Annotated in this window: 23 protein-coding genes (2 of these 23 cut by a window edge); 7 read left to right on the top strand and 16 right to left on the bottom strand. The window is 74.6% G+C overall.

Features of this window, described 5'->3' with window-relative positions:
* The 4 genes from OG871_RS33360 to OG871_RS33345 all read right to left on the bottom strand — a co-directional run.
* Positions 1 to 23,306: the 5' portion of a type I polyketide synthase gene (locus OG871_RS33360; RefSeq protein ID WP_371501920.1), read on the bottom strand. Its footprint begins 11,218 nt before the window's first position; the window shows 23,306 of its 34,524 coding nt (coding positions 1-23,306); its start codon is at positions 23,304 to 23,306; its stop codon lies off the left edge, out of view.
* A gap of 346 nt (positions 23,307 to 23,652) precedes the next feature.
* Entirely contained in the window at positions 23,653 to 25,266 is a 1,614-nt protein-coding gene (locus OG871_RS33355; protein ID WP_371501918.1) for a PH domain-containing protein, read from the bottom strand.
* Complete coding sequence (locus OG871_RS33350; RefSeq protein ID WP_371501916.1) at positions 25,263 to 25,763, bottom strand: PH domain-containing protein; 501 nt, start codon at positions 25,761 to 25,763, stop codon at positions 25,263 to 25,265. The genes OG871_RS33355 and OG871_RS33350 overlap by 4 nt, the downstream gene beginning before the upstream one ends.
* 15 nt (positions 25,764 to 25,778) lie before the next feature.
* A complete protein-coding gene (locus OG871_RS33345) occupies positions 25,779 to 26,288 on the bottom strand; it encodes a hypothetical protein (RefSeq protein WP_371501915.1) in 510 nt (169 codons plus the stop codon).
* A gap of 216 nt (positions 26,289 to 26,504) precedes the next feature.
* On the opposite strand from OG871_RS33345, the gene OG871_RS33340 reads away from it, so the two are divergent.
* A complete protein-coding gene (locus tag OG871_RS33340; protein WP_371501913.1) occupies positions 26,505 to 27,917 on the top strand; it encodes a histidine kinase in 1,413 nt (470 codons plus the stop codon).
* A complete protein-coding gene (locus tag OG871_RS33335) occupies positions 27,914 to 28,558 on the top strand; it encodes a response regulator (RefSeq protein ID WP_371501912.1) in 645 nt (214 codons plus the stop codon). Before OG871_RS33340 ends, OG871_RS33335 begins: the two co-directional genes overlap by 4 nt.
* A gap of 59 nt (positions 28,559 to 28,617) precedes the next feature.
* On the opposite strand, the gene OG871_RS33330 is transcribed toward OG871_RS33335, so the two are convergent.
* From OG871_RS33330 to OG871_RS33315, 4 genes are all read right to left on the bottom strand, one after another.
* Complete coding sequence (locus OG871_RS33330) at positions 28,618 to 30,042, bottom strand: class I adenylate-forming enzyme family protein (protein WP_371501910.1); 1,425 nt, start codon at positions 30,040 to 30,042, stop codon at positions 28,618 to 28,620.
* Between the two features lie 319 nt (positions 30,043 to 30,361).
* Positions 30,362 to 31,024 (bottom strand): 4'-phosphopantetheinyl transferase, encoded by a 663-nt coding sequence (locus OG871_RS33325; protein WP_371501909.1) that lies wholly within the window; start codon positions 31,022 to 31,024, stop codon positions 30,362 to 30,364.
* Positions 31,021 to 31,884 carry a metallophosphoesterase gene (locus OG871_RS33320; RefSeq protein ID WP_371501908.1) on the bottom strand — a complete coding sequence of 288 codons (864 nt, stop codon included), beginning with the start codon at positions 31,882 to 31,884 and terminating at the stop codon, positions 31,021 to 31,023. Before OG871_RS33320 ends, OG871_RS33325 begins: the two co-directional genes overlap by 4 nt.
* A 97-nt stretch (positions 31,885 to 31,981) precedes the next feature.
* Positions 31,982 to 32,917: an ACP S-malonyltransferase gene (locus tag OG871_RS33315; protein WP_371501907.1), complete on the bottom strand. Its 936-nt coding sequence runs from the start codon at positions 32,915 to 32,917 to the stop codon at positions 31,982 to 31,984.
* Positions 32,918 to 33,172: 255 nt separating this feature from the next.
* On the opposite strand from OG871_RS33315, the gene OG871_RS33310 reads away from it, so the two are divergent.
* From OG871_RS33310 to OG871_RS33295, 4 genes are all read left to right on the top strand, one after another.
* Complete coding sequence (locus OG871_RS33310; RefSeq protein ID WP_371501905.1) at positions 33,173 to 33,976, top strand: carbon-nitrogen hydrolase family protein; 804 nt, start codon at positions 33,173 to 33,175, stop codon at positions 33,974 to 33,976.
* Positions 33,977 to 34,007: 31 nt separating this feature from the next.
* On the top strand, positions 34,008 to 35,687 hold the full coding sequence (locus tag OG871_RS33305; RefSeq protein WP_371501903.1) for a flavin monoamine oxidase family protein: 1,680 nt from the start codon (positions 34,008 to 34,010) through the stop codon (positions 35,685 to 35,687).
* Between the two features lie 49 nt (positions 35,688 to 35,736).
* A complete protein-coding gene (locus OG871_RS33300; protein ID WP_371501901.1) occupies positions 35,737 to 36,255 on the top strand; it encodes a transposase family protein in 519 nt (172 codons plus the stop codon).
* Between the two features lie 859 nt (positions 36,256 to 37,114).
* Positions 37,115 to 40,000: an AAA family ATPase gene (locus tag OG871_RS33295; RefSeq protein ID WP_371501900.1), complete on the top strand. Its 2,886-nt coding sequence runs from the start codon at positions 37,115 to 37,117 to the stop codon at positions 39,998 to 40,000.
* Positions 40,001 to 40,074: 74 nt separating this feature from the next.
* Here OG871_RS33295 and OG871_RS33290 read toward each other — a convergent pair whose 3' ends face one another.
* The 3 genes from OG871_RS33290 to OG871_RS33280 form a co-directional block, all read right to left on the bottom strand.
* Positions 40,075 to 40,839 carry a thioesterase II family protein gene (locus tag OG871_RS33290; RefSeq protein ID WP_371501899.1) on the bottom strand — a complete coding sequence of 255 codons (765 nt, stop codon included), beginning with the start codon at positions 40,837 to 40,839 and terminating at the stop codon, positions 40,075 to 40,077.
* A 117-nt stretch (positions 40,840 to 40,956) separates the two neighbouring features.
* On the bottom strand, positions 40,957 to 52,605 hold the full coding sequence (locus OG871_RS33285; RefSeq protein WP_371501898.1) for a type I polyketide synthase: 11,649 nt from the start codon (positions 52,603 to 52,605) through the stop codon (positions 40,957 to 40,959).
* Positions 52,606 to 52,655: 50 nt separating this feature from the next.
* The gene (locus OG871_RS33280) at positions 52,656 to 68,606 is read right to left on the bottom strand and encodes an SDR family NAD(P)-dependent oxidoreductase (RefSeq protein ID WP_371501897.1); all 15,951 of its coding nucleotides are present in this window, start codon (positions 68,604 to 68,606) and stop codon (positions 52,656 to 52,658) included.
* A gap of 379 nt (positions 68,607 to 68,985) precedes the next feature.
* On the opposite strand from OG871_RS33280, the gene OG871_RS33275 reads away from it, so the two are divergent.
* Positions 68,986 to 69,204 (top strand): hypothetical protein, encoded by a 219-nt coding sequence (locus OG871_RS33275; protein WP_371501896.1) that lies wholly within the window; start codon positions 68,986 to 68,988, stop codon positions 69,202 to 69,204.
* 112 nt (positions 69,205 to 69,316) lie between these two features.
* Here OG871_RS33275 and OG871_RS33270 read toward each other — a convergent pair whose 3' ends face one another.
* The 5 genes from OG871_RS33270 to OG871_RS33250 all read right to left on the bottom strand — a co-directional run.
* Positions 69,317 to 81,217, bottom strand: coding sequence for an SDR family NAD(P)-dependent oxidoreductase (locus OG871_RS33270; protein WP_371501894.1), 11,901 nt, complete (start codon positions 81,215 to 81,217; stop codon positions 69,317 to 69,319).
* Between the two features lie 151 nt (positions 81,218 to 81,368).
* Positions 81,369 to 90,953, bottom strand: a complete 9,585-nt coding sequence (locus tag OG871_RS33265; protein WP_371501892.1) for a type I polyketide synthase — start codon at positions 90,951 to 90,953, stop codon at positions 81,369 to 81,371.
* Positions 90,954 to 90,992: 39 nt separating this feature from the next.
* Positions 90,993 to 101,852 (bottom strand): type I polyketide synthase, encoded by a 10,860-nt coding sequence (locus OG871_RS33260; RefSeq protein ID WP_371501891.1) that lies wholly within the window; start codon positions 101,850 to 101,852, stop codon positions 90,993 to 90,995.
* Positions 101,853 to 102,129: 277 nt separating this feature from the next.
* The gene (locus tag OG871_RS33255) at positions 102,130 to 103,248 is read right to left on the bottom strand and encodes an agmatinase family protein (protein WP_371501889.1); all 1,119 of its coding nucleotides are present in this window, start codon (positions 103,246 to 103,248) and stop codon (positions 102,130 to 102,132) included.
* A 273-nt stretch (positions 103,249 to 103,521) separates the two neighbouring features.
* Positions 103,522 to 115,343, bottom strand: partial view of a type I polyketide synthase gene (locus tag OG871_RS33250; RefSeq protein WP_371503490.1) — the 3' portion only. Its footprint extends 3,835 nt past the window's final position; the window shows 11,822 of its 15,657 coding nt (coding positions 3,836-15,657); its start codon lies off the right edge, out of view — the gene reads right to left on this strand; the stop codon is at positions 103,522 to 103,524.

Below are 115,343 nucleotides of genomic sequence, written 5' to 3'. Positions count from 1 at the left end.
GAGGCTCCGGCCGCGTGCAGCGTCACCTCGTTCCACGAGAACGGGAGCCGGCCGCCGCCGCTCGCATCCAGCAGGTCCCCGATCCCGACCGCGTGCAGCGCGGCGTCGAGCAGTGCCGGGTGCAGGCCGAACAGCGCGGCGTCGCTTCCGGTGCTCTCCGGCAGGCGAACCTCGGCATAGACGTCGTCCCCGAGGCGCCAGGCGGCGCGCAGCCCCTGGAAGACGGGTCCGTAGCCGAACCCGGCGTCCAGGAAGTCGTTGTAGAGGTCATCCACCTCGACCGCGGTGGCGCCCTGCGGCGGCCACTCGGCGAGGTCGAACGACGGGAGTGCGGCACCGTGGTTCGGCGCCAGCACGCCGGTGGCGTGCCGGGTCCAGACCTCGCCGTCCGCCGAGTCCTCCAGACGGGAGTGCAGGCTCACCGCGCGGCGTCCCGCCTCGTCGGCCTCCTCGACCGCGAGCTGGACGTGCACGCCGCCCTGCTCGGGCAGCACCAGCGGTGCGGCGAGCGTGAGCTCCTCCAGCAGCCCGCAGCCGACCTGGTCACCGGCCCGGATCGCCAGCTCCACGAACGCCGTACCCGGCAGCAGGATCGAGCCCATCACGGCGTGGTCCGCCAGCCACGGGTGCGACTGCACCGACAGCCTGCCGGTGAAGAGGAAGCCGTCCACCGCGGGCAGCGACACCGCAGCCCCCAGCAGCGGGTGCCCGGCCGCCACCAGACCGACGGACGTCACGTCACCGGTGGTCCGGCTCACCCACTCCGGCCAGTAGCGCTGACGCTGGAAGGCGTAGGTCGGCAGGTCGACACGGCGAGCGCCCGTGCCCGCGAACACGGCCTGCCAGTCGACGTCGAGGCCGCGGACGTGAGCCTGGACGAGGGCGGTGGTCAGCGTGCGGGCCTCGGGGCGGCCGGCCCGCAGGACCGGGACGAACACCGCCTCGGCCGTCACGCTGTCCTGGGCCATCGCGGACAGGACCCCGTCGGGGCCGAGCTCGACGAACGTACGGACGCCGTCGGCCTCCAGCACCGTCACCGCGTCGGCGAAGCGGACGGCCTCACGGACGTGCCGAACCCAGTACTCGGGATCCGTCAGCTCATCGGCAGACGCGAACCCGCCCGTGAGGGTGGAGACGATCGGGAGCCGGGGAGCCTCGAACGTCAACTGCGCAGTCACCGCACGGAATTCGTCCAGCATGCCGTCCATCAGCGGCGAGTGGAACGCGTGGCTGACGGCCAGCCGCTTGGTCTTGCGACCCTCGGCCCCCAACCGCTCGGCAACGGCCAGGACAGCGTCCTCGACGCCAGAAATCACCACCGCCGTCGGCCCGTTGACGGCGGCGATACCGACGCCCTCGGTCAGCAGCGGAAGCACCTCCGCCTCGGTCGCCTGCACGGCCACCATCGCCCCGCCACGCGGCAGCGCCTGCATCAACCGACCACGAGCCGCCACCAGCTCGGCGGCATCGGCCAGCGAGAGCACACCCGCGACATGCGCGGCGGCCAGCTCACCGATCGAATGACCCGCCAGCACATCCGGGGCCAGACCCCACGACTCCAGCAGCCGGAACAGCGCCACCTCCAACGCGAACAACGCCGGCTGCGTGAACCCGGTCTCGTTCACCGACTCCGCATCCGCGACCGCCTCGCGCAGCGGACGCTCCAGATGCTGGTCCAGGTGCGCGCAGACCGCATCGAACGCGTCCGCGAACACCGGATACGAGGCGTACAACTCCTCGCCCATCCCGACCCGCTGACTGCCCTGCCCGGTGAACAGGAACGCCGTACGCCCCTCCACCACCCCGGCACCCGACAGCGACACCAGACCCGCCAACAGCTCCGCACGATCCGCCGCAGCGAACCCGGCCCGGTGCTCGAACGCCGCCCGGCCGGTCGCCAACGAGAAGCCCAGGTCCAGCAGACCGGGTGCCCCCTCGCTCTCCACCAGAGCCGCCAGCTCCGCGGCCTGCGCCCGCAGGGCCTCGTCGGTCTTCGCCGACAGCACCACCGGTATCACCGGCGGAGCAGCCTCCTCGGAGACCGGCAGCACCTCGACCACCGGGGCCTGCTCCAGGATCGTGTGGGCGTTCGTGCCGCTGACACCGAACGCCGAGACACCCACGCGACGCAGCTCACCGGTCTCCGGCCAGGGCAGGTTCTCCGTGAGCAGTTCGACCGCGCCCTGCGACCACTCGACATGCGGGGTCGGCGCGTCCACGTGCAGGGTCTTCGGCAGAACGCCGTGCTGCATCGCCAGGACCATCTTCATCACACCGGCGACACCGGCCGCGGCCTGGGTGTGGCCGATGTTCGACTTCACCGAGCCGAGCAGCAGGGCCCGGCCGTCCCGGCGCTCCTGGCCGTAGGTGGCGAGGAGGGCCTGGGCCTCGATCGGGTCGCCCAGACGGGTGCCCGTGCCGTGCGCCTCGACGGCGTCCACCTGGTCGGCCGTCAGACCGGCCGCGGCGAGCGCCTGGCGGATCACCCGCTGCTGCGACGGGCCGTTCGGCGCCGTCAGGCCGTTGCTGGCGCCGTCCTGGTTGACGGCGCTGCCGCGCACCACCGCCAGCACCGGGTGCCCGTTGCGCCGCGCGTCCGACAACCGCTCCACGAGCAGCATGCCCGCGCCCTCGCCCCAGCCCGTACCGTCCGCCGCACCGGCGAACGCCTTGCAGCGACCGTCCACCGACAGTCCGCGCTGGCGGCTGAACTCCACGAACAGGTCAGGCGTCGACATCACCGTCACACCACCGGCGAGCGCGAGGTCGCACTCACCGTTCCGCAGCGCCTGCACCGCCAGGTGCAGGGCGACCAGCGACGCCGAGCACGCCGTGTCCACCGACACCGCCGGGCCCTCAAGACCGAAGGTGTAGGACAGCCGGCCGGAGATGACGCTCGTCGCCGTGCCCGTCAGCCGGTGCCCCTCGGCACCTTCCTGCCCTTCGGTCAGGAGCGAGATGTAGTCCTGGCCGTTGGTGCCGATGAACACACCGGCCTGGCTGCCACGCAGGGTCGCCGGGTCGACGCCGGCGCGCTCGAAGGCCTCCCAGGAGGTCTCCAGCAGCAGGCGCTGCTGCGGGTCCATGGCGGTCGCCTCACGCGGCGAGATGCCGAAGAACGCGGCGTCGAAGCGGGTGGCCTCCTGGAGGAACGCGCCCTTGCGGGTGTAGACCTTGCCGAGCTTGTCCGGGTCGTCGTCGAAGAGTGAGTCCAGGTCCCAGCCACGGTCGGTCGGGAAGTCGACCACGGCATCGTCGCCCACGAGCAGCAGCTCCCACAGCGCCTCCGGCGAGCGGACCCCACCCGGGAAACGGCAGGCCATCGCCACGATGGCGATCGGCTCGTCGTCCACGGCTGTGGCGGCGGCCGACGTGGCCGCGAGCGCCGGCTGCAGGCCGAGCAGTTCAACAGCGAGATGCTCGGCCAGGGCGGTCGCCGACGGGTAGTCGAAGACCAGCGTGGCGGAGAGCCGGAGCCCCGTGGCCGCGTTCAGGCGGTTGCGCAGGTCGACGGCGGTCAGCGAGTCGAAGCCGAGCTCCTTGAACGCCCGGCCCCCTTCGACCAACTCCGACCCGGCGTAGCCGAGCACGGCGGCCACCTGGGCACGCACCAGGTCCAGCAGTACCCGGCCGCGTTCGGCGGCCGACAGCCCGGCGAGCCGCTGCGCCAGCGAGGTTCCGACGGCGGTCGGGGAGGCGGTGGCCTGACCGGCATCCGCCGAAGACTTCAACCGCTGCACGTCGGGAATTTCGGCGAAGAGCCGGCCCGGTCGAACGGCCTCGAACTCGCCGGCCAGCCGCTCCCAGAGGATGTCGGCGATCGTGAGGGCCGTGTCGCCCTGGTCGAGCGCGTGCTGCATCGCCGTGATGGCGAGCGCGGGCGCCATGCCCGCCACGCCGTCGCGGCGCAGACGGTCGGCGATCATCTGGTCGGTGGCCAGGCCCGCCTCCGCCCACGCACCCCAGGCGATCGACGTCGCCGGCAGACCGTCCGCGCGACGCTGCTCGGCAAGCGCGTCCAAGTACGCGTTGGCCGCGGCGTAGTTACCCTGACCGGCGCTGCCGACCGAACCCGCCATCGAGGAGAACAGCACGAACGCCGACAGGTCGTGGCCGGCCGTCAGCTCATGCAGGTTCCGCGCCGCATCCACCTTCGGACGAGCCACCGTCGCGAACCGCTCGGCCGTCAGACCGTCCACCACACCGTCGTCCAACACACCCGCCGTGTGGAACACCGCCGACAGCTCGTGCTCCGCCAGAAGCCCGGCCAACGCCTCACGATCCGCCACGTCGCACGCAGCGACCGTCACGGTCACACCCAGGGCGGCGAGCTCGTCCCGCAGCTCCGCCGCGCCCGGCGCGTCCAGACCACGACGGCTCGTCAGCACCAGACGCTCCGCACCACGCCGGGCCAGCCAGCGCGACACCTCCGCACCCAACGCACCCGTCCCACCCGTCACCAGGACCGTGCCGGACGGCGACCACACACCGCCCTCACCACGCACAGCCCGCACCAGACGACGACCGAAGACGCCCGAAGCCCGCACGGCCACCTGGTCCTCGCCACCACCGGCCAGCACAGCAGCCAGACGGCCCAGCACCCGCCCATCCACCGACTCCGGCAGATCGATCAACCCACCCCAGCGCTCCGGATGCTCCAGACCAACCACCCGGCCCAGACCCCACACCTGCGCCTGCACCGGATCAGCAACCCGCTCCGAACGACCGGTCGCCACCGCACCACGCGTCACACACCACAGCGGAGCACCGACCCCGGCATCACCGAGCGCCTGCACCAACACCAACGTCGACACCGGACCACCAGCCACCGCCAGCAGCGACACCACACCGGACAGCTCGACACCATCCGCCAGCACACCCCGCAACACCCCGGCCACCGAAGACCGGTCCGCCACAACACCGTCCACCTCACACCGGCGAACATCCACACCACGCGCCGCGAACATGCCCTCCAGCGCAACCACCGCAGCATCGCCACCAGAGCCCGCCGGAACCACCAGCAACCAGGACCCCGCCAGCACACCCGAACCCAGATCCGTCACCGGCTTCCAACTGTCCCGGTAACGCCAGCCATCGACCGTGGACAGCTCACGGCTCTGACGACGCCAGGCGGAGAGGGCCGGCAGGACCTCGCTCAGCGGCCGGTCGGCGGCCAGATCGAGGGCCACCGAGATCGCGTCGACGTCGCCGCTCTCGACGGCCTCCCAGAAGCGGGCGTCGACAGCGTCGACCGGCGTCTCGACGACGGCCACGGACCCGTCCGACTCCAGCCAGTACCGGTCGCGCTGGAAGGCGTAGGTCGGCAGCTCCACCGTCCGCGCGCCACGATCGGCCAGCAGCCCCTGCCAGTCCACCCGCAGCCCGCGCACCCACGCCTCCGCGAACGAGGCGAACAACCGCTCCAGACCGCCGTCGTGCCGGCGCAGCGTCCCGAACGCCGCCACCTCGCGGCCGGCCGCCTCGGCGGCGTCCTGCACCGCCATCGCCAGCACGGGGTGGGCGCTGACCTCGACGAACGTGCCGAAGCCGTCCGCGAGGAGGGTGTCCACCGCCTCGGCGAAACGGACGGTCGTGCGGAGGTTGGTGTACCAGTACTCGGCGTCCATGCCGGAGCCGTCGGTGAGTTCACCGGTGACCGTCGAGAACACGGGCACCGAGCCCGCCCGCGGGCGTACGTCAGCGAGCAGTTCGAGCAGCTCGGCACGGATCGACTCCACCTGCGCGGAGTGCGAGGCGTAGTCCACCGGGATCCGGCGGGCACGGACACCGTCCGCCTCGCAGGACGCCAACAACTCCTCCAGCGCCGCCGGTTCACCGGACACGACCACCGACGACGGGCCGTTCACGGCCGCCACCGAGATCCGCTCCTCACCCCAGAGGGAGAGACGCTCACGCACCCCCTCCACCGGCAACGCGACCGACACCATGCCACCCAGACCCGCCAGCCCACCCGCGATCGCCCGACTGCGAAGCGCCACCACCCGGGCACCGTCCTCGACGGAGAGCGCGCCCGCCACCACAGCGGCAGCGATCTCACCCTGCGAGTGACCCACGACCGCGCCCGGCTCGACACCGGCCGCCCGCCACACCTCCGCCAGCGACACCATCACCGCCCACAGCACCGGCTGCACCACGTCGACCCGGTCCATCCAGGCGTCACCGCCACCACCACGGACCACGTCCAGCAGCGACCACCCGTCCGCGAACGGCGCCAACGCCACCGCGCACTCAGCCATCCGAGCCGCGAACACCGGCGACGACTCCAGCAGCTCCACCGCCATCGCCGCCCACTGCGAACCCTGCCCCGGAAAGACGAACGCCACCTTGCCGGGAGTACCCGTGACGCCCTGCACCACGCCCGCGCCCGGCAGATCACCCGCCAGCGCCTCCAACCCCGCCACCGCAGCGGCACGGTCACCCGCCACCACCACCGCCCGGTGCTCGAAACCGGCCCGCGACACCACCAGCGAATGGCCGACGTCGAGCAGATCGAAGCCGGGCTGCTCGCTCAGCAGCGTCAGCAGGCACGCGGCCTGGCCCTGCAGGGCCTTGTCGGTCTTCGCCGACAGCAGCAGCGGGACAGGGACCGCCGAGGCGGCCGGGGCCTCGGGAACCTCCACCGGAGCGGGCGCGGGGGCAGGGGTGTATTCCAGGATGGTGTGGGCGTTGGTGCCGCTGATCCCGAAGGAGGACACCGCCGCCCGGCGCGGACGGCCCGTCTCCGGCCACGCCCGACGCTCCGTCAACAGCTCCACCGCACCCGACGACCAGTCCACCTTCGCCGACGGCTCGTTCACGTGCAGCGTCTGCGGCAGCACACCGTGCCGCATCGCCATCACCATCTTGATGATGCCGCCCACACCCGCAGCCGCCTGCGTGTGACCGATGTTCGACTTCAACGAACCCAGCCACAGCGGCTGCTCCGCGGACCGCTCACGGCCATAGGTGTTCAGCAGCGCCTGCGCCTCGATCGGATCACCCAGCGTCGTACCCGTCCCGTGCGCCTCCACCGCATCCACCTGATCCGACGCCAGACCGGCATTCGCCAACGCCTGACGGATCACCCGCTGCTGCGACGGACCGTTCGGCGCCGTCAGACCGTTCGACGCACCGTCCTGGTTGACGGCGCTGCCGCGCACGACGGCCAGGACCTGGTGGCCGTTGCGGCGGGCGTCGGAGAGCCGCTCGACGAGCAGCATGCCGACGCCCTCGCCCCAGCCGGTGCCGTCGGCCTCGGCGGAGAACGCCTTGCAGCGACCGTCGGCCGAGAGGCCGCGCTGGCGGCTGAAGTCGACGAAGGTCTCGGGCGTCGCCATGACGGTGACACCGCCGGCCAGCGCCATGGTGCACTCGCCCTGGCGCAGCGCCTGGATCGCCCAGTGCAGGGCCACCAGCGAGGAGGAGCAGGCCGTGTCGACGGTGACGGCGGGGCCTTCGAGGCCGAAGGTGTAGGCGACCCGGCCGGAGGCGATGCTGCCCGAGACCCCGGTGCCGAGGTAGCCCTCGACTCCGTCGGGGAGCTCACTGATGCCGGTGGCGTAGTCGTGGTACATCACGCCGGCGAAGACGCCGGTCCGGCTGCCGCGCAGCGAGGCCGGGTCGATGCCGGCGCGCTCGATCGCCTCCCAGGAGGTCTCCAGCAGCAGCCGCTGCTGCGGGTCCATGGCCAGGGCCTCGCGCGGCGAGATGCCGAAGAAGTCCGGGTCGAACAGGCCCGCGTCGTGCAGGAAGCCGCCTTCACGGGCGTAGGTGGTGCCCTGGTGGTCCGGGTCGGGGTGGTAGAGGCCGTCGAGGTCCCAGCCGCGGCTGCTCGGGAAGCCGGTGATCGCGTCGCCGGCCTCGTGCACCAGTCGCCACAGGTCGTCCGGCGACTCCACGCCGCCCGGGTAGCGGCAGGCCATGCCGACGATGGCAATCGGCTCGTCGTTCGCGGCCGTGGAAGGCCGGACGGCTGCGCTGCCGGTCGCGGCGGTGCTGTCGTCCGCGTCGTCGCCGAGGAGTTCGGTGAGCAGGAAGGCGGCGAGGGAGCCGGGGGTGGGGTAGTCGAAGATCAGTGTCGCGGGCAGGCGCAGGCCCGTCGCGCCGTTGAGCTCGTTGCGCAGCTCGACGGCCGTGAGCGAGTCGAAGCCCAGCTCCTTGAACGCCCGGCCCGCGTCCACCGCGTCCGCGTCGGCGTAGCCGAGAACGGAGGCGACGCGGGCGCGGACCAGGTCGAGCAGGGTCTGCTCGCGGTCGGCGGCGGGCTGGGCGAGCAGGCGGGTGACCAGCTCGGAGCCGCCCACCGAGGACCCGGCTCGCGCGGCCCGCCTGGTCGGCACCCGGACCAGGCCGCGCAGCAGCGCCGGCAGGGTCCCGGCGGCGGCCTGGGTGCGCAGGGCGGCCGGGTCGAGGCGCATCGGCACCAGGACGGCGGCGCCGGTGGCGGTGGCCGCGTCCAGCAGTGTCAGGCCCTCGGTGGAGGCGAGGCCGTGGATGCCGCTGCGGCTCATCCGCTGGATGTCCAGCTCGTCGAGGCTGCCGACCATGCCGCTGCTGTCGGCCCACGGGCCCCAGGCGAGCGAGGTGGCGGGTAGTCCGGCGGCGCGGCGCCGGGTGGCCAGGGCGTCGAGGAAGACGTTGGCCGCGGCGTAGTTGCCCTGGCCGGGGCTGCTGAGCGTGCCGGCGGCGGAGGAGAAGAGGACGAAGGCGGTGAGGTCGTGGTCGGCCGTCAGCTCGTGCAGGGCTAGCGCCGCGTCGACCTTGGGACGCAGGACGGTGTCGAGGCGGTCGGGGGTGAGCGAGGCGACGATGCCGTCGTCCAGGACACCGGCCGTGTGGACGACGCCGGACAGCTCGTGCCCGGCCAGGAGGACCGCCAGAGACTCGCGATCGGCCACGTCGCAGGCCGCCACGGTGACGGCGGCGCCGGCCTCGGACAGCTCCGCGACCAGCTCGGCCGCACCCGGCGCGTCCGCACCACGACGCGAGACCAGCAGCAGACTGCGCACCCCGTGCTCCGCCACCAGGTGACGGGCCACCAGAGCGCCCAGCAGACCCGAGGCGCCCGTCACCAGAACCGTGCCGGAAGAACCGAACACCGGGGCGGCGTCGACGGCCCCGGCCACCCGGGCCAGGCGCGGCACCTGCACGGCGCCGCCGCGCACCGCGAGCTCGGGCTCACCGGCCGCGAGTGCGGCGGAGAGGGCCTCGCGGGAGAAGTCGCCGCCGTCGACGTCCAGCAGGACCAGCCGGTCGGGGTTCTCCCCCTGGGCGGAGCGCACCAGGCCCCAGACGGGGGCGTGCACCAGATCCTCGACCTCCGCGCCGACGGCGCGACGGGTCACCAGGACGAGACGCGAGTCCGCGAACCGCTCGTCCGCCAGCCACTCCTGCACCGTACCCAGCACCCCGTGCAGCGCGGCACGCACAGCCGACGGGAGATCAGCCGCATCACCGGGCTCCAGCGCCAGGAACACCGCGTCCGGGACGGCCACGCCGCCCTCGACCGCCACACCCAGCGCCGCCAGGTCCGCGTACTGCTGCGCTCCCATGCCCGCCGTGTCCTCGCCCAGCACGGCCCAGCGGCCTGCGGGGGCGGCGGACACCGGCAGCACGGTCCACTCCACCCGGTGGAGCGAGTCGACGAAGCCGCCGCGTGCGCTGCGCACCTGGTCCTCGGAGACCTCGCGGGAGACCAGGGTCTCCACGGCGGCCACCGGTCGGCCGGTCTCGTCCGCCAGGAGCAGCGAGGCCGCGTCCTGACTGGTCTCGGAGAGGCGCAGGCGCAGGGCGTTCGCACCGGCCGCGTAGAGGGTAACGCCGTTCCAGGAGAACGGGATCCGGGCCTGGCGGGGGCCGCCGGCCGTCGGACCGTCGGCGATGTCGAGGCCGAGGGCGTGCAGCGCGGCGTCGAGGAGCGCCGGGTGCAGGCCGTACTGTTCGGCGTCCTCGTGGGCGCTCTCGGGCAGTCGGAGCTCGGCGTACGTGTCGCCGTCGTGGCGCCATGCGGCCCGCAGCCCCTGGAACACGGGTCCGTAGCCGAACCCGGCCGCGGCCAGCCGCTCGTACAGGTCATCGACCGCCACCGGGACCGCACCCTTCGGCGGCCACTCGGACAGGTCGAAGGAAGGCACGGCGGCCGGACTGCTCGGCGCGAGGACACCGGTGGCGTGCCGCGTCCACGGCTCCTCCACCGGCGCGTCCTCCGACCGCGAATGCAGACTCAACTCCCGACGGCCCGCCTCGTCCACGCCCGCCAGCGCAAGCCGCAGCTGGACACCGCCGCGCTCGGGCAGCACCAGCGGCGCGGCAAGCGTGAGCTCCTCCAGCAGCCCGCAGCCGACCTGGTCACCGGCCCGGATCGCCAGCTCCACGAACGCCGTACCCGGCAGCAGGATCGAGCCCATCACGGCGTGGTCCGCCAGCCACGGGTGCGACTGCACCGACAGCCGGCCGGTGAACACCACACCGTCCGACTCCGGCAGTTCCACACTCGCGCCCAGCAGCGGGTGACCTGCGGCCCCGAGGCCGATCGACGCGACGTCGCCGATGGCCAGGATCGGCGTGCGCGGCCAGTAGCGCTGACGCTGGAAGGCGTAGGTCGGCAGGTCGACGCGGCGGGCGCCGGTGCCCGCGAACACCGCCTGCCAGTCGACGGCGAGGCCGCGGACGTGAGCCTGGGTGAGCGCGGTGGTCAGCGTGTGGGCCTCGGGGCGGCCGGCCCGCAGGACCGGGACGAAGGCGGCCTCGGCCGTCACGCTGTCCTGGGCCATCGCGGACAGGACGCCGTCCGGGCCGAGCTCGACGAACGTACGGACGCCGTCGGCCTCCAGCACCGTCACCGCGTCGGCGAAGCGGACCGCCTCGCGGACGTGCCGCACCCAGTACGCGGGATCCGCGAGCTCGGTGGATGCGAGCGCACCGGTGAGGGTGGAGACGATCGGGATCCGGGGAGCCTCGAAGGTCAACCGGGCGGCCACTGCGCGGAATTCGTCCAGCATGCCGTCCATCAGCGGCGAGTGGAACGCGTGGCTGACGGTGAGCCGCTTGGTCTTGCGGCCCTCGGCCCCCAACTGCTCGGCGATGGAGAGGACTTCCTGCTCGGCGCCCGAGATCACCACGGAGGTGGGCCCGTTGACGGCGGCGATGCCGACGCCCTCGGTGAGCAGCGGCAGCACCTCGGCCTCGGTCGCCTGCACGGCCACCATCGCGCCGCCGCGCGGCAGCGCCTGCATCAGGCGACCGCGCGCCGCGACCAGCTCGGCGGCATCGGCCAGCGAGAGCACACCCGCGACATGCGCGGCGGCCAGCTCACCGATCGAATGACCCGCCAGCACATCCGGGGTCAGCCCCCACGACTCCAGCAGCCGGAACAGCGCCACCTCCAACGCGAACAGCGCCGGCTGCGTGAACCCGGTCTCGTTCACCGACTCCGCATCCGCGACCGCCTCGCGCAGGGGACGCTCCAGATGCTGGTCCAGGTGCGCGCAGACCGCATCGAACGCGTCTGCGAACACCGGATACGAGGCGTACAACTCCTCGCCCATCCCGACGCGCTGACTGCCCTGCCCGGTGAACAGGAACGCCGTACGCCCCTCCACCACCGACCCCGAACCCGACAGCGACGCCAGACCCGCCAACAGCTCCGCACGATCCGCCGCAGCGAACCCGGCCCGGTGCTCGAACGCCGCCCGGCCGGTCGCCAACGAGAAGCCGACGTCGAGAAGTTCCAGCGACTCGTCACCCTCGACGAGAGCCACCAGCTCCGCAGCCTGCGCCCGCAGGGCCTCGTCGGTCTTCGCCGACAGCACCACCGGCACCACCGGCGGGGCGACCGGCTCGGAGACCGGGACCTCCTCCACCGCCGGAGCCTGCTCCAGGACGGCGTGCGCGTTGGTGCCGCTGAAGCCGAAGGACGAGACCGCCGCTCGGCGCGGTCCGCCGGTCTGCGGCCACTCCACGTTCTCGGTGAGCAGCTCGACGGCTCCCGACGACCACTCGACGTGCGGCGATGGCTGGTCCACGTGCAGGGTCTTCGGCAGGACGCCGTGCTGCATGGCGAGCACCATCTTGATGACGCCCGCGACGCCGGCGGCGGCCTGGGTGTGGCCGATGTTGGACTTCACCGAGCCGAGCCGGAGCGGGGATGCCTCGTCGCGGCCCTGGCCGTAGGTGGCGAGCAGGGCCTGCGCCTCGATCGGGTCGCCGAGCGCGGTGCCGGTGCCGTGTGCCTCGACGGCGTCGACCTGGTCGGCCGTCAGACCGGCCGCGGCGAGCGCCTGGCGGATCACCCGCTGCTGCGACGGGCCGTTGGGCGCCGTCAGGCCGTTGCTGGCGCCGTCCTGGTTGACGGCGCTGCCGCGCACCACCGCCAGCACCGGGTGCCCGTTGCGGCGCGCGTCCGACAGCCGCTCGACGAGCAGCATGCCGACGCCCTCGCCCCAGGCGGTGCCGTCCGCCGCGGCGGCGAACGCCTTGCACCGGCCGTCGGCCGCCAGGCCACGCTGGCGGCTGAAGTCGAGGAAGGTGTCCGGCGTCGCCATCACGGTGACACCGCCGGCCAGGGCCAGCGTGCACTCGCCGTTGCGCAGCGCCTGGACCGCGAGGTGGAGGGCCACCAGTGAGGAGGAGCAGGCCGTGTCGACGGTGACGGCCGGGCCCTCGAGTCCGAAGGTGTAGGAGAGGCGCCCGGAGACGACGCTCGCCGCCGTACCGGTGCCGAGGTGGCCTTCCAGTTCCTCGGGCGAGTTCATCAGCAGGGCCAGGTAGTCCTGGCCGTTGGTGCCGGCGAAGACGCCGGTCCGGCTGCCGCGCAGCGTGGTCGGGTCGATGCCGGCCCGCTCGAACGCCTCCCAGGAGGTCTCCAGCAGCAGGCGCTGCTGCGGGTCCATCGACAGCGCCTCGCGCGGCGAGATCCCGAAGAACCCGGCGTCGAACTCCGCCGCGTCGTAGAGGAATCCGCCTTCGCGGGTGTAGATCTTGCCGACCTGGTCCGGGTCCGGGTCGTAGAGCGTGTCGACGTTCCAGCCGCGGTCGGTCGGCAGGCCCGACATCGCGTCGCCGCCGCCGACCAGCAGCCGCCACAGCTGCTCCGGGGAGGTGACGCCGCCGGGGAAGCGGCAGCTCATCGCCACGATGGCGATCGGTTCGTCGTCCGCGGTCGTCCGGGCGCCTGCCTCGGTGGCGGCGGCGGGCCGGCGGCCCACCAGTTCCGTGCGCAGGTGGTCGGCCAGTGCGGCGGCGGACGGGTAGTCGAAGACGAGGGTGGTGGGCAGGCGCAGGCCGGTGGCGGCGCCCAGGCGGTTGCGGAGTTCGACGGCGGTGAGCGAGTCGAAGCCGAGTTCCTTGAACGCCCGGCCGGCCTCGACCAGGTCCGTCCCGGAGTGGGCGAGTACGGCCGCGACGTTGGTGCGGACGAGGTCCAGCATGGCGCGCTGCTGCTCCGCCTCGGAGAGGCCGGCGAGGCGGTCGGCCCGGGAGGAGCTGACGGCGGCGGCGCCGGTGGCCCCGGTGGCCGCGGCGGCGATCTGCCGGGCCTCGGGGATCTCGTCGAAGAGGGCGGTCGGGCGGACGGCGGTCAGGCCGGGCAGGAAGCGGTCCCAGGCGATGTCGACCACGGTGATCGCGCCGTCGCCGTGCTCGACCGCCTGCCGGAGGGCGGACATGGCGAGGGCGGGGGCCATCGGCGGGACGCCGTCCCGGTGCAGGCGCTGCTCGACGGTGCCGTCGGCGGCCATCCCGCCCTGGGCCCACGGGCCCCAGGCGATCGAGGTGGCGGGCAGGCCGTCGGCGCGGCGCTGCTCGGTGAGTGCGTCGAGGTAGGCGTTGGCGGCGGCGTAGTTGCCCTGGCCGGCGCTGCCGATCGAGCCCGCCATCGAGGAGAAGAGCACGAAGGCGGAGAGGTCGTGACCGGCCGTCAGTTCGTGCAGGTTGCGGGCCGCGTCCACCTTCGGGCGGGCCACGGCGGCGAAGCGCTCGGCGGTCAGCGCGTCGATGACCCCGTCGTCCAGGACGCCCGCGGTGTGGAAGACGGCCGACAGCCGGTGGGCGGAGAGCAGTTCGGCCAGCGCCTCCCGGTCGGCGGCGTCACAGGCGGCGATGGTGACGGTGACGCCGAGCTCGGCGAGTTCGTCCCGCAGTTCGGGCGCGCCCGGTGCGTCCGGGCCGCGACGGCTGGTCAGCACCAGGTGCTCGGCGCCGCCCCGGGCCAGCCAGCGCGACACCTCCGCGCCCAGGGCTCCCGTGCCGCCCGTCACCAGGACCGTGCCCGAAGGCGACCATCCGGCGGCCTCGGCACGGGCCGCGCGCACCAGGCGACGGGTGAGGACACCGGATGCCCGCACCGCCACCTGGTCCCCGGCGGAGCCCGTCAGGGCGCCGGCGAGGCGGCCGAGCACCCGCTCGTCCGGGTGTTCCGGCAGGTCGACCAGGCCGCCCCAGCGCTCCGGGTGCTCCAGTGCGACGACCCGGCCCAGACCCCAGACCTGTGCCTGCAGCGGGTTGGCGGTCCGCTCGGAGCGGCCGGTGGAGACGGCGCCGCGGGTCACGCACCACAGGGGTGCGGCGAGGTTCGCGTCGCCGAGCGCCTGGACGAGCAGGGCGGTGAGCAGCAGGCCGTTCGGCACGCCGTCGACCGGCCGCTCGTCGAGGGCGAGCAGGGACAGCACGCCCGCGACGGCGGCGCCGTCGGTGACGGCCTCCGTCAGGCGGGCGGCCAGGGCCTGGCGCCCGGCGGCGGCGGTGTCCAGCTCGATCGGGCGGACCGTCGCGCCGCGCGCGGCGAGGGTCTGCGTCACGCCGAGCACGGTGGCGTCCCCGGCGAGTCCGGCCGGGACGGCGAGCAGCCAGACGCCCGCGGGCAGCGCCGCGCCCGGCTCGCCGGCCGGCTTCCAGGTGGTGCGGTAGCGCCAGGCGTCGACGGTGGCCTGCTCGCGGCTGCGGCGGCGCCAGGCGGAGAGGGCCGGCAGCACCGAGCTGAAGGGCTGGTCGCCGCTCAGGTCGAGGGTGGCGGACAGGGCGTCCAGGTCGCCGCTCTCGACGGCCTCCCAGAAGCGGGCGTCCACCTCGTCGACGACGGCCGGGCCGGCCGCCGGGGCGGCGACGTTCTCCAGCCAGTACCACTGGCGCTGGAAGGCGTAGGTCGGCAGGTCGACCCGGTGGGCGTCCCGGCCGCGGAACACCGCCTGCCAGTCGACGCCTGCCGCGCGCAGGTGCAGCCGGGCGAGCGCGGTGGTGAGGGTGCGTGCCTCCGGCTGTCCGGCGCGCAGGACCGGCACGAGGAGCGCGTCCTCGCCGACACAGTCCTGGCCCATTCCCGACAGCACTCCGTCGGGGCCCAGCTCGACGAAGGTGCGGACGCCGTCGGCCTCCAGGGCCCGGACGGCGTCGGCGAAGCGGACGGCCTCGCGGACGTGCCGCACCCAGTAGTCCGGGTCGGTCAGTTCCTCGGACACCGGGGCGCCGGTGAGGGTGGAGACGATCGGGATCCGGGGCGTCTCGAACGTCAACTCCGAAGCCACCGCCCGGAAATCGTCCAGCATGCCGTCCATCAGCGGCGAGTGGAAGGCGTGGCTGACCGTCAGCCGCTTCGTCTTGCGGCCCTCGGCGCCGAGCTGCTCGGCGACGGCCAGCACGGCCTGCTCGGCGCCCGAGATCACCACGGAGGTGGGCCCGTTGACGGCGGCGATGCCTACGCCTTCGGTGAGCAGCGGCAGCACGTCGGCCTCGGCCGCCTGCACGGCCACCATGGCGCCGCCGCGCGGCAGCGCCTGCATCAGCCGTCCGCGAGCGGCGACCAGCGTCGCGGCGTCGGAGAGCGAGAGCACCCCGGCGACGTGCGCGGCGGCGAGCTCGCCGATCGAGTGGCCGGCGAGGGCGTCGGGGCGCAGGCCCCAGGACTCCAGCAGGCGGAACAGCGCGACCTCGACGGCGAACAGCGCTGGCTGGGTGAACGCCGTCTCGTCGACCAGTTCCGCGTCCGCGATCGCCTCGCGCAGCGGGCGCTCCAGGTGCCGGTCCAGCTCCGCGCAGACCGCGTCGAAGGCGGCTGCGAACACCGGGTGGGCGGCGTACAGTTCCTCGGCCATCCCGGCCCGCTGGCTGCCCTGTCCGGTGAACAGGAACGCCGTGCGGCCGGCGACGGCGGTGGCGCGCACGACCGCGCCGGAGGGTTCCCCTGCCGCGAGCGCCGCGAGGCCCGCCAGGAACTCCGTACGCTCACCGCCGACGACGGCGGCCCGGTGCTCCAGCAGGGCCCGGCCGGTCGCCAGCGAGTACGCCAGGTCGGCGTCGGAGGCCCCGGACGGTGCGGCGCCGTCGCCGAGGTCCGCCAGCAGGGTGCGGGCCTGTTCGCGCAGCGCGTCCTCGGTCTTCGCCGAGAGGATCCACGCCTGCGTGCCCGGGGCCGCCTCGGCCGCGGCGGGGCGGTCGGCCCGGTCGTCCGCGGGGGGCTGCTCGACGATGGTGTGGGCGTTGGTGCCGCTGAAGCCGAAGGAGGAGACGGCGGCGCGGCGGGGCCGGCCGGTCTCGGGCCACGGGCGGGCCTCGGTGAGCAGTTCGACGGCGCCGGAGGCCCAGTCGACGTTGGGTGACGGCTGGTCGAGGTGGAGGCTCTGCGGCAGGACGCCGTGGCGCATCGCCATGACCATCTTGATGATGCCCGCGACGCCGGCGGCGGCCTGGGTGTGGCCGATGTTGGACTTGAGCGAACCGAGCCAGAGCGGGGACTCCTCGTCGCGGGCCCGGCCGTAGGTGGCGAGCAGGGCCTGCGCCTCGATCGGGTCGCCGAGGGTGGTGCCGGTGCCGTGCGCCTCGACGGCGTCGACCTCCGCGGGGGTCAGGCCGGCGTCGGCCAGGGCCTGCTGGATGACGCGCTGCTGGGAGGGGCCGTTGGGGGCGGTGAGGCCGTTGGAGGCACCGTCCTGGTTGATCGCCGAGCCGCGGACGATCGCGAGGACCTGGTGGCCGTTGCGGCGGGCGTCGGAGAGCCGCTCGACGAGGAGCATGCCGGCGCCCTCGGACCAGCTGGTGCCGTCGGCGGCGGCGGAGAAGGACTTGGACCGGCCGTCCCTGGCGAGGCCGCGCTGGCGGCTGAAGTCGACGAACGCCTCGGGGGTGGCCATGACCGTGACCCCGCCGGCCAGCGCCATCGTGCAGTCGCCCTGGCGCAGGGCCTGCACGGCGAGGTGCAGGGCGACCAGCGAGGAGGAGCAGGCGGTGTCGACGGTGACGGCGGGGCCTTCGAGGCCGAAGGTGTAGGCGACCCGGCCGGAGGCGATGCTGCCGGAGGTACCGGTGCCGAGGTACCCCTCGACGCCCTCGGGGACGGCGCCGAGCCGGGTGGCGTAGTCGTGGTACATGACGCCGGCGAAGACGCCGGTCCGGCTGCCGCGCAGGGTGGCCGGGTCGATGCCCGCGCGCTCGAAGGTCTCCCAGGTGGTCTCCAGCAGCAGGCGCTGCTGCGGGTCCATGGCGAGGGCCTCGCGCGGGGAGATGCCGAAGAACGCGGGGTCGAACAGCCCGGCGTCGTGCAGGAAGCCGCCCTGGTCGGCGTAGCTGGTGCCGGCGTGGTCGGGGTCGGGGTCGAAGAGCCGGTCGAGGTCCCAGCCGCGGCCGGCGGGGAAGGCGGAGATGGCGTCGGTGCCGCCGGTGACCAGCTGCCACAGCTCCTCGGGTGAGGAGACGCCGCCGGGGTAGCGGCAGGCCATGCCGACGATGGCGATCGGCTCGTCGTCCCGGCGGGCCGGGGCGGCCGTTGCCGGGGCGGCCGGGCGGGCGGCGCCGGCGATCTCGGTGCGCAGGTGGGCGGCGAGGGCGGCGGGTGTCGGGTAGTCGAAGATCAGGGTGGGCGACAGCCGCAGGCCCGTGACGGCGTTCAGCTCGTTGCGCAGCTCGACGGAGGTCAGCGAGTCGAAGCCGAGCTCGTTGAAGGCGCGGCCCGCGTCGATCACGTCGGACGAGGCGTGGCCGAGCACGGCGGCGACCCGGACCCGCAGCAGTTCGAGGATCTCACGGTCCAGTTCGGCCTCGGGGAGGCCTGCCAGGCGGCGCATCAGCTCCGTGCCACCGGCCCGGCCCGCGCGGGCGGTGCGGCGGGAGGGAGCGCGGACGAGGCCGCGCAGCTGGGCGGGCAGGGTGCCGGCCGCGGCCTGGGCGCGTAGGGCGGCCAGGTCGAGGCGCATCGGGACGAGCACCGGCTCGGCGGTGGCGGTGGCGGTGTCCAGGAGGGCCAGGCCCTCGTCGTCGGCGAGGCCGGTCATGCCGGCGCGCGCGAGGCGCAGCAGGTCGGCGCTGTCGAGGGTGTCGGCCATGCCGCCGTCGGCCCACAGGCCCCAGGCGAGGGAGGTGGCGGGCAGTCCGGCGGCCCGGCGCTGCGCGGCGAGGGCGTCGAGGAAGGCGTTGGCGGCGGCGTAGTTGGCCTGGCCGAGGCCGCCGAGGACGCCCGCGTTGGAGGAGAACAGGACGAAGGCGGTGAGCGGCCGGTCGGCGGTCAGCTCGTGCAGGTGGAGCGCGGCGTCGACCTTGGGGCGCAGGACGGTGTCGATGCGCTCGGGGGTGAGGGAGGCGAGGACGCCGTCGTCGAGGACGCCCGCGGTGTGGACGACGCCGGTCAGCTCGTGTCCGGCGAGGGCCGCGGCGAGCGCGTCGCGGTCAGCGACGTCACAGGCGGCGACGGTGACGGCGGCGCCGAGCTCGGCGAGTTCGGCGACCAGGTCGGCGGTGCCGGGGGCGTCGGTGCCGCGGCGGGAGAGCAGCAGCAGGCTGCGGACGCCGTGGTGGGCGACCAGGTGGCGGGCGACCAGGGTGCCGAGGGCGCCCGAGGCGCCGGTGACGAGGACGGTGCCGTGGGGGCCGAAGGCGGGCTCGGCACCGTCCGCGGGGGCGGCGGTGTGTGCGCGGGCCAGCCGGGGGACGCGTACCAGGCCGTCGTGGACGGCGAGTTCGGGTTCGCCGGAGGCGAGGGCGCCGGCCAGGACCTCGCCGGGCACGTCGGGGGTGTCGAGGTGGAGCAGGACCAGGCGGTCGGGGTGCTCCAGCTGTGCGGAGCGGATCAGGCCGCGGACGGCGGCGTCGGCGAGGGCGCTCGGGCCGTCGGCGGGTCCGGTGGTGGTGAGGACCAGCCGGGAGGCGGCGAAGCGTTCGTCGGCGAGCCACTGCCGGGTCGCGGCGAGCGCCCGGTGGACCGCGCGGTGCACGGCGGCGGCGTGGTCGGCGGACCGCTCGGCGAGCCGGTCCGCGTCGTCGTGGCCGGTGACCGCGGCCAGGGGCAGGAACACGGCGTCGGGGACGGCTTGGCCGGCGTCCACGGCCGCGGCGAGCGCGGCGACGTCGGCGTGGCGCTCGCCGGCCGGGACGGCGGGCGCCGGGCCGAGGGCGGCCCAGCGGCCGGTGGTGGCGGCGGAGACCGGCAGGGTGGCCCACTCCACCCGGAAGAGCGACTCGGTGCGGGGTGCGCGGGCGGCGTCGAGCTGCTCGGCGGAGATCTCGCGCAGCGCGAGGGAACGCACGGACATCACGGGCTGCCCGGCGTCGTCGGCCAGCTCCAGGGCGACCTCGCCGCGGCCGGCCGGGGTGACCCGCAGGCGCAGCGCGGTGGCGCCGGTGGCGTACAGGGTGACGCCGTGCCAGGAGAACGGCAGGCCGCCGCGGACGGCGGCGTCGGAGGTGTCGGCGCCGAGGGCGTGCAGGGCGGCGTCGAGCAGGGCGGGGTGCAGGCCGAAGCGTCCGGCGCCGTCCCGGGCCGGCTCGGGGAGTTCGATCTCGGCGAGGATCTCGGTGCCGTGCTGCCAGACGGTGCGCAGGCCGCGGAAGACCGGGCCGTAGCCGAAGCCGGCCTCCGCCAGCCGGGCGTGCACCTCCTCGACGTCCACGGGCCGGGCGCCGGGCGGCGGCCAGGCGGTGAGGTCGAAGGCGGCGGGGTCGGCGGCCGGGGCGAGCAGGCCGCCGGCGTGGCGGGTCCAGGGTTCGGCCGGGTCGGCGTCCTCGGGGCGGGAGTGCACGGCGAGGGTGCGGCCGCCGGTCTCGTCGGGGCCGCCGACGACGATCTGCAGGTGGACGCCGCCCCGGGCGGGCACCAGCAGGGGTGCCTCCAGGGTGAGTTCCTCGACCAGAGCGCAGCCGACCTGGTCGGCGGCGCGGACGGCGAGTTCGACGAAGGCGGTGCCGGGGAGCAGGACGGTGTCCAGGACGGCGTGGTCGGCCAGCCAGGGGTGGGTCTCCAGGGCGATCCGGCCGGTGAAGAGGATGCCGTCGGTGTCGGCGAGGGCGACGGCCGCGCCGAGCAGCGGGTGGTCGACGGCGCCGAGGCCGACGGCGGTGACGTCGCCGCTGCCGGAGCCGGTGCCGAGCCAGAAGCGCTCGTGCTGGAAGGCGTAGGTCGGCAGGTCGACGCGGCGGGCGCCCTGGCCGGCGAAGACGGCGTCCCAGTCGGGGGCGGCGCCGCGGACGTGGGCCTGGCCGAGGGCGGCGGTGACGGTGTGGGCCTCGGGGCGGTCACCGCGCAGGAGCGGCACGAAGACGGCCGCGTCCGGGTCGGCCAGGCAGTCCTGGCCCATCGCCGAGAGCACGCCCTCGGGGCCGAGCTCCAGGTAGGTGGTGACGCCCTGGGCCTCCAGGGTGCGGACGGCGTCGTGGTAGCGCACGGTCTCGCGGACGTGGCGCACCCAGTACTCGGGGTCGCGGATCTCGTCGGCGGTGGCGGTGGTGCCGGTGAGGGTGGAGACGATCGGGATGCTCGGCGCGCTGTAGGCGACGGCCTGGGCGCAGCGCCGGAACTCGGCCAGCATGCCGTCCATGTGCGGCGAGTGGAAGGCGTGGCTGACCGTCAGGCGGCGGGTCTTGCGGCCCTGCTCGGCCCAGTGGGCGGCAAGGTCGAGGACCGCGTCCTCGTCGCCGGCGAGGACGACGGAGGTGGGGCCGTTGACTGCGGCGACGGCGACGGCGTGCTCGCGGCCGGTGAGCGAGGCGCGGATCTCGGCCTCGGTGGCCTGGACGGCGACCATGGCGCCGCCGGCGGGCAGGGCCTCCATGAGGCGGCCGCGGGCGGCGACCAGCAGGGCGGCGTCCGCGAGGGTGAGCACGCCGGCCGCGTGGGCGGCGGCGAACTCGCCGATGGAGTGGCCGGCCACGGCGTCGGGGCGCAGGCCCCAGGACTCCAGGAGCCGGAAGAGGGCGACCTCGACGGCGAACAGCGCCGGCTGGGTGTAGGCGGTGCGGTGCAGCAGCTCGGCCTCGGGGGTGCCCTCGGCGGCGAACAGGACGTCCCGCAGGGGGTGTTCGAGCTGCAGGTCGAGGTGGCCGACGGCCTGGTCGAGGGCGCGGGCGAAGACCGGCTGGGTCTCGTGGAGTTCACGGCCCATGGCCAGGCGCTGGCTGCCCTGGCCGGTGAAGAGGAAGGCGGTGCGGCCGGCGACGGGCGAGCCCTGGAGGAGGCCGGGGGCGCCGAGGCCGTCGGCGAGGGCCGTCAGGGCCCGGCGGAAGCCGTCGCGTTCGCCCGCGACGAGGGCGGCGCGGTGCTCGAACGCGGTGCGGGTGGTGGCGAGGGTGTGGCCGAGATCGGCCAGGCGGTGCTCGGGGTGGGCGTCGAGGTGGGCGGCGAGGCGGCGGGCCTGCTCGCGCAGCGCCTCGGGGGTCTTGGCGGAGAGCACCCAGGGCAGCGCGGCGGGGGCGTGGGTGGCGGGCTCGGCGGCGGGGATCGCGGCGGCCTGCGGGGCCTGTTCGATGACGGCGTGGGCGTTGGTGCCGCTGAAGCCGAAGGAGGAGACGGCGGCGCGGCGCGGGCGGCCGGTCTCGGGCCAGGGCCGGGCCTCGGTGAGCAGTTCGACGGCGCCGGCGGCCCAGTCGACGTGCGGGGTGGGCTGGTCGACGTGCAGGGTCTTCGGCAGGACGCCGTGGCGCATCGCCATGACGGTCTTGATGAGGCCGCCGATGCCGGCGGCGGCCTGGGTGTGGCCGATGTTGGACTTGAGCGAGCCGAGCCACAGCGGTGTGTTCGCGTCGCGGCCCTGGCCGTAGGTGGCGAGCAGGGCCTGCGCCTCGATCGGGTCGCCGAGGGTGGTGCCGGTGCCGTGTGCCTCGACGGCGTCGACGTCCTGGGCGGTCAGGCCGGCGTCGGCCAGGGCCTGGCGGATGACGCGCTGCTGGGAGGGGCCGTTGGGGGCGGTGAGGCCGTTGGAGGCGCCGTCCTGGTTGATCGCGGTGCCGCGCACGACGGCGAGCACCGGGTGGCCGTTGCGCTGCGCGTCGGAGAGCCGCTCGACGAGGAGCATGCCGACGCCCTCGCCCCAGGCGGTGCCGTCGGCGGCGGCCGCGAAGGGCTTGCAGCGGCCGTCGGGGGCGAGGCCCCGCTGGCGGCTGAAGGCGACGAAGGAGCCGGGGCCGGCCATCACGGCGACGCCGCCGGCGAGGGCGACGCCGCACTCGCCGCGGCGCAGCGACTGCACGGCCAGGTGCAGGGCGACCAGCGAGGAGGAGCAGGCGGTGTCGACGGTGACGGCGGGACCCTGGAAGCCGAAGGTGTAGGAGATCCGGCCGGAGGCGACGCTGGCGGCGTTGCCGGTGACGAGGTAGCCCTCCATCCCGTCGGCGGCCTCGTGCAGGCGGGGGCCGTACTCCTGGGCCTCGGCGCCGATGAAGACGCCGGTGCGGGAGTCGCGCAGGCCGGTCGGGTCGATGCCGGCCCGCTCGAACGCCTCCCAGGAGGTCTCCAGCAGCAGGCGCTGCTGCGGGTCCATGGCGAGGGCCTCGCGCGGCGAGATGTTGAAGAAGCCGGGGTCGAACGCGTCGGCGTCGTGCAGGAAGCCGCCCTCGCGTGCGTACGAGGTGCCGGCCTGGTCGGGGTCGGTGTCGAAGAGGCCGCCGAGGTCCCAGCCGCGGCCGGTGGGGAAGGCGGAGACGGCGTCGACCTCGTCGGTGACGAGCTGCCACAGCTGCTCGGGCGAGTTGGCGTCGCCGGGGAAGCGGCAGGCCATCGCGACGATGGCGATCGGCTCGTCGTGGGCGCCCGCGGGCACCGGCTCCGGGGCCGATTCGCCGCCGAGGCCGAGGAGTTCGGCCCGCAGGTGGCGGGCGAGCGAGGCGGGGGTCGGGTGGTCGAAGACCAGGGTGACCGGCAGGCGCAGGCCGGTGGCGGCGGTGAGCCGGCTGTGCAGGTCGACGGCGGCGAGCGAGTCGAAGCCGAGTTCCAGGAACGGGCGGTCGGCGTCGACGGTGGCGGCGGACCTGCCGCGCAGTGCTTCCCTGGCCTGGTCGAGGACGAGGTTCAGGACGGTCCGCTGCTGCTCGGCCTCGGAGGATGCGGCGAGTCGCATTCGCCAGGACGAGAAACCGTCCGAATTATCGACGTCCGCGCCGTCCGGCTCCGGAATGAATTCCTCGGACTGGTTCATCATCGCGCGCTCCACTACCCGGCTGACGGTATCAAACACCGTTGGTCAGCGTGCCACGGGAATCGGGCGGCGGATAACCCCCTACGGGGCCCCTAATCACCCCTACGATTCGACCGGCGGCCCCTAGGAAATCCCTGGGGACGCCGGCCGGTGAATACGCGGCGGGAATTCCCGGTGGGGTATTCCGGGCCCGCAGTCGGATCACGCTACCGCTCGACGGCGGGGCGGTAAAGCCGATGTGTCATTTCTTTATGCCGCGCGGGCCGGATCAGTCGCGTTCCAGGAACGGCGCGAGCAGCCCGGGCACGGCCTGTTCGGCGAAGGCCAGCCCGTCGCCCTCGGCGACGTCGCGCACCCGGTACACCCCGGCGCCGGCCGCGGTGGCGGCGGCCAGCGTCAGCAGGCCGGCCCGGCGCTGGAAGAACGAGCGGGAGACCGTCCAGCCGATCACGCCCTCGCGCCGGAGGGCGACCGTCCGGTGGGCGAAGGTGCCGGCCCTGCTCACCAGGTAGGGCCCGGCCAGGCCGTGGCCGAGGGTGCGGTAGGCGTCCACCGCGAGCAGCACGGCGACAGGCAGCAGCACGGCCGCGGCGACCCCGGCCGCGGTGAGGAACGCGGGCACCCAGATCCCGGGCAGTGCCACCACGCCGACCAGCGGCAGGACGACCAGCAGGCCTCGGTTGATCCGGCGGCGCAGCGCCCGGCGGGGGTGGCGGGCCAGCTCGGCGGTCTCGGTCGGCGAGCGGTCGTCGCCGAGCACCGCGGCGGCCACCCGCAGCACCTCGGAGCGGGGTGAGGGCGGCATCAGGGTGCCCCGGGCGCGGTTCTCCTCGGCGGTGCCGAGGCCGCTCGCGACGGCGTGCAGCCGGGCGCCGCCGCCCCAGCGCAGCAGCATCGGCTCGACCACCTCGACGCCGCGCAGGCGCTGCTCCTCGATGGAGACCGAGCGGTGGATCCACAGCCCTCGCCGCACCCGCAGGATGCCGCCCTCCTCGCGCTCCAGGCGGAAGCCGGACCAGCCCTCGACGTACAGGGCGACCGCGCCCGCGGTGCCGACGGCGGCGACGGCCAGCAGGGTGACCGGGACGGCGACCCAGACCGGGACGGAGGTGAAGGTGTCGACCAGGCCGCGCACGGCGCCCAGTTCCAGCGGGTCGACCTGCATCTCGTGGAGCGTGCGGTAGGTGACTCCGAGCGCGGCGAACAGGCCGCCGACGCCCCAGATCGTCAGCGGCGCGTAGCGCACCCAGGTGCGGTCGAAGCGGACGATCGCCGCGTCCTCGGCCTCCGCCGCCGGTGCGCCGTCGGCGGCGAGCAGCGCCGCGCGCCGGTTGAGCAGGTCCCGGCGCAGTTCGGTGGCCTGGTCGCGGGTGACGCCGTCCAGCGACAGCGAGCCGCCCGAGGAGCCGCCGCCGGCGACGCCCACGGCGACGGAGGCGAGGCCGAGGACGCGGTAGAGCGGTTTGGCGGTGACGTCGGCGTTGCGGACGCGCTCCAGCAGGACGGTGCGGCTGCTGCGGAAGAGCAGGCCCTTGCGCACCTCCAGCCGGTCGTGGGTGATCCGGTAGCGGGTGGTGAGGCAGCGCATCAGGTTGACGGCGGCGACCACGCCGAAGGCGACCGTCAGGGTGGCCAGGGTGATCAGGGCCTGGAGGTTGAGGGTGCCGTCCCCGCCGAGGACGGTGCCGGCGGTGGTGGCGACGGGTGCGAGGAACCAGCTCAGGTGGACGGGGACGGAGCGCAGGCTGAGCCGCTGCCAGGCAAGCCCGTCGGCGCCGTCGGCGGGCCCGTCGGGCGCTTGCCCGGCGCGCGGTCCGGGCAGGACGCCCCGGGCGGGATCGTCCGTGCCGGTGGTGGGCGGGCCGGCCGGCTCGGGGCTCACGTGGCGTCTCCCGGGGTGGCCTGGGTGGTGCGGGTCAGGTGCTCGACGACCTCGACGGCCTTGCGGTGGTCGATGCCGCGGATCTTGACGTCGCCGGAGGCGGAGGCCGTGGTCACCTTGATCCCCGCGAGGCCGAAGAGCTGCTCCAGCGGGCCGCGGACGGTGTCCACGGTCTGGATCCGCGACAGCGGCGCGACCCGCCAGCGCTGCCAGAGCCAGCCGGAGGCGGTGTAGACCGCCTCGTCGGTGGTCTCCCAGCGGTGCACCCGGTAGCGCCACTGCGGCATCACCGCGATGTACGCCAGGCCCGGGACGGCGACGGCGAGCAGCACCCAGCCGAAGACGAACCGGGCCGGCGGGATGAACAGGTAGAGGGCGGCTGCCGTCAGGATGAGCGGCACGGGGATCAGCGAGGCCTGCACCGTCCACCAGGCGACGGCGCGGCGCTCCACCCGGTGCCGCGGTGGCCGCAGCCGGAGACCTTCGGATGAGGGCATTTCCTGTTCCTGTTTCTATCGGGTGGCGGCGAGGAGCCGTCGGCGGCGGTTGAGCACCACGGCGGTCCGTGCGAGTACGGTGGCGAGAGCCATCAGGACGAGCGAATTCGAGAAGACCTCCGGCCCGCTGATCCGGTACGTGATGGCGAACTCGATGATATCGGCCGTGTACCAGTGCTCGATTCCGTAGACGAATACCACCCGGGCCGCCGACATGGCGAGCCAGAACAGGACGTACAGCACGCCGGCCCTGGTGTAGACGTTTCCGTCGGAATCCCTCTCCCCGGGCAGCATCGCCCCGGCGACCAGGCCCAGAATGCTGCCGAGTCCGACTCCGACCAGTTGCAGCGAGAGGTCGTTGCCGGCCAGTTGCGGTGTGTGGAAGAACAACGCCATCACGACGGCCACCGCGATCAGCGGCCGGACCAGGCGCATGGTGGTGATCCGGCGGCGGCCCAGGTCACTGGCCAGGATGACGGTCAGTACCGTCCCGCTGACCACCAGGGTGGTGGTGAACCCGCTCATGTGGTGCGACTCCCGTTGCTCGTCCGTGGAGGACCTCCTGACGTCCCGTCCTCCCTGCTTCCACGCTAGGGACGCGGCTCGGGGGCCGGAACAACCGGTGGACGGACCCGGTTGTCCACCGGTCGGTGGACAGCGGGCGGCGCAGCACCCGTGGGAGGCGGCTGCCGCCGGGCGGCGGGTGCACGCGCCGGACCGGGCGTGGTAGGACTGGTCAGCGTGCCAGCTCACGCCCTGTCCGACCAGCCCACCGCCGCCGACCGCGGCCCCGACGACGACCGCCCGGCCGCGGGCCCTTCCGCCGGCGACGACGGCGGTGAGGCGGCCTTCCGGCAGGATCCGGTGGTCCGTTGGGTCGGCCTGTGGGACACCTACTTCGGCGTGTCCTACGTGGTCACCGCCGGGCTGCTGCTCACCTCGCAGGCCGCGCCCGGCCGGGTGGCGGGCGCGGTCGCCGCGCTGACCCTGATCGTGCCCTGGTACGCCGCGTTCGGGCGGCCGCTGCTGCGCAGCGGCGAGAAGCCGCCGCGCAGCCGCTGGTTCGCCCTCGGCCTGCTCGTGCTGTTCGCGGTCGCCGCCGCGCTCGATCTGGCCAGCGCGTTCGCGCTGTTCGCGATCTGCCCGATGCTGCTGATGAGCCTGCCGACCTCGCTCGGCATCGCGGTGGTGCTCTTCGCCAACCTGGTACCGCCCGTGCTGGTGTGGATCAGCAGCGGCAGGCTGGGCGCCGAGGTGCTGGGCATCCTGCCGCTGACGCTGCTGGGGATCGCGCTGACGGTGCTGCTGGGTCTGTGGATCACCAGGGTGGTCGAGCAGAGCCGGGACCGCGGCCGGCTGATCGAGGAGTTGGAGCGCAGCCGCGAGCGGGAGGCCCACCTCTCGCACCAGGCCGGGATCGCCGCCGAGCGCGAACGGCTGGCCCGCGAGATCCACGACACCGTGGCCCAGGGCCTGACCAGCATCATCGCGCTGATCCAGGCCGCCGAGTCGGAGTTGGAGGAGCAGCCGGAGCTGGCCCGGCGTCACCTCGCCCTGGCCGCCCGGTCCGCCACCGCGAACCTGGCCGAGACGCGGGGCTTCGTCGCGGCGCTCACCCCGGCCGCACTGCGTGGCAACTCGCTGGGCGAGACGCTGCGGCGCCAGGGCGAGGCGCTGGCCGCCGAGACCGGCCTGACGGTCGGCTACAGCGCCGAGGGCACGGAGTTCCCGTTGCCGACGGCGGTCGGTGTGGTCCTGCTGCGCTCGGCGCAGGAGTCGCTGGCGAACGTCCGCAAGCATGCCGGGGCCCAGCGGGTGTCCCTGCGCACCGAGTTCACGGACCGTGAGGTCCGGCTGACGGTGACGGACAACGGCTGCGGGTTCGACGCCGGGCAGCGGACCGAGGGGTACGGGCTGCGCGGCCTGCGCGCGCGGCTGGCGGAGATCGGGGGGACGGCCAGGGTGTCCAGCCGGCCCGGCTTCGGCACGGTCGTGGACGTACGGGTGCCGCTCGGCGGCGGACCGGACGCCGGGGCGCGGCCGCAGGACGGCCGGGACCCGCAGGACGCCGTGGACACCCAGGACGCCGTGGAAACCCAGGACGCCCTGGACACCGCCCAGTCATCCGCCCCGTACGACGGAGAGCCCCGATGAGCACCGCCCGGCCCGACGAGCAGACCATCACCGTGCTGATCGCCGACGACCACCCGGTGGTGCGGGAGGGCCTCTCGGCGATGCTGGAGTCGGCGCCGGGCATCATGGTCGCCGGCACGGCCGGCGGGGGCGAGGAGGCGGTCGTGCTGGCCGCCGCGCTGGCCCCGGACGTGGTGCTGATGGACCTGCGGATGGGCGCGATGGACGGCGTGACCGCCACCGCCCGGATCCTGGCGCACTCGCGCCGCCCGCGCGTGGTCGTGGTCACCACCTACGAGAGCGATGCGGACATCCTGCGCGCGGTCGAGGCGGGCGCCGCCGGCTACCTGCTGAAGGGCACCTCGCGGGTCGACCTGATCAACGCGGTGCGGGCCGCGGCCCGGGGTGAGACGGTGCTCTCCCCCGCGGTCGCCGGCCGGCTGTTCCGGGCGCGGGCGCACGAGCCGCAGCCGCTGTCCGCCCGTGAGCGCGAGGTGCTGCAGCTGGTCGGCCGGGGACTGACCAACGCCGACATCGGTCGCGAGCTCCACATCGGGGAGGCGACGGTCAAGACGCACCTGCTGCGGATCTTCCGCAAGCTCGACGTGTCCGACCGCACGGCGGCGGTCCTGGCGGCGATGGAGCGCGGCCTGCTGGACTGACGGGCCGCGGGGACGGCCGCGGGCTCCGTCAGTCCGGCGGACCGTGGGCACCGGGGACGTCAGGCGGCCGCCTGGCCGGCCCCGGCGAGCGCCAGTTCCGTCATCCGGCGCTTGTCAGGCTTGCCGTTGCGGTTGAGCGGGAAGCGCTCCAGGACCACCACCCGGTTCGGCTGCTCGTACGCGGGCAGCAGCTCGTTCAGCAGGCCGCGCCAGTGGGCGGCCTCGCGCAGCTGCTCGTCCTCCACGAAGAAGACCAGGCTGCTGCCGCGGCGCTCGTCCGGCAGCGCCACGATGCGGGTGGCGCAGCCGCCGGTGGCGGCCTTGCGCTCGACGATCTCCGGGTAGAGGGTGTAGCCGTTGCGGTGCACGGCGAACTTCCGGCCGAGGACGAAGAGGTTCCCGTCGGTGTCCAGGTAGCCGAGGTCCCCGGTGCGGAAGACGTCCTGCGGGACGGGGTCGACACCGCCGTCGCCGGTCAGATAGCCGATCATCACGTCCGGTGTCTCGACCAGCAGTTCGCCGACCACGTCGGCCGGCACCTCGTGGTCCTCGTCGTCGACGACCCGGATCCGCAGGCCGTCCATGACCCGGCCGCAGGAGACCGGGTTGTCCGAGGTCGCGAAGGCCACGTTGCCGGCCTCGGTGCTGCCGTAGCTGTCCAGCAGCGGCAGGCCGAACTGCTCCACGTACAGGTCGGTGAGGGCCTGGTCGAGGGGGGCGGCGCCGCTGCAGAACATCCGCACCGCGCCGAGCGAGCGCTCCAGGGCCGGCTTCTGGCGCAGGATGCCGAGGATGCTGCGGTACGTCGCCGGGGTGGCGTCCAGGACGGTGGCGCCCGAAGGGCCGGCCATCCGCAGGGCGCGGTCGAGGCGCTTGTAGGGGGCGATGACGAGGGAGCCCTGCACGATCCAGGCGATCAGGACCATCGACAGGCCGTACTGGTGGGAGAACGGCAGCAGCGGCAGCAGCACGTCGTCGGCGCGGTGGCCCATGTGGTGGGCGTTGCGCTCCAGGTTCCTCAGGAACCGGCCGCCGTTCTTGACGATGCCCTTGGGCTCGCCGGTCGAGCCGGAGGACCACATGATCAGGGCGTCGTCGAGGTCGCTCCAGGCACCGAAGTCCAGGTGCTCGTCGGTGACCCGGACCTCGGGGGCCGCGGAGATGAGCTCGTAGAGGTGCACGGGGTCGACGTCGGCCGGCACCGGGGCGTCGTCGTCCACCAGGACGAGTTTGGCGCCGGACCGCCGGACGACGGAGCCGGTGGCCTCCGCCCGCTCCTGCTGGTCGAGCAGCACGATCGAGGCGCCCACGTGCATCAGGGCGAACAGGACCGACACGTAGCTGGCGGAGTTCCCGGCCTTCAGCAGTACCCTGCTGCCGAGCCCGACACCGCGTTCGCGCAGGACCTGCGCGACCCTCAGGGTGTCCTGCTCGAACGCGGCGAGGGTCACCGCCGAGTCCTCCGCGAGGATCTTTGCCGCCATCGGCTCACTCTTCCTTCTCTACTCGGCGGCCACCGCGGGACGCGCCCGCAACTCCGGCGCACGGGCGTCGGATCCGGGGCCGTGGGGAAAGACCGCGGCAGTGGGCCGACACGGTCTCGGTCGGGCCCGGTCCGGGCCCTGGGCAGCTGCGGCGCCGGCGTCGGGCGCGCCGTTCGGCGGAGCCGGAGGCCGGGGGGAGCCGCGCCGCCGCGTTCCGGACGTTACCGACCGGTCGCGGGCCGCAGTACCCCTATCCGCCCCCAGCCCGAGGAGGCGCTCCGTCGCACCAACTGCCGTCCGGCGAAAGCCCCCTGGGAGTTCAGGGGTGGGGCACCGCGACCGCCGTCAGGACCAGCCCGGACGAGGCCGTCCAGCGGCCCTCGAAGCCCGGCAGGCGGCGGCCGGCGACGAGCGGCCCCGGCACCAGGAGCCGGGCGGTGAAGGTGCCGTCCGGCTCGAAGGCAAGGGTGGCCTCGGAGAAGTCCAGCATCAGGCCGGTCAGCGGGAACCACGCCTTGTAGACGCTCTCCTTGGCGCTGAACAGCAGCCGGTCTGCGTGCAGTTCCGGGTGGGCACGGCCGAGCCGGGCGAGCCCGGGCAGTTCCTCGGGGCGGCCGACCGCCTCCAGCACGCCGTCGGGCAGCGGGAGGTCGGGCTCGGCGTCGATCCCCAGGCTCAGCACCTCGTCGGCCGGGGCCAGCGCCGCCGCCCGGTAGCCGGTGCAGTGCGTCATGCTGCCCACCACCCCGGCGGGCCAGCGGGGTTCGCCCCGCGGTCCGGGGACCAGCGGCACGGCCGGCTGTCCGAGGGCGGCGAGCGCGCGCCGGGCGCACCGGCGTACGGCGCCGAACTCGGCCTGGCGGTGCGGCACCGAGCGTGCGATGTAGGCGAGTTCCTCGGGAAAGAGGTCGGCGGTCGGCGCCCCGGTCTGCGAGGTCGACTCCACCGCCGCGACCCGGGCGGGCAGGATCCGTTCGATCACCGGGTGCCCCGCTCCGGCAGGATCCGGGTCAGGCCCGAGGGCACGTCGGGGCCTCGGCGGCGCCACTCGCGCGGGTAGCCGACCGACACCTCCTGGAAGCGCACGCCGTCGTGGCGGGTGCGCCGGGGGATGTGCAGGTGGCCGTAGACGACGGCCGCCACGTTGTAGCGGGTGTGCCAGTCGGCGGTGGCCGTGGTGCCGCACCACTGCGCGAGCTCCGGGTAGTACAGGACGTCGGTCGGCTCGCGCACCAGCGGGTAGTGGTTGACCAGGATGGTGGGCACCGCCGGATCGGCCTCGGCGAGCCGCCGTTCGGTGGCCGCCACCCGGGCCCGGCACCAGGCCTCCCGGCTCGGGTAGGGGTCGGGGTGCAGCAGGTACTCGTCGGAGCAGACCGCGCCGCTCTCGTGGGCCCGCGCCAGCGCCTGGGCCTTGGTCGCGGCGCCCGGGGGCAGGAAGGTGTAGTCGTAGCCGACGAACAGCGGCGCGATCCGCACCGGCCCGCCCTCGCCGTGCCAGACCGGGTAGGGGTCCTCAGGGGTGTGCACGCCCAGCTCGCGGCAGAGCGCGACGAGGTGCTCGTAGCGCCGTACCCCGCGCAGGGCCACCGGGTCCGCCGGATGGGTCCACAGCTCGTGGTTGCCGGGCGCCCAGACCACGGTGGCGAACCGCTCGGCGAGCAGTCCGAGCGCCCACCGGACGTCCGCCATGATCTCGCCGATGTCACCGGCGACGATCAGCCAGTCGTTCGGCGCCGCGGGCCGCAGGCCCTCGACGATCGCGCGGTTCTCCTGGTAGCCGATGTGCAGGTCGCTGGTGGCGAAGAGCGTGCCGTGCGCCGCGCCGGGGTGGTTCGTCAAGGGGTGGTGCCTTTCTCGGGCGCTCGGCCGCACGCTCTGCGCGTCGGCGGCCCGGCGCCGGCCGGTCGGCGGGCTGCGGCGCCGCTGTGCGGGCTGCTCACGCCGCGGGCTTGAGCGCCGAGTCGGGTGCGAGCGTGCTGGTGGTGAAGTTGTCGACGGTGCACTTGAGGCGGCGCAGCAGCCGGTCGCGCCCGACGATGGCGATCCGGTCGACGCCCCGGCCGGCCAGGGTGTCGACGATGCCGGGCCAGCGCATCGGCCGGACGAAGCCTCCGAGGATCCACTCGGCGGCCTGCTCGGCGCTCTCCACCAGCGAGCCGTCCTGGTCGGAGACGATCGGCAGCCGCGGGTCCCGCAGCCGGTAGCCGGCCAGCACGTCCTGCTCGACCCGGTCGCGCAGCGGCTGGAAGATGCTCGCGTGGGCGGGCGGGCGCATGGTGTAGAGCGAGTAGCCGCCGCAGGCGCCGATGCGCTTCTTGAAGCCGTCCAGCGCCCGTTCGGACAGCGAGACCATGTAGAGGTCGTGGTCCAGGTGCGAGGAGAGTTCGTACCACTCGTCGGCGGCCGCGAGTTCGGCGAGCAGCGCGTCCAGCTGCTCGGGACCGATCTTGACGAAGGAGTGGGTGACGATGTCGCTGTGATGCTCGGCGAAGTACTCGCGCTCGCAGCGGGCGGTCTCCGCGACCAGGCGCACCGCCTCCTCGAAGGGCAGCACGTCGGCGTGGGCGGCGGCGGCCAGCTTGCCGAAGCTCACCCCGGCGCAGTAGTCGGCGGGCGCCTGCCGTCCGGTCGCCAGGCCCCAGTCGACCAGGGCCAGCGAGGTCACGAAGGAGGTCACCTGGGCGACCTCGGAGTAGTCGTCGTCGCTCGCGCGCAGCGCGTCGAAGACGCTGTGGCCGAGCACCTCGTCGGCCACCGCGAAGCGTTCCCTGGCGGCTGCGTTCGCCACCATGAAGCGGCTAAAGTCGGCGAAGCGCGAGGGGCCCATCGCGGGGAAGACGATTGCGCTGCTCGCCGGCTCACCGGTCGTCATGTCAGCCCGTTCTGTCGGCGGTTCGAGGCCGGGCCCGGGCCGGTCGACGGGGTCGGGGCGGTCGGGTCCTGGTGGAACGTAACCGCGTACGCCCGCGGGCCCGCCACCCCTGTTGCCACCCCTGCCGCCCCTAGCCGCGGGGCGCGGCGGATCCGCCCCTGGTCAGGGGTTGTCGCGCGGACGGGGCCCGCCTAGCGTCGGTGGCGGCGAAGGACGCCCGGGGACGACCGCACCCGCTACCCGAGGACGCACGCGATGAGGATTGCTTGCTGGCAGGCCGCGTGCGGCTCCCCCGACGTCCCGCATCTGCTGGCGCGGTTGCGCGAGGCGGCCCGGCGGGCCGCGCGGGAGGGGGCGCAGCTGCTGGTGGCGCCGGAGATGACCGTGGGCGGCTACCCGCTGCGGCCCGGCACGCTGGCCCGGGCGGCCGAGCCGTTGGACGGCCCGCACTGTGCGGCGATCTCGGAGATCGCCCGCGAGTTCTCGATCGCCGTGGTGCACGGCTGGCCGGAGGACGACGGCACCGGGGTGTACAACGCGGCCCGGCTGGTGGCCGCGGACGGCGGCACGCTGGCGGCCTACCGCAAGGCGCACCTGTTCGGCGACGTGGACACCTCCCGTTTCGTGCCGGGCGACCACGGTGTGGTGCAGGCGCGGCTCGGCGGTCTGACGGTGGGTCTGCTGGTCTGCTACGACGTGGAGTTCCCGGAGTCGGTGCGGGCGCACGCGATGGCCGGCTCGCAGCTGCTGGTGGTGCCGACGGCGCTGATGCGGCCCTGGGAGTTCGTCGCCAGGACGCTGGTGCCGGCCCGGGCGTTCGAGAGCCAGCTGTACGTGGCCTACACCAACTGGATCGGCGAGCGGGGCGGCCTGGACTTCTGCGGGCTGACCACGGTGGCCGCCCCGGACGGCACGCGGGTGACGCTGGAGGATCCCGTCGAGGGACTGCTGCTGGCGGACGTCGACCCGGCCGTGGTGGCGAAGGCGCGCGCCGACACTCCCTATCTCCTCGACCGGCGTCCCGAGCTCTACGAGGGTCTGCCCGCCCGGCTGGGCTGACCCTGGTGGGCCGGGCCCCGAAAGGTGTCCCATGTCTCCCGCTACCGGCGACCTCTCGCGTGACCTGACCGCTCCGCTGACGATGTTCGGCCCCGACTTCCCGTTCGCCTACGACGACTGGCTGCGGCACCCGGCCGGGCTCGGCCGGGTGCCGGCCGAGCGGCTCGGCGCCGCGGTGGCGGTGGTGGGCGGTGGCGTGGCCGGCCTGGTGGCCGCGTACGAGTTGATGCGGCTGGGGCTGCGGCCGGTGCTGTACGAGGCCGGTGTGCTGGGCGGCCGGATGCGGGCGGTGCCCTTCCCGGCCGATCCGGGGGTGACGGCGGAGGTCGGCGCGATGCGCTTCCCGCTGTCGGCGACGACGCTGTTCCACTATGTCGACGCGCTCGGCCTGACGACCAGTCCGTTCCCCAACCCGCTCGCGGCGCACACGCCGAGCACGGTGGTGCACCTGCACGGCGAGCGGCGGCTGGCGCGGACGGTGGACGATCTGCCGCCGGTGTTCCGTGAGGTCGCCGACGCCTGGGAGAAGACGCTGCTGGAACAGGCCGAGCTGAGCGTCATGGAGGACTCGGTGCGGCGCCGGGACGCCCCGCTGCTCAAGGCGGTGTGGAACCGCATGGTGCGCACCATGGACGACCAGTCCTTCTACGGGTTCCTGGCCGCCTCGCCGTACTTCCGGTCGTTCCGGCACCGGGAGATCTTCGGACAGGTGGGCTTCGGCACCGGCGGCTGGGACACCGACTTCCCCAACTCCATCCTGGAGGTGCTGCGGGTGGTGTACACCGGCGCCGACCAGGACCAGGTCCGGCTGGTCGGCGGCACCGGGCGGCTGGTGGACGGGCTGTGGACCCGGCCGGCCGGGCCGGGCGGCCACTGGCCGGCCGGCACCTCGCTGGCCTCGCTGCACGGCGGCCGTCCACGGCCGGGGGTGCGGGCGCTGCGGCGGGCCGGGGACGGGGTCGAGGTCACGGCCGCCGACGGGGTCCGCGAGCACTATCCGGCGGTGGTCTTCACCCCGCACGTGTGGACGCTGCTGAACCGCATCGAGTGCGATCCGGCCCTGCTGTCGCAGGCGCACTGGACGGCCGTGGAGCGGACCCACTACATGGGCGCCTCGAAGCTCTTCGTGCTCACGGACCGGCCGTTCTGGCTGGATGTCGATCCCCGGACCGGGGCCGACGTGATGAGCATGACGCTCACCGACCGTGCACCCCGCGGGGTGTATCTCTTCGACGAGGGACCGGACCGCCCGGGGGTCATATGCCTTTCGTACACGTGGAATGACGACTCGCTGAAGTTGGCCACGCTGAGCGACGAGGAACGGCTGGAGGTCCTGCTCGTGCGGCTGGCGGAAATCTATCCCGATGTTGATCTCCGTGGGCATATCATCGGAGCACCCATTACGGTGACCTGGGAGACCGAGCCACTCTTCATGGGGGCCTTCAAGGCGAACCTCCCCGGGCAGTACCGCTACCAGCGGCGGCTGTTCACCCAGTTCGTACAGGACGGCTTTCCGGCCGGCCAGCGCGGGTTCTTCCTGGCCGGGGACGACGTCTCCTGGACGGCGGGGTTCGCCGAGGGTGCGGTCACCACCGCGCTCAACGCGGTCTGGGGAGTGGTGCGCCATCTGGGTGGCGCCTGCGATCCGGCCAATCCCGGCCCCGGAGACGTCTTCGACGAGATCGCGCCCGTCCTCCTGCCGGAGGAGTGAGCGCCCGCCTCGGGGGCAAGTGAGCGCGAGTCGGGGGCAAGGTGGGGCGATGAGGGACGGCGGCGGTGGACGTGGTGCGAGGAACGGGACCGGCCCGGCCGAGCAGGCCGGCGCCGGGGCGCAGCGGCCCGACACCGCGGCAAAGCGGCCCGGGCCGCCCGTGACGCAGCTGATCAGCGCGGCGGAAGCGACCTGGGTGCAGCTGCTGACCGGCCTGGGCGCCGTGGAGTTCGCCCAGTTGCTGGAGACCCTGCGCCCGCTCGCCGGCGACGAGGGCCCGCGGGCCGGACGCCGCTGGACGCTCTGCCTGGGCGACCGCGTCCTGCTGGTGGTGGCCTACTGGCGCACCGATCTGACCATGCGTGAGGTGGCCGCGCTGTTCGGCGTCTCCAAGTCGGCCGCGGACCGGATCGTCGGCCATCTGGGCCCGCATCTGGAGTTCACCAGCACGCTGCGCCGGCGCCGGTGCCGACTGATCGTCAGGACCCACCGCACCACCGACACCGACACCGTCCCCCCGCCCGCACACCCGCGGGACACCGACTGTTCCGACTGTTCGCAGCCGTAGGACCGCCCGCGACAGCGGCCCGTCCATCCGCCCGGCAATCACGCACGACGGCCGGCTCCCCGCAGCAGCAACGCTACGGGGAGCCGGCCGTCGGCGTATATGTCCCATCAATTACGGGACAGTTACGGCGTACCGCCGATGCTTCGAATCGCCGGCGAACCGGCATCCGGCCGGGGTACGGCATGCGTTCGAGGGTTAACGGGACGCGCCCGTACCGTGCGCGGGCGATCGCGCGCCGATATGCCCGATTCGCCCGCGCTTGCCCCACCGACCCCCGCCGAATGGGGGGCCCCTACCTCCACCCCTATCGCACCTAGGGGCGCAAAACTTGATCAGTTCCTGACGACAAGTATCGTCCGGCGGGGGTCGGCAGTGTTATGTTCAGATCAGTTGTCCCGCAACTCCAAATCACCGCCAGGACGACCGGCAGGGTGGCGGAGCGGACGGGCATGGAATCCGCGCGGACACGATTCTGGTTGAATCTCGGACCATTCTTCATCCGGGTCAGGCCGAATTGTCTCCGCCAGTTCACGGGGGAACAGTGTTCCAGGCTACGGGATACGGCATTCAACAAATCAGGGTCGGGTATTCGGCTGCTCCACAGCTTCCGGAAGCCCCCAGACGCATCGTCGACTCCTGCTGCTGACACGCCGTTCCCGGGCGGTGCCGGCTCCGTCCGAAGCGATGAACCACCAGCTCGCAGACGGTTCCGACGCCCCATCCAGGCCACCTGACACCCCGTAGGACGGCGCCCAGCGCCGGTACCGCCGGGAAGAACTCTCTTTGAAAAATCCACGGCCCACAGTGAATCCTCGGCCCCGGGCGGCGGCAACCGGGACCGAAGCAAGGAGCGCGGTACATGACGGCCCGACCCGAACTGATCGAGCGCGGCGATGAACTGCTTCAGCTGACCCGCCTCACAACCGACGCGGTGAACGGAATGGGATCGGTCGGCCTGGTGGCAGGTCCGGTCGCCACCGGCAAGACCGTTCTGCTCAGCGCGCTGTGCGACCAGGCCGCCGCAGCCGGCTTCGTCACCCTGCGAGCCGTCGGCGCGGAGGCCGAGAGCAGCACCCCGCTCAGCACCGCCGGCCAACTGCTGCGCCTCGCCCCGCTCACCCCGGCGCGGCACGAACACGTCCAGCGGCTGCTTCGCCTGGCCGTCTCCTCCACCACGGCCGCGTCCACCGCCGGACCGCAGGCCCAGAGCGCCCAGCTCTGCGGCGACCTCGTCCAGGAACTCTGCGCCGTCCTGTTCGAACTCTCCACCCTGTCACCGGTCCTGCTCTGCGTGGACGACGTCCACCACGCCGACGACCACTCCCTCCAGTGGCTGCTGTTCCTGATCCGCCGCCTCGGCTCGGCCCGGATAGCCGTGGTACTGGCCGAACGCACCGCCTCCCAGCACCCGCAGCCCGCCTTCCACGCCGAACTGCTGCGCCAGCCGAACTGCCACCGCGTCATGCTCGGCCCGCTCACCCGGCAGGGTGTGGACGAGCTCATCGGCGCCCGGCTCGACCAGGTCCACCGCACCGACGCCCACCGCACCGACGAGGTCTCCGCCGGTGAACTCTCCGCCGGCGTCGACGCCCTCACCGGCGGCAACCCGCTGCTGGTCCACGCCCTCCTGGACGACCTGCGGACCTGCACCCGGCTGCCCACCGAGATGCGGCCCGCCACCCTCGGCGCCGGCTACGCCTTCTCCCAGGCCGTCGTCAGCTGTCTGCACCGCAGCGAGGAGCTGGCGCTGGCCGTCGCCCGCGGCATCGCCGTCCTCGACGAGGACAGCTGCTCGCAGGTACTCGGTCACCTGCTGGACCACTCCCCCGCCTCGGTCGAGCGCGTCATCCGCGGCCTGGACTCCGCCGGGCTGCTGGAGCACGGCCGCTTCCGCCACCCCGCGGTGCGCACCGCCGTCCTGCACGACGCCGACGCCGACGAACTCAGCCGACTGCACTTCCGGGCCGCCCACCTGCTCTACACCCGCGGCGGCACCGAGCGGGCCATCGCCCAACTCCTGCTGGCCTCCGGCGAACCCGGCGAGGCCTGGAGCACCAAGGTGCTCTGCGACGTCGCCCGGCAGGCCCTGGTGGACGGTGACGCCGAACTGGCCCGGCGCTGCGTCGAACACGCCCACCGCAGCTGCACCGACCACCGCAGGCAGGGCGAGGTGCTCACCCTGCTGGCCGGCGTCGAATGGCAGCTCCAGGCCGGCAACGCCGTCCGCCACCTGCCCCAGCTGACCGCCGCCCTGCGGGCCGGGGACCTCGCCGAGCGCCAGTCCGTCGTCGTCCTCAAATACCTGCTGCGGCACGGCCGGCTCACCGAGGCCTCCGCCATCCTGGACCACATCATGTGCCAGCAGTGGGACGTGGAGAGCCGCACCGCCGCCGAACTGCAGACCGTCAAACTGCTGCTCTCCAGCTCCTACCCCGGCGCCCTCGCCGACCTGCCGCCGCTGGGACCGTGCCGCGTCGACGAGGTCAGCACCCCCGCCGCCGTCCGCGCCGACCCGCAGCTGCAGGCCGCCGCCGTCCTCGACGAGGTGCTCAGCGGCCGCGCCCGCGAGCACACCTTCCTCGCCGCCGAACAGGTCCTGCGCAGCCTTCGCCTGACCTACCGCTCCTGGGAGCAGGCCGAGTTCGCACTGCTCGCGCTGATCTACGGCGACCAGCTGGAACGCGCCGCACTCCGCTGCGACCAGCTACTGGAGCGGATCGGCCACGCCGCCGAGGGCTGGCGCCCCCCGCTGCTGGCCCTGCGCAGCCAGATCGCCGTCCGCCAGGGCCGGCTGGTCGACGCCGAACGCGACGCCAAGACCGCCCTGGAGACCATGCCCTGGCAGGGCTGGGGTGTGAACATCGGACTGCCCCTGTCCACCCTGCTGATGGCACAGACCGCGATGGGCAAGTACGAGGACGCCGCCGAACTCCTCAACCGCCCGATCCCGCAGGCGATCTACAAGACCCGCTACGGCCTGCACTACCTCCACGCGAGAGGCGAGTTCCGGCTCGCCACCAACAACTCCCAGGCCGCCCTCGACGACTTCACCATCTGCGGCGAGATGATGCAGGACTGGGACCTCGACCTGCCGAGCGTGGTGGCCTGGCGCGGCGCCGCCGCGCGGGTGCACCTGCAGGCCGGCGACCTCCAGCAGGCCAGGATCCTGATCGACGAACAGACCCGGCGCCTGCAGCCCGGCCCGTCCCGCTCCCGCGGCATGACCGTGCGCCTGAGCGCCGCCGTCGCCGAGCTCAAGCACCGCCCCTCGCTGCTGCGCCAGGCGGTCGACGAGCTCCAGCGCAGCGACTCCCCCATCGAACTCGCCCTGGCGCTGGCCGACCTCGGCTACGCGCACCAGAACCTCGGCGACCACAAGCGCTCCCGGATCATGATGAACCGGGCCTGGCAGCTGGCCAAGGAACACCGCGCCGAGCCCATCCAGCGCGGGCTCTCCAGCCTCTTCTCCGACGTCCGCGACGAGGCCTCGCAGGTGCCCGGCGCGGCCGGCACCGCCTGCACGGGCGGGCTCAGCGACGCCGAACGGCGGGTCGCCTCCCTTGCCGCACTCGGACACACCAACCGGGAGATCGCCCGGGAACTGTTCATCACCGTCAGCACCGTGGAGCAGCACCTGACCCGGGTCTACCGCAAGCTGAAGGTCACCCGGCGCAGCGACCTGCCGGGCGAACTCTGCCTGGCCACCGGCAGCCCGGCCGGCACGGCGGCGGCCAGCTACGCCTGACCCGCCCGACCGGCCCGTGACGCCGTCGGCCCCGCTGCGCAGCGGGGCCGACGGCGTCGGTGCGCCACCCGCGGTCAGGAGGCGTGCGCGGCCAGCGCGTCGGTGATCTCGGCCAGTACGGCCTGCTGGTGGGCCGCCAGGTAGAAGTGCCCGCCCGGGAAAACCCGCAGGGTGAAGGCGCCGCTGGTCTCCTCCGCCCAGGCCTTGGCCTCCTCCACGGTCGACTTCACGTCGTCGTCCCCGATCAGCGCCACGATCGGGCCGGTGAGCGGACCGCCCTCCGGCCGGCGGTAGGTCTCGATCGCCCGGTAGTCGTTGCGGATCGCCGGCAGGATCATCCGCAGGATCTCCTCGTCGCCGAGCAGCGCGGTGTTCGTGCCGCTGAGCGACTTGAGTTCCGCCACGAGTCCGTCGTCGTCCCGCAGGTGGACGGTCTCCTCGCGGTGCGTGGCAGGCCCGCGCCGACCGGAGACGAACAGCACCGCCGGGGGCCGCCCGTCCGCCTCCAGCCGGCGGGCCAGCTCGAAGCCGAGGGTCGCGCCCATGCTGTGGCCGAAGATCGCCAGCGGGCGGTCGTCCTCCACCGCGCCCAGCACCCGGTGGATGCGGTCGGCCAGTTCGGCGACGGTCCCGATGCTCGGCTCGGCCCGGCGGTCCTGGCGGCCCGGGTACTGCGCCGCCAGCACCTCGATCCGCGGGGACAGCGCCGCCGACACCGGGAAGTAGAAGCTCGCCGAGCCTCCGGCGTGCGGCAGACAGAGCAGGCGCACCGGGGCGTCCGGGGCCTGGTGGAAGCGGCGGATCCAGAGGTCGTACTCGGCGTTGGTGGGCACGGTCATGCGGGGATCTCTCTCGTCTCTCTGGAAGTACGGATGGGGCCCCGTAGGGGCTCGTCGGTCAGTTGGTTCGGTCGGCCCGGGGGGGGGCGTCCCGGCGCGCGGGGCGCCGGCCCCGGCTCAGCACACGTCGCCCAGCCAGTTCTCGACCAGCTCGGCGGTCGCGGCCGCGTGTTCCTCCATGACGGTGAAGTGGTCGCCCAGGCCGTCGAGCAGCGTGTGCTCGTGCGGCCAGGAGGCGCGGGCCCCGCTCGTCAGCGCCCGGTCGCCGCCACCGGGCACCGACAGCGACTCGGGCGCCCGCACCAGCAGGGTCGGCGCGGTGATCTCCGCGGGCTGCCAGCCGGTGAACAGCCGCAGGTAGCCGCCCATCGCCGTGAGCCTGGTGTCGTCCATCGGCACGTACGCGCCCTCGCGGGCCAGCATCGCCCCGGTCAGGACCGGCAGCAGTTCGGCGACGGAGGCCGCGGCCCCCGAAACGCCACCGCCCGGGCCCCGGCCGGCGGGTGTCCCGCCGGCCGGTTCGAAGGAGTAGGTGTCGACCAGCACGACGGCCGAGGGACCGGCGCCGAGCTCCTCCAGCCGGGCGGCCGTCGCCTGGGCCAGCAGACCGCCCGTCGAGTGGCCCAGCAGCGCGAACTGCGCGCCCCCGGCCGCCCGGAGCACGCTCCGCGCCGCCAGGTCGAGGATCGCCGCCGCGTCGGCGGGCAGCCGTTCACCCTCCAGGAAGCCGGGCAGCGGCAGCGCCTGCACCGCGCGCCGGCCACGGAGGGCGGCGGCCAGCCGCGCGTACTGGTGCGGGCCGGAGATCGCCAGCAGCGAGGGCAGGCAGAGCAGCATCGGCTCCGCCGGGCCGTCCGCCAGCCGGACCGGCTCCAGCACCGGCCGGGACGCGTCGGCCAGCCCGGTCTCGGTGTCGGCTTCGAAGGTCGGGCGGAACCGGGAGGCCGCGAACAGCAGCTCCATGAATTCGCCGCTGCGGCCGGACTCGGCCGCCGACCTCAGCAGGGTGCCGATGGTGCCCAGCGGGCGCCCGGCCTCCCCGCCGCCGGACGCCCCCGGGGCGCCGCCGGCCGGAGTGTGCGTGGCGAGCAGGGCGCCGAGCCGGGCCGCCAGCAGGCGAGGCGCGGGATGGTCGAAGAGCAGCGTCGCCGGCAGCCGCAGGCCGGTGGCCCCGGCAAGCCGGTTGCGCAGCTCGACCGAGGTGAGGGAGTCGAACCCGAGCTCCAGGAAGGCCCGCCCGGCGTCGACGGCCTCGGGCCGCGGGTGGCCGAGCACCGCTGCCGCGTGCACCCGGACCAGGTCCAGCAGCAGCTCGGCCTGCTCCTCGGCGGAACGTCCGGCCAACCGCTCGGCCAGCGCCTGCGGGGAGGACCCACCGACCGTCGCCGAGCGCCGCGGCGGGATCCGGACCAGGCCGCGCAGCAGCGCGGGCACCTGCCCGGAGGCGGCCGCCCCGGCCCGTACGCCCGCCAGATCGATCCTGGCCGGCACCAGCAGTGCGCTGCCCGGCACGGCCTCCTGGCCCCCCTCCGACGAGGTCCGGGCGGAGAGCATCAGTGCGGTGTCGAAGAGCGCCAGGCCCTCCGCCGACGACAGCCCGGCCACCCCGCCGCGGGCCAGGCGCTGGACGCCCGCGTCGCCGAGGTCGCCGGTCATCGTGCTCTCCTCGGCCCACAGGCCCCAGGCGAGCGAGGTCGCCGGCAGACCGGCCGCCCGGCGGTGGTCGGCGAGAGCGTCCAGGAAGGCGTTGGCGGCAGCGTAGTTGGCCTGCCCCGCCATCCCGAACACCCCGGCGGCGGACGAGAACAGCACGAACGCCGCCAGGTCGTGACCGGCCGTCAGCTCGTGCAGGTTCCACGCCGCGTCCACCTTCGGCCGCAGCACCGCGTCCAACCGCTCCGGGGTCAGCGCGGAGAGCACGCCGTCGTCCAGCACACCCGCCGCGTGGACCACGGCGGTCAGCGGGGCCGCCAGGCCGTCCAGCAGGGTCGCGAGGGCCTCGCGGTCGGCGACGTCGCACGCGGCCAGTGTCACCTCGGCGCCGAGCCCGGTCAGCTCCGCGGCCAGCTCGGCCGCGCCCTGCGCGGCCGAACCCCGGCGCGAGACCAGGAGCAGTCGACGGGCCCCGTACGCGGTGACCAGGTGCCGGCTCAGGAGTGCGCCCAGCAGGCCGGTCGCCCCGGTGACCAGCACCGTGCCGTCCGGGTCGAGCCCGGGCAACCCGGCCCCGGCCGGGTCGGACCCGGAGGCGGTGTCGGGCACCCGCGCCAGGCGCGGGGCGAGCGCGGCGCCGGCGCGCAGCGCCACCTGTGGCTCGCCGCAGACGGCGGCCCGGGGCAGGGCGCGCAGGGAGGCGGCGTCGGCGTCCAGGTCGACCAGCACGATCCGGTCCGGGTTCTCCGACTGCGCGGTCCGCAGCAGGCCCCAGGCGGCCGCGGCCGCCAGGTCCTCGGCGGTCGTCGCCCCGCGGGTCACCACGACCAGACGGGAGTCCGCGAAGCACTCCAGGGCGAGCCAGCGCTGCAACAGCCCCAGCAGGCCGTGCAGGCCGGCGCGGGTGGCGGCGGCCGTGCCGTCGCCGTCCCGGTCTCCGGTCCCCTTCCCGTTCCCGTTCCCGTTCCCGGCGGCGGCGGCCGGGAGCATCCCGGCCCCGAGCATCGGCAGCACGACGGTGCCCGGGACGGCCGCGCCCTCGGCGACGGCCTCGGCCAGCGCGTCGAGCCCGGCGTACGCGGTCGCCCGGACCGCCCCGAGCAGCTGCTCCAAACCGTCGGGGATGCCGCTCCCGGCATCGGTGAGGACGGCCCAGCCGTCACCCTCGCCGCCCGCGGCGGGCGCGCCGAGCGGCAGCGCCGTCCACTCCAGCCGGAACAGCGAGTCGTGGAAGGGAGTTCGTCCGGCCGAGAGGCGGTCCACCGCGACCGGCCGCAGAACCAGTTGCTCGATCGAGGCCACCGGCGCACCCGCGCCGTCCGCGACCGCCAGCGACACCGTGTCGGCGCCCTGTGCGGCGATCCGCACCCGCAGCGCCGTCGCGCCCGTCGCGTGCAGGCTGACCCCGCCCCAGGCGAACGGCAGGCGCGTCTGCCCGCCGTCGGCCAGCACACCGCCGAGGCCGATCGCGTGCAGCGCGCCGTCCAGCAACGCCGGGTGCAGCCCGTACCGGGCCGCCTGGTCCTTGGCCTCCCCGGGCAGCTCCACCTCGGCGAACAGCTCGCCGTCACGGCGCCAGGCGGCACGCAGGCCCTGGAACACCGGCCCGTAGCCGAACCCCGCCGCCGCGAAACCCTGGTAGAGCTCGTCGACCGGGACGGCAGCGGCGCCGGCCGGCGGCCAGGCCGCCAGATCGAAGCCGACCGGCGGCACCGCGCCCGTCGAGACCAGACCGGACGCGTGCCGGGTCCACAACTCGTCGGCGGTAGCGGCCTCGGCGCGGGAGTAGAAGCCGACGGTGCGTCGACCGCCGTCGTCCGGCGCCCCCACCCAGAGCTGCAGCTGCACGCCGCCATGCGCGGGCAGGATCAGTGGGGCCTCCAACGTCAGCTCGTCCAGCCGGTCGCAGTCGACCTGGTCTCCCGCCCGGACGGCCAGCTCGACGAAGGCGGTGCCCGGCAGCAGCACGAGCTCGCCGACGGCATGGTCGGCCAGCCACGGGTGGGAGTCCAGGCCGAGGCGGCCGGTCAGGAGGTGTCCCTCGCCGTCGCCGTCCGCCACCGCGAGCGAGGCGCCCAGCAGCGGGTGGTCCGCGGACCCCAGACCGGCGGAGGCCACATCACCCAGCCAACCGGTCAACGGGCGGGGCCAGTAGTTCTCGTGCTCGAAGGCATAGGTCGGCAGATCGAAGCCCGGACCGTCGGTGCCCGTGAAGACGGCGGCCCGCCAGTCGACGGCCACCCCGCGCACCCACGCCTCCGCGAACGAGGCCAGCACCCGCCGGGGCCCGCCCTCGTCGCGGCGCAGCGTGCCGACCGTGACGGCGTCGCATCCGGCCTGCTCGGCGCTCTCCTGGAGCCCCGTGACCAGCACGGGGTGGGCGCTGACCTCGACGAACGTGCCGAAGCCGTCCGCGCGGAGGGTGTCCACCGCCTCGCGGAAACGGACGGTCGTGCGGAGGTTGGTGTACCAGTACTCGGCATCCATGCCCGAGCCGTCGGTGAGTTCACCGGTGACCGTCGAGAAGACCGGAATCCGACCAGCACGCGGCCGGACCTCGGCGAGGACCTCCAGCAGTTCGGTACGGATCGACTCCACCTGCGCGGAGTGCGAGGCGTAGTCCACGGGAATGCGGCGAGCACGGACACCGTCCGCCTCGCAGGACGCCAACAGCTCGTCCAGCGCCGCCGGTTCACCGGACACGACCACCGACGACGGGCCGTTCACGGCCGCCACCGAGATCCGCTCCTCACCCCAAACCGAGAGACGCTCACGCACCCCCTCCACCGACAGCCCGACCGACACCATGCCACCCAGACCCGCCAGCCCACCGGCGATCGCCCGACTGCGCAGCGCCACCACCCGGGCACCGTCCTCCAGCGACAGCGCTCCCGCCACCACAGCGGCAGCGATCTCACCCTGCGAGTGACCGACCACCGCGCCCGGCTCGACACCGGCCGCCCGCCACACCTCCGCCAGCGACACCATCACCGCCCACAGCACCGGCTGCACCACATCGACACGGTCCATCCAGGCGTCACCACCATCACCACGGACCACGTCCAGCAGCGACCACCCGTCAGCGAACGGCCCCAACGCCACCGCGCACTCCGCCATCCGCACCGCGAACACCGGCGACGACTCCAACAGCTCCACCGCCATCGCCGCCCACTGCGAACCCTGCCCCGGAAAGACGAACGCCACCTTCCCCGCCGAGCCGGCCATGCCCCGGACCAGGCCTGCCGAGACTCCGTCCTCCGCCAGCGTCCGTAGGGCCGTCCTGAGCTCGTCCGCGTCGGTACCCACCACGACGGCGCGCTGCTCGAATGCGGCACGGGTCGAGGCCAGGGCCAGGCCGACCGCGTCGGGGGAGGTCTCCGGCGCGGTGTCCAGACGGTCGAGCAGCCGCCGCGCCTGGCGCGCCAGTGCCGCCGTGCTCCGGGCCGACAGCACCCACGGCACGCCGGCCGACACCGCGGGCGCCGACGGGCGGCTGTCCTCCCCGTCGGCCGCCGTCCCGGCGGCGGGCTCCGGGGCCTGCTCCAGGATGATGTGCGCGTTGGTGCCGCTGAACCCGAAGGAGGAGACGGCGGAGCGCCGCGGACGGTCGTTCTCCGGCCAGTCGCGGGCGTCGGCGAGCAGTTCGACCGCGCCCGCCGACCAGTCGACGTGCGAGGACGGCTCGCCCACGTACAGGCTCTTCGGCAGGACGCCGTGCTGCATCGCGAGCACCATCTTGATCACACCGGCGGCACCGGCCGCCGCCTGGGTGTGCCCCAGGTTGGACTTCACCGAGCCGAGCCAGAGCGGCCGGTCCGCGGGCCGGTTCTGTCCGTAGGTGGCGAGCAGGGCCTGCGCCTCGATCGGGTCGCCCAGCGTGGTGCCCGTGCCGTGCGCCTCGACCGCGTCGACCTCGGCGGACGTGAGGGCCGCGTTCGCCAGTGCCTGCTTGATCACGCGCTGCTGGGACGGTCCGTTAGGCGCGGTGAGGCCGTTGCTGGCGCCGTCCTGGTTGACCGCGCTGGCGCGGACGATCCCGAGCACCGGGTGCCCGTTGCGACGGGCGTCCGAGAGCCGCTCCACCAGGATCATGCCGACGCCCTCGCCCCAGCCCGTGCCGTCCGCGTCCTCGGAGAACGCCTTGCAGCGCCCGTCCGCCGCCAGCCCGCGCTGGCGGCTGAACTCCACGAAGGTGCTGGGCGTCAGCATCACCGTCACACCGCCCGCCAGGGCGAGCGTCGACTCCCCGGTCCGCAGCGACTGACAGGCCAGGTGCAGCGCCACCAGCGAGGACGAGCACGCCGTGTCGATGGTGACGGCGGGGCCCTCCAGCCCGAAGGTGTACGAGACCCGGCCGGACGCGATGCTGCCCGAGGTGCCGGTACTGATCTGCCCCTCGGCGCCCTCCACCGACTGCTGGAGCACCATGGCGTAGTCGTTGTACATCACCCCGACGAAGACGCCGGTCCGGCTGCCCCGGACCGAGCCCGGGTCGATGCCCGCCCGCTCGAACGCCTCCCAGGAGGTCTCCAACAGCAGCCGCTGCTGCGGGTCCATCGACATCGCCTCACGCGGCGAGATCCCGAAGAAGCCCGGGTCGAACTCCCCCGCCCGGTAGAGGAATCCGCCTTCGCGGACGTACGAGGTGCCCTGGTGGTCGGGGTCCGGGTGGTAGAGGTTCTCGACGTCCCAGCCGCGGTCCTCCGGGAAGAAGGAGAGCGCGTCGCGGCCGTCGGCGACCAGTCGCCACAGATCCTCCGGCGAGTCCACCCCGCCCGGGTAGCGGCAGGCCATGCCGACGATGGCGATCGGCTCGTCGTCCAGGCCCGCCGGGGGCGCCGACGGAAGACCGGCGGTGGGCAACACGCCCAGTAGCTCGGTACGGAGCTGGTCGGCGAGCACCGCCGGGTTCGGGTAGTCGAAGACCAGGGTCGCCGGCAGCCGCAGCCCGGTGACCCCGTTGAGGCGGTTCCGCAGTTCGACGGCCGTCAGCGAGTCGAATCCGAGGTCCTTGAACGCCCGACTGGTGTCCACCGCGGCGGAGTTCGGGTAGCCGAGCACAGCGGCGACCTCGGCGCGCACCAGGTCGAGCAGGGCGGTCGTCCGCTCGGCCTCGCCCAGCGCGGCCAGGCGGTCCGCAAGCGCCGACCCGCCTGCGCTGCCGCTCCCGGCGGCCGCCCGCCGCAGCGGCGCCCGCACCAGACCACGCAGCACCGGAGGCACCGGGCCCGAGGCGGCCGCCTGGGCGCGCAGCCCGGCGAGGTCGAGGCGGATCGGCACCAGGACGGCTTCGTCGAGGTCGCCCGCGGCATCGAGCAGTGCGAGACCGTCGGCCGTGGAGAGCGCCTGCACACCGCCCCGCGCCATCCGCTGCACGTCGGCCTCGTCCAGCTCGGCACCCATCCCGCCGCCGTCCTCGGCCCACAGGCCCCAGGCGAGCGAGGTCGCCGGCAGACCGGCCGCCCGGCGGTACTCGGCCAAGGCGTCCAGGAAGGCGTTGGCGGAAGCATAGTTGGCCTGCCCGGCCGCGCCGAACACCCCGGCCGCGGACGAGAACAGCACGAACGCGGCCAGGTCGTGGCCGGCGGTCAACTCGTGCAGGTTCCACGCCGCGTCCACCTTCGGACGCAGCACCGCCTCCAGCCGCTCCGGTGTCAGCGACGGCACGACGCCGTCGTCCAGCACACCCGCCGTATGCACCACGGCCGTCAGCTCGACGCCCTCCAGCAGCCGCGCCAGCGCCACGCGGTCCGCCACGTCGCACGCAGCGAACGTCACCTCCGCACCCAACCTGCCGAGCTCTGCGGCCAGTTCGTCCGCGCCCTCGGCCTGCGCACCACGACGCGAGACCAGCAGCAGACGACGAGCGCCGTACTCCGTCACCAGATGACGCGCGACCACCCCACCCAGCGCACCCGTCGCACCCGTCAGCAGCACCGTCCCCTCCGGGTCCAACGCCCGCAGACCGTCCGCCGGGACGGCCGTCTCGGCGGCGCGCAGCAGGCGACGCGCGGACGCCTCGCCCGCGCGCAGCGCGAGCTCGGGCTCCCCCGTGTCGAGGGCCCGGGGCAGTGCCTTCAGGGAGTCGGGGTCCTCGTCCAGGTCGACCAGGACGATCCGGCCCGGGTTCTCCGACTGCGCCGAGCGCAGCAGACCGTGCACGGCGGCGGCCGCCAGGTCACCGGTCGTCGCGCCACGCGTCACCACGACGAGCCGGGAGTCCGCGAACGCGTCCTGCGCCAGCCACTCCTGCACCAGCGCGAGGGCGTCCCGCACGGCGGCATGCGTGGCCGCGACGACACCCAGGCAATCCGCGGTGGCGACCGGCAGGACCAGCGTCTCCGGAACCGGCCCGGCCGCCACCACCGCCGCGAGGTCCGCGAACCGGACCGCGCCCGGCAGGCCCAGATCGTCACCGCCCAGCACACCCACCGCACCGTCCGCCGCCTGCGCCGCCAGGGCCACCGGCACCCACCGGGGGCGGAAGAGCGACTCCTGACGTCCGCCCGCCATCTGCTCCGCAGCGAACGTCCGCAGCACCAGCGAGCCGACCGTCGCGACGGGCGCACCCGAGGCGTCGGCCACGGTCAGCGCCACCGCATCGGCGCTCTTCGCCGAGAACCGCACCCGCAGCTCACTGGCACCGGCCGCGTGCAGGGTCACGTCCGACCAGGCGAACGGCAGCCGCCCCTGCCCGGTGTCCTCCAGCAGCCCTCCGAGGGCCACCGTGTGCAGTGCGGCGTCCAGCAGCGCGGGGTGGAGCGCGAACAGTCCCGCCTCCCCACGTGCCTCCTCCGGCAGCGCGACCTCGGCGAACACCTCGGCGCCACGCCGCCACGCGGCCCTGAGCCCCCGGAACACCGGGCCGTAGGCGAAACCGGCAGCGGCGAACCCCTCGTAGACGCCGTCCACCGCAAGCGGCTCCGCACCGGCCGGCGGCCACTCGGTCAGGTCGACCGGGACAGCGCTGCCGGCAGCGGCCAGCACTCCGGCCGCATGGCGCACCCACGGCTCGTCCGCCGACGCGTCCTCCCCTCGCGAGAACACCGACACCGGCCGACGGCCCGCCTCGTCCGGCACGCCCACCGACACCTGGACCTGCACAGCACCACGCACCGGAAGCACCAACGGCGCCTCCAGCGTCAACTCCTCGACCAGACCGCACCCGACCTGGTCGCCGGCCCGAACGGCCAGTTCCACAAAGGCCGTTCCCGGCAGCAGTACCTTGCCCGCCACGGCGTGGTCCGCCAGCCAGGGGTGGGCGTCCAGCGCCAGCCGCCCGGTGAGAACGTGCCCGTCCGCGTCCGCGAGCGCCAGCGACGCGCCCAGCAGCGGATGATCGGCGGCACCGAGACCGGCGGACACCACGTCACCGACGAAGCCCCGCAACGGCCTCGGCCAGAAGTACTCCTGCTGGAAGGCGTAGGTGGGGAGGTCGACACGGCGGGCGTCGAGATCCGCGAAGACGGCCTGCCAGTCGAGCCTGGCGCCGCGCACGTGCAGCCGGGCGAGGGCGGTGGTGAAGCTCAGGGCTTCGGGGCGGTCCCGGCGCAGGGCAGGGGTGAGGGTGGCGTCGGTGTCCTCGGCGAGACACTGCTGCGCCATCGCGGTCAGCGTCCCGTCCGGACCCAACTCCAGAAACGTCCGGACCCCTTCGCCCTCCAGCACCTGAACGGCGTCGGCGAAACGAACCGCCTCACGGACATGCCGCACCCAGTACTCGGGATCCGTCAGCTCGTCCGACGCCAGGGCACCGGTGAGAGTGGAGACGATCGGGATCCTTGGCGCCTCGAACGTCAACTCCGAAGCCACCGAACGGAACTCGTCCAGCATCCCGTCCATCAACGGCGAATGGAACGCATGGCTCACCGTCAGCCGCTTCGTCCGGCGACCATCCGCCGCCAGCTTCTCCGCAACCTCCAGAACAGCCCGCTCGACACCCGAAATCACCACCGACACAGGCCCGTTGACAGCAGCGACACCGACACCCCCGGTCAGCAACGGCAGCACCTCCGCCTCCGCGGCCTCCACCGCCACCATCGCACCACCACGCGGCAACGCCTGCATCAGACGCCCACGCGCCGCCACCAGCTTCGCCGCGTCCGCCAGCGACAACACACCCGCCACATGCGCGGCAGCCAACTCACCGATCGAGTGCCCGGCCAGGAAATCCGGCCGCACACCCCACGACTCGACCAACCGGAACAGCGCCACCTCCAACGCGAACAACGCCGGCTGCGTGTAACCCGTCTCGTCGCTCAGGTCGGTGTCAGCGATCGCCGTGCGCAGTGAACGCCCGAGCAGCGGATCCAACTCCGCACACACCGCGTCGAACGCCGCCGCGAACGCCGGGAAAGCGCCGTACAGCTCCTCCCCCATCCCCGCCCGCTGACTCCCCTGCCCCGCGAACAGGAACGCCGCACGACCGGCCGTCCCCGCGACACCCTCCGCCGCCGCCGACCCGCCGGCCGCCAGCGCCTCCAGCCCCGCCAGCACCTGCGCCCGGTCGCCGCCGACCAGCGCCGCCCGGTGCTCGAACGCCGACCGGGCCGTCGCCAGCGTCAACCCGACGTCCGTCAGACCGAGGTCCGGCTCGGCCGCCAGGCGCTCGGCCAGCCGCCCGGCCTGGCCCCGCAGCGCCTCCGGCGTACGGCCGGAGAGCACCACCGGTACCGGACGGGCGGGCGCACCGCCCGGCCCGGGGGCCGGCTCCTCGGCGGGTGCCTGCTCCAGGATGATGTGCGCGTTGGTGCCGCTGAACCCGAACGACGAGACCGCCGAGCGACGCGGCTCGCCCGTCTCGGGCCACTGTTCGGCCTCGGCGAGCAGCTCGACCGCGCCTGCCGACCAGTTGACGTGCGAGGACGGCTCGCCAACGTGCAGGCTCTTCGGCAGGACGCCGTGCTGCATCGCGAGCACCATCTTGATCACACCGGCCGCACCCGCCGCCGCCTGGGTGTGGCCCAGGTTGGACTTCACCGAGCCGAGCTTCAACGGCCGGGTCTCGGGCCGGGTCTGCCCGTAGGTGGCGAGCAGGGCCTGCGCCTCGATCGGGTCGCCCAGCGTGGTGCCCGTACCGTGCGCCTCGACCGCGTCGACCTGCGCGGACGTCAGGCCGGCGTTGCTCAGCGCCTGCTTGATGACACGCTGCTGGGAGGGGCCGTTCGGCGCCGTCAGGCCGTTCGACGCGCCGTCCTGGTTGACGGCGCTGCCGCGCACGATGCCCAGGACCCGGTGCCCGTTGCGCTGTGCGTCCGACAGCCGCTCGACGAGCAGCATGCCGACCCCTTCACCCCACCCGGTGCCGTCCGCGTCGTCGGAGAACGCCTTGCAGCGCCCGTCCGCCGCCAGCCCGCGCTGGCGGCTGAACTCCACGAACGTTCCCGGGGTCAGCATCACCGTCACACCGCCCGCCAGGGCGAGCGTCGACTCCCCGGTCCGCAGCGACTGGCAGGCGAGGTGCAGCGCCACCAGCGACGAGGAGCAGGCGGTGTCGATGGTGACGGCAGGCCCCTCCAGCCCCAGCGTGTACGAGACCCGGCCGGACGCGATGCTGCCCGAGCTGCCGGTGCCGATCTGGCCCTCGGCGCCCTCCACCGACTGCTGGAGCAGCATGCCGTAGTCGTTGTACATCACCCCGACGAAGACGCCGGTCCGGCTGCCGCGCAGGGTGACCGGGTCGATCCCGGCCCGCTCGAACGCCTCCCAGGACGTCTCCAACAGCAGCCGCTGCTGCGGGTCCATCGACATCGCCTCACGCGGCGAGATCCCGAAGAAGCCCGGGTCGAACTCACCTGCCCGGTGCAGGAATCCGCCTTCGCGGGCGTATGAGGTGCCCTGGTGGTCGGGGTCCGGGTGGTAGAGGTTCTCGACGTCCCAGCCGCGGTCCTCCGGGAAGAGGGACACCGCGTCGCGGCCGTCCGCGACCAGTCGCCAGAGGTCCTCCGGCGAGTCCACCCCGCCGGGGAACCGGCAGGCCATGCCGACGATCGCGATCGGCTCGTGCTCGCCGTCCTCGATCTCCTTCAGCCGTCGGCGGGTCTCGTGGAGATCCGTCGTCACGCGCTTGAGGAAGTACCGAAGCTTGTCCTCGGCCGCCAGGTCTGCCGGCATGTCAGGTCACCTCTCAGGATGTTGCAGAAGGTCGGGCGGTGGCGGTGCGGTCAGGAGATGCCGAATTCCTTGCCGATGAAGTCGAAGAGGTCGTCATCGGTGGCCTCCTCCAGTTCCTCGGCGACGGCTGCGCTCTCGGCCCGGGCGGCCTGCTGGTCGTTCCACCTGGCGAGCAGCGACTGGATGCGGTTGGCGACGCGCAGGTGGCCCTCGTCGTCCGCCGGCGTCTCCAGCAGGGCGGCCTCCAGCCGGTCCAGCTCGGCCAGCAGCGGCACCACGGCCGCTGCCGGGTCCGGCACGGTCTCCGCCCGCAGCAGGTCCACCAGGGCCGCCGGGGTCGGGTAGTCGAAGACCAGGGTCGCCGGCAGCCGCAGGCCGGTGGCCCCGTTGAGGCGGTTGCGCAGCTCGACGGCCGTCAGCGAGTCGAAGCCGAGGTCCTTGAACGCCCGGCCGGCGTCCACGGACGAGGCGCCGGGATAGCCGAGGACACCGGCCACCTCCGAGCACACCAGGTCCAGCAGCACCGCCTCGCGGTCCGCCTCCGGCACGCCCACCAGCCGCTGTGCCAGCGCGAGGCCGCCGTCGGCCGTACCGGCGGACCCTGCGGCCCTCCGGGCGGTCACCCGGACCAGGCCCCGCAGCACCGGCGGCAGCAGGCCCGTCTCGGCCTGGGCGCGGAGCCCGGCGAGGTCGAGGCGGATCGGTACCAGGACGGCTTCGTCGAGGTCGCCCGCGGCATCGAGCAGTGCGAGGCCGTCGGCCGAGGAGAGCGCCTGCACACCGCCGTGGGCCATCCGCCGGACGTCGCCGTCGTCGAGGGTGTCGGCCATGCCGCCCGCCCACAGGCCCCAGGCGAGCGAGGTCGCGGGCAGACCGGCCGCCCGACGGTACTCGGCCAAGGCGTCCAGGAAGGCGTTGGCAGCCGCATAGTTGGCCTGCCCGGCCGCGCCGAACACCCCGGCCGCGGACGAGAACAGCACGAACGCCGCCAGGTCGTGGCCGGCGGTCAAGTCGTGCAGGTTCCACGCCGCGTCCACCTTCGGCCGCAGCACGGTGTCCAGCCGCTCCGGGGTCAGCGACGCCACGACGCCGTCGTCCAGCACACCCGCCGTATGCACCACGGCGGTGAGCTCCACACCCTCCAACACCCGCGCCAACGCCACACGGTCCGCCACGTCGCACGCGGCGAACCGTGCGTCCGCGCCCAGCGCCCGCAGGTCGGCCACCAAGTCCGCCGCGCCCGGGGCCTGCTGACCCCGACGCGAGACCAGCAGCAGACGACGAGCGCCGTACTCCGTCACCAGATGACGCGCGACCACCCCACCCAACGAGCCCGTCGCACCCGTCAGCAGCACCGTCCCCTCCGGGTCCAACGCCCGCAGACCGTCCACCGGCCGAACTCCGTCCACCGCGGCGGCCGGGACGCCGACCCGCGCCAGGCGCAGCGCGGTGGCGTTGCCCGAGTGCAGGGCGAGCTGCGGTTCGTCGCTGCCGAGCGCGTACGGCAGCGCCCGCAGCGAGGCCGGGTCGCCGTCCAGGTCGACCAGGGTGATCCGGCCCGGGTTCTCCGACTGCGCCGACCTGAGCAGGCCCCGGACGGCCGCTGCCGGGAGATCCCCTGCGGCGGCCCTCCGGGTCACCACGACGAGTCGGGAGTCCTCGAACGCGTCCTGCGACAGCCACTCCTGCACGAACGCCAGGGCGTCCCGAACGGCGGTGCGGGTGGCCGAAGCCAGGTCCGGCCCGCCGGAGTGGGCGACCGGCAGCACCAGCAGGTTGGGGACGACACCGCCTTCGGCCACGTCCGCCAGGTCCGTGAACCCGATCGCACCGGCCAGGCCGAGGCCGTCGCCGCCCAGCACACCGATCGTCCCGGTCGGCACGGTCGAGGGCAGCGTCACCGGCGTCCACTCGGGGCGGAACAGCGACTCGTGGCCGCCGGTGGCCGCCAACTGCTCCGCCGAGAAGGCCCGCAGCACCAGCGAACCGACCGTCGCGACGGGCGCGCCCGAGGCGTCGGCGACCACGAGGGAGACCGTGTCGGCGCCGGTGGCAGTCATCCGGATGCGCAGCTCGCCCACGCCGGCCGCGTGCAGGGTCACGTCCGACCAGGCGAACGGCAGTCGGCCCTGGCCGGTGTCCTCCAGCAACCCGCCGAGGGCCACCGTGTGCAGCGCGGCGTCCAGCAGCGCGGGGTGCAGACCGAACAGTCCGGCCTGCGCCCGCACCTCCTCCGGCAGCGCGACCTCGGCGAACACCTCGGTGCCACGCCGCCAGGCTGCCCGCAGCCCCCGGAACACCGGGCCGTACGCGAAGCCGGCAGCCGCGAAGGTGTCGTACACCTCGCCCACGGGAACCTGCTCCGCGCCCGTCGGCGGCCACTGCGTCAGCGACTCGCCGCCACCGGCCGCGGACTCCGCCAGCAGACCCGTCGCGTGCCGCGTCCAGGGCTCGTCGGGCGCCGCGTCCTCGGCCCGCGAGTGCAGGGTGACGGTTCGGCGACCCGATTCCCCGGGACCCCCGACCGACACCTGGAGCTGCACCGCACCCTTCTCGGGGACGACCAGCGGCGCCTCCAGCGTCAGCTCCTCCAGCGCGTCGCAGCCCACCTGGTCACCGGCCCGAACGGCCAGTTCCACAAAGGCCGTTCCCGGCAGCAGCACACTGCCCGCCACGGCGTGGTCCGCCAGCCAGGGGTGGGCGTCCAGCGCCAGCCGCCCGGTGAACAGGTGACCTTCGGCGTCCGCGAGCGCCAGCGAGGCGCCCAGCAGCGGATGATCGGCGGCGCCGAGACCGGCGGACACCACGTCACCGACCAGGCCGGGGCGGACCCGCGGCCAGTAGTTGTCCTGCTGGAAGGCGTAGGTGGGGAGGTCGACGCGGCGGGCGCCGGTGCCGGCGAAGACGGCCTGCCAGTCGAGCCTGGCACCGCGCACGTGCAGCCGGGCGAGGGCGGTGGTGAAGCTCAGGGCTTCGGGCCGGTCCCGGCGCAGGGTCGCGGTGAGGGTGGCGTCGGTGTCCTCGGCGAGACACTGCTGCGCCATCGCGGTCAGCGTCCCGTCCGGCCCCAACTCCAGGAACGTCCGGACCCCTTCGCCCTCCAGCACCCCGACCGCGTCAGCGAAACGGACCGCCTCACGGACATGCCGCACCCAGTACTCGGGATCCGTCAGCTCGTCCGACGCCAGGGCACCGGTGAGAGTGGAGACGATCGGGATCCTCGGCGCCTCGAACGTCAACTCCGAAGCCACCGAACGGAACTCGTCCAGCATCCCGTCCATCAACGGCGAATGGAACGCATGGCTCACCGCCAGCCGCTTCGTCCGGCGACCATCCGCCGCCAGCTTCTCCGCAACCTCCAGAACAGCCCGCTCGACACCCGAAATCACCACCGACACAGGCCCGTTGACAGCAGCGACACCGACACCCCCGGTCAGCAACGGCAGCACCTCCGCCTCCGCGGCCTCCACCGCCACCATCGCACCACCACGCGGCAACGCCTGCATCAGACGCCCACGCGCCGCCACCAGCTTCGCCGCGTCCGCCAGCGACAACACACCCGCCACATGCGCGGCAGCCAACTCACCGATCGAGTGCCCGGCCAGGAAATCCGGCCGCACACCCCACGACTCGACCAACCGGAACAGCGCCACCTCCAACGCGAACAACGCCGGCTGCGTGTAACCCGTCTCGTCGATCAGGTCGGTGTCAGCGATCGCCGCGCGCAGCGAACGCCCGAGCAGCGGATCCAACTCCGCACACACCGCGTCGAACGCCGCCGCGAACACCGGGAAAGCGCCGTACAGCTCCTCCCCCATCCCCGCCCGCTGACTCCCCTGCCCCGCGAACAGGAACGCCGTACGACCACCGGTCACCGTGCCCGTCACCGTCCGGGCGGTGGACTCGCCGTTGGCGAGGGCAGCCAGGGCGGCATGCAGGCCCGCCGGGTCGTCCGCCGCCACGGCGGCCCGGTGCTCGAAGGCGGACCGTGCCGTCGCGAGCGACCGGCCAAGCTCCGGCATGTTCGTCTCGGGGCCCGCCAGCAGGAACTCCCGCAGGCGGGAGGCCTGCCCGCGCAGGGCTTCCGCGGTGCGGCCCGACAGAACCAGCGGCACCAGGAGACCCGGGGTGTTGCCCGGCTCAGGGGCCGGCTCCTCGGCGGGTGCCTGCTCCAGGATGATGTGCGCGTTGGTGCCGCTGAACCCGAAGGAGGAGACGGCTGAGCGCCGCGGACGGTCGTTCTCCGGCCAGTCGCGGGCGTCGGCGAGCAGTTCGACCGCGCCCGCCGACCAGTCGACGTGCGAGGACGGCTCGCCGACGTGCAGGCTCTTCGGAAGCGTGCCGTGCCGCATCGCCATGACCATCTTGATCACGCCGGCCGCGCCGGCGGCTGCCTGGGTGTGGCCGAGGTTGGACTTCACCGAGCCGAGCCAGAGCGGCTGTTCGTCGGTGTGGGCGCGGCCGTAGGTGGCGAGCAGGGCCTGCGCCTCGATCGGGTCGCCGAGCCGTGTCCCGGTGCCGTGCGCCTCGACCGCGTCGACCTCGCCGGCCGACAGCCGGGCGTTGGCCAGCGCCTGCTGGATGACGCGCTGCTGGGACGGCCCGTTGGGCGCGGTGAGCCCGTTCGACGCGCCGTCCTGGTTGACGGCGCTGCCGCGCACGATGCCCAGGACCCGGTGCCCGTTGCGGCGGGCGTCCGACAGCCGCTCCACCAGGAGCATGCCGACGCCCTCGCCCCAGCCCGTGCCGTCCGCGTCCTCGGAGAACGCCTTGCAGCGCCCGTCCGCCGCCAGCCCGCGCTGGCGGCTGAACTCCACGAAGGTGCTGGGCGTCAGCATCACCGTCACACCGCCCGCCAGGGCGAGCGTCGATTCGCCCTGCCGCAGCGACTGGCAGGCCAGGTGCAGCGCCACCAGCGAGGACGAGCAGGCGGTGTCGATCGTCATCGCCGGGCCCTCCAGGCCGAGCGTGTACGACACCCGGCCCGAGGCGACGCTGCCCGAGGTGCCCGTGCCCACATGGCCTTCGGCGCCCTCGGCGGACTGCTGGAGCAGCATGCCGTAGTCGTTGTACATCACCCCGACGAAGACACCGGTCCGGCTGCCGCGCAGGGTGACCGGGTCGATCCCGGCCCGCTCGAACGCCTCCCACGAGGTCTCCAGCAGCAGCCGCTGCTGCGGGTCCATCGACATCGCCTCACGCGGCGAGATCCCGAAGAAGCCCGGGTCGAAGAGGCCCGCGTCGTGCAGGAAGCCGCCCTCGCGGGCGTATGAGGTGCCCTGGTGGTCGGGGTCCGGGTGGTAGAGGTTCTCGACGTCCCAGCCGCGGTCCTCCGGGAAGAAGGACACCGCGTCGCGGCCGTCCGCGACCAGTCGCCAGAGGTCCTCCGGCGAGTCCACCCCGCCGGGGAACCGGCAGGCCATGCCGACGATCGCGATCGGCTCGTCGTCCGGCCCGGCCGGCGCCGCGGGCGCGAGAGCGGCGGTGGGCAGCGCGCCCAGGAGCTCGGTACGGAGCTGGTCGGCGAGGACGGCCGGGCTCGGATAGTCGAAGACCAGGGTGGCCGGCAGCCGCAGGCCGGTGACGCCGTTGAGGCGGTTGCGCAGCTCGACCGCCGTCAGCGAGTCGAAGCCCAGCTCCTTGAAGGCCCGGCCCGTGTCCACGGCCGAGGCGTCCGGGTAGCCCAGGACCGCGGCGACCTCGGCGCGTACCAGGTCGAGCAGGGCGGTCGTCCGCTCGGCCTCGCCCAGCGCCGCCAGCCGGTCCGCGAGCGCCGACCCGCCTGCGCTGCCGCTCTCGGCGGCCGCCCTCCGCATCGGCACCCGCACCAGCCCGCGCAGCATCGGCGGCAGCAGACCGGAGCCCGCCTGGGCCCGCAGTCCGGTCAGGTCCAGCTGGATCGGGACGAGTACGGGTTCGGCGGCCGCCAGGGAGGCGTCGAACAGCAGCAGACCGTCGTCGGCGCTCAGCGCGACGACACCGCCGCGGGCCATCCGCTCCACGTCGGAACGGACGAGTGCGGCGGCCATCCCGCCGTCCTCGGCCCACAGGCCCCAGGCGAGCGAGGTCGCGGGCAGACCCGCCGCCCGGCGGCGCTCGGCCAAGGCGTCCAGGAAGGCGTTGGCAGCCGCGTAGTTCGCCTGCCCCGCCGCACCGAACACCCCGGCCGCAGACGAGAACAGCACGAACGCCGCCAGATCGTGACCGGCGGTCAACTCGTGCAGGTTCCACGCCGCGTCCACCTTCGGCCGCAGCACCGCCTCCAGCCGCTCCGGGGTCAGCGACGCCACGACGCCGTCGTCCAGCACACCCGCCGTATGCACCACGGCGGTGAGCTCCACACCCTCCAACACCCGCGCCAACGCCACACGATCGGCCACGTCGCACGCGGCGAACGTCACTTCCGCGCCCAACCTGCCGAGCTCTGCGGCCAGTTCGTCCGCGCCCTCGGCCTGCGCACCACGACGCGAGACCAGCAGCAGACGACGAGCGCCGTACTCCGTCACCAGATGACGGCTGAACAGCATGCCCAGTGTGCCCGTCGCGCCGGTGACCAGCACCGTACCCTCGGGGTCCAACGCAGGACGCACGCCACCGCCCGAGGCCACCCGCGCCAGCCTCGGCGCGACCGCCACACCGGCACGCAACGCCACCTGCGGCTCACCGCACTCCACCACCCGCGCCAGCGCCCGCGACGACTCCGGATCGTCGTCCAGATCGACCAACACGATCCGACCCGGATTCTCCGACTGCGCCGAACGCAGCAGACCGTGCACGGCCGCGGCCGGCAGATCAGCCGCGGTCGTCGCACCACGCGTCACCACGACGAGACGGGAGTCCGCGAACGCGTCCCGCTCCAGCCACTCCTGCACCAGCGACAGCGCCGCCCGGACGGCCTCGTGCGTGGCAGCCACCAGATCGGGCCCGCTCGCGGTGACGACCGGGCACACCAGCGTGGCCGGCACCGCACCGCTGTCGGCCGCTGCGGCCAGGTCCGTGAATCGCACCGCGCCCGGCAGGCCCAGGTCGTCCGCGCCCAACACACCGATCGACCCCGTCGGTCCCGAGGTCGGCAGGGAGACGGGCGTCCACTCGGGGCGGAACAGAGACTCGTGCCCATCCGGGGCGGCCAACTGCTCGGCGGCGAAGGCGCGCAGCGCCAGCGACTCGATCACGGCCACCGGCTGACCGGTGGCGTCCGCGAGCGTCAGCGACACCGCGTCGGCGCCCGCCGCGGTGATCCGCACCCGCAACTCGCCCGCACCGGCCGCGTGCAGGGCCACTCCTGACCACACGAACGGCAACCTGCCCCCGTCGGCCTCTGCCAGCAGTCCACCGACGCCCACGGCGTGCAGCGCGGCGTCCAGCAGGGCGGGGTGCAGCCCGAAGTACTCGGCCTCCGCGCGCGCCTCCTCCGGCAGCGCAACCTCGGCGAACACCTCGCCGTCCCGGCGCCAGGCCGCCCGCAGGCCCTGGAACACCGGCCCGTAGGCGAAGCCCGCTCCGGCGAACGCCTCGTACACGCCGTCCACCGAGAGCGCCTCGGCACCCGCCGGTGGCCACTCGGTCAGCGAGGGGCCCGCAGGCGCGGCGGCCGACGACAGGACGCCGGCCGCATGGCGGGACCACGGAGCGTCCAAGGACGCGTCCTCGACCCGCGAGAACACCGCGACCGGGCGGCGTCCGGCCGCGTCCGGCACACCCACGGACACCTGGACCTGCACACCGCCACGCGCCGGAAGCACCAGCGGCGCCTCCAACGTCAGCTCCTCGACCAGACCGCACCCGACCTGGTCACCCGCACGCACCGCCAGCTCGACGAAGGCCGTACCCGGCAGCAGCACGCTGTCCGCCACGGCGTGATCCGCCAGCCACGGCTGCGCGTCCAGTGCGAGCCGGCCGGTGAACAGGACGCCGTCGCCGTCGGCCAGACCCACGAAGGCGCCGAGCAGGGGGTGCTCCGCCAGGTCGACACCGAGCCGAGCGGCGGCCGCGTCACCGACCAGGAGCGGGGGTGCCTCCAGCCAGTAGCGTTCGTACTGGAAGGCGTAGCTGGGGAGGTCGACACGGCGGGCGCCGGTGCCGGCGAAGACGGCCTGCCAGTCGAGCCTGGCACCGCGCACGTGCAGCCGGGCGAGGGCGGTGGTGAAGCTCAGGGCTTCGGGGCGGTCCCGGCGCAGGGCAGGGGTGAGCGCGGCGTCGGTGTCCTCGGCGAGGCACCGCTGCGCCATCGCGGTCAGCGTCCCGTCCGGGCCCAACTCCAGGAACGTCCGGACCCCTTCGCCCTCCAGCACCCCGACCGCGTCGGCGAAACGGACCGCCTCGCGGACATGCCGCACCCAGTACTCGGGATCGGTCAGCTCGTCGGAAGCCAGGGCACCGGTGAGAGTGGAGACGATCGGGATCCGGGGCGACTGGAACGTCAACTCCGAAGCCACCGAACGGAACTCGTCCAGCATCCCGTCCATCAACGGCGAGTGGAACGCGTGGCTCACCGTCAGCCGCCTGGTCTTGCGACCCTGCGCCGCCAGCCCCTCGGCCACCCGCAGCACGGCGTCCTCGGCTCCTGAAATCACCACGGAGGAAGGCCCGTTGACGGCCGCGATGCCGGCGCCCGCGGTCAGCAGCGGTTCCACCTCGCCCTCGGTCGCCTGCACCGCCACCATCGCGCCGTCGCGCGGCAGCGCCTGCATCAACCGGCCCCGGGCCGCCACCAGCCTCGCCGCATCCGCCAGCGACAGCACACCCGCGACGTGCGCGGCGGCCAGCTCACCGATCGAATGCCCGGCCAGGAAGTCCGGCCGCACACCCCACGACTCCACCAACCGGAACAGCGCCACCTCCAACGCGAACAGCGCCGGCTGCGTGTAACCCGTCTCGTCGATCAGCTCCGCATCCGCGACCGCCTCGCGCAGCGAACACCCGAGCAGCGGATCCAACTCCGCACACACCGCGTCGAAGGCCTCCGCGAACACGGCGTGGGACGTGTAGAGCTCCTCTCCCATTCCCGCCCGCTGGCTCCCCTGCCCCGTGAACAGGAAGGCCGTACGCCCCACCGTCCCGGCGAGGCCCTCGACGAGGCCGGTGTACGACGCCAGATCCGCGACCATCCGCTCGGGTTCGGCGGTGGGCAGCACGGCCCGGTACTCGAACGCGGTCCTGGTGGTGGCCAACGAGTAGGCGAGGTCGACGGGCGAACCGTCCGGCCGCGCCTTGAGGTGTTCGGCGAGTCGGGCGGCCTGGGCGCGCAGTGCCTCGGGGCTCTTCGCGGACAGGACGAGCGGGAGCGGCGCCGTCCGGGGCCGGCCGTCCGCCGGGGTGGCCGGTGCGGGCGGTGCGGGCGGTGCGGGCGGCTGCTCGATGATGGTGTGGGCGTTGGTGCCGCTGACGCCGAACGAGGACACACCGGCCCGGCGGGGACGTCCGGTCTCCGGCCAGGGACGGGCCTCGGTGAGGAGTTCGACGGCACCCTCGGCCCAGTCGACGTGGGTGGAGGGTTCACCGACGTGCAGGGTCTGCGGGAGCAGGCCGTGCTGCATGGCGAGCACCATCTTGATGATGCCGGCGACACCGGCCGCGGCCTGGGTGTGGCCGAGGTTTGACTTCACCGAGCCGAGCCACAGCGGCTGTTCGTCGGTGTGCTCCCGCCCGTACGTGGCGAGCAGGGCCTGCGCCTCGATCGGGTCGCCGAGCGTGGTGCCGGTGCCGTGCGCCTCCACCGCGTCGACCTCGTCGGCCGCCAGGCCCGCCGAGGCGAGCGCCTGGCGGATCACGCGCTGCTGGGACGGCCCGTTGGGGGCGGTGAGGCCGTTGGACGCGCCGTCCTGGTTGATCGCCGAGCCGCGCACGATGCCGAGCACGGGGTGGCCGTTGCGGCGGGCGTCCGACAGCCGCTCCACCAGGAGCATGCCGACGCCTTCGGCCCAGCCGGTGCCGTCGGCGTCGTCCGAGAAGGACTTGCAGCGGCCGTCGGCGGCCAGGCCGCGCTGACGGCTGAAGTCGACGAAGGTGTCGGGCGTGGACATCACGGTGACGCCGCCGGCGAGGGCGAGGTCGCACTCTCCGGTGCGCAGTGCCTGGATCGCCCAGTGCAGGGCGACCAGCGAGGACGAGCAGGCGGTGTCGACGGTGACCGCCGGGCCCTCCAGGCCCAGGACGTAGGCGACGCGACCGGACGCGATGCTGCCCGAGCTGCCGGTGCCGAGGTAGCCCTCGACGCCGGGGGGAATGGCCGGCAGACGGGAGATGTAGTCGTGGTACATGACGCCCGCGAAGACACCGGTCCGGCTGCCGCGCACGGACTCCGGGTCGATGCCGGCCCGCTCGAACGCCTCCCAGGAGGCTTCGAGCAGCAGTCGCTGCTGCGGGTCCATGGCCAGCGCCTCGCGCGGCGAGATGCCGAAGAAGGCGGCGTCGAACTCGCTCGCGTTGTGCAGGAACCCGCCCTCGCGGGTGTAGGAGGTGCCGGGGTGGTCCGGGTCGGGGTGGTAGAGGTTCTCGACGTCCCAGCCGCGATCGGTGGGGAACGAGGAGATGCCGTCCGTCCCGCCGGCGACCATCGTCCAGAGGTCCTCCGGTGATCGGACGCCGCCCGGGTAGCGGCAGGCCATGCCGACGATGACGATCGGGTCGTCGGCGACCGCCGCGAGCACGGGCGCACGCTCGGCGACGGCGTCGCGCAGGCCGAGCGCCTCGGTCAGCAGGTACGCGGCGACGGCGGTCGGGGTCGGGTAGTCGAAGACGACGGTGGCGGGCAGGCGGACACCCGTGGCGGCGTTCAGGCGGTTGCGCAGCTCGACCGAGGTCAGCGAGTCGAAGCCGGTCTCACGGAACGCCTTCACCGGGTCGACCGCGTACGGACCGGCGTGGCCGAGCACGTGGGCGACCTGGGTGCGTACCAGGTCGAGGAGTTCGCGCTGCTGCTCCTCCTCGGTGAGGCCGAGCAGGCGCTGCAGCAGCGAGGACCCGGCGGCGGAGGCGGCGGCGCTCTCGGCCGCACGGCGGCCGGGCGTACGGACCAGCCCGCGCAGCACGGCCGGCAGCCGGCCGACCCGCGCCTGGACCCGCAGGCCTGCGAGGTCGAGCCGGATCGGCACGAGGGCGGCGGTGTCCCGGGCGAGCGCGGCGTCGAACAGGGCGAGGCCGAGGTCGGCGGTGAGGGGTGCCACGCCGCCGCGGGCCATCCGCTGGACGTCGCCGTCGTCGAGGGTGTCGGCCATGCCGCCCGCCCAGAGGCCCCAGGCGAGCGAGGTCGCGGGCAGACCGGCCTCCCGGCGGTGCTCGGCCAAGGCGTCCAGGAAGGCGTTGGCAGCCGCGTAGTTCGCCTGCCCCGCCGCGCCGAACACACCGGCCGCGGACGAGAACAGCACGAACGCGGCCAGGTCGTGGCCGGCGGTCAGCTCGTGCAGGTTCCACGCCGCGTCCACCTTCGGACGCAGCACCGCCTCCAGCCGCTCCGGTGTCAGCGACGCCACGACGCCGTCGTCCAGCACACCCGCCGTATGCACCACGGCGGTGAGCTCCACACCCTCCAACACCCGCGCCAACGCCACACGATCGGCCACGTCGCACGCGGCGAACGTCACTTCCGCACCCAACCTGACCAGCTCCGCGGCCAGCTCGTCCGCACCCTCGGCCTGCGCACCACGACGCGAGACCAGCAGCAGACGACGAGCGCCGTACTCCGTCACCAGATGACGGCTGAACAGCGCCCCCAACGTGCCCGTCGCACCCGTGACCAGCACCGTGCCCTCGGGGTCCAACGCAGGAAGCACGCCACCGTCCGAGGCCACCCGCGCCAGCCTCGGCGCGACCGCCACACCGGCACGCAACGCCACCTGCGGCTCACCACACTCCACCACCCGCGCCAGCGCCCGCGACGACTCCGCATCGTCGTCCAGATCCACCAACACGATCCGACCCGGATTCTCCGACTGCGCCGAACGCAGCAGACCCCAGACCGCGGCACCGGCCAGGTCCTCGGCCGTGCTCGCACCACGCGTCACCACCACAAGACGCGAGTCCGCGAACGCGTCCCGCTCCAGCCACTCCTGCACCAGCGCCAGCGCCTCCCGGACGGCCGTCCGCACGGCTTCGGCCGACGGCCGGAGGCCGGTGGAGCCGAGCGGCAGGTAGACGGTGGCCGGGGCCTGGCGGTCGGTTTCGAGGCGGGCCGCGAGGGCGGCCAGGGTCGGCGGGGTGTCGACGGCGTGACCGGCGGCGAGGAGCGCCGCGGCGAGTCCGAGGCCGTCCGCGCCGACCACGGTGTGGCGCTCGGCGGTGCCGTCCGCCTGGGCGGGCAGAGGTATGTCGGTCCACTCGACGGCGAACAGCGCGTCGTGCCCGGCGGTGGGCCGGGTGCCGTCGCCGATGCGGTCGGCGGTGACCGGCCGAAGCATCAGGGTCTCGACCGAGGCGACCGGTGCGCCCGTGGCGTCGGCCGCCGTCAGCGAGACCGACTCGGGGCCGGTGGGGGTGATCCGGACCCGCAGCACGGCCGCGCCCACCGCGTGCAGGGTCACGCCGTTCCAGGAGAACGGCAGGCGGCCCCGGCCGCCGGTGGCGGACCGGTCGCCGTCCGACGGCATGGCGAGCGCGGTCGCGTGCAGCGCCGCGTCCAGCAGGGCCGGGTGCAGTCCGAAGGCCGCGGCGGTGTCCGCCGCCTGCTCCGGCAGCGCAACCTCGGCGAAGACCTCGTCGCCCCGCACCCAGGCGGCGTTCAGGCCTCGGAAGGTCGGCCCGTAGCCGAAGTCGGCGGCAGCGAGGGTGTCGTAGAAGCCGGTCAGGTCCACCGGCGTCGCGTCGGCGGGCGGCCAGGGCCCGGCGGCGGGGCCGGCCGCTCGGTCGGTGCCCGTGGAGGCGGACAGCAGGCCGTCCGCGTGTCGAATCCACGGTTCGCCGTCGTCGGCGTCCTCCCCGCGGGAGTGGACGGACATCGGACGCGACCCCGATTCGTCCGGGCGCCCGACCCACAGCTGGACCTGGACGCCGCCTCGCTCGGGCAGCACCAGCGGGGCTTCCAGGGTCAGCTCGTCGAGCCGGTCGCACCCGACGTGGTCACCGGCCCGGACGGCGAGTTCCACGAAGGCCGTGCCCGGCAGGAGGACGCTGCCGCCGACCGCGTGGTCGGCGAGCCAGGGGTGGGTCTGCAGGGAGAGCCGGCCGGAGAAGAAGAACCCGTCGCTGTCGGCGAGCGCCACCGCCGCACCCAGCAGTGGATGGTCGGCCGATCCGAGACCGATGGCCCGGGCGTCCCCGACGGCGGGCCCGGTGCGGTCGATCCAGTACGCCTCACGCTGGAAGGCGTAGGTGGGGAGGTCGACGCAGCGGGCGCCGGTGCCGGCGAAGACGGACTGCCAGTCGAGCCTGGCGCCGCGTACGTGCAGCCGGGCGAGGGCGGTGGTGAAGCTCAGGGCTTCGGGGCGGTCCCGGCGCAGGGCAGGGGCGAGGGTGGCGTCGGTGTCCTCGGCGAGACACTGCTGCGCCATCGCGGTCAGCGTCCCGTCCGGCCCCAACTCCAGGAACGTCCGGACGCCTTCGCCCTCCAGCACCTGAACGGCGTCGGCGAAACGGACCGCCTCACGGACATGCCGCACCCAGTACTCGGGATCGGTCAGCTCGTCGGACGCCAGGGCACCGGTGAGAGTGGAGACGATCGGGATCCGCGGCGACTGGAACGTCAACTCCGAAGCCACCGAACGGAACTCGTCCAGCATTCCGTCCATCAACGGCGAATGGAACGCATGGCTCACCGTCAGCCGCTTCGTCCTGCGCCCCTCGGCCTCAAGGTGCCCGGCAACGGCCAGGACGGCGTCCTCGGCTCCCGAAATCACCACCGACGTGGGCCCGTTGACGGCGGCTATGCCGACGCCCTCGGCGAGCAGCGGCTCCACCTCGCCTTCGGTCGCCTGCACGGCGACCATGGCGCCGCCGCGCGGCAGCGCCTGCATCAGCCGTCCGCGTGCCGCCACCAGCTTCGCCGCGTCCGCCAGCGACAGCACGCCCGCGACGTGCGCGGCGGCCAGCTCACCGATCGAATGCCCGGCCAGGAAATCCGGCCGCACACCCCACGACTCGACGAGACGGAACAGCGCCACCTCCAACGCGAACAGCGCCGGCTGCGTGTAACCCGTCTCGTCGATCAGCTCCGCATCCGCGACCGCCTCGCGCAGCGAACACCCGAGCAGCGGATCCAACTCCGCACACACCGCGTCGAAGGCCCTCGCGAACACCGGGTGGGCGCCGTACAGTTCCTCGCCCATGCCGGCCCGCTGACTGCCCTGGCCCGCGAACAGGAACGCCGTACGACCGGCCGTCCCGGCGGTGCCGGACACCGAGGCCACCGACGATCCGCCGGCCGCCAGGGCCTGCAGCCCCGCCAGCACCTGCGCCCGGTCGCCGACCAGCACCGCCCGGTGCTCGAACGCCGACCGGGCCGTCGCCAGCGTCAGCCCGACGTCCGTCAGACCGAGGCCCGGCTCGGCCGCCAGGCGCTCGGCCAGCCGCCCGGCCTGCTCCTGCAGGGCCGCCGGCGTGCGGCCGGAGAGCACCACCGGCAGCGGGACGGCCGAGCCCGGGACGGGCGCGCCGTCGGCGACCTTCTCCTCGGCCTCGGTGGGCGGGGCCTGCTCCAGGACGGCGTGCGCGTTGGTGCCGCTGAAGCCGAACGAGGAGACGCCCGCACGGCGCGGCTCGCCGGTCTCCGGCCACGGGGTGTCCTCGGCGAGGACGCGGACGGCGCCGGCCGCCCAGTCGACGTGGGGCGAAGGCTGGTCGGCATGGAGGGTGCGGGGCAGCACGCCGTGCTGCATCGCCATGACCATCTTGATGACGCCCGCGACCCCGGCCGCGGCCTGCGTGTGGGCGAGGTTGGACTTGACCGAGCCGAGCAGCAGCGGCCGGCCGTCGGGCCGGTCCTGGCCGTACGTGGCGATGAGCGCCTGGGCCTCGATCGGGTCGCCGAGCCGGGTGCCGGTCCCGTGCGCCTCGACGGCGTCGACCTGCTGGGCCGTCAGCCGGGCGTTCTCCAGGGCCTGCTTGATCACGCGCTGCTGCGACGGGCCGTTCGGTGCGGTCAGGCCGTTGGACGCGCCGTCCTGGTTGACGGCGGTGCCGCGCACCACGGCCAGCACCGGGTGCCCGTTGCGGCGCGCGTCCGACAGTCGCTCCAGCAGCAGCATGCCGACGCCCTCGCCCCAGCCGGTGCCGTCGGCCCCGGCGGCGAACGCCTTGCAGCGGCCGTCCATGGCCAGGCCGCGCTGGCGGCTGAAGTCGACGAACGCCTCGGGGGTGGACATCACCGTCACACCGCCGGCCAGTGCGAGCGTCGACTCGCCGCTGCGCAGCGACTGCACGGCCAGGTGCAGGGCGACCAGCGAGGAGGAGCAGGCGGTGTCGATGGTGACCGCCGGGCCTTCGAGGGCCAGTGTGTAGGCGACCCGGCCGGAGGCGATGCTCGCCGAACTGCCGGTGCCCAGGAACGCCTCGACGCCCTCCGGCACGGAGTGCAGGCGGGCGGCGTAGTTGTGGTAGATCACGCCGGCGAATACACCGGTGCGGCTGCCGCGCAGCGTGGCCGGGTCGATACCCGCCCGCTCGAAAGCCTCCCAGGAAGTTTCGAGCAGCAGCCGCTGCTGCGGGTCCATTGCCGTCGCTTCGCGCGGCGAGATGCCGAAGAATCCGGGGTCGAACTCGGTGGCGCCGTGGAGGAAACCGCCCTCGGCGACGTACGAGGTGCCCGGGTGTTCGGGGTCCGGGTGGTAGATCGCGTCGAGGTCCCAGCCGCGGTTGACGGGGAACCCGTCGACGGCGTCCCGGCCTTCGCTGACGAGCTGCCACAGCTCCTCGGGGGATCCGACGTCCCCGGGGAAGCGGCAGCTCATACCGATGATCGCCACAGGCTCGTGGTCGGCCGCCTCCACCTCCTGGAGCCGCTGGCGGGTCTGGGCCAGATCGGCCGTCACCCACTTGAGGTAGTCGCGAAGCGTCTCTTCATTCGCCATTAAATGCCCACCTCTTCAACGCATCCAGTCGGCTCGCGTCACTTTGACGGATTCTCACCGGCGGGAAATTCGCAGCAACGGCCGATGGCCTGTGGAAATCCCCCGGGCGAAGTTGTCGGCAACTTCGGGCACCAGGAGCTTCTGCCAGATCGCCTATTGCATTTCGCTGTGCGAGATTATGGTCCGGCCGGGGCGCTCTCAACCCCTATCCGGCCCCTAGCCTCGGCCTTTCAGGGCTGTACGGCACGCGCGGCGGAGAAGGCACCGGAGGATCGCCGCTGCACGGCGTCGACGAGGAGGAGACGGCCGTCCGCGTCACCACCCGAACGTACGGCCACCGCCGTCGAGGCCCACGACGCCGGCCCGATATTCTCGGGGGATGACTCGAACGGGCAGGTACCGGTGGCGCACGTGGGTACGTCGGCAGCTGCCCTGGTTCCTCATCGACCTCGGGTTCGCGGGCAAGGGCACCCGCGATTGCGGTGATCACCACTGGTACAACTCGGACGGGGTCACCGCGCTCTGCTACCACTGCGTCGTCGGCGAGCGGCCCTGCACCGCAGAGCCGCTGTACCCGGCGTCCTCGACAGGCAGCTGATCACGCGCTGCCCGCCCAGCACGCTCCGGCGCACGCCGCCGGGGCCCCGGGCAGACACCGTCGGTGCTGCTCCGGGACCCCGGCGGCGGGCCTGACCAGCGGGCCTTCCGGCTCAGCTGCCGTCCTGCGAGCGGCCGAGCTGGTCGTTGATGAAGGCGAACAGTTCCTCGTCGGAGGCGGCTCGGAGCTGCTCGGTGTCGACGGCCGGGGCCGGCGGCTCCTCGACGGCCGCCAGCCTGCCGAGCAGGGACTGCAGGCGGGTGGACAGGGCGGTCCTCAGGTCCTCGCCGGGGGTGGGGGCGGCCGCGAAGGCCGCTTCCAGACGGTCGAGTTCGGCGAGCAGCGGTCGGGCCGAGGCGTCCGCCGCGGGGGCGGTCTCGGTGAACAGCAGTTCGGCGAGCGCGGCGGGTGTCGGGAAGTCGAAGACCAGCGTGGCGGAGAGCCGCAGGCCGGTCGCCGCGTTCATGCGGTTCCGCAGTTCGACACCGGTGAGCGAGTCGAAGCCGAGCTCCTTGAAGGCCCGTTCGGCGTCGATCGCCTCCGGCCCGGAGTGTCCGAGGACGGCGGCGACCTGGGTGCGGACCAGGTCCAGCAGGAGTGTGCGGCGCTCGTCCTCGTCCAGTCCGGCGAGGCGCTGTTCCAGTGTGCGGCCCTGGTCGGCCGCGGTGACGGCTGCGGCGGCCCTGGCGGCGCGCCGCGCGGGGGCGCGCACCAGGCCGCGCAGCAGCGGCGGGACGGCGGCCGGGTCGGCGGTGCGCAGGCCGGCCACGTCCAGGCCCATCGGGGCGAGGGCGGCGCGTCCGAGGGTGGCCGCGGTGTCGAGCAGCGCCAGCCCCTGGGCGGAGCCGAGCGGGGTGATGCCACCGCGGGCCATCCGCTGCAGGTCGGCCTCGTCCAGGGTGCCGGTCATGCCGCTGGTCTCGGCCCACAGGCCCCAGGCGAGCGAGAGGCCGGCGAGGCCGGCGGTGCGGCGGTGCCTGGCCAGGGCGTCGAGGAAGGCGTTGGCGGCCGCGTAGTTGCCCTGTCCGGCGCCGCCGAATGTGCCGGCGACGGAGGAGAACAGGACGAACGCCGCGAGGTCGTGGCCGGCGGTCAGCTCGTGGAGGTTGAGTGCGGCGTCCACCTTGGGGCGCAGCACGGTGTCCAGCCGCTCGGGGGTGAGCGAGCCGACCACGCCGTCGTCGATGACGCCGGCGGTGTGCACGACCGCGGTGAGCGGGTGGGCGGCGGGCACGGCGGCGAGCAGCTCCGCGAGGGCCGTACGGTCGGCGGCGTCGCAGGCGGCGACGGTGACCCGGGCCCCGAGGGCGGTGAGCTCGGCGGTGAGTTCGGCGGCGCCGGGGGCGTCGGCTCCGCGCCGGCTGGTGAGGAGCAGGTGCCGGGCGCCGTGCTCGGTCACCAGGTGCCGGGCGACGAGGGCGCCGAGGGTGCCGGTGGCACCGGTGATCAGCACCGTTCCGTCCGGGTCGAGCGGCGGCGGGACGGTGACGACAACCTTGCCGATGTGCTTGGCCTGGCTGACGAAGCGGAAGGCCTCGGGGGCGCGCCGGATGTCCCAGGCGGTGACGGGCAGGTGCTGGAGGGCGCCCCGGGCGAACAGGTCGAGGACGGCGGTGAGCATCTCGTTGATGCGGTCCGGTCCGGCTTCGATCAGGTCGAAGGCTCGGTAGCGGACGCCGGGGTGCTCGGCCGCGACCTGCTCGGCGTCGCGGATGTCGGTCTTGCCCATCTCGACGAAGCGGCCACCGCGCGGCAGCAGCCTCAGGGAGGCGTCGACGAATTCGCGGGCGAGCGAGTCGAGGACCACGTCGACGCCGCGGCCGCCGGTGGCGGCGCTGAAGCGCTGCTCGAAGTCCAGGTCGCGGGAGGAGGCGAGGTGCGTGTCGGGCACGCCGAGGGCCCGGACGGCGTCCCACTTGGATGCGCTCGCGGTGCCGAACACCTCGGCGCCGAGGTGGCGGGCGAGCTGGACGGCGGCCATGCCGACACCGCCGGCCGCGGCGTGGACCAGCAGGGACTCCCCGGCCTTCAGGTCGGCGAGGTCGACCAGCGCGTAGTAGGCGGTGAGGAACACCACCGGGACGGAGGCGGCCTCGGCGAAGCTCCACTCGTCGGGCATCCGGGCGACCATCCGCCGGTCGGTGACCGTGACGGGTGCGAAGCCGCCGGAGAGCATGCCGAACACCCGGTCGCCGACGGCGAGGTCGGTGACGTCGGGGCCGACCTCCAGGACGACGCCCGCGCCCTCCAGGCCGAGCAGGCCGGCGTTGCCGGGGTACATGCCGAGGGCGTTGAGGACGTCCCGGAAGTTCAGGCCGGTGGCGCGGACGCCGATCCGGAGGTAGCCCGGTTCGAGCGGGGCGACGGCGGGCGGGAACTCGATCAGTTCCAGGTTCTCCAGGGTGCCCTTGACGGGGATGCCGAGCCGCCAGGCGGCGGCACCCTCGGGCGGGATGAGGGCCGCGTCGGCGGCGATCCGGGCGAGCCGCGGGGCGAACAAGTCGCCGTGACGGACGGCCAGTTCGGGTTCTCCGCAGGCCAGAGCGGCGGGCAGGACGGCGGACAGGGCGACGTCGGCGCCGTCGGCCCGGTCCAGGTCGAGCAGGACGAAGCGGTCCGGGTTCTCGGACTGCGCCGAGCGGAGCAGGCCCCACAGTGCCGCGCCGGCCAGGTCGTCGGCCTGCTCGCCGCCCGCGGTGGCGACCGCGCCGCGGGTGACGACCACGAGACGGGCGTCGGCGAGGGTGCGCCGGTCCAGCCAGGACTGGGCGAGCGCGAGGGCGTGGTGGGTGGCCGCCCGGACGGTGTCGGCGGACGGCAGCCCGGTGCCCGCGGCCGGGACCGGCAGGTCGAACGGGGCGAGTACGAACTCCGGTGCCGGGGCGCCGGATTCGACGGCGGCGGCCAGGGCGGCGAGGTCCGGGTAGGCCTCGGCGGCGACGCCGCCGGCGCGCAGGGTCCGGTGCAGCGCCTCGGCCGCGTCGCCCTGCCCGGGGGCCCCGACGACGGCCAGGGCGGTTGCGGCCGGGTCGGCAGCGGTCGCGGCCGGCAGCGCCGTCCACTCGACCTCGAAGAGCGCGTCGAGGTGACCGGACCGGGCCCCGCGCAGCTGCTCGGCGGCCACCGGGCGCAGCATCAGCGAATCGACGGTGGCGACCGGTCGGCCGGTCGTGTCGGCGAGCGCCAGGGCGATGGTGTCGGCGCCCTGCGGGGTGATCCGCACCCGCAGCGCGGTGGCGCCGACGGCGTGCAGCGTGACCCCGCTCCAGGAGAACGGCAGCCGCCCCTGGGCCCCGCCGGTGTCCCCCGCGGAGCCCTCCTGCAGGAACGTGCCGTGCAGGGCGGCGTCGAGGAGGGCGGGGTGGAGGCCGAACAGGCCGCCGTCCGCCTCCGCCGTCTCGGGCAGCGCGACCTCGGCGAAGAGTTCCTCGCCGAGCCGCCAGGCGGCCGTGAGTCCCTGGAACGCGGGACCGTAGGCGAATCCGCCCGCGGCCAGCCGCTCGTAGAGCCCGTCGGCCTCGACGGCCGTGGCGCCGGAGGGCGGCCACTCGACGAGCTCGGCGGCCTCGGCCCCCGCGGCGACGGCGAGCGCTCCGCTCGCGTGGCGGGTCCAGGGCTCCTCGGGGTCGGCCTGCTCCGGACGGGAGTACAGGCTGAGCGGCCGACCGCCGTCCCCTCCGGCGGCGCCCACCCAGAGCTGGAACTGCAGCGCCTCGGCGCCGGGGAGCACCAGCGGCGCTTCCAGGGTGAGTTCGTCCAGCCGCTCGCAGCCGACCTGCTCGCCGGCCCGCAGGGCCAGCTCGACGAAGGCGGTGCCGGGCAGCAGCACGGTGCCGGAGACGGCGTGGTCGGCCAGCCACGGGTGGGTGTCCAGGGCGAGCCGCCCGGTGAACAGGTAGCCGTCGGACTCGGCCAGCGGGGCGGCGGCGCCGAGCAGCGGGTGCCCGGGCGCGACCAGGCCGGCCGATGCCACGTCCACCGCCCACAGCGCGGGCGCCTCCATCCAGTACCGCTCCCGCTGGAAGGCGTAGGTGGGGAGGTCGACGCGGCGGGCGCCGGTGCCGGCGAAGACGGCCTGCCAGTCGAGCCTGGCACCGCGCACGTGCAGCCGGGCGAGGGCGGTGGTGAAGCTCAGGGCTTCGGGGCGGTCCCGGCGCAGGGCAGGGGTGAGCGCGGCGTCGGTGTCCTCGGCGAGACACTGCTGCGCCATCGCGGTCAGCGTCCCGTCCGGCCCCAACTCCAGGAACGTCCGGACGCCTTCGCCCTCCAGCACCTGAACGGCGTCGGCGAAACGGACCGCCTCACGGACATGCCGCACCCAGTACTCGGGATCCGTCAGCTCGTCCGACGCCAGGGCACCGGTGAGAGTGGAGACGATCGGGATCCTTGGCGCCTGGAACGTCAACTCCGAAGCCACCGAACGGAACTCGTCCAGCATCCCGTCCATCAACGGCGAGTGGAACGCATGGCTGACCGTCAGCCGCTTCGTCCGGCGACCATCCGCCGCCAGCTTCTCCGCAACCTCCAGGACAGATTGCTCGACACCCGAAATCACCACCGACACAGGCCCGTTGACAGCAGCGACACCGACACCCCCGGTCAGCAACGGCAGCACCTCCGCCTCCGCGGCCTCCACCGCCACCATCGCACCACCACGCGGCAACGCCTGCATCAGACGCCCACGCGCCGCCACCAGCTTCGAGGCGTCCGCCAGCGACAGCACACCCGCCACGTGCGCGGCGGCCAGCTCACCGATCGAGTGCCCCGCCAGGAAATCCGGCCGCACACCCCACGACTCCACCAACCGGAACAGCGCCACCTCCAGCGCAAAGAGCGCCGGCTGCGTGTAACCCGTCTCGTCGATCAGCTCCGCATCGCCAACCACCGCACGCAACGGGCGATCCAGCAGCGGATCCAACTCCGCACACACCGCGTCGAACGCCGCCGCGAACACCGGGAAAGAGCCGTACAGCTCCTCCCCCATCCCCGCCCGCTGACTCCCCTGCCCCGCGAACAGGAACGCCGTACGACCACCGGCCGCCGTGCCTTCGACGTGGGCGGACTCGCCGCGGGACAGTGCCTCCAGGCCGCGCAGGAGTTCGGTCCGGTCGCCGCCGATCAGGGCGGCGCGCCGGTCGTGGCTGCCTCGGGTGGTGGCCAGGGCGCGTGCGACGTCGGCGGGGTGCCAGGAGTCGTCCTCGGCCAGTCGGCGGTGCAGTCGTCCGGCCTGGGCGGCGAGGGCCTCGGGGGTTTTGGCGGAGAGCACCCACGGCACCGTGTCCGGCCCGCCGGGGGCCTCGGGGGCGGCCGGCTCGTCCGGGGCCTGTTCGATGACGGCGTGGGCGTTGGTGCCGCTGACGCCGAACGAGGAGACGCCGGCACGGCGGGGTTCGCCCGTCTCCGGCCAGGGCCGGGCACAGGTCAGCAGCTCGACGGCGCCGGCCGTCCAGTCGACGTGCGAGGAGGGTTCGTCGACGTGCAGGGTCTGCGGCAGGACGCCGTGCCGCATCGCCATGACCATCTTGATGATGCCCGCGGCACCGGCGGCGGCCTGGGTGTGGCCGAGGTTGGACTTGATCGAGCCGAGCCAGAGCGGCCGGTCCTCGGTGCGCCCCTGGCCGTAGGTGGCGAGCAGCGCCTGTGCCTCGATGGGGTCGCCGAGGACCGTGCCGGTGCCGTGCGCCTCGACGGCGTCGACCTGGGCGGCCGACAGGCCCGCGTTGGCCAGGGCCTGCTGGATGACGCGCTGCTGCGAGGGGCCGTTCGGCGCGGTGAGGCCGTTGGAGGCGCCGTCCTGGTTGACGGCGGTGCCGCGGACCACCGCGAGCACGGGGTGGCCGTTGCGGCGGGCGTCGGAGAGCCGTTCGACGAGGAGCATGCCGACGCCCTCGGCCCAGCTGGTGCCGTCGGCGGCGGCGGAGAAGGACTTGCAGCGCCCGTCGGCGGCGAGGCCGCGCTGACGGCTGAAGTCGACGAAGGTGTCGGGTGTGGACATCACGGTGACGCCGCCGGCCAGGGCCATCGTGCACTCGCCGCTGCGCAGTGCCTGGCTCGCCAGGTGCAGGGCGACCAGCGAGGAGGAGCAGGCGGTGTCGACGGTGACGGCCGGGCCCTCCAGGCCGAAGGTGTAGGAGACTCGGCCGGAGGCGACGCTGCCCGAGCTGCCGGTGCCGAGGTAACCCTCGACGCCCTCGGGAACGGCGGGCAGGCGGGAGACGTAGTCGTGGTACATGACGCCGGCGAAGACGCCGGTGCGGCTGCCGCGCAGGGTGGCGGGGTCGATGCCGGCCCGTTCGAACGCCTCCCAGGAGGCTTCGAGCAGCAGGCGCTGCTGCGGGTCCATGGCGAGCGCCTCGCGCGGGTTGATGCCGAAGAAGGCGGCGTCGAAGGCGCCGGCGTCGTGCAGGAAGCCGCCTTCCCGGGCGTACGAGGTGCCCTGCTGCTCCGGGTCCGGGTCGTAGAGGGCGTCCAGGGGCCAGCCGCGGTCGGTGGGAAAGGCGGAGACGCCGTCGCCGCCTTCGGCGACCAGCTGCCAGAGCTCCTCGGGGGAGGTCACCCCGCCGGGGTAGCGGCAGGCCATCCCGATGATGGCGATCGGGTCGTCGTCGGGGGCCGTGGTGGCGGCGGTGGTGACGGCGGCGGGTGCGGCGGAGCCGACGAGCTGGGTGTCCAGCTGTCCGGCGAGGGCCTGCGGCGTCGGGTAGTCGAAGACCAGGGTGGCGGGCAGCCGCAGGCCGGTGGCGGCGGTCAGCCGGTTTCGCAGTTCGACGGCGGTCAGCGAGTCGAAGCCCAACTCCTTGAACGCGAGGGTGGGTTCGACGGCGTCGGCGCCGCTGTGGCCGAGCACGGCGGCGACCTCGGCGGCGACCAGGCCGAGCAGGGCCTTGGTGCGTTCGGCGGCCGGGAGTGCGGCGAGCTGTCCGGCGAGGCCGGCCGCGCCGGAGTCCGTGGCGGCGGCCCGGGCGGCCGGGCGGGCGGGGGCACGGACCAGGCCGCGCAGCAGGGCGGGCAGGGCCGGGGAGGCGGCCTGGCCGCGCAGGGCGGTGAGGTCGAGCCGCATCGGGACGTAGGTGGCGCCGCCGAGTGCGGTGGCGGTGTCCAGCAGGGCCAGGCCCTCGGCGGAGGACAGGGCGGCGACGCCGGCGCGGTTGATGCGCTGCAGGTCGGCGGTGTCCAGGGCGCCGGTCATGCCGCTGCGTTCGGCCCACAGGCCCCAGGCGAGCGAGGTGGCGGGCAGACCGAGGGCGTGCCGGTGGTGGGCGAGGGCGTCGAGGAAGGCGTTGGCGGCGGCGTAGTTGGCCTGCCCGGGGCCGCCGAGGGTGGCGGCGGCGGCCGAGAACAGGACGAAGGCGTCGAGGTGCTGTCCGGCCGTCAGCTCGTGCAGGTGCCAGGCGGCGTCGGCCTTGGGGCGCAGGACGGTGTCGAGGCGCTCGGGGGTGAGGGCGTCGACGATGCCGTCGTCGAGGACGCCGGCGGTGTGCAGGACGGCGGTGAGCGGGTGGGCGGCCGGGATCTCGGCGAGGGCCCGGGCGAGCGCGGCGCGGTCGGCGACGTCGCAGGCGGCGAGGGTGACGGTGGCGCCGGCCTCGGCGAGTTCGGCCGCGAGTTCGGCGGCCCCGGGGGCCTCGATGCCGCGGCGGGAGAGCAGCAGCAGGTGCCGGGCACCGCGGTCGGTGACCAGGTGGCGGGCGACCAGGGCGCCGAGTGTGCCGGTGGCGCCGGTGATCAGGACGGTGCCGTCGGGGTCGATGGCGCCGGTGCCGGCCTCGGCGGGGGGCTCGGTGGCGGTGACCCGGGAGAGCCGGGGCACGTACAGGGCGCCGGCCCGTACGGCGAGTTGGGGTTCGTCGGCGGCGACGGCGGCGAGCAGCGCGGCCGGGGTGGCGGGGTGGTCGTCCAGGTCGGCCAGCACGAGGCGGCCGGGGTGTTCGGACTGGGCGGACCGCACCAGGCCCCAGACGGTGGCGGCGGCCGGGTCGGTGACGTCCTCGCCGGGCCGGACGGCGACGGCGCCGTGGGTGGTCAGGACCAGCCTGGTGTCGGCGAGCGGGTCCTCGGCGAGCCACTGCTGGACCAGGGCGAGCGCCCGGGCGGCGACGGCGTGGGCGGCGGCCGGGGCGTCGTCGGCGCCCGGCCCGTCGCCGGCGGGGCCGGCGAGGGTGGCCAGGACGGTGTGCGGTGCCTCGGCTCCGGCCCGGAGGGCGGCGGCGAGTTCGGCCGGCGTCCGGTGGACGGGCAGGGCGAGGGCGGCGGCCGGGTCCGGCCGGTCGTCCCCGGTGCCGAGCAGGGCCCAGCCGGTGGGCTCGGGTGTGCCGGGTGCGGCGCTCTGCCAGGCGACGGTGAACAGCGACTCGTGGTGGACGGCGCGGGCGGCGTGCACCTGGGCGGCCGACACCGGGCGCAGCAGCAGCGAGTCGACGGTGGCGACGGGCCTGCCGGTGGCGTCGGCGACGGTGACGGCGACGGCGTCCGCACCGGCCGGGGCGAGCCGCACGCGCAGGCTGTCGGCGCCGGAGGCGTGCAGGGTGACGCCGCGCCAGGCGAACGGGAGGCGCCCGGAATCGCTGGGCGTCAGCAGGGTGCCCATGCCGACGCCGTGCAGGGCGGCGTCCAGCAGCGCGGGGTGCAGGCCGAACAGTCCGGCGTCGGCGCGGGCCGCCTCTGGCAGGCGGACGTCGGCGTAGATCTCGTCGCCGAGCTGCCAGGCCGCGGTGAGGCCCTGGAAGACCGGGCCGTAGCCGAAGCCCGCCTCGGCAAGGTAGTCGTAGAGGCCCTCGGTGGGGACGGGGACGGCGCCGGCCGGCGGCCAGCTGGTCAGGCCGAGCGGTTCGGCGGGACGGTCCGCGGCGGGGGCGAGCAGGCCGGCGGCGTGCCGGGTCCAGGCGTGTTCGGCCGTCAGGGCGGCCGCGCCGGCGGCTCCGTCGGGCTCGGGCCGGGAGTGCAGGGTGAACGGGCGGCTGCCGGACTCGTCCGCGTCGCCGACGGCGAGCTGGAGCTGCACGGCGCCGTGCTCGGGCAGCACCAGTGGCGCCTGGAGGGTGAGTTCGGCGAGCCGGGGGGTGCCGACGTGGTCGCCGGCCCGGACGGCGAGCTCGACGAAGGCGGTGCCGGGGAGCAGCACGGTGCCCATCACGGCGTGGTCGGCGAGCCAGGGGTGGGTCTGCAGCGAGAGCAGGCCGGTGAACAGGACGCCGTCCGCGTCGGCGAGTGCGACGGCGGCGCCGAGCAGCGGGTGGTCGGCGGCGCCGAGGCCGGCGGAGGTGACGTCGCCGAGCCAGCCGGCCGGGGGCTCGGGCCAGTGGCGGCGGCGCTGGAAGGCGTAGGTCGGCAGGTCGATGCGGTGTCCGCCCCAGTCCCGCCCCACCGCGCGCCAGTCGGGGGCGGTGCCGTGGACGTGGGCGCGGGCGACGGCCGTCAGCAGGCTCGGGACCTCGGGGCGGCCGGCGCGCAGGGCGGCGACCAGGGTGGCCGGGGCGGCGTCCCCGTCGAGGCTGTGCTGGGCGAGGGCGGTGAGCACACCGTCGGGGCCGAGCTCCAGGTAGGTGGTGACCCCGTTGGCGTGCAGTCGGCGGACGGCGTCGTGGAAGCGGACGGCCTCGCGGACGTGGCGCACCCAGTACTCGGGCGAGCACAGCTCCTCGGCGGTCAGCGAGGTGCCGGTGACGGTGGAGACGATCGGGATCCGCGGCGCCCGGTACGTGAGCGACTCGGCGACGGCGCGGAACTCGTCCAGCATGCCGTCCATCAGCGGTGAGTGGAAGGCGTGGCTGACGGTGAGGCGCTTGGTGCGGCGGCCGTCGGCGGCCAGTTTCCCGGCGACGGCCAGGACGGCCTGCTCGGTACCCGAGATCACCACGGAGGTGGGCCCGTTGACGGCGGCGATCCCGACGCCCCCGGTGAGCAGCGGCGCCACCTCGGCCTCGGCGGCCTCGACGGCGACCATCGCGCCGCCGCGCGGCAGCGCCTGCATCAGCCGGCCCCGGGCCGCGACCAGCCTCGCCGCGTCGGCCAGGGACAGCACCCCGGCGACGTGGGCGGCGGCCAGCTCGCCGATGGAGTGCCCGGCGAGGAAGTCGGCGTTCAGGCTCCAGGACTCCAGCAGCCGGAACAGCGCCACCTCCAGGGCGAACAGCGCCGGCTGGGCGTACGCGGTCTCGTCGATCAGGCTCTCGTCGGCGACGGCTTCGCACAGTGGACGCTCCAGCAGCGGGTCCAGCTCCGCGCAGACCGCGTCGTACGCCTCCCGGTACGCCGGGTGGGCGGCGTACAGTTCCGCGCCCATGCCGGCGCGCTGGCTGCCCTGGCCGGTGAACAGGAACGCGGTACGGCCTTCGGCGACGGCGGTGCCCTGCAGCAGGTGCGGTGCGGACTCGCCGGCGGCGAGCGCGTCCAGGCCGGCCAGGAGCTCGGTGCGGTCGGCGGCGAGGACGGCGGCCCGGTGGTCGAGCGCGGCGCGGCCGGTGGCCAGCGAGTGCGCGAGGTCGGCCGGCGCGGGCGCGGGCTCGGCCTCCAGGTGGGCGCGCAGCCGGGCGGCCTGGGCGCGCAGGGCCTCGGCGGTCCGGCCGGAGACCAGGTAGGGCAGCACGGCGGGCGCGGCCGGTGCGGGGTCGGGTTCCGGGGCGGTCTCGGGCGCGGGGGCCTGTTCGATGATGGCGTGCGCGTTGGTGCCGCTGACGCCGAACGAGGAGACGCCGGCCCGGCGCGGCTCGCCGGTCTCTGGCCAGGCCCGGGCCCGGTCGAGCAGGCGGACACCGCCCGAGGCCCAGTCGACGTGCGGGGAGGGCTGGTCGACGTGCAGGCTCTGCGGGAGCAGGCCGTGCTGCATGGCGAGCACCATCTTGATGATGCCGGCGACGCCGGCGGCGGCCTGGGTGTGGCCGAGGTTGGACTTCACCGAGCCGAGCCAGAGCGGGTGGTCGGCCGGCCGTTCCAGGCCGTAGGTGGCGAGCAGGGCCTGCGCCTCGATGGGGTCGCCGAGGACGGTGCCGGTGCCGTGTGCCTCGACGGCGTCGACCTGGGCGGGGGTCAGGCCCGCGTCGGCGAGCGCCTGGCGGATGACGCGCTGCTGGGACGGCCCGTTGGGCGCGGTGAGGCCGTTGGAGGCGCCGTCCTGGTTGACGGCCGAGCCGCGGAGCACGGCCAGCACCGGGTGGCCGTTGCGGCGGGCGTCGGAGAGCCGCTCCAGCAGGAGCATGCCGACGCCCTCGCCCCAGCCCGTGCCGTCGGCGGCGGCGGCGAAGGACTTGCAGCGGCCGTCGGGCGCGAGTCCGCGCTGACGGCTGAACTGGATGAACGCCCGGGGGCTGGACATCACCGTGACGCCGCCGGCCAGGGCGAGCGAGCACTCGCGCTGGCGCAGCGCCTGGGCGGCGAGGTGCAGCGCGACCAGTGAGGAGGAGCAGGCGGTGTCGACGGTGACCGCCGGGCCCTCCAGACCGAAGGTGTAGGACAGCCTTCCGGAGAGAACGCTGGCCGCGTTTCCGGTCAGGGTGTAGCCCTCGACGCCCTCGGGGACCTGGTGGAGCAGGTCGCCGTAGTCCTGGCCGTTGGTGCCCGCGAAGACGCCGGTCCGGCTGCCCTTGAGCGAGGTCGGGTCGATGCCGGCCCGTTCCAGCACCTCCCAGGAGGCCTCCAGCAGCAGGCGCTGCTGCGGGTCCATGCCGAGGGTCTCGCGGGGGCTGATGCCGAAGAACCCGGCGTCGAACTCGGTGGCGTCGTAGAGGAATCCGCCCTGGCTGGTGTAGCTGGTGCCCTGCTGGTCCGGGTCGTCGTCGAACAGCGACCCGGTGTCCCAGCCGCGGTCGGCGGGGAAGTCACCGACGGCGTCCCGGCCTTCGGCCACCAGCTGCCAGAGCTCCTCGGGGGAGTCGACTCCGCCTGCGAACCGGCAGCTCATCGACACCAGCGCGATCGGCTCGGAGTCGCCCGCCTCCGCCTCGCGCAGCCGCTGACGGGTCTGGTGGAGGTCGGCCGTGACGCGCTTCAGATAGTCGAGGAGCTTTTCCTGGGACACTGTGGAACCTCACCCATGTCGATGGCTGCAGTCACTCGTCGGTGGCTGCGTGTGGTGGCGGGCCGGATGAGGCCCTGCCCGGGCAGGCCGGGCGAATACTTCGCGGGGCCGGCGGCGCGCCTGGGTGCGCCGCCGCCGGGCGGTGGTGCGGTCAGGCCATGCCCAGCTCCTGGTCGATGAAGGCGAACAGCTCGTCGGCGGAGGCCGCCTGGAGCTGCTCGGCGACCTGGAGGTCGGCCTCCCGTTCGCGCGGCGCGGCGCTCCAGCGGGTCAGCAGGGCCTGGAGGCGGGCGGCGACGTCCGCCCGGGTGTCCTCGTCGTCGGCGACCGTGGCGAGTGCGGCCTCCAGCCGGTCGAGGTCGCCGAGCGTGCCTCCCCCGCCGCCCGCGGCGCCGGCCGGGACCAGCTCGGTCCGCAGCCGCTCGGCGAGCGCGGCCGGCGTCGGGAAGTCGAACACCAGCGTGGCGGGCAGCCGCAGGCCGGTGGCTGCGCCGAGCCGGTTGCGCAGTTCCAGCGCGGTCAGCGAGTCCAGGCCGAGTTCCTTGAAGGCCCGGCCCGCCCCGACCTCGTCCACGGAGGCGTGCCCGAGCGCCGCGGCCGCATGGGCCCGGACCAGGTCGAGGACGGTCTGCGCGCGCTCCAGCTCCGCCATGCCGGCCAGGCGCCGCCGCAGCTCGGCGGCGTCGGAGGCGGGGGTGTCCGCCGGGCCGGCCGGGGATCCGGCGGCGGGGCGGCGGGCGCCCGGCAGTTCGTCGAGCAGGGTGGAGGCCCGGACGGAGGTGAATCCGGGGGCGAACCGCTCCCAGTCGACGGCGGCGACGGTCACCGTCGTCTCGTCCAGGTCCAGCGCCTGCTGGAGGGCGGTGATCGCCGACTCGGGGGGCATCGCGGGCAGTCCGGCATGGTCGAGCCGGTCGCCGATCACGCCGTTCGCGGCCATGCCGGTCTCCCCCCAGCGGCCCCAGGCCACCGAGGTGGCGGGCCGGCCCTGGGCGCGCCGGTGCTCGGCGAACGCGTCCAGATAGGCGTTGGCGGCGGCGTAGTTGGCCTGCCCGGCGTCGCCCAGGGTGCCGGCGATGCCGGAGAACAGGACGAACGCGGAGAGGTCCAGGCTCCGGGTCAGCTCGTCCAGGGCGAGCACCGCGTCGACCTTCGGGCGCAGCACCCGGGCGAACCGCTCGGGCGTCAGCGCGTCCAGGACGCCGTCGTCCAGTACCCCGGCGGTGTGCATCACGGCGGTGAGCGGGTGCTCGGCGGGGATCGTGGCGAGCAGGTCGGCGAGGGCGGCCCGGTCGGCCACGTCGCAGGACACGATGGTGGGGCGGGCCCCGAGGGCGGTGAGTTCGGCCGCGAGCTCGGCCGCGCCGTCGGCGTCGGGGCCGCGGCGGCTGGTCAGCAGCAGGTGCTCGGCACCGTTGCGGGCCAGCCAGCGGGCCACGTGCGCACCGAGCGCACCCGTGCCACCGGTCACCAGCACCGTGCCGGACGGCCGCCAGCCCTCCCCCGACACCGGAGCGGCCGGCGCGTGCACCAGACGGCGCACCAGCACACCCGAGGCCCGGACCGCGACCTGGTCCTCACCCCCGGTACCGGCCAGGACGGCGGCGAGACCGTCGAAGGCCCGCTCGTCCGGCTTCTCCGGCAGGTCGACCAGACCACCCCAGCGCTGCGGGTGCTCCAGCGCGGCGACCCGGCCGAAGCCCCAGACCAGCGCCTGGGCGGGATCGGACACGCGCTCGGCGCGGCCGACCGCGACGGCGCCGCGGGTGGCGCACCACAGCGGCGCGTCGATCCCGGCGTCGCCGAGGGCCTGCACCAGGGCGGCCGTGCCGGCCAGGCCGAGCGGCACGCCCTGATGGTCGGCGTGCGGCGCCGCATCCGCGGCCGGCAGGGCGAGCAGACCGGTCAGTCCGGCCACGTCGCCGAGTTCCTTGCGCAGCCGCTCGGCCAGTGCGTCCCGGTCGAGGTCCGCCGCGCGGACGAGGAGGATGCGGGTATGCGCGCCGCGGCGGTCGAGTGCCCCGGCGAGCTCGGCCGCGCGGGCCTCGTCGTGCTCGGCCGCGACCAGGGCCCAGGTGCCCGGGAGCAGCGGTGCGGGCAGGTCGGTGAGGGGCCGCCAGAGGACGCGGTAGCGCCAGCCGTCGACGGTCGCCTGCTCGCGGTGCTGCCGTCGCCAGGACGACAGGGCGGGCAGGACGGCGCTCAGCGGGGCGTCGGCGCCCAGGTCCAGGGAGCCGGCCAGCGCGTCCAGGTCCTCGCGTTCGACGACCTCCCAGAACGCGGTGTCCACCGGGTCGCCGCCGGACCCCCCGGCCTCGGGACGGGCGGGCTCGGGCCAGAAGCGGCGGTGCTGGAAGGCGTAGGTGGGCAGGTCGATGGGCGCGACGCTGTCGGCGCCGGCGAAGGCGGCGGCCCGCCAGTCGACGGCCACCCCGCGCACCCACGCCTGCGCGAACGAGGCCAGCATCCGGCGGGGCCCGCCCTCGTCGCGGCGCAGCGTGCCGAAGGCCACGGCCTCCCGGTCGGCCGCCTCGATGCTCTCCTGAAGGGCCATCACCAGCACCGGGTGCGGGCTGACCTCGACGAAGGTGCCGAAGCCGTCCGCGAGCAGCCTCTCGGCGGCGTCCTGCAGGCGGACGGTGGTGCGGAGGTTGGTGTACCAGTACTCGGCGTCCATGCCGGAGCCGTCGGTGAGTTCACCGGTGACCGTCGAGAACACGGGCACCGAGCCCGCCCGCGGGCGTACGTCAGCGAGCAGTTCGAGCAGCTCGGTACGGATCGACTCCACCTGCGCGGAGTGCGAGGCGTAGTCCACCGGAATACGGCGGGCACGGACACCGTCCGCCTCACAGGACGCCAACAGCTCCTCCAGCGCGGCAGGTTCACCGGAGACGACCACCGACGACGGGCCGTTCACGGCCGCCACCGAGATCCGCTCCTCACCCCAGACCGAGAGACGCTCACGCACCCCCTCCACCGGCAACGCGACCGACACCATGCCGCCCTGCCCGGCCAGCCCACCGGCGATGGCGCGGCTGCGCAGTGCCACCACGCGAGCGCCGTCCTCGACGGAGAGCGCGCCCGCCACCACCGCAGCCGCGATCTCGCCCTGCGAGTGACCGACCACCGCGCCCGGCTCGACACCGGCCGCCCGCCACACCTCCGCCAGCGACACCATCACCGCCCACAGCACCGGCTGCACCACGTCGACCCGGTCCATCCAGGCGTCACCACCATCACCACGGACCACGTCCAGCAGCGACCACCCGTCCGCGAACGGCGCCAACGCCGCCCCACACTCAGCCATCCGAGCAGCGAACACCGGCGACGACTCCAACAGCTCCACCGCCATCGCCGCCCACTGCGAACCCTGACCCGGAAAGACGAACGCCACCTTCCCCGCCGAGCCGGCGACGCCCCGGACCACCCTCGCACTCGGCCCATCGGCGGCCAACTCGGCCAGCTCGGAGCCGAGTTCGGTGATGTCGGCGCCGAGTACGACGGCCCGGTGCTCCAGCGCGGCCCGCCCGGCCGCCAGCGCCAGCCCGGCGCCACGCGCCTCCGGCCCGCGCGCCGCGAACGCCCGCAACCGCACGGCCTGCCCGCGCAACGCCTCCTCGCCCCGCGCCGACACCAACCACGGCACCACCGACACCCCGACCACCGGCACCGCAGCCTCGACCGGCTCCGCCACGGACTCCTCGACCGGCGCCTGCTCGATGATCACATGCGCGTTCGTCCCGCTGAACCCGAACGACGACACACCCGCCCGACGCGGCTCCCCCGTCTCCGGCCACTCCCGCGCCCCCGTCAGCAACTCCACCGCACCCGCCGACCAGTCCACATGGGACGAAGGCTCGTCCAGGTGGATGCTCGCCGGCAGGACGCCGTGGCGCAGTGCCTCGACCATCTTGATCACACCGGCGAGGCCGGCCGCCGCCTGGGCGTGGCCCAGGTTGGACTTCACCGATCCGAGCAGGAGCGGACGGTCCGCCGGACGGCCCTGCCCGTAGGTGGCGATCAGGGCCTGCGCCTCGATCGGATCGCCGAGCCTGGTGCCGGTCCCGTGCGCCTCCACCGCGTCGACCAGGTCGGGAGTGAGGCCTGCATTGGCCAGGGCCTGGCGGATCACCCGCTGCTGGGAGGGGCCGTTGGGCGCCGTCAGCCCGTTCGAGGCACCGTCCTGGTTGATCGCCGAACCCCGCACCACCGCCAGCACCGGGTGCCCGTTGCGCCGCGCGTCCGACAACCGCTCGACCAGCAGCATCCCGACGCCCTCGGAGGGGGTGAAGCCGTCGGCCGCAGCTGAGAAGGGCTTGCAGCGGCCGTCCGAGGCCAGGCCCTGCTGGCGGCTGAACTCCACGAAGGTGCCGGGCGTGGACATCACCGTCACACCGCCGGCCAGGGCCAGTTCGCACTCACCGCCCCGCAGTGACTGGACGGCCAGGTGGAGGGCGACCAGGGAGGCCGAGCAGGCGGTGTCGACGGTCATCGCCGGGCCTTCGAGGCCGAACAGGTAGGAGACCCGACCGGACACCACGCTGGCGGCGGTGCCGGTGGCGACATGGCCCTCCGCCGAGTGGGCGGCTCCGGCGAGCAGGCCGAGGTAGTCCCCGCCGTTGGTGCCGGCGAAGACGCCCGTCCGGCTGCCGGGCAGGGCGTGCGGGTCGATGCCGGCCCGCTCGAACGCCTCCCAGGAGGTCTCCAGCAGCAGCCGCTGCTGCGGGTCCATGGCGAGCGCCTCGCGCGGCGAGATCCCGAAGAAGGCCGCGTCGAAACGGCTCGCGCCGTGCAGGAAGCCGCCCTCGCGGATGTAGGAGGTGCTCTGCGTGCCGGGGTCGGCGCCGAGGCCGGTGTCCAGGTCCCAGCCGCGGTCGGTGGGGAACTCCGACAGGGCGTCACCGCCGGACATCAGCAGCTGCCACAGGTCCTCCGGCGAGTCCACGCCGCCGGGGAAGCGGCAGCTCATGCCGACGATGGCGATCGGCTCGTCGTGGGCCGCGCCGCTCGCCACGGCCGGGGCGGCGGCGAGGACTCCCGTACCGGACAGCTCCGCGCCGAGGTGGCGGACCAGTGCGAGGGTGTTGGGGTGGTCGTAGATGAGGGTGGCCGGCAGCTTGACCCCGGCGGCGGCACCGAGCCGGTTGCGCAGCTCCACGGCGGTCAGCGAGTCGAAGCCGAGTTCCTTGAAGGCCCGGCCGGTGTCGACGGCCTCCGGCCCGGCGAAGCCGAGCGCGGCGGCGACGTGCGAGGTGACCAGGTCGAGCAGGATGCGGTCGCGCTCGCCCGGGGCCACGCCCGCGAGCCGGGCGGCGAGGCCCCCGCCGCCGGACGGCTGCTCCGCACCGGCGGCGCGGGCCCCGGCCAGCACCCGGGCGGCCTCGGGCACCTCGTCGAGCAGTGGACGGGCCCGGCCGGAGGTGAAGGCCAGGGCGAAGCGCTGCCAGTCGACGTCGGTGACGGTCAGCACCGGGTCACCCTGGTCCAGCGCGTGCTGGAGGGCGGTGACGGCCAGGTGCGGGTCCATCTCCAGGATGCCGTGGCGGCGCATGCGGTCGCCGACCCCGCCCTCCGCCATTCCGCCCTCGCCCCAGGGGCCCCAGGCGACCGAGGTGGCGGGCAGGCCGTCGGCGCGGCGCTGAGTGGCCAGGGCGTCCAGGAAGGCGTTCCCGGGGGCGTAGTTGCCCTGGCCGGGGGCGCCGAAGGTGGCGGCGAAGGAGGAGAACAGGACGAAGGCGGAGAGGTCCAGGTCCCGGGTGAGCTCGTGCAGGTGGAGGGCGGAGTCGACCTTGACCCGCAGCACCCGCTCCAGCTGGTCGGCGGTGAGGGCCAGGATCACCGCGTCGTCCAGGACGGCCGCGGTGTGCATCACGGCGGTGAGCGGGTGCTCGGCGGGGATCGTGGCGAGCAGGTCGGCGAGGGCGGCCCGGTCGGCCACGTCGCAGGACACGATGGTGGGGCGGGCCCCGAGGGCGGTGAGTTCGGCCGCGAGCTCGGCCGCGCCGTCGGCGTCGGGGCCGCGGCGGCTGGTCAGCAGCAGGTGCTCGGCACCGTTGCGGGCCAGCCAGCGGGCCACGTGCGCACCGAGCGCACCCGTGCCACCGGTCACCAGCACCGTGCCGGACGGCCGCCAGCCCTCCCCCGACACCGGAGCGGCCGGCGCGTGCACCAGGCGGCGCACCAGCACACCCGAGGCCCGGACCGCGACCTGGTCCTCACCCCCGGTACCGGCCAGGACGCCCGTGAGGCGGTCCACGGCGCGCTCGTCCAGCTGCTCGGGCAGGTCGACCAGACCACCCCAGCGGGCGGAGTCCTCCAGCGCGGCGACCCGCCCGAGGCCCCACACCAGCGACTGGGCCGGGCCGGTCAGCCGCTCGGTGCCGTCGACGGCGACGGCGCCGCGGGTGGCGGTCCACAGCGGCGCCTCGATCCCGGCGTCGGCGAGCGCCTGGATCAGCACCAGGGAACCCGCCAGGCCGAACGGCACGGACGGGTGCGCGGCGCAGCGCTGCTCGGCGCCGCCCAGCAGGGAGAGCAGACCGGCGGGTTTCGTGCCCTCGGGGAGTTCCGTGATCAGCCGGGCGGCCAGGGCCGTCCGGTCGAGGTCGCCCTCGCCGACGGTGAGCACGGTGACGTCGGCGCCGCGCTGCCCGAGCGCCTCGGCGAGGCCGTCCGCCCGATCCCTGTCGTCGTCGGCCGCGATCAGCACCCAGTGTCCGGAGAGCACGGGCGCGGGCAGGTCGGTGAGGGGCCGCCAGACGATCCGGTAGCGCCAGCCGTCGACCGTGGACTGCTCGCGGCGCTGCCGCCGCCAGGACGACAGGGCGGGCAGGACGGCGCTCAGCGGGGCGTCGGCGCCCAGGTCCAGCGAGTCGGCCAGCACGTCCAGGTCCTCGCGTTCCACGGCGGCCCAGAACTCGGCCTCCACGGGGTCGAGTTCGGCGCGGTGCTCGTCGTCGGCGGTCGTTCTGGGCGCGTCCAGCCAGTAGTGCGCACGCTGGAAGGCGTAGGTGGGCAGGTCGAGGGGCGCGACGCTGTCGGCGTCGGCGAAGACGCCGGCCCGCCAGTCGACGGCCACCCCGCGCACCCACGCCTCCGCGAACGAGGCGAGCACCCGGCGGGGCCCGCCCTCGTCCCGGCGCAGCGTGCCGACGGTCACCGCGTCGTACCCGGCCGCCTCGGCGGCGTCCTGCACCGCCATCGCCAGCACCGGATGGGCACTGACCTCCACGAACGTGCCGAAGCCGTCCGCGAGGAGGGTGTCCACCGCCTCGGCGAAACGGACGGTCGTGCGGAGATTGGTGTACCAGTACTCGGCATCCATGCCCGAGCCGTCGGTGAGTTCACCGGTGACCGTCGAGAGGACGGGCACCGAGCCCGCCCGCGGGCGTACGTCAGCGAGCAGTTCGAGCAGCTCGGTACGGATCGACTCCACCTGCGCGGAGTGCGAGGCGTAGTCCACCGGAATGCGGCGGGCACGGACACCGTCCGCCTCACAGGACGCCAACAGCTCGTCCAGCGCTTCCGGTTCACCGGACACGACCACCGACGACGGGCCGTTCACGGCCGCCACCGAGATCCGCTCCTCACCCCAGAGGGAGAGACGCTCACGCACCCCCTCCACCGGCAACGCGACCGACACCATGCCGCCCTGCCCGGCCAGCCCACCGGCGATGGCGCGGCTGCGCAGTGCCACCACGCGAGCGCCGTCCTCGACGGAGAGCGCGCCCGCCACCACCGCAGCCGCGATCTCGCCCTGCGAGTGACCGACCACCGCGCCCGGCTCGACACCGGCCGCCCGCCACACCTCCGCCAGGGACACCATCACCGCCCACAGCACCGGCTGCACCACATCGACCCGGTCCATCCAGCCGTCACCACCATCACCACGGACCACGTCCAGCAGCGACCAGCCGTCCGCGAACGGCGCCAACGCCGCACCGCACTCCGCCATCCGAGCAGCGAACACCGGCGACGACTCCAACAGCTCCACCGCCATCGCCGCCCACTGCGAACCCTGACCCGGAAAGACGAACGCCACCTTGCCGGGAGTACCCGTGACGCCCTGCACCACGGCGGCCGTCGCATCGCCTTCGGTCAGGGCCGCCAGTCCGGAGCCGAGTTCGGTGATGTCGGCGCCGAGCACGACGGCCCGGTGCTCCAGCGCGGCCCGCCCGGCCGCCAGCGCCAGCCCGGCGCCACGCGCCTCCGGCCCGCGCGCCGCGAACGCCCGCAACCGCACGGCCTGCCCGCGCAACGCCTCCTCGCCCCGCGCCGACACCAACCACGGCACCACCGACACCCCGACCACCGGCACCGCAGCCTCAACCGGCTCCGCCACGGACTCCTCGACCGGCGCCTGCTCGATGATCACATGCGCGTTCGTCCCACTGAACCCGAACGACGACACACCCGCCCGACGCGGCTCCCCCGTCTCCGGCCACTCCCGCGCCCCCGTCAGCAACTCCACCGCACCCGCCGACCAGTCCACATGGGACGAAGGCTCGTTGACGTGCAGGGTCTGCGGAAGGACGCCGTGGCGGATCGCCATGACCATCTTGATGATGCCGCCGACCCCGGCCGCCGCCTGGGTGTGGCCGATGTTGGACTTGAGCGAGCCGAGCCAGAGCGGGCGGACTGCGGGGCGGTCCTGGCCGTAGGTGTTGAGCAGGGCCTGGGCCTCGATCGGGTCGCCGAGCGTGGTGCCGGTCCCGTGCGCCTCCACCGCGTCGACCAGGTCGGGTGTGAGGCCGGCATTGGCCAGGGCCTGGCGGATCACCCGCTGCTGGGAGGGGCCGTTGGGCGCCGTCAGCCCGTTCGAGGCGCCGTCCTGGTTGATCGCCGAACCCCGCACCACCGCCAGCACCGGGTGCCCGTTGCGCCGCGCGTCCGACAACCGCTCGACCAGCAGGATGCCGACGCCCTCGCCCCAGCCGGTGCCGTCCGCGTCGTCCGAGAACGCCTTGCAGCGGCCGTCGGTGGCCAGACCGCGCTGGCGGCTGAACTCCACGAAGGTGCCGGGCGTGGACATCACCGTGACGCCACCGGCCAGGGCGAGTGAGCACTCGCCGGTCCGCAGCGCCTGGACGGCCAGGTGGAGGGCGACCAGGGAGGAGGAGCAGGCGGTGTCGACCGTGACGGCGGGGCCTTCCAGACCGAAGGTGTAGGAGACCCGGCCGGATGCGACGCTGCCGAAACTCCCGGTGCCCAGGTGTCCCTCGACGCCTTCCGGCACCGCGCCGAGCCGGCTGGCGTACTCGTGGTACATCAGCCCGGCGAAGATGCCGGTCCGGCTGCCCTTGAGCGTGCGCGGATCGATGCCGGCCCGCTCGAACGCCTCCCAGGAGGTCTCCAGCAGCAGCCGCTGCTGCGGGTCCATCGCCAGCGCCTCGCGCGGCGAGATCCCGAAGAACGCCGGGTCGAACTCGCTTGCGTTGTAGAGGAATCCGCCCTGGTTGACGTAGCTGGTGCCGTGGGCGTCGGGGTCGTCGTCGATCAGCGCCTCGGCGTCCCAGCCGCGGTCGGACGGGAATCCGCCGATGGCGTCCCGTCCGGCGGCGACCAGCTGCCAGAGGTCCTCCGGCGAGTCCACCCCGCCCGGGTAGCGGCAGGCCATGCCCACGATCGCGATCGGCTCCCGGTCGCGGTCCTCCACCTCCCGCAGGCGCCGTCGGGCGTTGCGCAGGTCGGCGGTGGCGCGCTTGAGGTAGTCGCGCAGCTTGTCCTCGTTCAGCATGTCCGTCCGCTCCTTGCGGCAAAAGGGGTGGCGCCTGGGTCAGGAAGTCTCGAGCTCGTCGTCGAGCAGGTCGAAGAGCTCGTCGTCGGTGGCCGTGTCCAGGTCGCGGTGGTCGTCGGCAGCGGCGGCGGCCCGGTCGGCCGGGTCGGCGAGGACGTCCCGCCACTGGGTCAGCAGGGCCTGGAGGCGCAGGGTGACCCGCGCGCCGGTCTCCTCGTCGGTCGGTGCGGCGGCCAGGGCCTCGGCCAGCCGGTCGAGTTCGGCGAACAGGCCCGGTCCGCCGGCCTCCTCCTGCGGGACGGCCGTCCGGAGATGGGTGACCAGCTCCAGCGGGCTCGGGTGGTCGAAGATCAGCGTGGCGGGCAGCCGCAGACCGGTCACCGCGTTCAGGCGGTTGCGCAGTTCGACGGCGGTCAGCGAGTCGAACCCGAGCTCGCGGAACGCGTGCCCCGGCTGGACGGCCGCAGCACCGGCGTAGCCGAGCACGGCCGCGACCTGCCCGCACACCGTCTCCAGCAGGATCCGTTCCTGGTCCTCCGGCGACTGGCCGGCGAGCCGCTGCCGGAGCGCCGCGGCCGGGTCGGCCGCCGCTCCCGCCGCGGCCCGCCGGGCCGGCTGCCGGACCAGCGCCCGTAGCAGGGGCGCCACCTCGCCGCTCTCCGCGGCCCGGGCCCGCAGCCCCGCCAGGTCCAGCCTGGCCGGTACCAGGACCGGGTGGTGCGGCAGCGCGCCCGCCGTGTCGAACAGGGCGAGGCCCTCCGAGACCGACAGCGCGGCCACCCCACCGCGGGCCATCCGCTCGACATCCGCGCTGTCCAGGGTGTCCGCCATACCGCCGTCGTCGGCCCACAGGCCCCAGGCGAGCGAGCTCGCGGGCAGCCCGGTGGACTGTCGGTGCTGCGCGAGGGCGTCCAGGAAGCTGTTCGCGGCCGCGTAGTTGGCCTGGCCGGCCGCGCCGAACACCCCGGCCGCGGACGAGAACAGCACGAACGCGGTGAGGTCGTGGCCGGCGGTGAGCTCGTGCAGGTTCCACGCCGCGTCCACCTTCGGGCGGAGCACGGTGTCCAGCCGCTCGGGGGTGAGTGCGGACACGATGCCGTCGTCCAGCGCGCCCGCCACATGGACGACGGCGGTCAGCCGCACCTCCTCCAGCACCCGCGCCAGCGCCGCACGGTCGGCCACGTCGCACGCGGCGAACCCGACCCGGGCGCCGGCCGCCGTCAGCTCGGCCGCCAACTCCACTGCCCCGTCGGCGGCTTCACCCCGACGCGAGACCAGCAGCAGGCGCCGGGCGCCGCGCCGCGCCACCAGGTGGCGAGCCACCGCGCGGCCCAACGAGCCGGTCGCGCCCGTCAGCAGCACGGTGCCGTCGGCGGCGAAGTCCGTGGCCTGCGCTGCCGCGGGGGCGTCGGTGACGCGCACCAGACGTGCGGCGGCGGCGCGTCCGGCACGCAGCGCCAGCTGCGGCTCGTCGGTGCCGAGCGCGTCCGGCAGGGCCCGCAGGGAGGCCGGGTCGTCGTCCAGGTCGACCAGGACGATCCGGCCGGGGTTCTCCGACTGCGCCGAGCGCAGCAGACCGTGCACGGCGGCGGCCGCCAGGTCGGCTCCGGTGCTCGCCCCCCGGGTCACCACGACGAGACGCGCGTCCGCGAACGCGTCCTGCGCCAGCCACTGCTGGACCAGGACGAGGGCGCGGCGCACGGCGGCACGGGTGGCGGCGGCCGCATCGGCGGCGGGGGCCGGAAGGAACGGCGCGACCACGATGCCGGGCACCGCGCCGCCGTCGGCGAGGTCCGCCAGGTCGGTGCAGGAGAGCGCCCCCGGAAGCCCGAGGTCGTCGTCGCCCAGCACGCCGATCACCCCCGTCGGCCCCGAGGACGGCAGCGCCACCGGCACCCACTCCGGACGGAACAGCGACTCGTGGCCGCCGGACGCCGCCAAGTGCTCGGGGGCGAACTCCCTCAGCACCAGCGACTCGACCGAGGCAACCGGCGCGCCCGTGGCGTCGGCCACGGCGAGCGAGACGGCGTCGGCGCCGACCGCGGCGATCCGCACCCGCAGCTCGGTGGCCCCCGCGGCGTACAGCGACACCCCGGACCAGGCGAACGGCAGCCGTCCCCGGCCGGTGTCCGCCACCAGCCCACCCAGGCCGACGGCGTGCAACGCGGCGTCCAGCAGCGCCGGATGCAGACCGAACAGTCCGGCTTCCGCCCGGGCCTCCTCCGGCAGCGCCACCTCGGCGAACACCTCGCCGTCCCGCCGCCACGCGGCCCGCAGTCCCCGGAACACCGGGCCGTACGCGAACCCGGCGGCCTCGAACGCCCCGTACACCGCGTCCACCGCGACCGGCTCGGCGGCGGACGGCGGCCAATCGGCCAGCGACTCGCCCCCACCGGCTGCGCCGGCCTCCGCCAGCAGGCCCACCGCGTGCCGCGTCCAGGCTGCCCCGCCGGCCTCCTCTGCCGCCGCTGCGGGGCGGGAGTGCAGGGCGACAGCGCTGCGGCCGTCGACGTCCACCGCGCCGACCCGCAACTGCAGCTGGACGGCGCCCTTCTCGGGGACGATCAGCGGCGCCTCCAGCGTCAGCTCCTCCAGCACGGTGCAGCCCACCTGCTCACCGGCCCGAACGGCCAGCTCCACCAGGGCCGTTCCCGGCAGCAGCACGCTGCCGGCGACGGCGTGGTCCGTCAGCCACGGGTGGGTGGACAGCGAGAGCCGTCCGGTGAACAGGAGACCGTCCCCGTCGGCCAGCGGCACGGCGGCGCCCAGCAGCGGATGGCCGGCCGCACCCAGGCCGGCCGCGGTGACATCCCCGACCGGTGCACCGCCGCCCTGGGGCCAGTAGTGCTCCCGCTGGAACGCGTAGGTCGGCAGGTCGACGACCCGCGCGCCGCGTCCGGCGTGGACGGCCGTCCAGTCCACCGGCGCCCCTGCCACGTACAGCCGGCCCAGGCAGGCCGCGACCGCCGCCGCCTCCGGGCGGTCCCGGCGCAGGGTCGGGGTGAGGGCGGCGTCGGTGTCCTCGACGAGGCACTGCTGCGCCATCGCGGTCAGCGTGCCGTCCGGGCCCAGCTCGACGAAGGTCCTGACGCCTTCGGCCTCCAGCGTGCGAACGGCGTCGGCGAAGCGAACCGCATCCCGGACGTGCCGCACCCAGTACTCGGGATCGGTCAGCTCGTCGGAGGCCAGGGCGCCGGTCAGGGTCGAGACGATCGGGATCCGCGGCGCCTCGAACGTCAACTCCGCAGCCACCGAACGGAACTCGTCCAGCATCCCGTCCATCAGTGGCGAGTGGAACGCATGGCTCACCGCCAGCCGCTTCGCCTTGCGGCCCTGGGCCTCCCAGTCGGCGGCGAGTTCCAGTACGGAGCGTTCGTCGCCCGAAACCACCAGCGAATCAGGGCCGTTGACGGCGGCGATGCCCAACTCGTCCTTGCGGCCCGCCAGGAGTGGCAGCACCTCGCCCTCGGCGGCCTGCAGCGCGACCATCGCGCCACCACGCGGCAGCGCCTGCATCAACCGGCCGCGCGCCGCGACCAGCCTCGCCGCGTCCGGCAGGGACAGCACACCTGCCACGTGGGCGGCGGCCAGCTCGCCGATGGAGTGGCCGGCCAGGAGGTCCGGCCGCACACCCCAGGATTCGAGCAGGCGGAACAGCGCCACCTCGACGGCGAACAGCGCGGGCTGCGCGCAGCCGGTCTCGTTGATCAGCGTGTCGTCGGCGATCGCCTCGCGCAGCGGACGCTCCAGGTGCCGGTCAAGTTCGTCGCAGACCGCGTCGAAAGCGGTCGCGAACACCGGGCAGGCCGCGGAGAGTTCCGCTCCCATGGCCACCCGCTGGCTGCCCTGGCCGGCGAACAGGAACACCGTTCGCCCGGCCACCGGCGAGCCCACCAGGGCGGCACCGGTGGCGGGTCCGCCCCCGGCCAGTGACTCCAGCGCCGCCAGCAGCTCCACCCGGCCGTCCGCCACGACGGCCGCCCGGTGCTCGAACGACGCCCGGGCCGTCGCCGACGTGAACGCGGCATCGCCCGGCCCGACCCCGGCCTCGGCCGCCAGCCACGCGGCCAACCGGCCGGCCTGCCCCTGCAGGGCCTCGGCCGTCCGGCCCGACAGCACCACCGGCAGCGGGACCTCGGGCGCCACGGCGACGGGCCCGTCCACGACGGGGTCGGCCGCGCTCTCCGGGACCTGCTCGATGATGGTGTGGGCGTTGGTGCCGCTGATGCCGAAGGACGAGATGCCCGCCCGTCGTGGGCGACCGTGTTCGGGCCACGGCCGTGGCCCGGTGAGGAGTTCCACCGCACCGGCCGACCAGTCGACGTGCGTCGAGGGCTCACCGACGTGCAGGGTCTGCGGCAGGACGCCGCGGCGCATCGCCATGACCATCTTGATGATGCCCGCCGCGCCGGCGGCTGCCTGGGTGTGGCCGAGGTTGGACTTCACCGAGCCGAGCCAGAGCGGCTGTTCGTCGGAGTGGGCGCGGCCGTAGGTGGCCAGCAGGGCCTGCGCCTCGATCGGGTCGCCGAGCCGCGTCCCGGTGCCGTGCGCCTCGACGGCGTCGACCTCGCCGGCCGACAGCCGGGCGTCGGCCAGCGCCTGCTGGATGACGCGCTGCTGGGACGGCCCGTTGGGGGCGGTGAGCCCGTTGCTGGCACCGTCCTGGTTGACGGCGCTGCCGCGCACGATCGCGAGCACCGGGTGCCCGTTGCGCCGCGCGTCCGAGAGCCGCTCGACCAGCAGCAGGCCGACTCCCTCGCCCCAGCCCGTGCCGTCCGCGTCCTCGGAGAACGCCTTGCAGCGCCCGTCCGCCGCCAGCCCGCGCTGGCGGCTGAAGTCGACGAAGGTCGCGGGCGTCGCCATGACGGTCACACCGCCCGCCAGGGCGAGCGAGCACTCGCCGTTGCGCAGCGCCTGGATCGCCCAGTGCAGGGCCACCAGCGAGGACGAGCACGCGGTGTCGACCGTGACGGCGGGGCCCTCCAGACCGAAGGTGTACGACACCCGGCCCGACGCGATGCTGCCCACGCCGCCGCTGCCCATCGACCCCTCGGCGCCGGCGGTCGCGGCCTCCTGCAGACGGGTCGCGTAGTCGTGGTACATCACGCCGACGAAGACGCCGGTCCGGCTGCCGCGCAGGGTGGCCGGGTCGATCCCGGCCCGCTCGAACGCCTCCCAGGAGGTCTCCAGCAGCAGCCGCTGCTGCGGATCGGTGGACAGCGCCTCGCGCGGCGAGATTCCGAAGAACGCCGGGTCGAACGCCGCGGCGTCGTGCAGGAAGCCGCCCTCGCGGGTGTACGAGGTGCCGGGGTGGTCGGGGTCCGGGTCGTAGAGGTTCTCCAGGTCCCAGCCGCGGTCGGCCGGGAAGCCGGAGACCGCATCGCGGCCGGCGGACACCAGCCGCCACAGGTCCTCGGGGCTCTGGACCCCGCCCGGGAAACGGCAGCTCATCGCGACGATCGCGATCGGGTCGTCCTCGTCTCCGCTCCTGGCGCCCGGCGCACCCGGTGTGGCCGTCTGGTCGGCGAGCGGGCGCGACGACCGGTCGGCGTCCTCACCGCCGAGGAGTTCCGTGCGCAGGTGCCGGGCCAGGACCTCCGGGCTCGGGTGGTCGAAGACCAGGGTCGCGGGCAGGCGCAGACCCGTGACGGCGTTGAGCCGGTTGCGGAGTTCGAGTGCGCTCAGCGAGTCGAAGCCGAGTTCACGGAAGGCACGGGTCGGGTCGACCGCCTGCGGACCGACGTGGCCGAGGACGGTGGCCGCCTCGGCCCGGACGGCCTCCAGGAGTTCAGCGTGCTGCTGGGCGGGCGGCAGCGCCGCGAGCCGCCCGACGAGCGCCGGGCCACCGGCGCCGGACGCCGAGCCGGAGGCAGCCGCCCGACGGGTCGACGGACGTACCAGACCACGCAGCAGATGCGGCACCTCGGACTGACCGGCTGCGCGGGCACGCAGGCCCGCCAGGTCCAGCCGGATCGGCACCAGCACCGCGTCGGCGGCGGGGATCGCCAGGTCGAACAGCCGGAGTCCCTCGGGCGCGGTCAGCGCCTGCACACCGCCCCGCGCCATCCGCTGCACGTCGGCCTCGTCCAGCTCGGCCCCCATCCCGCCGCCGTCCTCGGCCCACAGGCCCCAGGCGAGCGAGGTCGCCGGCAGACCGGCCGCCCGACGGTGCTCGGCGAGAGCGTCCAGGAAGGCGTTGGCAGCCGCGTAGTTCGCCTGCCCCGCCGCGCCGAACACACCGGCCGCGGACGAGAACAGCACGAACGCGGCCAGGTCGTGGCCGGCGGTCAGCTCGTGCAGGTTCCACGCCGCGTCCACCTTCGGCCGCAGCACCGCCTCCAGCCGCTCCGGGGTCAGCGACGCCACGACGCCGTCGTCCAGCACACCCGCCGTATGCACCACCGCGGTGAGCTCCACACCCTCCAACACCCGCGCCAACGCCACACGATCGGCCACGTCGCACGCGGCGAACGTCACCTCCGCGCCCAACCTGACCAGCTCCGCGGCCAGTTCGTCCGCGCCCTCGGCCTGCGCACCACGACGCGAGACCAGCAGCAGACGACGAGCGCCGTACTCCGTCACCAGATGACGGCTGAACAGCGCCCCCAACGTGCCCGTCGCACCCGTGACCAGCACCGTACCCTCGGGGTCCAGCACCGGAACGGCACCGCCGTCCGAGGCCACCCGCGCCAGCCTCGGCGCGACCGCCACACCGGCACGCAACGCCACCTGCGGCTCACCGCACTCCACCACCCGCGCCAGCGCCCGCAACGACTCCGCATCGTCGTCCAGATCCACCAACACGATCCGACCCGGATTCTCCGACTGCGCCGAACGCAGCAGACCCCAGACCGCGGCACCGGCCAGGTCCTCGGCCGTGCTCGCACCACGCGTCACCACCACAAGACGCGAGTCCGCGAACGCGTCCCGCTCCAGCCACTCCTGCACCAGCCCCAGCGCCTCCCGGGCGGCCGTGTGAGCAGCGCCGGCGGCGTCCGCGTCGTGCCCGGCGGACAGCGGCAGCAGCAGCGTCCCCGGCACGGACCCGGCCGCCGACACGGCAGCCAGATCGGCGAAGCACACCGCGTCCGGCAGGCCCAGGTCGTCCGCGCCCAGCACACCGATCGACCCCGTCAGCCCCTCCGCCGGCAGCACGACCGGCACCCACTCCTGGCGGAGGAGCGACCCGTCGCCGCCCGAGGCGGCCAACTGCTCGGCCGCGAAGGGACGTAGCACCAGCGAACCGATCACGGCCACCGGCTCTCCGGTGGCGTCCGCGACCGCCAGCGACACCGCGTCGGCGCCCGCCGCGGTGATCCGCACCCGCAACTCGCCCGCACCGGCCGCGTGCAGGGCCACTCCTGACCACACGAACGGCAGCCGACCTCGGCCGCTGTCCTCGACCAGCCCACCGAGTCCGACCGCGTGCAGTGCGGCATCGAGCAGCGCCGGGTGCAGACCGAACGGCCCGGCCTCCGCCCGTACCTCCTCCGGCAGTGCCACCTCGGCGAACATCTCGCCGTCCCGGCGCCACGCGGCGCGCAGTCCCCGGAACACCGGCCCGTACTCCAACCCTGCGGCGGCCAGCCCCTCGTACAGGCCGTCCACCGCGATCGGCTCAGCACCGGGCGGCGGCCACTGCGCCAGGTCGAAGGAGGCGGGAGCGACCGCGGGCGACAGGAAGCCCGTAGCGTGGCGGGCCCACGGCAGGTCGGGCCAGGTGTCGTCACCATCGTCATCCTGCGGCCGGGAGTGCAGGCTCAGCGGCCGGCGCCCCAGCTCGTCGGGGGCACCCACGGTCAGGCACAGCTGGACGGACCCCGTCGCGGGGACGACCAGGGGTGCCTCGACGGTCAGTTCCTCCAGCAGGCCGCAGCCCAGCCGGTCACCGGCCGCCACCGCAAGCTCCACGAACGCGGTGCCGGGCAGCAGCACACTGCCCGCCACGGAATGATCGGCCAGCCAAGGGTGCGTGCGCAGCGACAGCCGCCCGATGAACAGCCGGCCGTCCAGCTCGGGCACTGACACGGCAGCACCGAACAGCGGATGCGCCATCCGGCCGAGCCCTGCCGCCACGACATCTGCCAACCGGTCGGCACCACTGTCCAGCCAGTACCGCTCACGCTGGAAGGCGTAGGTGGGGAGGTCGACGCGGCGGGCGTCGAGATCCGCGAAGACGGCCTGCCAGTCGAGCCTGGCACCGCGCACGTGCAGCCGGGCGAGGGCGGTGGTGAAGCTCAGGGCTTCGGGGCGGTCCCGGCGCAGGGCAGGGGTGAGCGCGGCGTCGGTGTCCTCGGCGAGACACCGCTGCGCCATCGCGGTCAGCGTCCCGTCCGGCCCCAACTCCAGGAACGTCCGGACCCCTTCGCCCTCCAGCACCTGAACGGCATCGGCGAAACGGACCGCCTCACGGACATGCCGCACCCAGTACTCGGGATCCGTCAGCTCGTCGGAAACCAGGGCACCGGTGAGAGTGGAGACGATCGGGATCCGAGGCGCCTCGAACGTCAACTCCGAAGCCACCGAACGGAACTCGTCCAGCATCCCGTCCATCAACGGCGAATGGAACGCATGGCTCACCACCAGCCGCTTCGTCCTGCGCCCCTCGGCCTCAAGCCGCCCGGCAACGGCCAGAACAGCGTCCTCGGCACCCGAAATCACCACCGACGTGGGCCCGTTGACGGCCGCGATGCCGACACCCCCGGTCAGCAACGGCAGCACCTCGCCCTCCGCCGCCTCCACCGCCACCATCGCACCACCACGCGGCAACGCCTGCATCAGACGCCCACGCGCCGCCACCAGCTTCGAGGCGTCCGCCAGCGACAGCACACCCGCCACATGCGCGGCGGCCAGCTCACCGATCGAGTGCCCCGCCAGGAAATCCGGCCGCACACCCCACGACTCCACCAACCGGAACAGCGCCACCTCCAGCGCAAAGAGCGCCGGCTGCGTGTAACCCGTCTCGTCGATCAGCTCCGCATCGCCAACCACCGCACGCAACGGGCGATCCAGCAGCGGATCCAACTCCGCACACACCGCGTCGAACGCCGCCGCGAACACCGGGAAAGAGCCGTACAGCTCCTCCCCCATCCCCGCCCGCTGACTCCCCTGCCCCGCGAACAGGAACGCCGTACGACCGGCCGTCCCCGCGACACCCTCCGCCGCCGCCGACCCGCCGGCCGCCAGCGTCTCCAGCCCCGCCAGCACCTGCGCCCGGTCGCCGCCGACCAGCGCCGCCCGGTGCTTGAGCGCGGCACGGCCGGTGGCCAGGGAGAGGGCGACGTCCGCCAGGTCCGGGTCCAGGTCCGGGTGGGTGGCGTCGGCGAGGTGCGCCCGCAGGCGCTCGGCCTGGGCGCGCAGGGCTGCGTCGTCGTGGCCGGAGAGTACGAGCGGGACGGGCCTCGGCAGGCCGTCCGGCCGCTGGGCGGCGCGCGATGTCCGGGCCGGTTCGGGGGCCTGTTCGATGATGGTGTGGGCGTTGGTGCCGCTGACGCCGAACGAGGACACACCGGCCCGGCGGGGGCGCCCGGTCTCGGGCCAGGGCCGGGCCCGGGTCAGCAGCTCGACGGCGCCGGCCGTCCAGTCGACGTGCGGCGTGGGCTCGTCCACGTGCAGGGTCTGCGGCAGGACGCCGTGCCGCATCGCCATGACCATCTTGATGATGCCGCCGACCCCGGCCGCCGCCTGGGTGTGGCCGATGTTGGACTTGAGCGAGCCGAGCCAGAGGGGGCGGTCTGCGGGGCGGTCCTGGCCATAGGTGGCGAGCAGCGCCTGTGCCTCGATCGGGTCGCCGAGGCGGGTGCCGGTGCCGTGCGCCTCGACGGCGTCGATCTGGTGGGCGGTCAGCCGTGCCGCGTTCAGCGCCTGGCGGATGACGCGCTGCTGCGCCGGGCCGTTGGGGGCGGTGAGACCGCTGCTGGCGCCGTCCTGGTTGACGGCTGTTCCGCGCACGACGGCCAGCACCGGGTGGCCGTTGGCGAGGGCGTCGGAGAGCCGCTCGACGAGCAGCATGCCGACGCCCTCGCCCCAGCCGGTGCCGTCCGCCGCGCCCGCGAAGGACTTGCAGCGGCCGTCGGCGGCCAGGCCGCGCTGACGGCTGAAGTCGATGAAGGCGTCGGGGCCGGCCATCACGGCGACGCCGCCGGCCAGGGCGAGCGTGCACTCGCCGGCCCGCAGCGCCTGTACGGCCCAGTGCAGGGCCACGAGGGAGGAGGAGCAGGCGGTGTCGACGGTCACGGCCGGGCCTTCGAGGCCGAGCACGTACGCGATGCGGCCGGAGGCGACGCTGCCGGAGTTGCCGTTGCCCAGGTAGCCCGCCACCTCCTCTGGTACGGAGACCAGGCGGGAGGCGTAGTCGTGGTACATCACCCCGGCGAACACGCCGGTCGCGCTGCCGCGGACGGTCTCCGGGTCGATGCCGGCCCGCTCGAACGCCTCCCAGGAGGTCTCCAGCAGCAGCCGCTGCTGCGGGTCCATCGCCAGGGCCTCGCGCGGCGAGATGCCGAAGAACCCGGGGTCGAACTCGGCGGCGTCGTGGAGGAAGCCGCCTTCCCGGGTGTAGGAGGTGCCGGGGCTGTCGGGGTCCTCGTCGTGGAGGGCGGAGACGTCCCAGCCGCGGTCGCCGGGGAACTCCGAGATGCCGTCCGCGCCGTCGGCGACGAGCCGCCACAGGTCCTCGGGCGAGGTCACCCCGCCCGGGTAGCGGCAGGCCATGCCGACGATGGCGATCGGCTCCGGCTCCTGCTCCTCCAGCTCTCGCAGCCGTCGGCGCGTCTCGCGCAGATCGGCGGTCGCCCGCTTGAGGTAGTCGAGGAGCTTCTCTTCGTTCTCCACGTGCTGTGTCACACCCTTGAACCCGGTCGTGGGGGCCGTGCCGGCCGCTCCGGAACGTCCGAGCACGTCCGGAGGGCCCTGGGCACGGCCACCAATGAATTCGCGATGAAAACGTGCGCCCGGAACTCCCCGCCACTGCGGCAGACATTCCGTCCCCGGCGATTCCGGAATCGGCGCCCCGCGCCCGCCCGGCGGATTTCTTACCGCCCCGGCGGGCGAATTTCCTGCGGTTGTTCGCGGAATTCGCCCGCGCGCCGTCACGCTAGCAGCGGCACCGAACGGAGGGCATCCCCTAATCTCCCCCTAGGCCCGGTCCGGGCAGGGTGACGACCCTATTCCGGTGTCAGCCCATCGGGAATTTGACCTGGCCGGAGACGATCGGGTTGAGGTAGTTCGGCCCGGCGATCTTGAGTCGGTTCATGGCCAGGCCGGTCAGGCCCTCGAAGATGGCGCGGCGGGCGTTCATGGTGGTGGAGTACCCGGGGTCCAGGTGCGGGGCGACCTCGACGACGTCCATGCCGATGACCTTGGTCTCGTGGCAGATCCGACGGAAGGCCGGGAACAGCTCGCGGTTGGTCAGGCCGCCGGGCTCCGGGGTTCCGGTGCCCGGGGCGAACACCGGGTCGAGGACGTCGATGTCGAGCGAGAGGTAGACGTACTCGGCCTTCTCCTGGACCTCGGCGATCGCCTTGTCCAGTACCGCGTGGAAGCCGATCCGTTCGATCTCGGCCATGAAGTGCGTCTTCATGCCCTGCCGACGCATCCAGTTGAAGAGCTGGTTGTCGGGGCCGGTGACGGTGCGCACGCCGACCTGGACGACGTTGCCGGCCGGGATCTTCTCGTCTTCGATGATCCGGCGGATCGGGGTGCTGTGGGTGGCACGGTGGCCGAGCTGGCTTTCGTGGCAGTCGGGGTGGGCGTCGAAGTGGATGACGCCGATCTTCTCCGGGCCGTAGACGTCGGCGAGTGCGCCGACGCTCGGCCACAGCAGCGAGTGGTCGCCGCCGAGCAGGACGGGTACGGCGCCGACCTCGGCGATCTCGCGGACCAGCGCCCGGATCGGGCCCATCGAGTTGGCGGTGCTGAAGGCGTCGACGGCCGCGTCGCCGTAGTCGACCACCTTGAGCACGTCGAAGGGGTTGATCCGGGTGCTGGCGTTGATCGCGGCTTCCGGGGTGTTGAAGACGTAGCGCTCGTCGGCGCGGATCATGCGCGGTCCGTACGCTGCCCCTCGGTGGCCCACCGAGGAGTCCAGCGGGATGCCCAGCACCGCGACGTCGACGTCGCCCGCGCGCAGGTCCTCCTGGTTGAGGCAGAACGGGACGCCCATGAAGGTGGGCACGCCGGAGTAGGCGGGGTGCGCGTAGTAGCGGCGCAGGTCGATCGGGCCGGGCTCCCGGGCGGGCGCCTTCGACCGGTCGATCTCCACGAGGTGTTCCGGGGTCTGAGGCCTGTCGTTCACACACATCTCCTCGGTGGCGTGGCATGGCGGGGGTCGCGGGCAGGGCGGGGCCTCGGGGGCCCGGTCTGTCGCGCCACCACGGCGGGGTCGCGGGCCTGCGCACAGTTCGCCGCGGATCGAGCGTAGATCCGCCGAAATGCCGTCAATACCCGTGCGGGCCACCTACCCGACCCCTAGTTCGCAAGGACCGACCCCTACCCCCGGCCTGCGGGGATGCGGGCGGGGGCGGGGATACCGGCTCCGCCGGGAGCGGGACTCCCGGCGGAGCCGGTGTCAGTTCAGGCCGAGCTCCTCGTCGAGGAGGCTGAACAGCTCGTCGGCCGTCGCCTCCTCCAACGCGGTGTCCTCGGCCCTGGGGGGCTCGGTGCCCGAAGGGTTCCGGGTCTCGGTCCACATCGCCAGCAGGGTGCGCAGGCGGGTGGCGACACTCCGGCGTTCCTCGTCGCCCGGGGAGAGGGCGGCGAGGATCGACTCCAGCCGGTCGAGTTCGGCACCGATCGGCAGGGCCGCGGCCCCTGCCGGCTCCTTCTCGCGGGTCTCCTCGCGCAGGTAGCCGGCGAGGGCGTCCGGCGTCGGGTAGTCGAAGATCAGCGTGACCGGCAGGCGCAGGCCCGCGGCTGCCCCGAGACGGTTGCGCAGGTCCACGGCGGTCAGCGAGTCGAAGCCCAACTCGACGAAGCCGCGGGCCGGTTCGATCGCCTCGGCGCCGCCGTAGCCGAGCACCGCGGCGACCTGCGCCCGCACCACGTCCAGCAGGATGCGGTCGCGGTCGCCGTCCGGCAGGCCGCGTACCCGGTCGGCCAGGGTGCGTGCGGCGTCCGGCCCGGTGCGGTCGGCGCCGGCCGGGCGGGGCCCGGCGGCCGCGCGGCGGGCCGGGATCCGGACCAGCCCGCGCAGCAGGTGCGGCACGGCCTCGGCGTCGCCGTGCGCCCGCAGGACGGCGGGGTCGAGCCGCATGGGCAGCAGGACGGCGTCCGGCAGGGTGACGGCCCGGTCGAACAGGTCCAGGCCCTCGGCGGTGGGCAGCGGGGCGAACCCGGCCCTGGTCATCCGGGCGACGTCGGCCTCGTCCAGCCTGCCCGACATACCGCCGGACGGGCCGACGGACGGGCCGTCGGCGGAGTCCTCGTCGTGGGCCCACAGGCCCCAGGCGAGCGAGGCGGCGGGCAGTCCGTGTGCCCTGCGGTGCTGGGCGAGGGCGTCCAGGAAACTGTTGCCCGCGGCGTAGTTGGCCTGTCCCGGGCCGCCGAGCACACCGGCGGAGGAGGAGAACAGCACGAACGCCGAGAGCTTCAGATCCTGCGTCAGCTCGTGCAGGTGCCAGGCCGCGTCGATCTTGGGGCGCAGGACCGCTTCCAGCCGCTCGGGCGTCAGCGCGGTCACCACCCCGTCGTCGAGAACGCCGGCGGTGTGGACGACGCCGGTCAGCGGACGCTCCTCGGGCACGGTGGCGAGCAGGGCGGCCAGCGCCGGGCGGTCACCGGTGTCACAGGCCACCACCTCGGCCCGGGCGCCCAGTTCGGCGAGCCCGCTGACGAGTTCGGCGGCGCCGGGCGCGCCGGCGCCGCGCCGGCTGGTCAGCAGGAGGTGCCGGACGCCGTGCCGGACGACCAGGTGGCGGGCGAGCAGGGCGCCGAGCGCGCCGGTGCCGCCGGTGACCAGCACGGTGCCGTCCGGGTCGAAGACGGCCTCGCCGGCGGCCTCGTGGTCCTCCCCGTCGAGCGGCGCCGGGGCGGGCGTGAGCGGTACCCGGGCCAGCCGCAGGGCGTACGGCCGTCCGGCGCGCACCGCGAGCTGCGGTTCGCCGGAGGCGAGGGCGGCCGGCAGGGCACGGACGGAGTCCGGGTCCTCGTCGAGGTCGACCAGCACGATCCGGCCCGGGTGCTCACTCTGCGCCGAGCGCAGCAGTCCCCAGACAGGGGCGTGCACCAGGTCGGTGAGGGCCCGGTCGTCGGCGGTCGCCACCGCGCCGCGGGTGACCACCACCAGCCGCGCGTCGGCCGGGCTCGTGGCGGCGGCCCAGTCCTGGGCGAGTCCGAGGGCCCGCAGGACGGCCGCCCTGGCGGCCTCGGCGGTGTCGGGCCCGGCCCCAGCGGCGTCGGGCTCGGCTTCGGCGGTGTCGGGCTCGGCGGGCGGGAAGGCCGGGACGAGGACGGTGTCGGGCGCCCCCGCGCCGTCGGCGACGGCCGCTGCCAGGGCGGCCAGGTCCGGGTGGGCGGCGAGGTGCGGCCCGGCGGGCCCGAACGGGTCGGTGTCCGCGCCGAGCACCGCCCAGTGCTGGTCGGCCACGTCGCCGTCGGCGGGGCCGACGGGCAGCGCGGTCCACTCCGGGCGGAACAGCGACTCGTGGAACGCGCCGTGGCCGGAGTGCAGTTGCTCGGCCGAGGCCGCGCGCAGCACCAGGGACTCGACGGTGCCGACCGGACGGCCGTGCTCGTCGGCGAGGTCGAGCGCCACACCGTCCGGACCGGCCGGGGTGAGCCGCACCCGCAGGGCGGCGGCGCCGGTCGCGTACAGCCGCACGCCCGACCAGGAGAACGGCAGCCGGGGGCGGTCCGGATCCCGGTCGGCGTCGTGCAGCAGGCCGCCGAGGCCGATGCCGTGCAGGGCCGCGTCCAGCAGCGCCGGGTGCAGCCCGTACGACGCGGTGTCGAGCGGGCGGCCGGTCGGCTCGGGGCGGATCTCGGCGAGGAGTTCGCCGTCCCGGCGCCAGGCGCGGCGCAGCCCGCGGAAGGCCGGGCCGTAGTCGAGGCCGATGGCGGCGGAGCGCTCGTACAGGCCGTCGAGGTCGACCGGTTCGGCGCCGGCCGGAGGCCACTCGGTGAGCTCCGGGCCGTCCTCCGGGGTGGCCGTGGCGAGCAGGCCGGTGGCGTGGCGGATCCAGGGCTCGTCGGCGGGCACGTCCTCCGTCCGGGAGTACAGGCTCAGCGCCCGCCGCCCGTCCGGCTCGGGTGCGGCGATCGTCAGGCGCAGCTGGAGGCCGCCGCGCTCGGGCAGCAGGACGGGCGCGGCGAGGGTGAGTTCGTCCAGCAGGTCGGCGCCGACCAGGTGGCCGGCGCGCAGGGCGAGTTCCACCAGGGCCGTGCCGGGCAGGACCACCGCGCCGTGCACGGTGTGGTCGGCCAGCCAGGTCTGGACGGACCGGGCCAGGCGGCCGGTGAGCACCAGGGCGCCGGAGTCGGGGAGTTCGACGGCCGCGCCGAGCAGCGGGTGGCCGGCCAGGTCGAGGCCGGCGGAGGCCATGTCCCCGGCGGACAGGCCGGTGTCCAGCCAGTACCGCTCCTTCTGGAAGGCGTAGGTGGGCAGGTCGACCCGGCGCCCGCCGGTGCCGGCGAGGACGGCCTGCCAGTCCACGGCCGCACCGCGGACGTGGAGCCCGGCGAGGGCGGTGGCCAGGGCGACGGCTTCGGGCCGTTCGCGGTGCAGGGCGGGCAGGAAGGCGGCGGTCGTACCGGTGACGCAGTCCTGGCCGAGGGCGCTGAGGACGCCGCCGGGGCCCAGTTCCAGGTAGCCGGTGACGCCTTCGGCCTCCAGCGTCCGGACGGCGTCGGCGAAGCGGACGGCGTCGCGGACGTGCCGCACCCAGTACTCGGGGTCGGTGAGCTCCTCGGCGGTGGCGAGCGCGCCGGTGAGGGTGGAGACGACCGGGATGCGCGGCGCCTCGAACGTCAACTGCATAGCGACGGCGCGGAACTCGTCCAGCATGCCGTCCATCAGCGGCGAGTGGAAGGCGTGGCTGACCGTCAGCCGCTTCGTCCTGCGGCCCTGCGCCGCCAGCCCCTCGGCCACCCGCAGCACGGCGTCCTCGGCTCCTGAAATCACCACGGAGGAAGGTCCGTTGACGGCGGCGATGCCGACGCCCTCGGTCAGCAGCGGCTCCACCTCGCCCTCGGTCGCCTGCACAGCGACCATCGCACCACCGCGCGGCAGCGCCTGCATCAACCGGCCACGCGCCGCCACCAGCTTCGCCGCGTCCGCCAGCGACAACACACCCGCCACATGCGCGGCAGCCAACTCACCGATCGAGTGCCCGGCCAGGAAATCCGCCCGCACACCCCACGACTCGACGAGACGGAACAGCGCCACCTCCAACGCGAACAGCGCCGGCTGGGTGAACCCCGTCTCGCTCACCAGCTCCGCATCCGCGACCGCCTCGCGCAGCGAACACCCGAGCAGCGGATCCAACTCCGCGCACACCGCGTCGAACGCGGCCGCGAACACCGGGTGCGCGCCGTACAGTTCCGCCCCCATTCCGGCCCGCTGACTGCCCTGACCGGTGAACAGGAACGCCGTCCGGCCGGGCAGCGCCGCGCCCTGGACCAGCCCGGGCGCGGGCTCGCCCGCCGCCAGCGCGGTCAGGGCGGACCGCAGGCCGTCGGGCCCGTCGGCCACCAGGACGGCCCGCTGCTCCAGGGTGGTGCGGGTCGTGGCGAGCGAGTGGCCGACGTCCTGCGGCCGCAGCTCGGGCCGCTCCGCCGCCAGCGCCAGCAGGCGGGCCGCCTGGGCACGCAGGGCGGGTTCACCCTTGGCGGAGAGCGGCCAGGCCAGGACGGGCGGCGAGGTGTCGTCGGGCCGGTCCTCGGCCGGGGCGGCGGGCGCCGCCGGGGCCTCCTCCAGGATGGTGTGGGCATTGGTGCCGCTGATCCCGAAGGAGGAGACGGCGGCGCGGCGGGGCCGGCCGGTCTCGGGCCACGGGACGGTCTCGGTGAGCAGCGAGACGGCCCCCGAGGCCCAGTCGACGTGCGGGGTGGGCTCGTCTACGTGCAGGGTCCTCGGCAGGACGCCGTGGCGCATCGCCAGCACCATCTTGATCACACCGGCGACGCCGGAGGCGGCCTGGGTGTGGCCGAGGTTGGACTTCACCGAGCCGAGCCGGAGCGGCCGGTCGGCGGTGTGCTCCCGCCCGTAGGTGGCGAGCAGGGCCTGTGCCTCGATCGGGTCGCCGAGGGTGGTGCCGGTGCCGTGTGCCTCCACGGCGTCGACCTCGTCCGCGCCGAGCCGGGCGTCCGCCAGGGCCTGGCGGATGACGCGCTGCTGGGAGGGGCCGTTGGGGGCGGTGAGGCCGTTGGAGGCGCCGTCCTGGTTGATCGCCGAGCCACGCACGATCGCGAGCACCGGGTGGCCGTTGCGGCGGGCGTCGGAGAGCCGCTCGACGAGGAGCATGCCGACGCCCTCGCCCCAGCCGGTGCCGTCGGCGGCGGCGGCGAAGGACTTGCAGCGGCCGTCCTCGGCCAGGCCGCGCTGGCGGCTGAACTCCATGAAGGTGCCGGGGGTGAACATCACCGTCACGCCACCGGCCAGGGCCATCGTGCACTCGCCGTTGCGCAGGGCCTGGGCGGCGAGGTGCAGGGCGACCAGGGAGGAGGAGCAGGCGGTGTCGACGGTGATGGCCGGGCCCTCCAGCCCGAAGGTGTAGGCGACGCGGCCGGAGACCACGCTGCTGGAGCTGCCGGTGCCCAGGTAGCCCTCGACCTCGTCCGGGGCGGTCCGCAGCCGGGTGCCGTAGTCGTGGTACATCACGCCGGCGAAGACGCCGGTCCGGCTGCCGCGCAGGGTGGCCGGGTCGATGCCCGCCCGCTCGAAGGTCTCCCAGGTGGTCTCGAGCAGCAGGCGCTGCTGCGGGTCCATCGCGAGGGCCTCGCGCGGGGAGATGCCGAAGAACGCGGGGTCGAAGTAGTTGGCGTCGTGCAGGAAGCCGCCCTCGCGGGTGTACGAGGTGCCGGGGTGGTCGGGGTCCGGGTGGTACAGCGCGTCGAGGTCCCAGCCGCGGTCGGTGGGGAAGGCGGTGATGCCGTCGCGTTCGCCGGCGATCAGCTGCCAGAGGTCCTCGGGTGAGGTGATGTCGCCGGGGTAGCGGCAGGCCATGCCGACGATGGCGATCGGGTCCTCGTCGCCGGGGCCCGCGGCGACGGCGGCCGGGCCGGTGATGTCCGGTCGGGCGCCGAGGAGTTCGGCGCGCAGGTGGCCGGCGAGGGCGACGGGGCTGGGGTAGTCGAAGACCAGGGTGGCGGGCAGGCGCAGACCCGTGACGGCGTTGAGCCGGTTGCGCAGCTCGACGGCGGTGAGCGAGTCGAAGCCGAGCTCCTTGAAGGCGCGTTCGCCGTCGACGGCGGCGGCGTTGGGGTAGCCGAGGACGTCGGCGATCCGGCCCCGGACGAGGTCGAGCAGCTCGCGCTCCTGCTCGGAGCTGCCGAGCGCGGCCAGGCGCCGAACCAGCGCCGAGTCCGCGCCGTCCGGGCGCGGGTCGGAGGCCGGGCGGACGGCCCGCCGCGGCGGGATGCGGACCAGGGCGCGCAGCAGCGGCGGAACGTCCCCCTCGGCGGCCCGGGTGCGCAGGACGGCGGTGCTGACGCGCATCGGGACGAGGACGGCGTCGTCGCCCCCGCCGTGCCCGACGGCGAGGGCTGCGTCGAACAGGGCCAGGCCCTCGTCGGTGGAGAGCGGGCCCAGGCCGGAGCGCTCCATCCGGGCGAGGTCGTTCCCGGTCAGGTGCCCGCTGACGCCGCTGCTCTGCGCCCACAGGCCCCAGGCCAGCGAGGTGGCGGGCAGGCCCCGGGCCCGGCGGTGCCGGGCCAGGGCGTCCAGGTAGGCGTTGGCGGCGGCGTAGTTGCCCTGCCCGGGGCCGCCGAACAGTCCGGCGGCGGAGGAGAACAGGACGAACGCCGCCAGGTCGCGGTCCGCGGTCAGTTCGTGCAGGTGGTGGGCTCCGTCGGCCTTGGGGCGCAGCACCGCGTCCAGGCGTTCGGGGGTCAGCGAGCCGACCACGCCGTCGTCGGTGATGCCGGCGGTGTGGACGACGGCGGTCAGCGGGTGGGCGTCGGGGACGGTGGCGAGCAGGGCGGCGAGCGCGGTGCGGTCACCGGTGTCGCAGGCGGCGACGGTGGTCTCGGCGCCCAGTCCGGCGAGTTCGGCGACGAGTTCGCGGGCGCCCGGGGCGTCGGCGCCGCGCCGGCTGGTGAGCAGCAGGTGCCGTACGCCGTGCCGGGTGACCAGGTGGCGGGCGAGCGCGGCGCCGAGCGCACCGGTGCCGCCGGTGATCAGTACGGTGCCCTCGGCGGCGAAGGCCGTGGGCCGGGGCTCGGCACCGTCCGGGTCGGAGTCGGGTGCGCGGTCGGGGGCGGGGGCGGGGTCGGGTGCGACGGGCACCCGGGTCAGGCGCAGGGCGTACGGAAGGCCCTGGCGGACGGCCAGCTGCGGTTCCCCCGCGTCGAGGGCGGCGGGCAGGGCCCGGCCCGAGTCGGGGTGGTCGTCGAGGTCGACCAGGGTGATCCGGCCGGGGTTCTCCGTCTGCGCGGAGCGCAGCAGGCCCCAGGCGGCGGCGTGCGCCGGGTCGGTGACGTCCTGGTCGTCGGCGGCGGCGACGGCGCCCCGGGTGAGCACCACCAGGTGGGCGTCCGCGGTCCGGTCGTCGGCGAGCCACGCCTGGACGAGGCCGAGCGCGTTCCGGACGGCGGCGCTCACGGCCTCGGTGCCGTGCGGTGCGGGCCGGCCGGTGCCGGTCGAGGGCCCCGGGAGGCAGGGGGCGAGGACCACCTCGGGCAGGGGCCCGGCCGCGGCGAGCGCGTCGAGGTCGACGTGGCGGTCGGCCGGGAGGCCGAGGCCCGTGGGCGGTTCGCCGCCGAGGACGGCCCAGCGTTCGTCGGCGCGGGGCGCGGGGGGCGCGCCGGCCGGCAGCGCGACCCACTGCGGGCGGAACAGCGACTCGTGGAACACCGCCTGGGCGGCGTTCACCTGTTCGGCCGTCACCGGGCGCAGCACGAGCGAGTCGACGGTGGCGACGGCCCGGCCCTGCTCGTCGTCCAGGCGCAGTGCGACGCCGCCCGTGCCGTGCGGGGTGAGCCGGACCCGCAGGGCGGTGGCGCCGCCCGCGTACAGGCGCACGCCCGTCCAGGAGAACGGCAGGCCGGTCTGCCAGTCGCCGCCCTCGGCGACGGTGAGGCCGAGCGCGTGCAGCGCCGAGTCGAGCAGGGCGGGGTGCAGGCCGAAGCGGGCGGCGTCGGTCTCGGCCCGCTGCGGCAGGCGCAGTTCGGCGTACACCTCGCCGTCGTGCCGCCAGGCCCGGTGCAGGCCCCGGAAGGACGGCCCGTAGTCGAAGCCGACCGCGGCCATGCTCGGGTAGTGGCCCTCCAGTTCCGCCTCGACGGCGCCGGCGGGCGGCCAGGGACCGGCCGCCGGTGCGGGCGGTTCGGCACCGAGGGAGTGGTGGGTGCCGGCCAGCAGGCCGGTGGCGTGGCGGGTCCACGGTTCCTCGGCGGGGGGGTCCTCGCGGCGGGAGTGCAGGCTGAGTTCACGGCGGCCGCCCGGGTCGGCCGCTCCGAGGGTCAGCCGCAGCTGGACGCCGCCGTGCTCGGGCAGCACCAGCGGCGCGGCCAGGGTCAGTTCCTCCAGCAGGTCGCAGCCGACCTGGTCGGCGGCCCGGATCGCGAGCTCGACGAAGGCGGTGCCGGGGAGCAGGACGGTGCCCATCACCGTGTGATCGGCCAGCCACGGGTGGGTGGCCAGGGCGAGCCGGCCGGTGAACACCAGGCCGCCGGAGTCGGGCAGTTCGGCGGCGGCACCGAGCAGCGGATGGTCGGCGGCGCCGAGGCCCGCCAGGGTGACGTCGCCCACGCCGGCCGGCGGGACGTCGGGCCAGTAGCGCTCGCGCTGGAAGGCGTAGGTGGGCAGGTCGACCCGGCGGGCACCGTGCCCGGCGAAGACCGCGTGCCAGGCGACGGCCGCACCGCGCACGTACGCGTCGGCGAGGGCGGCGGTGAGGGTCTGCGTCTCGGGGCGGCCGTGGCGCAGGGTGGGCACGAAGGCGGCCGGCCCGGTGACGCAGTGCTGGCCGAGGGCGCAGAGCACTCCGTCGGGGCCGAGTTCCAGGTAGCCGGTGACGCCTTCGGCCTCCAGCGTCCGGACGGCGTCGGCGAAGCGGACGGCCTCGCGGACGTGCCGTACCCAGTACTCGGGGTCGGTGAGCTCCTCGGCGGTGGCGAGCGCGCCGGTGAGAGTGGAGACGACCGGGATGCGCGGCGCCTCGAACGTCAACTGCGTTGCGACGGCGCGGAACTCGTCCAGCATGCCGTCCATCAGCGGCGAGTGGAAGGCGTGGCTGACCGTCAGCCGCTTCGTCCTGCGGCCGTCCGCCGCCAGCTTCTCCGCGACAGCCAGGACGGCCTGCTCGGAGCCCGAAATCACCACGGAGGAAGGCCCGTTGACTGCGGCTATGCCGACGCCCTCGGCGAGCAGCGGCTCCACCTCGCCTTCGGTCGCCTGCACGGCGACCATGGCGCCGCCGCGCGGCAGCGCCTGCATCAGCCGGCCACGCGCCGCCACCAGCTTCGCCGCGTCCGCCAGCGACAACACACCCGCCACATGCGCGGCGGCCAGCTCACCGATCGAGTGCCCGGCCAGGAAGTCCGCCCGCACACCCCACGACTCGACCAGCCGGAACAGCGCCACCTCCAACGCGAACAACGCCGGCTGCGTGTACGCCGTCTCGTTCACCAGCTCCGCATCCGCGACCGCCTCGCGCAGCGAACACCCGAGCAGCGGATCCAGCTCCGCACACACCGCATCGAACGCCTCCGCGAACACCGGGTGCGCGCCGTACAGTTCCGCCCCCATCCCGGCCCGCTGACTGCCCTGACCGGTGAACAGGAACGCCGTCCGGCCGAGGGTGGCGGTGCCGCGCAGCAGGCCGGGGGCGTCGGTGTGGTCGGCGAGGGCGCGCAGGGCCTCCAGGCGGGCCTGCGGGTCGTCGCCGGTGATGACGGCCCGGTGCTCGTGCGCGGTTCGGGTGGTGGCCAGTGCGTGGCCGAGGTCGAGCGGGTCGAGTCCGGGCTGCTCGGCGAGCAGGGCGGTGAGCCGCTCGGCCTGGCCGCGCAGGGCGTCGGCGCCGCGTGCGGAGAGCGGCCACAGCACGGCGGGGAGTGCGGCCGGATCCGCTGCGGAGGCCGGGGCGGGTTCCTCCAGCGGCGCCTGCTCGATGATGGTGTGGGCGTTGGTGCCGCTGACGCCGAAGGAGGAGACGGCAGCTCGGCGCGGGCGGCCGGTCGCCGGCCAGGGCCGGGCCTCGGTGAGCAGCTCGACGGCGCCCGCCGACCAGTCCACGTTCGCCGAGGGCTCGTCGACGTGCAGGGTCTTCGGCAGCACGCCGTGGCGCATCGCCAGCACCATCTTGATGACGCCGGCGACACCGGCGGCAGCCTGGGTGTGGCCGAGGTTGGACTTCACCGAGCCGAGCCACAGCGGTTCGGCCCCGGCGCGGCCCCGGCCGTAGGTGGCGAGCAGCGCCTGTGCCTCGATCGGGTCGCCGAGGGCGGTACCGGTGCCGTGCGCCTCCACCGCGTCGACCTCCCCGGCGGACAGGCCAGCCGAGGCGAGCGCCTGGCGGATGACCCGCTGCTGGGACGGGCCGTTGGGCGCGGTGAGACCGTTGGACGCGCCGTCCTGGTTGACCGCCGAACCACGGACGATCGCCAGCACCGGATGCCCGTTGCGGCGCGCGTCCGACAGCCGCTCGACGAGCAGCAGGCCGACGCCCTCGCCCCAGCCGGTGCCGTCGGCCCCGGCGGCGAACGCCTTGCAGCGGCCGTCGGCGGCCAGGCCCCGCTGGCGGCTGAAGTCGATGAAGTTGCCGGGGGTGGACATCACGGTGACGCCACCGGCCAGCGCGAGTTCGCACTCGCCCGAGCGCAGCGCCTGGATCGCCCAGTGCAGGGCGACCAGCGAGGAGGAGCAGGCGGTGTCGACGGTCACGGCGGGGCCTTCGAGCCCCAGGGTGTAGGCGATCCGGCCGGAGAGCACGCTGGCCGCGTTTCCGGTGCCGAGGAAGCCCTCGGAGCCGTCCGGTGCGCTGAGGATGAGCGGCAGGTAGTCCTGCCCGTTGGTGCCCGCGAAGACGCCGGTGCGGCTGCCGCGCAGGGTCGCCGGGTCGATGCCGGCGCGCTCGAACGCCTCCCAGGCGGTCTCCAGCAGCAGCCGCTGCTGCGGGTCCATGGCCAGCGCCTCGCGCGGGCTGATGCCGAAGAAGCCGGGGTCGAAGGCGCCCGCGTCGTCCAGGAAGCCGCCCTCGCGGACGTAGCTGGTGTCGGGGTGGTCCGGGTCGGGGTGGTAGACCGCGTCGAGGTCCCAGCCGCGGTCGGCCGGGAACGGGATCAGGGCGTCGGTGCCGTCGGCGAGCAGGCGCCACAGTTCCTCGGGGGTGTCCACCCCGCCGGGGAACCGGCAGCTCATGCCGACGATCGCGATCGGCTCGTCGTCCGCGGCGGTGGTCACCGCGGCGGCCGGCGCGGCCTCGGGGGCGGCGCCGAGCAGTTCCGCGCCGAGGAGTTCGGCGAGCGCGGTGGCGTTGGGGTGGTCGAAGATCAGGGTGGCGGGCAGGCGCAGGCCGGTGAGCGCGGCGAGGACGTTGCGCAGCTCGACCGCGGTCAGCGAGTCGAAGCCCAACTCGCGGAACGCCCGGGCGGGTTCGACGTCCTGCGGCCCGCTGTGGCCGAGCACCGCGGCGACCTGGGTGCGGACGAAGTCCAGCGCCAGGCGGGGGCGCTCGCTCTCGGCGGCGGCGGCCAGCCGCTGCTGGAAGGACGAGCCGTCGGACTGGCCGTGCTCCGCGTCGGCGGCCGCCATGGCCTGCCGGGCCTCGGGGAGTTCGTCGAAGAGGGTGCTCGGGCGCAGGGCGGTGAACTGGGGTGCGAAGCGGTCCCAGAGCACGTCGACGACGAGGGAGAAGGTCTCGTCCAGGTCGAGGGCGTGCTGCATGGCGGCGACGGCGGTGGCCGGGTCGAGGGCCGGGACGCCACCGCGGCGCAGCCGCTCCTTGACCACGTCGTCCACCGCCATGCCGCCCTCGGCCCACGCGCCCCACGCCATCGCCGTCGCGGGCAGGCCCGCGGCGCGGCGCTGCTCGGCGAGCGCGTCCAGGAAGGCGTTGGCGGCTGCGTAGTTGGCCTGGCCGGGGCCGCCGAAGGTGCCGGCGAACGAGGAGAACATCACGAACGCCGTCAGGTCGAGGCCCTGGGTGAGTTCGTGCAGGTTGACGGCGGCGTCGGCCTTGGGGCGCAGCACACCGGCGAGGCGCTGCGGGGTGAGGGCGTCCAGCACGCCGTCGT

Origin of the sequence: Kitasatospora sp. NBC_00374 (genome assembly GCF_041434935.1) — a bacterium.
Lineage (GTDB): Bacteria > Actinomycetota > Actinomycetes > Streptomycetales > Streptomycetaceae > Kitasatospora.
This window is presented reverse-complemented; position numbering and strand designations above follow the sequence as displayed.

Excerpts from the sequence above, each read along its gene's own strand:
- OG871_RS33300 (WP_371501901.1), top strand. The coding sequence starts at position 35,737 with ATGAGGGACGGCGGCGGTGGACGTGGTGCGAGGAACGGGACCGGCCCG.
- OG871_RS33310 (WP_371501905.1), top strand. The coding sequence starts at position 33,173 with ATGAGGATTGCTTGCTGGCAGGCCGCGTGCGGCTCCCCCGACGTCCCG.
- OG871_RS33265 (WP_371501892.1), bottom strand. The coding sequence starts at position 90,953 with ATGCTGAACGAGGACAAGCTGCGCGACTACCTCAAGCGCGCCACCGCC.
- OG871_RS33315 (WP_371501907.1), bottom strand. The coding sequence starts at position 32,917 with ATGACGACCGGTGAGCCGGCGAGCAGCGCAATCGTCTTCCCCGCGATG.
- OG871_RS33345 (WP_371501915.1), bottom strand. The coding sequence starts at position 26,288 with ATGAGCGGGTTCACCACCACCCTGGTGGTCAGCGGGACGGTACTGACC.
- OG871_RS33290 (WP_371501899.1), bottom strand. The coding sequence starts at position 40,839 with ATGACCGTGCCCACCAACGCCGAGTACGACCTCTGGATCCGCCGCTTC.
- OG871_RS33305 (WP_371501903.1), top strand. The coding sequence starts at position 34,008 with ATGTCTCCCGCTACCGGCGACCTCTCGCGTGACCTGACCGCTCCGCTG.
- OG871_RS33295 (WP_371501900.1), top strand. The coding sequence starts at position 37,115 with ATGACGGCCCGACCCGAACTGATCGAGCGCGGCGATGAACTGCTTCAG.
- OG871_RS33335 (WP_371501912.1), top strand. The coding sequence starts at position 27,914 with ATGAGCACCGCCCGGCCCGACGAGCAGACCATCACCGTGCTGATCGCC.
- OG871_RS33280 (WP_371501897.1), bottom strand. The coding sequence starts at position 68,606 with ATGGCGAATGAAGAGACGCTTCGCGACTACCTCAAGTGGGTGACGGCC.
- OG871_RS33330 (WP_371501910.1), bottom strand. The coding sequence starts at position 30,042 with ATGGCGGCAAAGATCCTCGCGGAGGACTCGGCGGTGACCCTCGCCGCG.
- OG871_RS33350 (WP_371501916.1), bottom strand. The coding sequence starts at position 25,763 with ATGCCCTCATCCGAAGGTCTCCGGCTGCGGCCACCGCGGCACCGGGTG.
- OG871_RS33275 (WP_371501896.1), top strand. The coding sequence starts at position 68,986 with ATGACTCGAACGGGCAGGTACCGGTGGCGCACGTGGGTACGTCGGCAG.
- OG871_RS33285 (WP_371501898.1), bottom strand. The coding sequence starts at position 52,605 with ATGCCGGCAGACCTGGCGGCCGAGGACAAGCTTCGGTACTTCCTCAAG.